The sequence below is a fragment of the Streptomyces mangrovi genome (assembly GCF_900114215.1).
In the GTDB taxonomy this organism is placed as follows: domain Bacteria; phylum Actinomycetota; class Actinomycetes; order Streptomycetales; family Streptomycetaceae; genus Streptomyces; species Streptomyces barkulensis.
In genome coordinates this window covers 1-111,653 of sequence record NZ_FOSG01000014.1, presented here as the reverse complement: position 1 = coordinate 111,653, position 111,653 = coordinate 1, and the positions used below count along the sequence as shown (strand labels likewise).

Annotated in this window: 106 protein-coding genes and 4 pseudogenes; 58 read left to right on the top strand and 52 right to left on the bottom strand. The window is 72.4% G+C overall.

Annotated elements, in window-relative coordinates:
* The first annotated feature begins 150 nt into the window (after positions 1–150).
* The 3 genes from BM237_RS19585 to BM237_RS19575 all read left to right on the top strand — a co-directional run bounded on the left by BM237_RS19585 (position 151) and on the right by BM237_RS19575 (position 2,848).
* Positions 151–774, top strand: a complete 624-nt coding sequence (locus BM237_RS19585) for a DUF5819 family protein (protein WP_093851053.1) — start codon at positions 151–153, stop codon at positions 772–774.
* A gap of 161 nt (positions 775–935) precedes the next feature.
* Positions 936–2,180 carry an HTTM domain-containing protein gene (locus BM237_RS19580; protein ID WP_093851052.1) on the top strand — a complete coding sequence of 415 codons (1,245 nt, stop codon included), beginning with the start codon at positions 936–938 and terminating at the stop codon, positions 2,178–2,180.
* Positions 2,177–2,848: a TrmH family RNA methyltransferase gene (locus BM237_RS19575; RefSeq protein ID WP_093851003.1), complete on the top strand. Its 672-nt coding sequence runs from the start codon at positions 2,177–2,179 to the stop codon at positions 2,846–2,848. Before BM237_RS19580 ends, BM237_RS19575 begins: the two co-directional genes overlap by 4 nt.
* Positions 2,849–2,914: 66 nt before the next feature.
* Here BM237_RS19575 and paaN read toward each other — a convergent pair whose 3' ends face one another.
* A complete protein-coding gene (paaN, locus tag BM237_RS19570; protein WP_093851002.1) occupies positions 2,915–4,627 on the bottom strand; it encodes a phenylacetic acid degradation protein PaaN in 1,713 nt (570 codons plus the stop codon).
* Positions 4,628–4,810: 183 nt separating this feature from the next.
* On the opposite strand from paaN, the gene BM237_RS19565 reads away from it, so the two are divergent.
* Positions 4,811–5,455 carry a TetR/AcrR family transcriptional regulator gene (locus BM237_RS19565; RefSeq protein WP_093851001.1) on the top strand — a complete coding sequence of 215 codons (645 nt, stop codon included), beginning with the start codon at positions 4,811–4,813 and terminating at the stop codon, positions 5,453–5,455.
* A 63-nt stretch (positions 5,456–5,518) separates the two neighbouring features.
* On the opposite strand, the gene BM237_RS19560 is transcribed toward BM237_RS19565, so the two are convergent.
* Positions 5,519–6,019: an Lrp/AsnC family transcriptional regulator gene (locus BM237_RS19560; RefSeq protein WP_093851000.1), complete on the bottom strand. Its 501-nt coding sequence runs from the start codon at positions 6,017–6,019 to the stop codon at positions 5,519–5,521.
* A gap of 178 nt (positions 6,020–6,197) precedes the next feature.
* On the opposite strand from BM237_RS19560, the gene pdhA (BM237_RS19555) reads away from it, so the two are divergent.
* The 9 genes from pdhA (BM237_RS19555) to BM237_RS19515 all read left to right on the top strand — a co-directional run bounded on the left by pdhA (BM237_RS19555) (position 6,198) and on the right by BM237_RS19515 (position 15,967).
* Positions 6,198–7,376: a pyruvate dehydrogenase (acetyl-transferring) E1 component subunit alpha gene (gene pdhA, locus BM237_RS19555; protein ID WP_093850999.1), complete on the top strand. Its 1,179-nt coding sequence runs from the start codon at positions 6,198–6,200 to the stop codon at positions 7,374–7,376.
* A complete protein-coding gene (locus BM237_RS19550) occupies positions 7,373–8,497 on the top strand; it encodes an alpha-ketoacid dehydrogenase subunit beta (RefSeq protein WP_425443716.1) in 1,125 nt (374 codons plus the stop codon). The genes pdhA (BM237_RS19555) and BM237_RS19550 overlap by 4 nt, the downstream gene beginning before the upstream one ends.
* Positions 8,497–9,978 (top strand): dihydrolipoamide acetyltransferase family protein, encoded by a 1,482-nt coding sequence (locus BM237_RS19545; protein ID WP_093850998.1) that lies wholly within the window; start codon positions 8,497–8,499, stop codon positions 9,976–9,978. Before BM237_RS19550 ends, BM237_RS19545 begins: the two co-directional genes overlap by 1 nt.
* Before the next feature lie 71 nt (positions 9,979–10,049).
* Entirely contained in the window at positions 10,050–11,009 is a 960-nt protein-coding gene (locus tag BM237_RS30040; protein WP_093850997.1) for an NTP transferase domain-containing protein, read from the top strand.
* Positions 11,006–12,502: a molybdopterin molybdotransferase MoeA gene (locus tag BM237_RS19535; RefSeq protein ID WP_093850996.1), complete on the top strand. Its 1,497-nt coding sequence runs from the start codon at positions 11,006–11,008 to the stop codon at positions 12,500–12,502. The genes BM237_RS30040 and BM237_RS19535 overlap by 4 nt, the downstream gene beginning before the upstream one ends.
* A 4-nt stretch (positions 12,503–12,506) precedes the next feature.
* Entirely contained in the window at positions 12,507–13,568 is a 1,062-nt protein-coding gene (locus tag BM237_RS19530) for a potassium channel family protein (protein ID WP_093850995.1), read from the top strand.
* A 9-nt stretch (positions 13,569–13,577) separates the two neighbouring features.
* Positions 13,578–14,567 carry an NAD(P)H-quinone oxidoreductase gene (locus BM237_RS19525; RefSeq protein ID WP_093850994.1) on the top strand — a complete coding sequence of 330 codons (990 nt, stop codon included), beginning with the start codon at positions 13,578–13,580 and terminating at the stop codon, positions 14,565–14,567.
* Positions 14,568–14,659: 92 nt separating this feature from the next.
* Positions 14,660–15,331: a hypothetical protein gene (locus tag BM237_RS19520; RefSeq protein WP_093850993.1), complete on the top strand. Its 672-nt coding sequence runs from the start codon at positions 14,660–14,662 to the stop codon at positions 15,329–15,331.
* 66 nt (positions 15,332–15,397) lie between these two features.
* Positions 15,398–15,967 carry a bacterial proteasome activator family protein gene (locus BM237_RS19515; protein WP_175541064.1) on the top strand — a complete coding sequence of 190 codons (570 nt, stop codon included), beginning with the start codon at positions 15,398–15,400 and terminating at the stop codon, positions 15,965–15,967.
* Between the two features lie 131 nt (positions 15,968–16,098).
* Here BM237_RS19515 and BM237_RS19510 read toward each other — a convergent pair whose 3' ends face one another.
* Positions 16,099–17,835 carry a Stk1 family PASTA domain-containing Ser/Thr kinase gene (locus tag BM237_RS19510; protein ID WP_093850991.1) on the bottom strand — a complete coding sequence of 579 codons (1,737 nt, stop codon included), beginning with the start codon at positions 17,833–17,835 and terminating at the stop codon, positions 16,099–16,101.
* 439 nt (positions 17,836–18,274) lie between these two features.
* Between BM237_RS19510 and BM237_RS19505 the strand changes: the two genes are divergently transcribed.
* From BM237_RS19505 to BM237_RS19475, 7 genes are all read left to right on the top strand, one after another.
* A complete protein-coding gene (locus BM237_RS19505; RefSeq protein ID WP_093850990.1) occupies positions 18,275–20,032 on the top strand; it encodes a protein kinase domain-containing protein in 1,758 nt (585 codons plus the stop codon).
* A gap of 457 nt (positions 20,033–20,489) precedes the next feature.
* On the top strand, positions 20,490–21,518 hold the full coding sequence (locus BM237_RS19500; protein WP_245793778.1) for a phosphotransferase: 1,029 nt from the start codon (positions 20,490–20,492) through the stop codon (positions 21,516–21,518).
* Between the two features lie 489 nt (positions 21,519–22,007).
* On the top strand, positions 22,008–23,177 hold the full coding sequence (gene pdhA / locus BM237_RS19495; protein ID WP_093850988.1) for a pyruvate dehydrogenase (acetyl-transferring) E1 component subunit alpha: 1,170 nt from the start codon (positions 22,008–22,010) through the stop codon (positions 23,175–23,177).
* A 1-nt stretch (position 23,178) separates the two neighbouring features.
* On the top strand, positions 23,179–24,159 hold the full coding sequence (locus tag BM237_RS19490) for an alpha-ketoacid dehydrogenase subunit beta (RefSeq protein WP_093850987.1): 981 nt from the start codon (positions 23,179–23,181) through the stop codon (positions 24,157–24,159).
* Positions 24,160–24,186: 27 nt separating this feature from the next.
* On the top strand, positions 24,187–25,695 hold the full coding sequence (locus BM237_RS19485; protein WP_093850986.1) for a dihydrolipoamide acetyltransferase family protein: 1,509 nt from the start codon (positions 24,187–24,189) through the stop codon (positions 25,693–25,695).
* 239 nt (positions 25,696–25,934) lie between these two features.
* A complete protein-coding gene (locus BM237_RS19480; protein ID WP_245793775.1) occupies positions 25,935–26,600 on the top strand; it encodes a GntR family transcriptional regulator in 666 nt (221 codons plus the stop codon).
* Positions 26,597–27,940, top strand: coding sequence for an MFS transporter (locus BM237_RS19475; protein ID WP_425443715.1), 1,344 nt, complete (start codon positions 26,597–26,599; stop codon positions 27,938–27,940). Before BM237_RS19480 ends, BM237_RS19475 begins: the two co-directional genes overlap by 4 nt.
* 60 nt (positions 27,941–28,000) lie before the next feature.
* Here the strand turns inward: BM237_RS19475 and BM237_RS19470 are convergent, their stop codons facing one another.
* Positions 28,001–28,825: a maleylpyruvate isomerase family mycothiol-dependent enzyme gene (locus tag BM237_RS19470; protein ID WP_093850984.1), complete on the bottom strand. Its 825-nt coding sequence runs from the start codon at positions 28,823–28,825 to the stop codon at positions 28,001–28,003.
* Between the two features lie 177 nt (positions 28,826–29,002).
* Here BM237_RS19470 and BM237_RS19465 point away from each other — a divergent pair, with 177 nt between their 5' ends.
* Together BM237_RS19465 and BM237_RS19460 are read left to right on the top strand one after the other, a co-directional pair.
* Entirely contained in the window at positions 29,003–29,812 is an 810-nt protein-coding gene (locus BM237_RS19465) for a carbon-nitrogen family hydrolase (RefSeq protein WP_093850983.1), read from the top strand.
* A 107-nt stretch (positions 29,813–29,919) separates the two neighbouring features.
* Positions 29,920–30,210 (top strand): YiaA/YiaB family inner membrane protein, encoded by a 291-nt coding sequence (locus BM237_RS19460; protein WP_093851049.1) that lies wholly within the window; start codon positions 29,920–29,922, stop codon positions 30,208–30,210.
* 229 nt (positions 30,211–30,439) lie between these two features.
* Here BM237_RS19460 and BM237_RS19455 read toward each other — a convergent pair whose 3' ends face one another.
* From BM237_RS19455 to BM237_RS19445, 3 genes are all read right to left on the bottom strand, one after another.
* Entirely contained in the window at positions 30,440–32,572 is a 2,133-nt protein-coding gene (locus BM237_RS19455; protein WP_093850982.1) for an ABC transporter permease family protein, read from the bottom strand.
* Complete coding sequence (locus tag BM237_RS19450; protein ID WP_240958101.1) at positions 32,569–33,294, bottom strand: ABC transporter ATP-binding protein; 726 nt, start codon at positions 33,292–33,294, stop codon at positions 32,569–32,571. The genes BM237_RS19455 and BM237_RS19450 overlap by 4 nt, the downstream gene beginning before the upstream one ends.
* 120 nt (positions 33,295–33,414) lie before the next feature.
* The gene (locus tag BM237_RS19445; RefSeq protein WP_093850981.1) at positions 33,415–33,681 is read right to left on the bottom strand and encodes a hypothetical protein; all 267 of its coding nucleotides are present in this window, start codon (positions 33,679–33,681) and stop codon (positions 33,415–33,417) included.
* A gap of 604 nt (positions 33,682–34,285) precedes the next feature.
* On the opposite strand from BM237_RS19445, the gene BM237_RS19440 reads away from it, so the two are divergent.
* The 3 genes from BM237_RS19440 to BM237_RS19430 all read left to right on the top strand — a co-directional run bounded on the left by BM237_RS19440 (position 34,286) and on the right by BM237_RS19430 (position 37,946).
* Positions 34,286–35,338: an endonuclease/exonuclease/phosphatase family protein gene (locus BM237_RS19440; protein WP_425443714.1), complete on the top strand. Its 1,053-nt coding sequence runs from the start codon at positions 34,286–34,288 to the stop codon at positions 35,336–35,338.
* Positions 35,339–35,556: 218 nt separating this feature from the next.
* Positions 35,557–36,039: a DoxX family protein gene (locus tag BM237_RS19435; protein ID WP_093850980.1), complete on the top strand. Its 483-nt coding sequence runs from the start codon at positions 35,557–35,559 to the stop codon at positions 36,037–36,039.
* On the top strand, positions 36,036–37,946 hold the full coding sequence (locus tag BM237_RS19430) for an NHL domain-containing thioredoxin family protein (RefSeq protein ID WP_093850979.1): 1,911 nt from the start codon (positions 36,036–36,038) through the stop codon (positions 37,944–37,946). Before BM237_RS19435 ends, BM237_RS19430 begins: the two co-directional genes overlap by 4 nt.
* A 118-nt stretch (positions 37,947–38,064) precedes the next feature.
* On the opposite strand, the gene BM237_RS19425 is transcribed toward BM237_RS19430, so the two are convergent.
* Positions 38,065–39,282, bottom strand: coding sequence for an MFS transporter (locus tag BM237_RS19425; protein WP_093850978.1), 1,218 nt, complete (start codon positions 39,280–39,282; stop codon positions 38,065–38,067).
* Positions 39,283–39,347: 65 nt separating this feature from the next.
* On the opposite strand from BM237_RS19425, the gene BM237_RS19420 reads away from it, so the two are divergent.
* Positions 39,348–39,776 carry a MerR family transcriptional regulator gene (locus tag BM237_RS19420; protein WP_093850977.1) on the top strand — a complete coding sequence of 143 codons (429 nt, stop codon included), beginning with the start codon at positions 39,348–39,350 and terminating at the stop codon, positions 39,774–39,776.
* On the opposite strand, the gene BM237_RS19415 is transcribed toward BM237_RS19420, so the two are convergent.
* From BM237_RS19415 to BM237_RS19370, 10 genes are all read right to left on the bottom strand, one after another.
* Positions 39,752–40,651: a fumarylacetoacetate (FAA) hydrolase gene (locus BM237_RS19415; RefSeq protein ID WP_093850976.1), complete on the bottom strand. Its 900-nt coding sequence runs from the start codon at positions 40,649–40,651 to the stop codon at positions 39,752–39,754. The two genes, BM237_RS19420 and BM237_RS19415, sit on opposite strands and share 25 nt — an antisense overlap.
* A gap of 69 nt (positions 40,652–40,720) precedes the next feature.
* Entirely contained in the window at positions 40,721–41,989 is a 1,269-nt protein-coding gene (locus BM237_RS19410; protein ID WP_175541063.1) for a pyridoxal phosphate-dependent aminotransferase, read from the bottom strand.
* A 152-nt stretch (positions 41,990–42,141) separates the two neighbouring features.
* On the bottom strand, positions 42,142–43,797 hold the full coding sequence (locus BM237_RS19405) for an AMP-binding protein (protein ID WP_093850975.1): 1,656 nt from the start codon (positions 43,795–43,797) through the stop codon (positions 42,142–42,144).
* Entirely contained in the window at positions 43,794–44,912 is a 1,119-nt protein-coding gene (locus tag BM237_RS19400; protein WP_093850974.1) for a Glu/Leu/Phe/Val dehydrogenase dimerization domain-containing protein, read from the bottom strand. The genes BM237_RS19405 and BM237_RS19400 overlap by 4 nt, the downstream gene beginning before the upstream one ends.
* Before the next feature lie 79 nt (positions 44,913–44,991).
* Positions 44,992–45,555 (bottom strand): type 1 glutamine amidotransferase, encoded by a 564-nt coding sequence (locus BM237_RS19395; RefSeq protein ID WP_093850973.1) that lies wholly within the window; start codon positions 45,553–45,555, stop codon positions 44,992–44,994.
* Positions 45,556–45,567: 12 nt separating this feature from the next.
* Entirely contained in the window at positions 45,568–46,371 is an 804-nt protein-coding gene (locus tag BM237_RS19390; RefSeq protein ID WP_093850972.1) for an amino acid kinase family protein, read from the bottom strand.
* Entirely contained in the window at positions 46,368–47,432 is a 1,065-nt protein-coding gene (gene argC / locus BM237_RS19385) for an N-acetyl-gamma-glutamyl-phosphate reductase (RefSeq protein WP_093850971.1), read from the bottom strand. Before argC ends, BM237_RS19390 begins: the two co-directional genes overlap by 4 nt.
* Entirely contained in the window at positions 47,429–48,280 is an 852-nt protein-coding gene (locus BM237_RS19380; protein ID WP_093850970.1) for an ATP-grasp domain-containing protein, read from the bottom strand. The genes argC and BM237_RS19380 overlap by 4 nt, the downstream gene beginning before the upstream one ends.
* 26 nt (positions 48,281–48,306) lie before the next feature.
* Positions 48,307–48,492, bottom strand: coding sequence for a lysine biosynthesis protein LysW (locus BM237_RS19375; protein WP_093850969.1), 186 nt, complete (start codon positions 48,490–48,492; stop codon positions 48,307–48,309).
* 115 nt (positions 48,493–48,607) lie between these two features.
* Positions 48,608–49,762 carry a hydroxymethylglutaryl-CoA lyase-like TIM-barrel protein gene (locus BM237_RS19370; protein WP_093850968.1) on the bottom strand — a complete coding sequence of 385 codons (1,155 nt, stop codon included), beginning with the start codon at positions 49,760–49,762 and terminating at the stop codon, positions 48,608–48,610.
* 293 nt (positions 49,763–50,055) lie between these two features.
* Here BM237_RS19370 and BM237_RS19365 point away from each other — a divergent pair, with 293 nt between their 5' ends.
* Both BM237_RS19365 and BM237_RS19360 read left to right on the top strand, forming a co-directional pair.
* Positions 50,056–51,222 carry an acyl-CoA dehydrogenase family protein gene (locus tag BM237_RS19365; protein WP_093850967.1) on the top strand — a complete coding sequence of 389 codons (1,167 nt, stop codon included), beginning with the start codon at positions 50,056–50,058 and terminating at the stop codon, positions 51,220–51,222.
* Between the two features lie 153 nt (positions 51,223–51,375).
* A complete protein-coding gene (locus tag BM237_RS19360; RefSeq protein ID WP_093850966.1) occupies positions 51,376–52,599 on the top strand; it encodes an acyl-CoA dehydrogenase family protein in 1,224 nt (407 codons plus the stop codon).
* Between the two features lie 161 nt (positions 52,600–52,760).
* Here the strand turns inward: BM237_RS19360 and BM237_RS19355 are convergent, their stop codons facing one another.
* Together BM237_RS19355 and BM237_RS19350 are read right to left on the bottom strand one after the other, a co-directional pair.
* A complete protein-coding gene (locus BM237_RS19355) occupies positions 52,761–53,519 on the bottom strand; it encodes a response regulator transcription factor (RefSeq protein WP_342746248.1) in 759 nt (252 codons plus the stop codon).
* A 369-nt stretch (positions 53,520–53,888) separates the two neighbouring features.
* Positions 53,889–54,539 carry a ScbR family autoregulator-binding transcription factor gene (locus BM237_RS19350; RefSeq protein ID WP_093850964.1) on the bottom strand — a complete coding sequence of 217 codons (651 nt, stop codon included), beginning with the start codon at positions 54,537–54,539 and terminating at the stop codon, positions 53,889–53,891.
* A gap of 143 nt (positions 54,540–54,682) precedes the next feature.
* Between BM237_RS19350 and BM237_RS19345 the strand changes: the two genes are divergently transcribed.
* Entirely contained in the window at positions 54,683–55,585 is a 903-nt protein-coding gene (locus BM237_RS19345; protein WP_093850963.1) for a ScbA/BarX family gamma-butyrolactone biosynthesis protein, read from the top strand.
* A 73-nt stretch (positions 55,586–55,658) separates the two neighbouring features.
* Here BM237_RS19345 and BM237_RS19340 read toward each other — a convergent pair whose 3' ends face one another.
* From BM237_RS19340 to BM237_RS19325, 4 genes are all read right to left on the bottom strand, one after another.
* Positions 55,659–56,423: a glucose 1-dehydrogenase gene (locus BM237_RS19340; protein WP_093850962.1), complete on the bottom strand. Its 765-nt coding sequence runs from the start codon at positions 56,421–56,423 to the stop codon at positions 55,659–55,661.
* Positions 56,424–56,651: 228 nt separating this feature from the next.
* The gene (locus BM237_RS19335) at positions 56,652–56,882 is read right to left on the bottom strand and encodes a DUF6458 family protein (RefSeq protein ID WP_093850961.1); all 231 of its coding nucleotides are present in this window, start codon (positions 56,880–56,882) and stop codon (positions 56,652–56,654) included.
* 166 nt (positions 56,883–57,048) lie between these two features.
* A complete protein-coding gene (locus tag BM237_RS19330; RefSeq protein ID WP_093850960.1) occupies positions 57,049–58,338 on the bottom strand; it encodes a M18 family aminopeptidase in 1,290 nt (429 codons plus the stop codon).
* 209 nt (positions 58,339–58,547) lie between these two features.
* Entirely contained in the window at positions 58,548–60,374 is a 1,827-nt protein-coding gene (locus BM237_RS19325; protein ID WP_093850959.1) for an acyl-CoA dehydrogenase, read from the bottom strand.
* Between the two features lie 198 nt (positions 60,375–60,572).
* Here BM237_RS19325 and BM237_RS19320 point away from each other — a divergent pair, with 198 nt between their 5' ends.
* Positions 60,573–61,124: an SseB family protein gene (locus BM237_RS19320; RefSeq protein ID WP_093850958.1), complete on the top strand. Its 552-nt coding sequence runs from the start codon at positions 60,573–60,575 to the stop codon at positions 61,122–61,124.
* A gap of 136 nt (positions 61,125–61,260) precedes the next feature.
* Entirely contained in the window at positions 61,261–62,214 is a 954-nt protein-coding gene (locus BM237_RS19315) for a pirin family protein (protein WP_093850957.1), read from the top strand.
* A gap of 56 nt (positions 62,215–62,270) precedes the next feature.
* Here the strand turns inward: BM237_RS19315 and BM237_RS19310 are convergent, their stop codons facing one another.
* Complete coding sequence (locus tag BM237_RS19310) at positions 62,271–64,535, bottom strand: SpoIIE family protein phosphatase (protein ID WP_093850956.1); 2,265 nt, start codon at positions 64,533–64,535, stop codon at positions 62,271–62,273.
* 140 nt (positions 64,536–64,675) lie between these two features.
* On the opposite strand from BM237_RS19310, the gene aspS reads away from it, so the two are divergent.
* Positions 64,676–66,451, top strand: coding sequence for an aspartate--tRNA ligase (gene aspS, locus BM237_RS19305; protein WP_093850955.1), 1,776 nt, complete (start codon positions 64,676–64,678; stop codon positions 66,449–66,451).
* Between the two features lie 89 nt (positions 66,452–66,540).
* On the opposite strand, the gene BM237_RS19300 is transcribed toward aspS, so the two are convergent.
* Positions 66,541–67,719 (bottom strand): phospholipase D-like domain-containing protein, encoded by a 1,179-nt coding sequence (locus BM237_RS19300; RefSeq protein ID WP_093850954.1) that lies wholly within the window; start codon positions 67,717–67,719, stop codon positions 66,541–66,543.
* A 187-nt stretch (positions 67,720–67,906) separates the two neighbouring features.
* Here BM237_RS19300 and BM237_RS19295 point away from each other — a divergent pair, with 187 nt between their 5' ends.
* Complete coding sequence (locus tag BM237_RS19295) at positions 67,907–68,149, top strand: DUF6411 family protein (RefSeq protein ID WP_093850953.1); 243 nt, start codon at positions 67,907–67,909, stop codon at positions 68,147–68,149.
* A 99-nt stretch (positions 68,150–68,248) separates the two neighbouring features.
* Positions 68,249–68,407 carry a hypothetical protein gene (locus tag BM237_RS29365; RefSeq protein WP_175541062.1) on the top strand — a complete coding sequence of 53 codons (159 nt, stop codon included), beginning with the start codon at positions 68,249–68,251 and terminating at the stop codon, positions 68,405–68,407.
* 203 nt (positions 68,408–68,610) lie between these two features.
* Here BM237_RS29365 and BM237_RS19290 read toward each other — a convergent pair whose 3' ends face one another.
* From BM237_RS19290 to BM237_RS19260, 7 genes are all read right to left on the bottom strand, one after another.
* Positions 68,611–70,845 carry an MMPL family transporter gene (locus BM237_RS19290; RefSeq protein ID WP_093850952.1) on the bottom strand — a complete coding sequence of 745 codons (2,235 nt, stop codon included), beginning with the start codon at positions 70,843–70,845 and terminating at the stop codon, positions 68,611–68,613.
* 79 nt (positions 70,846–70,924) lie between these two features.
* Positions 70,925–71,524, bottom strand: coding sequence for a TetR/AcrR family transcriptional regulator (locus BM237_RS19285; RefSeq protein WP_093850951.1), 600 nt, complete (start codon positions 71,522–71,524; stop codon positions 70,925–70,927).
* 125 nt (positions 71,525–71,649) lie between these two features.
* Complete coding sequence (locus BM237_RS19280) at positions 71,650–72,534, bottom strand: TIGR02452 family protein (protein ID WP_093850950.1); 885 nt, start codon at positions 72,532–72,534, stop codon at positions 71,650–71,652.
* An 88-nt stretch (positions 72,535–72,622) separates the two neighbouring features.
* Entirely contained in the window at positions 72,623–74,005 is a 1,383-nt protein-coding gene (locus tag BM237_RS19275; protein WP_093850949.1) for an oxygenase MpaB family protein, read from the bottom strand.
* A gap of 240 nt (positions 74,006–74,245) precedes the next feature.
* Positions 74,246–74,947: a hypothetical protein gene (locus BM237_RS19270; RefSeq protein ID WP_245793770.1), complete on the bottom strand. Its 702-nt coding sequence runs from the start codon at positions 74,945–74,947 to the stop codon at positions 74,246–74,248.
* A 42-nt stretch (positions 74,948–74,989) separates the two neighbouring features.
* Positions 74,990–75,187 carry a hypothetical protein gene (locus tag BM237_RS19265; RefSeq protein ID WP_093850948.1) on the bottom strand — a complete coding sequence of 66 codons (198 nt, stop codon included), beginning with the start codon at positions 75,185–75,187 and terminating at the stop codon, positions 74,990–74,992.
* Positions 75,188–75,413: 226 nt separating this feature from the next.
* Positions 75,414–76,295, bottom strand: coding sequence for an NAD(P)-dependent oxidoreductase (locus tag BM237_RS19260; protein ID WP_093850947.1), 882 nt, complete (start codon positions 76,293–76,295; stop codon positions 75,414–75,416).
* Positions 76,296–76,404: 109 nt separating this feature from the next.
* On the opposite strand from BM237_RS19260, the gene BM237_RS19255 reads away from it, so the two are divergent.
* The 4 genes from BM237_RS19255 (at position 76,405) to BM237_RS30345 (ending at position 78,614) form a co-directional block, all read left to right on the top strand.
* Positions 76,405–77,025 (top strand): TetR/AcrR family transcriptional regulator, encoded by a 621-nt coding sequence (locus tag BM237_RS19255; RefSeq protein WP_093850946.1) that lies wholly within the window; start codon positions 76,405–76,407, stop codon positions 77,023–77,025.
* Positions 77,026–77,167: 142 nt separating this feature from the next.
* Positions 77,168–77,665, top strand: coding sequence for a GNAT family N-acetyltransferase (locus BM237_RS19250; protein ID WP_093850945.1), 498 nt, complete (start codon positions 77,168–77,170; stop codon positions 77,663–77,665).
* Between the two features lie 120 nt (positions 77,666–77,785).
* The gene (locus BM237_RS19245) at positions 77,786–78,253 is read left to right on the top strand and encodes an NUDIX hydrolase (protein WP_093850944.1); all 468 of its coding nucleotides are present in this window, start codon (positions 77,786–77,788) and stop codon (positions 78,251–78,253) included.
* A gap of 232 nt (positions 78,254–78,485) precedes the next feature.
* The gene (locus BM237_RS30345) at positions 78,486–78,614 is read left to right on the top strand and encodes a hypothetical protein (RefSeq protein WP_281253941.1); all 129 of its coding nucleotides are present in this window, start codon (positions 78,486–78,488) and stop codon (positions 78,612–78,614) included.
* A gap of 6 nt (positions 78,615–78,620) precedes the next feature.
* Here the strand turns inward: BM237_RS30345 and BM237_RS29000 are convergent, their stop codons facing one another.
* Both BM237_RS29000 and BM237_RS19235 read right to left on the bottom strand, forming a co-directional pair.
* Positions 78,621–79,295, bottom strand: coding sequence for a hypothetical protein (locus BM237_RS29000; protein ID WP_139238132.1), 675 nt, complete (start codon positions 79,293–79,295; stop codon positions 78,621–78,623).
* 265 nt (positions 79,296–79,560) lie between these two features.
* Positions 79,561–79,968 (bottom strand): RidA family protein, encoded by a 408-nt coding sequence (locus BM237_RS19235; protein ID WP_093850943.1) that lies wholly within the window; start codon positions 79,966–79,968, stop codon positions 79,561–79,563.
* A gap of 121 nt (positions 79,969–80,089) precedes the next feature.
* Here BM237_RS19235 and BM237_RS19230 point away from each other — a divergent pair, with 121 nt between their 5' ends.
* Positions 80,090–80,470: a winged helix-turn-helix transcriptional regulator gene (locus BM237_RS19230; RefSeq protein ID WP_093850942.1), complete on the top strand. Its 381-nt coding sequence runs from the start codon at positions 80,090–80,092 to the stop codon at positions 80,468–80,470.
* Between the two features lie 167 nt (positions 80,471–80,637).
* Positions 80,638–81,279 (top strand): hypothetical protein, encoded by a 642-nt coding sequence (locus BM237_RS19225; RefSeq protein ID WP_139238131.1) that lies wholly within the window; start codon positions 80,638–80,640, stop codon positions 81,277–81,279.
* Between the two features lie 36 nt (positions 81,280–81,315).
* Here BM237_RS19225 and BM237_RS19220 read toward each other — a convergent pair whose 3' ends face one another.
* The 4 genes from BM237_RS19220 to BM237_RS19205 form a co-directional block, all read right to left on the bottom strand.
* Positions 81,316–81,720 (bottom strand): hypothetical protein, encoded by a 405-nt coding sequence (locus BM237_RS19220; RefSeq protein WP_093850940.1) that lies wholly within the window; start codon positions 81,718–81,720, stop codon positions 81,316–81,318.
* A 173-nt stretch (positions 81,721–81,893) separates the two neighbouring features.
* Complete coding sequence (locus BM237_RS19215) at positions 81,894–82,094, bottom strand: DUF397 domain-containing protein (protein ID WP_093850939.1); 201 nt, start codon at positions 82,092–82,094, stop codon at positions 81,894–81,896.
* Positions 82,095–82,114: 20 nt separating this feature from the next.
* Positions 82,115–82,315, bottom strand: coding sequence for a DUF397 domain-containing protein (locus tag BM237_RS19210; RefSeq protein ID WP_093850938.1), 201 nt, complete (start codon positions 82,313–82,315; stop codon positions 82,115–82,117).
* Positions 82,316–82,326: 11 nt separating this feature from the next.
* Entirely contained in the window at positions 82,327–83,181 is an 855-nt protein-coding gene (locus tag BM237_RS19205; protein WP_093850937.1) for a helix-turn-helix domain-containing protein, read from the bottom strand.
* 253 nt (positions 83,182–83,434) lie between these two features.
* Between BM237_RS19205 and BM237_RS19200 the strand changes: the two genes are divergently transcribed.
* Together BM237_RS19200 and BM237_RS19195 are read left to right on the top strand one after the other, a co-directional pair.
* On the top strand, positions 83,435–83,866 hold the full coding sequence (locus BM237_RS19200) for an ATP-binding protein (protein WP_093850936.1): 432 nt from the start codon (positions 83,435–83,437) through the stop codon (positions 83,864–83,866).
* Positions 83,863–84,342: a hypothetical protein gene (locus BM237_RS19195; RefSeq protein WP_139238130.1), complete on the top strand. Its 480-nt coding sequence runs from the start codon at positions 83,863–83,865 to the stop codon at positions 84,340–84,342. Before BM237_RS19200 ends, BM237_RS19195 begins: the two co-directional genes overlap by 4 nt.
* A 93-nt stretch (positions 84,343–84,435) precedes the next feature.
* On the opposite strand, the gene BM237_RS19190 is transcribed toward BM237_RS19195, so the two are convergent.
* On the bottom strand, positions 84,436–85,278 hold the full coding sequence (locus tag BM237_RS19190; RefSeq protein ID WP_093850934.1) for an alpha/beta fold hydrolase: 843 nt from the start codon (positions 85,276–85,278) through the stop codon (positions 84,436–84,438).
* A 91-nt stretch (positions 85,279–85,369) separates the two neighbouring features.
* Between BM237_RS19190 and BM237_RS19185 the strand changes: the two genes are divergently transcribed.
* Positions 85,370–85,957, top strand: a complete 588-nt coding sequence (locus BM237_RS19185; RefSeq protein WP_093850933.1) for a TetR/AcrR family transcriptional regulator — start codon at positions 85,370–85,372, stop codon at positions 85,955–85,957.
* 93 nt (positions 85,958–86,050) lie between these two features.
* Here the strand turns inward: BM237_RS19185 and BM237_RS19180 are convergent, their stop codons facing one another.
* On the bottom strand, positions 86,051–86,992 hold the full coding sequence (locus BM237_RS19180) for an MBL fold metallo-hydrolase (protein ID WP_093850932.1): 942 nt from the start codon (positions 86,990–86,992) through the stop codon (positions 86,051–86,053).
* Positions 86,993–87,271: 279 nt separating this feature from the next.
* Here BM237_RS19180 and BM237_RS19175 point away from each other — a divergent pair, with 279 nt between their 5' ends.
* From BM237_RS19175 to BM237_RS19165, 3 genes are all read left to right on the top strand, one after another.
* Positions 87,272–87,613 carry a hypothetical protein gene (locus BM237_RS19175; protein ID WP_245793768.1) on the top strand — a complete coding sequence of 114 codons (342 nt, stop codon included), beginning with the start codon at positions 87,272–87,274 and terminating at the stop codon, positions 87,611–87,613.
* A gap of 66 nt (positions 87,614–87,679) precedes the next feature.
* Positions 87,680–88,690 (top strand): ATP-grasp ribosomal peptide maturase, encoded by a 1,011-nt coding sequence (tgmB, locus tag BM237_RS19170; RefSeq protein ID WP_245793767.1) that lies wholly within the window; start codon positions 87,680–87,682, stop codon positions 88,688–88,690.
* Positions 88,687–89,916 (top strand): methyltransferase domain-containing protein, encoded by a 1,230-nt coding sequence (locus BM237_RS19165; protein WP_245793766.1) that lies wholly within the window; start codon positions 88,687–88,689, stop codon positions 89,914–89,916. Before tgmB ends, BM237_RS19165 begins: the two co-directional genes overlap by 4 nt.
* Positions 89,917–90,019: 103 nt before the next feature.
* Here BM237_RS19165 and metG read toward each other — a convergent pair whose 3' ends face one another.
* Positions 90,020–91,636, bottom strand: coding sequence for a methionine--tRNA ligase (gene metG / locus BM237_RS19160; RefSeq protein WP_093850930.1), 1,617 nt, complete (start codon positions 91,634–91,636; stop codon positions 90,020–90,022).
* Between the two features lie 293 nt (positions 91,637–91,929).
* On the opposite strand from metG, the gene BM237_RS19155 reads away from it, so the two are divergent.
* Positions 91,930–94,017 carry a PhoX family protein gene (locus BM237_RS19155; protein WP_093850929.1) on the top strand — a complete coding sequence of 696 codons (2,088 nt, stop codon included), beginning with the start codon at positions 91,930–91,932 and terminating at the stop codon, positions 94,015–94,017.
* A gap of 150 nt (positions 94,018–94,167) precedes the next feature.
* Positions 94,168–94,431 (top strand): GlsB/YeaQ/YmgE family stress response membrane protein, encoded by a 264-nt coding sequence (locus BM237_RS19150; RefSeq protein WP_093850928.1) that lies wholly within the window; start codon positions 94,168–94,170, stop codon positions 94,429–94,431.
* 263 nt (positions 94,432–94,694) lie between these two features.
* Here the strand turns inward: BM237_RS19150 and BM237_RS19145 are convergent, their stop codons facing one another.
* The 3 genes from BM237_RS19145 to lepB all read right to left on the bottom strand — a co-directional run bounded on the left by BM237_RS19145 (position 94,695) and on the right by lepB (position 96,770).
* Positions 94,695–94,919, bottom strand: a complete 225-nt coding sequence (locus BM237_RS19145) for a hypothetical protein (protein ID WP_093850927.1) — start codon at positions 94,917–94,919, stop codon at positions 94,695–94,697.
* Between the two features lie 282 nt (positions 94,920–95,201).
* Positions 95,202–95,939: a hypothetical protein gene (locus BM237_RS19140; RefSeq protein ID WP_093850926.1), complete on the bottom strand. Its 738-nt coding sequence runs from the start codon at positions 95,937–95,939 to the stop codon at positions 95,202–95,204.
* 159 nt (positions 95,940–96,098) lie between these two features.
* Positions 96,099–96,770, bottom strand: coding sequence for a signal peptidase I (gene lepB / locus BM237_RS19135; protein WP_093850925.1), 672 nt, complete (start codon positions 96,768–96,770; stop codon positions 96,099–96,101).
* Between the two features lie 159 nt (positions 96,771–96,929).
* Between lepB and BM237_RS19130 the strand changes: the two genes are divergently transcribed.
* The 3 genes from BM237_RS19130 (at position 96,930) to BM237_RS19120 (ending at position 98,840) form a co-directional block, all read left to right on the top strand.
* A complete protein-coding gene (locus tag BM237_RS19130; protein ID WP_093850924.1) occupies positions 96,930–97,481 on the top strand; it encodes a SigE family RNA polymerase sigma factor in 552 nt (183 codons plus the stop codon).
* Positions 97,474–98,055 carry a hypothetical protein gene (locus tag BM237_RS19125; protein ID WP_093850923.1) on the top strand — a complete coding sequence of 194 codons (582 nt, stop codon included), beginning with the start codon at positions 97,474–97,476 and terminating at the stop codon, positions 98,053–98,055. Before BM237_RS19130 ends, BM237_RS19125 begins: the two co-directional genes overlap by 8 nt.
* Positions 98,056–98,231: 176 nt before the next feature.
* Positions 98,232–98,840: a hypothetical protein gene (locus tag BM237_RS19120; RefSeq protein WP_093850922.1), complete on the top strand. Its 609-nt coding sequence runs from the start codon at positions 98,232–98,234 to the stop codon at positions 98,838–98,840.
* A gap of 108 nt (positions 98,841–98,948) precedes the next feature.
* Here the strand turns inward: BM237_RS19120 and BM237_RS19115 are convergent, their stop codons facing one another.
* Positions 98,949–100,295, bottom strand: a complete 1,347-nt coding sequence (locus BM237_RS19115; RefSeq protein ID WP_093851042.1) for an MFS transporter — start codon at positions 100,293–100,295, stop codon at positions 98,949–98,951.
* Positions 100,296–100,366: 71 nt separating this feature from the next.
* Between BM237_RS19115 and BM237_RS19110 the strand changes: the two genes are divergently transcribed.
* Positions 100,367–101,371 carry a GlxA family transcriptional regulator gene (locus BM237_RS19110; protein ID WP_093850921.1) on the top strand — a complete coding sequence of 335 codons (1,005 nt, stop codon included), beginning with the start codon at positions 100,367–100,369 and terminating at the stop codon, positions 101,369–101,371.
* Positions 101,372–101,780: 409 nt separating this feature from the next.
* Here BM237_RS19110 and BM237_RS19105 read toward each other — a convergent pair whose 3' ends face one another.
* Positions 101,781–102,275 (bottom strand): IS5 family transposase, encoded by a 495-nt coding sequence (locus BM237_RS19105; protein ID WP_281253940.1) that lies wholly within the window; start codon positions 102,273–102,275, stop codon positions 101,781–101,783.
* A gap of 197 nt (positions 102,276–102,472) precedes the next feature.
* On the opposite strand from BM237_RS19105, the gene BM237_RS19100 reads away from it, so the two are divergent.
* Positions 102,473–103,675: an IS110 family RNA-guided transposase gene (locus tag BM237_RS19100; RefSeq protein ID WP_093850920.1), complete on the top strand. Its 1,203-nt coding sequence runs from the start codon at positions 102,473–102,475 to the stop codon at positions 103,673–103,675.
* 17 nt (positions 103,676–103,692) lie between these two features.
* Here BM237_RS19100 and BM237_RS19095 read toward each other — a convergent pair.
* Positions 103,693–104,040 (bottom strand): annotated as a pseudogene (locus tag BM237_RS19095) (transposase); the annotation flags it as partial.
* Between the two features lie 281 nt (positions 104,041–104,321).
* Here BM237_RS19095 and BM237_RS19090 point away from each other — a divergent pair.
* The 4 genes from BM237_RS19090 to BM237_RS19075 all read left to right on the top strand — a co-directional run bounded on the left by BM237_RS19090 (position 104,322) and on the right by BM237_RS19075 (position 107,550).
* Positions 104,322–104,828 carry a hypothetical protein gene (locus BM237_RS19090; protein WP_139238129.1) on the top strand — a complete coding sequence of 169 codons (507 nt, stop codon included), beginning with the start codon at positions 104,322–104,324 and terminating at the stop codon, positions 104,826–104,828.
* Positions 104,829–104,950: 122 nt separating this feature from the next.
* Positions 104,951–105,694 carry an ATP-binding cassette domain-containing protein gene (locus BM237_RS19085; RefSeq protein ID WP_093850918.1) on the top strand — a complete coding sequence of 248 codons (744 nt, stop codon included), beginning with the start codon at positions 104,951–104,953 and terminating at the stop codon, positions 105,692–105,694.
* Between the two features lie 3 nt (positions 105,695–105,697).
* Entirely contained in the window at positions 105,698–106,960 is a 1,263-nt protein-coding gene (locus tag BM237_RS19080) for a DUF7224 domain-containing protein (RefSeq protein WP_093850917.1), read from the top strand.
* Entirely contained in the window at positions 106,957–107,550 is a 594-nt protein-coding gene (locus BM237_RS19075) for a hypothetical protein (RefSeq protein WP_093850916.1), read from the top strand. The genes BM237_RS19080 and BM237_RS19075 overlap by 4 nt, the downstream gene beginning before the upstream one ends.
* A 340-nt stretch (positions 107,551–107,890) precedes the next feature.
* Here the strand turns inward: BM237_RS19075 and BM237_RS19070 are convergent, their stop codons facing one another.
* The 4 genes and pseudogenes from BM237_RS19070 to BM237_RS19050 all read right to left on the bottom strand — a co-directional run.
* A complete protein-coding gene (locus BM237_RS19070; protein WP_093850915.1) occupies positions 107,891–108,463 on the bottom strand; it encodes a S1 RNA-binding domain-containing protein in 573 nt (190 codons plus the stop codon).
* Positions 108,464–108,509: 46 nt separating this feature from the next.
* Entirely contained in the window at positions 108,510–109,631 is a 1,122-nt protein-coding gene (locus tag BM237_RS19065; RefSeq protein ID WP_342746247.1) for an IS630 family transposase, read from the bottom strand.
* A 261-nt stretch (positions 109,632–109,892) separates the two neighbouring features.
* Positions 109,893–110,018: pseudogene (locus BM237_RS19055) on the bottom strand (helix-turn-helix domain-containing protein); the annotation flags it as partial.
* Between the two features lie 23 nt (positions 110,019–110,041).
* Positions 110,042–111,165 (bottom strand): annotated as a pseudogene (locus BM237_RS19050) (IS3 family transposase); the annotation flags it as partial.
* Here BM237_RS19050 and BM237_RS19045 point away from each other — a divergent pair.
* Positions 111,109–111,653 (top strand): annotated as a pseudogene (locus tag BM237_RS19045) (winged helix-turn-helix domain-containing protein); the annotation flags it as partial. The pseudogenes BM237_RS19050 and BM237_RS19045 overlap by 57 nt on opposite strands.

Genomic DNA, 111,653 nt, shown 5'->3' with positions numbered 1-111,653 from the left:
GGGCCCGAGATCGGGGAGGGCATGGATCCACAAGCACAGACGCGCCAGGAGGCGCCCCCGGACGCGCCGCCCCCGGCGGCGGACGGCGCACCCTCCGGGACGCCTCCGGAGGAGTCTTCGGGGACGCCCCCCGGGGGCGCCCCGGGGGTGATGTCGCTCCCGCCCGCGGCGCGGATCGCCGTCGCGGTGGCGCTGGGCGTCGTCACCGTGCTCACCGGCGTACACCTGGCGATGGTCTTCCTGCACGTCGCGCCGGACAACACCCTCAGCAAGCAGCACGGTTCGACGGTCTCGGACTACGTCAACCCCGAGTTCGAGCAGAACTGGAAGCTGTTCGCCCCCAACCCGCTCCAGCAGAACATCGCCGTCCACGCCCGCGCGGAGGTGGTCCGGCCGGACGGCGGACGCGAGCGGACCGGCTGGGTGGACCTGACGGCGATGGACATCGGCAACATCCGCGGCAACCCCTTCCCCAGCCACACCGACCAGAACGAGCTCCGCCGCGCCTGGGACTTCTTCACCGGCTCGCACGACGCGGAGAACCGCTCCAACGGGCTGCGCGGGGACCTCTCCGAGGAGTATCTGCGGCGGATCGTGATGTCGCGGTTCGGACCCGAGCTGAACGGCGGCGAGATCCGGCGCGTGCAGGTGCGGTCGGCGACCACACCGGTCGCGCCGCCGCCGTGGAGCGGTGAGAGCGCGGACGCCGGGACCACGTACCGGGTGCTGCCCTGGTGGCCGGTCGACCGCACGGACATCCCGGAGGACCAGTGACACAGTCCGAGAACGGCTCCCCCGCCCCCTCCACCTCCGTCCCCGCCTCCACCGCGTCCGTCCCCGGCGCCCGGCGGGCCGGGGAGCAGCCGTCCGGGGCCGGGGAGCGGTCGCCCGGCGAACCGACCGCCGCACCGGCCGGTCCGTGGTCGCGGCGCCTGCTGTCGAGGGCCGACGAAGCGGTCGTGAGCGGCATCGTCAAGGTCAGCGACCGGGCGCTGGGCCCGTACCAGAGCGCGGTCGTCCGGATCGGCTTCTCCTTCACCTGGCTGGTCTTCCTGCTCTTCGAGTGGCCCCACCGGCGCGAGCTGTACGGCCCGGACGGCCCGTGGAGCTGGGAGCTGGGCGAGCGGCTGGTGGCGAGCAACCACGCCTTCACGGTGCTGCTGTGGTCCGACAGCGCCGTCTGGTTCGAGGCCGTCTACGCCCTCGCCGTCCTCTCCTCCGCCGCGCTGCTGGTCGGCTGGCGCACCAGGACCATGTCGGTGCTGTTCATGGTCGGTGTGCTGTCCCTGCAGAACCGCAGCGTCTTCATGGGCGACGGCGGCGACAACGTCATCCATCTGATGGCGATGTACCTGGTGCTCACCCGCTGCGGCCGGGTCTGGTCGCTCGACGCCCGCCGCGCCCGCCGCTTCGGTGCCGGGAGCGGCGCCGGAGCCGGGGGGACCGATCTGGTCGGCATCGCGCTGTGGTCGCTGCTCGGCGCCGTCCTGCTGGTGGCCACCGCGGGCGGCCGGCTGAGCTGGTTCGGCGACGACGGACCGGTGCTCTACGTGGGCTGGGCGACCTTCCTGTGGGGTCTGTGGCTGGTGTACGGACTGTGGTGGTACGTCACCCGCCCCGCGGGCGGACGGGCCGGGCGGGAGAACGTCCGTCGGCTGATGGACGTCCTGGGCAACATCGTCCACAACGCCGTCCTGCTGATCATCATGGCCGAGGTCTGCCTGATCTACGCGACCGCGGGCTGGTACAAGATCCAGGGCTCCCGCTGGCAGGACGGCACCGCCGTCTACTACCCCCTGCACCTGGACTACTTCTCCCCCTGGCCGGCCCTCGCCGAGGTGCTGGGCAGCAGTGGGCTGATGGTCCTGCTGCTCACCTACGGCACGGTGATCGCCCAGGTCGCCTTCCCCTTCACCCTCTTCAACCGCCGGGTGAAGAACGTGCTGCTCGCCGTGATGATGCTGGAGCACGCCTCCATCGCCGTCGTTCTCGGGCTGCCCTTCTTCTCGCTCGCCATGATCGCGGCCGACGCCGTCTTCCTGCCGACGGTCCTCCTGGTCTGGATCGGAGCCAGGGTGTCCCGGGCGGCCGGACGGCTGCGCCGCGGCCGCCCGCGCGAGCCGGAGGAGGAGACGGAGCCGTCGGGGGACGACAGCCCCGCACGTACCCTCGTGGGGTGAGCGAAGGCGAGAGGGAGGGCCGGCCCGTGCGGGACGAGCCCGTGCAGTACGACGAGGGCTACGGCACGGAGGTGGGCGTCGGCCCCCATCCCGAGCCGTGGCCGGCCGGTGAGCGATACGACCCGGAACTGCTGGCCGGCGGCGACCGGCGCAACGTCGCGGACCGCTACCGCTACTGGACCCGGGAGGCGATCGTCGCCGATCTCGACACCCGGCGGCACGACTTCCACGTCGCGGTGGAGAACTGGAACCACGACTTCAACATCGGCAGTGTCGTGCGCACCGCCAACGCCTTCCTGGCCAGGGAGATCCACATCGTCGGAAAGCGCCGGTGGAACCGGCGCGGTGCGATGGTCACCGACCGGTACCAGCACATCACCCACCACCCGGACGTGGCCGCGCTGGCCGACTGGGCACGGGCCGAGGGGCTGCCGGTCATCGGGATCGACAACCTCCCCGGCGCCGTCCCGCTGGAGACGACCGAACTGCCCCGCCGCTGTGTGCTGCTCTTCGGCCAGGAGGGCCCGGGGCTGACACAGGAGGCGTGGAAGCACGCCGAACGCGTCTGCTCGATCGCCCAGTTCGGCTCCACCCGGTCCATCAACGCGGGCGCGGCGGCGGCCATCGCCATGCACGCCTGGATCCGCGCACACGCCGACATCGGCTGAGAGCGCCCCGCCGGGAACCGTCCGGCCCGGGGCCCGCCGAACGGCGGGCCCCGGAAGCGGGAGGCGTCAGGCCTGCCGGCGGACCTCCACCACGCGGAAGCGGCTCGCCACGAACGCCCCGTCGCACAGCGCGGCGTTGGCCGCCGGGTTGCCGCCGGAGCCGTGGAAGTCGGAGAACGCCGCGGTCTGGTTCACGTACACCCCGCCGGTGAGGTTCAGCGAGAGCTGGGCGCACTCCTCCAGGCAGGCCTCCTCCACCAGTCGCTCCACCTCGGGCGAGGTGGTGTAGGCGCCGACCGTCATCGCGCCCTTCTCCCGGACGGTGCGGCGCAGCAGCTCGACCGCCTCGGCCGTGGAGTCCACGGCGACGGCGAAGGAGACCGGGCCGAAGCACTCCGACATGCAGACCTCCTCCGACTCGGGCTTCGCCCCGTCCAACCCGACGATCGCCGGGGTGCGGACCGTGGCGCCGGGGAACTCCGGATGCTCCACCGCGCGCGAGGCGAGAATGGTCTCGCCCAGCTCCGAAGCGCCCTCCAGCCGCTCGCGCACCCCGGGGTTGACGATCGCGCCCAGCAGCGCCGCCGCCCGCTGGTCGTCGCCCAGCAGCTTGTCCACCGCGCCCGCCAGGTCCGCGGTGAACTCCTCGTAGGACTTGTGGCCCGCGTCCGTGTCGATGCCGCCGCGTGGGACCAGCAGGTTCTGCGGGGTGGTGCACATCTGGCCGCTGTAGAGGGACAGGGAGAAGGCCAGATTGCCCAGCATGCCCCGGTAGTCGTCGGTGGAGTCGACGACGATCGTGTTCACACCGGCCTTCTCGGTGAAGACCTGGGCCTGGCGGGCGTTGGCCTCCAGCCAGTCGCCGAAGGCGGTCGACCCCGTGTAGTCGATGATCCGGACCTCGGGGCGCAGAGCCAGCTCCCTGGCGATGCCCTCGCCGTCCCGCTCGGCGGCCAGCGCCACCGTGTTCGGGTCGAATCCCGCCTCGGCGAGGACCTCACGGGCGACCCGCACCGTCATCGCCAGCGGCAGGACCGCGCGCGGGTGCGGCTTGACCAGCACCGGATTGCCCGTGGCCAGGGAGGCGAACAGCCCCGGGTAGCCGTTCCAGGTGGGGAAGGTGTTGCAGCCGATCATCAGCGAGACGCCGCGCGGCACCGGCGTGAACTCCTTGCCCAGCTCCAGCGGATCCCGCTTGCCCTGTGGCTTGGACCACCGCGCCGAGGCCGGGGTGCGGGTCTGCTCGGCGTAGGCGTACGCCACCGCCTCCAGACCGCGGTCCTGGGCGTGCGGGCCGCCGGCCTGCATCGCCATCAGATACGCCTGCCCGCTGGTGTGCATCACCGCGTGGGCGAACTCGTGGGTGCGCGCGTTGATCCGGGCCAGGATCTCCAGGCACACCAGCGCCCTCACCCGAGGCCCGGCGTCCCGCCAGGCGGGCAGCGCGGCACGCATCGCGGGCAGCAGCGCCCCGACATCGGCGTGCGGGTACTCCACGCCCAGCTCGACGCCGTACGGCGAGACCTCGCCGCCCACCCAGCCGTCCGTGCCGGGCTGGTCCAGCTCGAAACGGCCGCCCAGCAGGGTGTCGAAAGCGGACTTCCCCTCGGCGGGGCCGAGGGTGCCGTGCTCCTCGCCGTACGCCTTGGGGTGCTCCGGATACGGGGACCAGTACTCCCGGGTGCGGATCGCCTCCAGTGCCCTCTCGAGCGTCGGGCGGTGCTTGTCCGCGAGTTCCTCCGGGGTCAGCGGCGGGGCCTGGGTGGGTGCGGCGGCCATCGGGGACCAACTCCTCGTCGAGCTTGTCGAGCGGGCGGGCGGCGGCGCCCGTACGGACGGCGCCCGGGCGGGCCGTGGAGGGCGCGCGGGCGGCCGTGCGCGGACGGACGGACAGGTAGATACTGCTACCGAACGATCGGTCGGGGCAAGAGGGGCAGGCCGCCTGTGGATAACATCGAGGCCATGCCAGTCAAGCCGCCAGCCAAGCCGCCAGCCGAGCCGTCGGCCAAGTCACCGGCCAAGTCGCCGGGGCGCGACACCTACACGCCCGAGTCGCTCCTCGCGGTGGCCGTGGAGGTGTTCAACGAGCGCGGTTACGACGGCACTTCGATGGAGCACCTCTCCCGTGCGGCGGGGATCTCCAAGTCCTCCATCTACCACCACGTGCGGAGCAAGGAGGAGCTGCTGCGCCGGGCGATAGCCCGCGCCCTCGACGGCCTCTTCGCCATCCTGGACGAACCGGACGCCGGCCGGGGACGGGCGATCGAGCGGCTGGAACACGTCACCCGCCGCACCACCGAGGTGCTGATGGCCGAGCTGCCCTACGTCACCCTGCTGCTGCGGGTGCGGGGCAACACCCGCACCGAGCGCTGGGCGATGGAGCGCCGCCGGGAGTTCGACCACCGGGTGGCCGGGCTGCTGAAGGCCGCCGCGGCCGAGGGCGACATCCGCTCGGACCTCGACGCCCGGCTGGCCACCCGGCTGCTGTTCGGAATGATCAACTCCATCGTGGAGTGGTACCGCCCGCAGCCCGGGGACGCCGCGGACCGCGAGCGGGTCGCCGACGCGGTGGTGCGGCTGGCCTTCGAGGGGCTGCGCAGGCAGTAGCGGCACGGGGGCGAGGGCGGGGCGCACGGCGAGGGGGTCGGAGCGGGCCGCCCGGCGCGCCGCTCACGGCTCGGGTTCGAGGTCGGTCTCCTCGAAGACCAGCAGGGTGCGGGTGCTCAGCACCTCCGGCATCGCCTGTATCCGGGTGAGCACCAGTTCCCGCAGCGCCCGGTTGTCGGCGGTGTGCACCAGCAGCAGTACATCGAAGTCGCCGCTGACCAGCGCGATGTGCGCGGCACCCGGCAGCGCCTGGAGCTTCTCGCGCACCGCGCGCCAGGAGTTCTGCACGATCTTCAGTGTGATGTACGCCGCCGCGCCCTGGCCGGCGCGCTCGTGGTCCACCCGGGCCGTGAAGCCGCGTATCACCCCGTCCTCCACGAGGCGGTTGATCCGGGCGTACGCGTTCGCCCGGGACACGTGCACCCTTTCGGCGACCGACCGTATCGAGGCGCGCCCGTCCAGCTGCAGCATCCGCAGGATGGACCGGTCGACGGGATCGAGCGGTCTGGCGGGTGGCCGGTCCCCCTCCTCCGGCGCCTCGGGGGCCATCTGTTCTTCCGGCATGGCCTGCCGCCTCCCCTCCATGGACGTCCTGCCGACATCCCACGCCGCGCAGAACCGTTTGTCCACAGGGCGGTGCCACCCGTAGCCAAAATGAGTCGGCGACCGAACAATCGGTAGGGGGATCGCCGGATCCAGTGCGGCCCCCTGCCCGCAGATGCCCCCTACCAGGAGGTGCCGCATGACAGTCCTGGAGCAGCCAGGCGCATACCGCCCCGCGCCGCCGCCCGCCTGGCAGCCGCGCACGGACCCCGTGCCGCTGCTGCCGGACTCCGAGCCGTACCGACTGCTGGGCACCGGTGCCGACCTCGATCCCGGCCTGCTCAGGACGCTCTACGCGCAGCTGGTGAGGGGCCGCCGGTACAACCGGCAGGCCACCGCGCTCACCAAGCAGGGCAGGCTCGCCGTCTACCCCTCCTCCACCGGGCAGGAGGCGTGCGAGGTGGCCGCGGCGCTGGTGCTGGAGGAACGGGACTGGCTCTTCCCCAGCTACCGCGACACCCTCGCCGCCGTCGCCCGCGGCATGGACCCGGCCGAGGCGCTGGGGCTGCTGCGCGGCGACTGGCACACCGGCTACGACCCGCACCGGCACCGCGTCGCCCCGCTGTCCACCCCGCTGGCCACCCATCTGCCGCACGCCGTCGGGCTCGCCCACGCCGCCCGGCTCAAGGGCGACGACGTGGTGGCGCTGGCCATGGTCGGCGACGGCGGCACCAGCGAGGGCGACTTCCACGAGGCGCTGAACTTCGCCGCCGTCTGGCGCACCCCGACGGTCTTCCTCGTGCAGAACAACGGGTTCGCGATCTCCGTCCCCCTGGCCAAGCAGACCGCCGCGCCCTCGCTGGCCCACAAGGCCGTCGGCTACGGCGTCCCCGGCCGGCTGGTGGACGGCAACGACGCGGCGGCCGTCCACCGCGTCCTGGCCGAGGCCGTCGAGCGCGCCCGGCGCGGCGAGGGGCCCACCCTCGTGGAGGCCGTGACCTACCGGATCGACGCCCACACCAACGCCGACGACGCCACCCGCTACCGCGGCGACGACGAGGTCGGCGCATGGCTCGAACACGACCCCGTGGCGCTGCTGGAGCGTGAGCTGACCGAGCGCGGCCTGTTCGACGACGCGACACGCGACGGGGCGCACGAGGAGGCCGAGGAGATGGCCGCGCGGCTGCGCGAGGCGATGAACGAGGATCCGGCGCTCGACCCGGCGGATCTCTTCGACCACGTCTACGCGGAGAAGACCACGCAGCTCAGGGAGCAGGCCGCACAGCTGCGCGCCGAGCTGGACGCGGAGAACGACGGACAGGACGGGACCGCCGGGCACGGCGGGGCCGCCGGGAACGCAGCGGGAGGCGAGCGATGACGACCGCGACCACGGGCAGGAGCGCGGACAGGGCGGGCAGGGCGGACCGGAAGGCCCGAGCCGGTTCCGGAGCCGCCCGCAAGCCCGCCACCATGGCCCAGGCACTCAACCGCGCGATGCGCGACGCCATGGCCGAGGACCCGTCCGTGCACGTGCTCGGCGAGGACGTCGGCACGCTCGGCGGCGTCTTCCGCGTCACCGACGGCCTGACCGCCGAGTTCGGCGAGGACCGCTGCACCGACACCCCACTGGCCGAGGCCGGCATCCTGGGCACGGCCGTCGGCATGGCGATGTACGGGCTGCGGCCGGTGGTGGAGATGCAGTTCGACGCCTTCGCCTACCCGGCCTTCGAGCAGCTCCTCAGCCACGTCGCCAAGATGCGCAACCGCACGCGCGGCGCCATGCCGCTGCCCATCACCATCCGGGTGCCCTACGGCGGCGGGATCGGCGGTGTGGAGCACCACAGCGACTCCTCCGAGGCGTACTACATGGCCACCCCCGGCCTGCACGTGGTGACCCCGGCGACGGTGGCCGACGCCTACGGGATGCTGCGGGCCGCCATCGCCTCCGACGACCCGGTGGTCTTCCTGGAGCCCAAGCGGCTGTACTGGTCGAAGGCCGACTGGTCGCCGGAGGAGCCCGAGACCGTCGAGCCCGTCGGCCGCGCCCGGGTCCGCCGTACGGGGACGTCCGCCACGCTGATCACCTACGGCCCGTCGGTGCCCGTCTGCCTGGAGGCGGCCGAGGCCGCCCGCGAGGAGGGCTGGGAGCTGGAGGTCGTCGACCTGCGCTCCCTGGTGCCCTTCGACGACGAGACGGTCTGCGCGTCGGTGCGGCGCACCGGCCGGGCCGTGGTCGTCCACGAGTCGTCCGGTTTCGGCGGCCCCGGCGGCGAGATCGCCGCCCGGATCACCGAGCGCTGCTTCCACCACCTGGAGGCGCCGGTGCTGCGGGTGGCCGGATTCGACATCCCCTACCCGCCGCCGATGCTGGAGCGCCACCACCTGCCCGGAGTGGACCGCGTCCTGGACGCCGTCGCCCGGCTCCAGTGGGAGTCGGAGTGGACCGAGCGGCCCGAGGCGTTCGGCGGGACGGATACGCCCGAGAGGGGTGGCCGCTGATGGCCGAGGTCCGCGAGTTCGCCCTGCCCGATCTGGGCGAGGGCCTGACGGAGGCCGAGATCGTCCGCTGGCTGGTGTCCGTCGGCGACGCCGTCGCCGTCGACCAGCCGGTGGTGGAGGTCGAGACGGCCAAGGCGATGGTCGAGGTGCCGTGCCCGTACGGCGGTGTGGTCACCGCCCGGTTCGGGGAGGAGGGTGCCGAGATCCCCGTCGGCGCGCCGCTGGTGACGGTGGCCGTCGGAGCGTCCGCCGCCCCGGCGGGCGAGCCGGCCGGGGCCCCCGCCGGGGCACCGGCCGAGGTGTCGGCCGAGACCTCGGAGAAGTCCGGGAACGTACTGGTGGGATACGGCACGGGTGCGCCCGCCGCCCGCCGCAGGCGGGTCCGCCCGGCGAACGGCGTGCCCGTCCCGGCGTCCGCCGTCGTGTCCGCAGCCCCCTCCGCGCCGGCTGCCCCCGCAGCTCCCCCCGCGCCGGCTGCCCCCGCGGCCCCCGCGGCTCCGGCCCCGGAGGCGTCCGCGCCCGCCGCGCCCGCCGCGCCCGCCGCGCCCGTGGAGACCCGTCCCGCCGACGGCCCCGTCCCGGTGATCTCGCCGCTGGTGCGGCGGCTCGCGCGGGAGCACGGGATCGACCTGCGGCAGGTCGCCGGCTCCGGCCCGCGGGGGCTGATCCTGCGCGCCGACGTCGAGCGCGCGGTGGCGGAGGCACATGCCGTGCCCGCCTCGGCCGCCCCGGCCGACGGCGCCGCCGTGTCCGCACCCGCATCCGCGCCCGTACCCGCCGCCGGTGCCGCCGCGCGCGGCGAGCGGATCCCGCTGCGCGGGCTGCGCGGTACGGTCGCCGACAAGCTCTCCACCTCCCGGCGCGAGATCCCCGACGCCACCTGCTGGGTGGACGCCGACGCCACCGAACTGCTCGCCGCCCGGCGGGCGATGAACGCCGCGGGACCGAAGATCTCCCTGCTCGCGCTCCTCGCCCGGATCTGCACGGCCGCCCTCGCCCGGTTCCCCGAGCTGAACGCGACGGTGGACACGGCCGCGCGCGAGATCGTCCGGCTGCCCGAGGTCCACCTGGGCTTCGCCGCGCAGACCGACCGCGGGCTCGTGGTCCCCGTCGTACGCGACGCCCACACCCGCGGCGCGGCCGAGCTGTCCGAGGAGATCGCCCGGCTGACCGAGTCCGCCCGCGCGGGAAGGCTGACGCCCGCCGAGCTGACCGGAGGCACCTTCACCCTCAACAACTACGGCGTGTTCGGGGTGGACGGCTCGACTCCGATCATCAACCACCCCGAGGCGGCGATGCTCGGGGTCGGCCGCATCACCCCCAAGCCGTGGGTGCACGAGGGCGAGCTGGCGGTACGCCAGGTCGTGCAGCTCTCCTTCACCTTCGACCACCGGGTGTGCGACGGAGGTACGGCGGGCGGCTTCCTGCGGTACGTGGCGGACTGCGTCGAGCACCCGGCCGTACTGCTGCGCACTCTTTGACTCCTCCCCCGCCGGCCCCGGCCGGGGACCCTCTCCGCCCGGGCCGGGGCGGAGAGGGTCACACTCGGGTCATGACTCATGTGTACGACGCCGTCGTCATCGCCGGCGGCGCCGCCCGCCGGCTCGGCGGGGCGGACAAGCCCGCCCTCACCGTCGGGGGCCGGACGCTGCTCGACCGGGTGCTGGACGCCTGCGCGGACGCGGCGCGGACGGTGGTCGTCGGCCCGCGCAGGCCGACGGCCCGGCCGGTGGACTGGGTGCGCGAGGATCCGCCCGGCGGCGGGCCGCTGGCGGCCCTCGACGCCGGACTGCGCCGCACCGGGAGCGGGACGGTGCTGGTGCTCTCCGCCGATCTGCCGTTCCTGACGCCCGCCACCGTGCGGGCGCTGCTGGACGCCGTGCACGGCACGGACGGTACGCACGGCATCCACCACGGCACGGCCCCCGGCCCCGACGCCCCCGACGGGGCGATCGTGGTGGACGACGGGTGTGCCCAGCCCCTTCTGGGCGCCTACCGTGCCGAGTCCCTCCGCCGCGAACTGGCCCTGCTCACCGCCGAGCACGGACGGCCGGCGAACCTCCCCCTGCGGTTGCTCACCGATGAGCTCGTGCTGCGCCGCATCGCCCCCGCCGGCCCCGAGGAGGCCCGCGACTGCGACACCTGGGAGGAACTCGCCTCGGCCCGCTCCCGCATCAGGGAGCATGGACGCGTGCTGAACGAATGGATGACCGCGGCCAAGGCCGAACTCGGTATCGACCTCGACGTCGACACCGCCGCCCTTCTCGATCTCGCGCGGGACGCCGCGCACGGCGTGGCCCGGCCCGCCGCCCCGCTGACGACCTTCCTCGTCGGATACGCGGCGGCGCGGGCGGGCGGGAGCCCCGAGGACGTGGCCGAGGCCGCGCGCAAGGCCGCCGAACTGGCCCGGCGCTGGGCCGCGGAGGCCGCCGGTGCCGCGGAGGCGGAGGGGACGGGAAAGGCCGGCGGGAGCGGGGAGTCCCGCGGCGGAGAGGGAACGGACGCCGGATGAGCGGCGATGAGCTGGCCGACGCCCTGGCCCTGGCCAACGGCCGCGGCGACACGTACGGCGACACGCACGGCACCGCCGGCGGTGGCGGCCGGCCCGGGGGCCGGGAACCCGGCCCGGCTCCCGGGAAGAGCGGCCCCCACGGCCCGCGGGACGGCGCACGGCACCGCGACTGGCCCGCGGCCCGTGCCGCCGCCGCCCGCGCCGGTGCCGGCCGGCGGGCCGAGCCCGCCACCGTCCCCCTGGACGAGGCCCTCGGCCACCGTCTCGCCGCCCCACTGACCGCGCTCACCGATCTGCCGGCGTTCGACACCTCGGCCATGGACGGCTGGGCCGTCTCCGGGCCCGGCCCGTGGGAGCCGCTCGACCCCGAGGACGGCACGCGGGACGCCGGGCACGCCGGGCACGCCGGAGACACCGGAGACACCGGAGACACAGCCCCCGGCACGCCACACGGCATCCTGGCCGGCGACGACCGCCCGGCCCCGCTCCCGGACGGCCACGCCGTCCGCATCGCCACGGGCGCCCGCATCCCGCCCGGCACCACCGCCGTACTGCGCTCCGAGTACGGCGAGGTCCGCGACCGGCGGCTGCGTGCGAACGGCGCGCCCCAGCACGGCGCGGACATCCGCCCGCGCGGCCAGGAGTGCCGGGCGGGCGACCATCTGCTGCCCGGCGGTACGCCGGTCACCCCGGCCGTGCTGGGCCTGGCCGCCGCCGCGGGCTGGGACGAGCTGCCGGTCGTACGCCGTCTCCGCGTCGAAATCCTGGTGCTGGGCGACGAGCTGCTGGCCTCCGGCATCCCGTCCGGCGGCCGGGTCCGCGACGCGCTCGGCCCGATGGTCGGCCCCTGGCTGACGGCTCTGGGCGCCGAGGTCACCGCCACCCGCCGGCTCGGCGACGACGCCGGGGCGCTGTACGCCGCGCTGGAGGGGACCGCCGCCGACCTCGTCGTCACCACCGGCGGCACGGCCGCCGGCCCCGTCGACCACGTCCACCCGGCCCTGCGCCGCCTGGGGGCGGAGCTGCTGGTCGACGGGGTGCGGGTACGCCCCGGCCACCCGATGCTGCTGGCACGGCTGCCCTCGGGCGCGCATCTGGTCGGGCTGCCCGGCAACCCGCTGGCGGCCGTGTCCGGGCTGCTCACCCTCGCCGAACCACTGCTGCGGGCCGCCACCGGCGCCGGCCCGTCCGAAGCGCGGCCCACCGGACCGCGCACCGAACAGCGCACCGGACAGCCCACCGGACCGCGCACCGAACAGCGCACCGGAGACGACGCACTGCCCACCGCCGCCCTCCTCGGCGAGATCCAGGGCCACCCCCGTGACACCCGGCTGGTCCCGGTCGTGCAGGATGGCGGTGGCGTACGGCCGCTGCGGTTCAGCGGCCCCGCGATGCTCCGCGGTATCGCGGCGGCCACCGCTTTGGCGGTCGTGCCGCCCGGCGGCGTCCCCACCGGCGCCGGTGTACACCTCCTGAGACTCCCGTGGGCGTGACGGCATGAACCACACCTCGCCCGAAGAGCTGCAGCACTTCGTGCAGCTCCCCGAGCCCGCGGCCGGGCCGCTGCGGCAGGTGCTGCGGCGGCTGGTGGCCGCGCTGATCGTCCTGCTCGTGACGGTGTTCCTGGTCTACCTCGAGCGCGACGGCTACACCGACAACGCCGACGGCGAGGTCTCGCTGCTGGACTGCTTCTACTACACCACCGTCAGCCTCTCCACGACCGGCTACGGCGACATCGCCCCGGTCAGCGACAGCGCCCGGCTGGTCAACGTCCTGGTCATCACCCCGCTGCGCGTCCTGTTCCTGATCATCCTGATCGGCACCACCCTGGAGGTGCTGGCCGAGCGGACCCGCCAGCAGTTCCGCCTGGCCCGCTGGAGGTCCTCCTTGCGCGACCACACCGTCATCATCGGCTTCGGCACGAAGGGGCGCTCCGCGGCCGAGACGCTCATCTCGACCGGGGTCCCCCGGGAGCGGATCGTGATAATCGATCCGAGCCGCAAGGTCGTCGAGGCGGCGAACGCCGACGGCTACACCGGCGTCGTCGGCGACGCGACCCGCAGCGACGTCCTGCTGAAGGCGGAGGTGCAGCGGGCGGCCCAGGTGGTCATCTCCACCCAGCGCGACGACACCGCGGTCCTGGTGACGCTCACCGCCCGTCAGCTCAACCGCAATCTGCGCATCGTCGCGGCGGTGCGCGAGGAGGAGAACGCGCCGCTGCTGCGGCAGTCCGGCGCGGACTCCGTGATCACCAGCGCCAGTGCCGCCGGACGGCTGCTCGGCATGTCCATGCTCAGCCCGAGCGCGGGCGCGGTCATGGAGGACCTGATCCACCAGGGCACGGGGCTGAACCTCACCGAGCGCCCGGTCACCAAGGCCGAGGCCGGCCGCTCCCCGCGCGAGTGCAAGGACCTCGTGGTCTCCGTGGTGCGCGGCCACCGGGTGCTGGGCTACGACGACCCGGACGCGGCCGTCCTGGAGCTCACCGACCGCCTCGTCGTCATCCGTCGTGCCACCCCCTCCACCACCGTCATGCCCTCGGAGAACCCGCGGAGGTAGCGTCACCCCATGCACGCGATCACCATCACCGAACCCGGCGGCCCCGACGTCCTCGCCTGGACGGAGGTGGACGACCCCGTGCCCGGCGACGGCGAGGTCCTGGTCGAGGTGGCGGCCGGCGCCGTCAACCGCGCCGACATCCTCCAGCGGCAGGGCTTCTACGACCCGCCCCCGGGCGCCTCGCCCCATCCCGGGCTGGAGTGCGCGGGCCGGATCGCCGAGCTGGGGCCGGGTGTGGGCGGCTGGAAGGCCGGCGACGGGGTGTGCGCGCTGCTCGCCGGCGGCGGGTACGCGGAGAAGGTCGTCGTGCCGCACGGCCAGCTCCTGCCGCTGCCCGACACTCCCGACGGCCCGCTCGACCCGGTCACCGCCGCCGCCCTCCCCGAGGTCGTGTGCACGGTCTGGTCGAACGTCTTCATGCACGCGAGGCTGCGCCCCGGCGAGACCCTGCTGGTCCACGGCGGGGCCAGCGGCATCGGCACCATGGCGATCCAGCTCGCCAAGGCCGTCGGCGCGCGGGTGGCGGTCACCGCGGGCAGCCGTAGGAAGCTGGAGCGCTGCGCGGAGCTGGGCGCGGACGTCCTGATCGACTACCGCGAGCAGGACTTCGCCGAGGAGGTCCGGGCGGCCACCGGCGGACGCGGCGCGGACGTCGTCCTCGACATCATCGGCGCCAAGTACCTGGAGCGGAACGTCAAGGCGCTCGCCCGCGGCGGCCGGATCGTCGTCATCGGCCTCCAGGGCGGCGTCAAGGGGGAGTTGAACCTGGGGGCGCTGCTCGCCAAGTGCGGTACGGTCTCGGCCACATCGCTGCGCGGCCGCCCGCCGGGGGAGAAGGCGGAGATCGTCGCGGCGGTGCGGGAGCACGTCTGGCCGCTGATCGCCGCCGGGCGGGTCCGCGCGGTCGTGGATCGCACGGTGCCGATGAGTAATGCCTCCCGGGCTCACCGGGTACTCGAGGAGAGCGATCACGTGGGCAAGGTCGTCCTCACCGTCTGAGACGCCGGTCCGCCGGTCCGGGATGCCGGGCCCGCGCGTTCGTGTGACGCTTGTTACACCATTCGATGCCTGGTACGGGAGGGGGCGTAGCGGTGAGGGAAGCCGCGATCACCCTGCTGGCCTGCGCGATGGTGCTCGTTCCGGCACCCGTCGCCCTGGCCTCCCAGCAGTCCGCGGCCGTGGCGGCCGTTCCCGGCGGCGCGCGGGACGGGGTGGAGCCCGGGGCGGAGGGCCCGGCCAAGTCCTCGTCCTCCCCCACCGCCTCTCCGGACGACCCGGACGACCCGCAGGAGAGCGGGGAGCCGGACGAACCGCGGGAGCCGGACGATCCCGAGGAGACGAAGCGCCCCCCGCGCTTCACCCTGCCGCCGTGGCCGGGCAGCTCCTCCCCCGGCCCGGACCCGTCGTCCACGCCCACTCCCACGCCGGAGCCCACCTCCGGTGAGCCCTCCGGCCAACCGTCCGGTACGGCCCCCGGCGGGGACGGCGACGGGGAGCGCGGTCCCACCGGATCCGCCGGTCCGCCGGGCACGCCGCGGCAGACCCCCCAGGGCCGGGCCGAGCAGATCGTCGACCGGCGCAGCGGCGCCGGCGACCACTACGACGACTACGTGTACGACGACGGCCGAAGCGGCGAGGAGCCCGACCGGAACCGTGCGACGCCCGCCACCGGCGGCCAGCTCCTCCCGGTGCTGCCGCTCGGTGCGGGGCTGACCTTCCTCGGTCTGGGCCTGGCCTCGCTCGCCCTGCGGCTGCGGCGCTGAGACGGGCGTCCCCGCTCCCGGGGGATCGCCCTCCGGCCGCGGGGACGGGCATTGCAGAATGGGGGTATGACTCAGCCGATGAACGAACGCTCGCAGGAGGGCCAGCACGTCCTGGTCGTGGGGCCGGACGGAATGGCCCTCGGCAGCACCGCCGCTCCCAGGAGCGGGGACGGCGGCTCCGACGACGAGCCGCGTGAGATCCCCGTGACGGAGATGGTCGAGCAGCCCGCGAAGGTCATGCGGATCGGCAGCATGATCAAGCAGCTCCTGGAGGAGGTCAAGTCGGCTCCCCTGGACGAGGCCAGCCGTGCCCGGCTCAAGGAGATCCACGCCAGCTCGGTCAAGGAGCTGGAGGACGGTCTGGCGCCCGAGCTGATCGAGGAGCTGGAGCGGATCTCGCTGCCGTTCACCGACGACGTGGTGCCCACCGACGCCGAGCTGCGGATCGCCCAGGCCCAGCTCGTGGGCTGGCTGGAGGGGCTGTTCCACGGTATCCAGACGGCGCTGTTCGCCCAGCAGATGGCGGCCCGCGCCCAGCTGGAGCAGATGCGCCGCGCGCTTCCGGCGGGCGCGCTGCCCGAGGAGGAGGGCGACGGGCGCGGCGGCCAGATCCGCTCCGGCGGCCCCTACCTCTGACATCTCCGAGCGGCCGCCTCCGAGCGGCCCGGACCCCGTACGTGCGAGGGGCCGGCACGCGATCCGCGTGCCGGCCCCTCGTTCGCGTCCGCCCCTCGTTCGCGTCCGCCCCTCGTTCGCGTCCGCCGCCGTCAGCCCTCCGGGTGACCGGTGGAGACGGTCAGCGTGATCTTGTCCTTCTTCGGGTCGAAGCCCTCGTAGGCCTCCGGGGACTGCTTGAGGACGGTGTTCTTCCCGTACAGGTTCTCGTCCTCGTACTCGACGTCGTCCAGGATCCAGCCCGCCTCGCGGACGCACTCCTTGACCGAGTCCAGGTGCTTGAAAGTCAGGTCGGGCATGCTCGTCTTGCCCTTGTCGAAGAGGCTGTCCGACGCCTCCGTGCACTTGGCCGGGTCGATGGTCTTCGAGGTGTCCTCGTCCTTGAAGCCGTCATCTCCGCCGTCATCTCCGCCGTCGTCGGTGTCCGTGCCGGCGCTGTCGCCGTCGGTCTCCTGGCCACCTGTGCCGCCGCCGGAGTCGGCGGAGTCGGCCCCGCCGGTGCCCGCGGGCTGCTCAGCCGTCCGGACGGGCCCCGGGGACTCGCCCGCCCGCGGGTCCTCCCCGCCACCGCCACCGCCGTTGAGCGTCACCGCGATGATCACGGCGGCGACGACGATGATCGCCGCGACCGCCGATCCGACGATCACCCCGGTGTTCCTGCCGCCGCCGGAGGGCTGGGGCTGGGGCGAGACGGTGTAGGGCGGCGGGGTCGGCGCGCCGCCCTGAGGGCCGTACGGGCCCGGCGCCGGTGTGGAGTAGCCCTGCTGGACCGGCCCCGCGGCCCCGAAGCCGGCCGCCGGCGCGTAGTGCGGCTGGTACGGCTGCTGCACGTTCGGCGGCGGCGGGGTGGCCTGGGCGTCCACCGGCGGGAAGACCGACTGGGAGACGGCCGCGCCGCTGTTGGGGCCGGGAGCGCCGCCGGCGATCAGCGGGGTGGTGTTCGAGGCGACCACCGAGTTGCGGACGCGCTCGCACTCCTGGCGCATCGACTCGGCCGTCGGGAACCGCTCGTTGGGGTTCTTCCGCAGCGTCCGCGCGACCAGCGCGTCCACGGCCGGGGGCAGCGACCGGTTGATCGACGAGGGTGCGGGCGGCTCCTCCTGGACGTGCGCGTACGCGATGGCCAGCGGCGAGTCCGCGTCGAAGGGGAGGCGCCCGGTGAGCAGTTCGAAGAGCATGATGCCCACCGAGTACAGGTCGGAGCGGGCGTCCACGCCGCGCCCCAGCGCCTGCTCGGGGGAGAGGTACTGCGGGGTGCCGACGACCATGCCCGTCTGCGTCATCGAGGTGACGCCGGACTGCATGGCGCGGGCGATGCCGAAGTCCATCACCTTGACCGTGCCGCGCCTGTTCAGCATGACGTTGCCCGGCTTGATGTCCCGGTGCACCAGGCCCATCTCGTGGCTGGCCTCCAGTGCGGCGAGCACCTCGGAGACGATCGTCAGCGCCTTGTCGCTCGGCATCGCCCCGAGCCGGGCCACGTCCTCGTCGAGGACGGTGCGCAGCGGCTTGCCCTCGACGTACTCCATGACGATGTAGGGCACCGTCGCGCCGTCGATCTCGTCCTCGCCGGAGTCGAAGACCGAGACGATGTTGGTGTGCGTCAGCTTGGCGACCGCCTGCGCCTCGCGGCGGAAGCGCTCCCGGAAGGACTGCTCGCGGCCCAGCTCGGTGTGGAGGGTCTTGACCGCCACCTGCCGGTCGAGCACCGTGTCGTAGGCCAGGTGCACCGACGCCATGCCGCCCTGGCCCAGCAGGTCGCGCAGCTGGTAGCGCCCGCCGCCGACCGTACGCCCCTGGTACGCGGCCTGCGCGCCGTCGTCGCTCATCTGACTGCTTCCCCCTCGGCGCCGCAGGACTGCCGTCTTACGGGCCTGCGCGTGTGCGGTTGCTCTGCTGGTGCCCGTGGTGCCGCCGGCCGACCTTCGAGAACGCCGGGCGGGGCACCGGTCCACCCGTGGACTCCACCCGTGATTCCAGGCCAAGTCTGCCCCAGCGGCCGGACACGTCAAGGCGCTTGCCCGTTCCGTGACCCGATGCGCGCATACGCGTCACACACGCTCGCGGGGGCGTGTGACATCGTAACTTGCCAGTTGGACGCCCGAGCGGGTTGGATGGTCCGTTGCTGCCCCCAGCGCTCTCGGTGCCACATCCCGCGCCGCGTCTCTTCGCCTTCGCCGAGGGGCACGGCCCCCGGACCCTGTTAGCGTGCTCAGGGAGCAGAGCGTACGGATCCGCGCTCGCGGACCTGATCTACGGCGAGGACTGATGGCACAGACACAAGCCGCCGGAGGGCCTTCGGAGCCCGACGAGACTGCTGGTGGGGTGTCCGATTCGCCCGAGTCGTGGGGCAGTGGCGGTGTGGTGGGCGACGGACGCTACCGCCTCACGCGCCGGCTCGGCCGCGGCGGCATGGCGGAGGTGTTCGCCGCCGAGGACGTACGCCTGGGCCGCACCGTCGCCGTCAAGCTGCTGCGCGCGGACCTCGCCGAGGACCCGATCTCCAAGGCCCGCTTCACGCGCGAGGCGCAGTCCGTCGCCGGCCTCAACCACCACGCGGTGGTGGCCGTCTACGACTCCGGCGAGGACGTGGTCGGCGGCAACACCGTGCCGTACATCGTCATGGAGCTGGTCGAGGGCCGCACCATCCGCGACCTCCTGCTCAACGCCGACGCGCCGCCGCCCGAGCAGGCGCTGATCATCATCTCCGGGGTGCTGGAGGCGCTCGCCTACAGCCACCAGCACGGCATCGTGCACCGCGACATCAAGCCCGCCAACGTCATCATCACCGGCAACGGCGCCGTGAAGGTGATGGACTTCGGAATCGCCCGCGCCCTGCACGGCGCGTCCACCACCATGACCCAGACGGGCATGGTCATGGGCACCCCGCAGTACCTCTCCCCCGAGCAGGCGCTCGGCAAGACGGTGGACGCCCGCTCCGACCTGTACGCCACGGGCTGCATGCTCTACGAGCTGCTCTCGCTGCGTCCGCCGTTCACCGGCGAGACCCCGCTGTCGGTGGTCTACCAGCACGTCCAGGACGAGCCGGTGCAGCCCTCGCGGGTGAACGACTCGGTGCCGCCGGAGCTGGACGGCCTGGTGATGCGGGCGCTGGCCAAGGACCCGGACGACCGCTTCCAGACCGCCGAGGAGATGCGCGGCCTGGTGCAGTACGCGCTGCGCATGCTCCAGGAGCAGGGCGGCCACACCGGTGGCCTGTGGAACACCGGCGCGGTGGTCTCCACCGGCGCCACTCCCGCCATGGGCACCCCGGGCGCCTACCAGGGCGGCGACACCCCCTCCGCCACCCCCGCGGGCGGCTACCCCGACGACTCCGCGACCCGGGTCGGCCCCCCGCTGCTGATGGGCGCCCCCGGCGGCGGCTCGTACGACGGCGGTGGATACGACACGGGCGGCGGCTACGGGGACGGGCGCCGGGGCGGCAGCGGCCTGAAGTACGGGCTGATCGCCTTCTTCTCCGTCCTCGCCATCGCCGCGGGCATCTTCCTGGCCGTCAACGGCAACGAGGGCGGCCAGGACCAGAAGGGACCGGAGAAGACCACCTCCACGCCCTCCCCGGAGGAGAGCTCGTCGGAGCCCTCACCCGACGAGGAGGAGACCGAGGAGCCCGGCCGGGGCGGCAACACCGAGCCCGGCGGCACGGGCGGCTGGCAGAACGGCGGCGGGAACACCGGCGGCACGGGCGGCGGGCAGCTCAGCCCGGAGCCCTCGACCAGCGGCGAGCCCAGCGAGCCCGACGGCGGCACCGACGAGGGCACCACCGACGGCGGCACCGACACCGGTGGCACGGACACCGGTGGCACGGGCGACGGCGGCACCACCGAGGGCGGCACGGACACCGGTGGCCCGGGCGACGGCGGCACCACCGAGGGCGGCGCCGGCGGCGACACCGGCGCCACCACCGGCGGCGCGGACACCACCACCACCGGCGGCACCACCGCCGGCGACGGGGCGGCCACGGCCGGGGGAGCGCCGGGCGGGCCCGGCGGCGGCTCCGGCGGCTGACCCGGCCCCAGGTCGGCAGTCCCCGCAGCGCCGCGCCTGGCCCCGCCCCCGGGCCGCGCCCGGCGGCTGACCCGGCCCCAGGTCGGCGACCCCGGTCGGTCCCGCTCCTGGCCGGCAACCTCCGCAGCCCCGCCCCGGGCGGCCCGGCATCTCCGCCCCGCCCCGGCGGCTGAACCGGCCCACGTCCGGCAACCTCCGCAGCCACGGCCCCCGGGCGGTCCCGCCTCCGGGCGGTCCCGCCTCCGGGCGGGCCCGGCGGCGGCTCCGGCACCTGCCCCGACCCCCGGCTCCCGGCCGGCGGGGTCGCCGGGCTCGGGCAGAGCCCGGCACCTCCGGGCCACCGGAGGCCCGGTGGCCAGCCGGCAACCCCGGGCGGCCCCGGCCGCCCATACCACCTTCGCGCCCCCGGCGCACAACGCGTCCGGACGGTAGCTCTCGGTGATCTACGATCCCCGGCGTGCAGTCTCCCCACCTCTCCCGTTTCACCCTCGCCACGCTGGTGCGGCGGTTCGGCGCCGGGGAGCCGATCTCCTGCGAGCCGGTGGCCCAGGGGCTGCTGAACCGCGGCTACCGGCTGTCCACCACGCGGGGCCGGTTCTTCCTCAAGCACCACCTCGACGGCGATCCGCGCGACCCGGCCCGCATCGAGCACCAGCACCGCGTCACCGTCCGCCTCGGCGACCTCGGAGTCCCGGTCGTGCCGGCGGTCGAGGACGACTCCGGACGGACCGTCGCGGTGGTGGAGGACCGCTGCTACGCCCTCCACCCGTGGGTGGACGGCCGCCACCGCGACGGCGGCGAGCTCTCGCGCGGGCAGTCGCGCCGTCTGGGCGCGCTGCTGGGCCTGGTGCACGTACGGCTGGGTCAGGTCGCGCCCGTGCCCGACGCCGAGTGCGCGGCCGAGCCCAGCGCCGACCCGGAGGTGACCTTCGGCCTCATCGACGAGTTGCTGGCCCGGGTGCGCACCCGGGCCCGGCGCGACTGCTTCGACGAGCTGGCCGACCACCGGCTGCGCGAGCGCCGCACCCTGCTGGAGCGCCACGCCCACCGCCGCCCGCCCGCCGGGGCCGAGCCGGTCGCCGGATGGGTGCACGGCGACTTCCACCCCTTCAACCTGCTCTACCGGGACCGGGCCCCCTGGGAACCCGTCGCGATCGTGGACTGGGACCGGCTCGCCGTGCGGCCGCGCGCGGAGGAGGCGGTGCGGGCCGCCGTCATCTTCTTCCTGCGGCCCGGCGGCACCCTGGACCTGGCCAAGATCCGGGCCTACGCACGCGCCTACCGTGCCGCCACCGGGGCCGGGGCGGACGAGATGGCCGCGGCCGTCCACCGGGTGTGGTGGGAGCGGCTCAACGACTTCTGGATGCTGCGCTGGCGCTACCAGCTGCGCGACCGCCGCACCGATCCGCAGTTCCCGGCGGCCTCCGCGCTGGTGGTGTGGTGGACCGGTCGTTACGAGGCGGTACGCGACGCCTTCTGCCTGTAGTTCTGTCTGTGGTTCTGGCCGTAGTTCCGTCTGCGGGTGTGACCGTGTTTGTGCATGCGGGAGGTGTATGGGTGGTATACGGCTTCTGCTGGACTGTATGCCCCTTCACCCTCCGTATCCATCTCATATATCGATCACGCACCATCTCCGCGTCACCCATCCACAGCTCTTCCCGTCACTTCGGTACCGGGATAACGTGCGTTTGTCCCAGGCGCTTGCGAGGCTGTGACCAGTGACGTTCCAGGCTTTTGCGATTTACTTGGAAACCCAAGCAAAATTGCAGGTCAGGGACCCTTCGCGCATGTGCGGAGGTACTGGGTAACGTGCTGACAGCGGGCCGTCGAACGGGACACCTGTCACCGCTCGGTTCCGTCCGCGCCGCACCTACCCCGTGGGCCGTACGGATCCGGGCGAGCCTCTCCCTGCCACCGGCGGGGAATCCCCAGGCTTCCCGGCGACCCCGGGGGCCGGACAGACGGAGGAGCACAAGTGACCGTGGAGAGCACTGCCGCGCGCAGCAAGCCGCGCCGCAGCAGCGGAAAGCGCACCACGACGAGCGGGGCGAGGAAGCGCTCGCAGTCGGCCGCGCGCCCCGAGCTCGTACAACTGCTGACGCCGGAGGGCGAGCGGGTCGAGCACCCGGACTACTCGCTGGACCTGACCCCCGACGAGTTGCGCGGTCTGTACCGCGACATGGTCCTCACCCGCCGGTTCGACGCCGAGGCCACCGCGCTGCAGCGACAGGGCGAGCTGGGCCTGTGGGCGTCGCTGCTGGGACAGGAGGCCGCGCAGATCGGCTCGGGCCGGGCGCTGCGGGACGACGACTACGTCTTCCCGACCTACCGGGAGCACGGCGTGGCCTGGTGCCGCGGGGTGGACCCGACCAACCTGCTGGGCATGTTCCGCGGCGTCAACAACGGCGGCTGGGATCCCAACAGCAACAACTTCCACCTCTACACCATCGTCATCGGCTCGCAGGCGCTGCACGCCACGGGCTACGCGATGGGCGTGGCCAAGGACGGCGCGGACAGCGCGGTGATCGCCTACTTCGGCGACGGCGCGTCCAGCCAGGGCGACGTGGCGGAGGCGTTCACCTTCTCCGCGGTCTACAACGCGCCGGTGGTGTTCTTCTGCCAGAACAACCAGTGGGCGATCTCCGAGCCCACCGAGAAGCAGTCCCGCGTTCCGATCTACCAGCGCGCCGCGGGCTTCGGCTTCCCCGGCGTCCGGGTGGACGGCAACGACGTGCTGGCGGTGCTGGCCGTGACCCGGGCCGCCCTGGAGCGCGCCCGCGCCGGCGAGGGCCCGACCCTGGTCGAGGCGTTCACCTACCGGATGGGCGCCCACACCACCTCCGACGACCCCACCCGCTACCGCAAGGACGCCGAGCGCGAGGAGTGGGAGGCCAAGGACCCGATCCTGCGGCTGCGCACCTACCTGGAGAAGGAGGGCCTGGTCGACGCCGAGTGGCTCGCCGGGCTCGACCAGGAGAGCGACGCGATGGCGCTGCGGGTGCGCGAGGCCATCCGGACCATGCCGGACCCGGACACCATGGCCATCTTCGAGAACGTCTACGCCGACGGGCACGCGCTGGTGGACGAGGAGCGCGCCCAGTTCGCCGAGTACCTGGCGTCCTTCGCCGACGAGGAGGGCCGCTGAGATGGCCAGCACCAAGATGCCCATGGCCAAGGCGCTCAACGAGTCGCTGCGCAAAGCCCTGGAGACCGACCCCAAGGTCCTGATCATGGGTGAGGACGTCGGCAAGCTCGGCGGCGTCTTCCGCATCACCGACGGCCTGCAGAAGGACTTCGGCGAGGACCGGGTCATCGACACCCCGCTGGCCGAGTCCGGCATCGTCGGCACCGCGATCGGCATGGCCCTGCGCGGCTACCGGCCGGTGGTGGAGATCCAGTTCGACGGGTTCGTCTTCCCCGCCTACGACCAGATCGTCACCCAGCTCGCGAAGATGCACGCCCGCGCGCTGGGCAAGGTCAAGCTGCCGGTCGTCATCCGCATCCCCTACGGCGGCGGCATCGGCGCGGTGGAGCACCACAGCGAGTCGCCCGAGGCGCTGTTCGCGCACGTGGCGGGCCTGAAGTGCGTCTCGCCGTCCAACGCCTCGGACGCGTACTGGATGATGCAGCAGGCGATCGCCTCCGACGACCCGGTGATCTTCTTCGAGCCCAAGCGCCGCTACTGGGACAAGGGCGAGGTCGACACCGAGGCCATCCCCGGACCGCTGCACAGGGCGGTCGTAGCCCGCGAGGGCACCGACCTGACGCTGGCGGCCTACGGGCCGATGGTGAAGACCTGCCTGGAGGCCGCCGCGGCGGCCGAGGAGGAGGGCAGGTCGCTGGAGGTGCTGGACCTGCGGTCGATGTCCCCGGTCGACTTCGACGCGATCCAGGCGTCGGTGGAGAGGACCCGCCGCCTGGTGGTGGTCCACGAGGCGCCGGTCTTCCTGGGCACGGGCTCGGAGATCGCCGCCCGGATCACCGAGCGGTGCTTCTACCACCTGGAGGCGCCGGTGCTGCGGGTGGGCGGGTTCCACGCGCCGTATCCGCCGGCCAGGCTGGAGGACGAGTACCTGCCGAACCTGGACCGGGTGCTCGATGCCGTCGACCGCGCGCTGGCGTACTGAGAGTAGGGGCTGAGGAGAGTCGTGACGATGACTGATACGGCTGCCGCCGGGGCCGCTGCCCAGCGCATCCGCGAGTTCAGGATGCCGGACGTGGGCGAGGGCCTGACCGAGGCCGAGATCCTCAAGTGGTACGTGGGGCCCGGTGACACGGTGACCGACGGCCAGGTGGTGTGCGAGGTGGAGACGGCCAAGGCGGCCGTCGAGCTGCCCATCCCGTACAACGGCGTGGTGCACGAGCTGCACTTCGAAGAGGGCGTCACCGTGGACGTGGGCACCCCGATCATCACGGTGGACACCGACCCGTCGGCGGGACCGGCCGCTCCCGCCGGAGCACCGGCCGCCGGGGAGGCGGCGCCCGCCGCGCCCGCCGCGGCCGAGCCGGAGGCGGCCGCGGCGGAGGCGGCCGCGGAGGAGGAGGGCGCCAAGCGCCAGCCGGTGCTGGTGGGCTACGGCGTCGGCACCGCCTCGACCAAGCGGCGTCCGCGCAAGCAGCAGGGCCACGTGCGGGACGCGCAGGCCGCCGTCCAGGCCGAGATGGACGCCACCACCACGCCCCCGGCCGCGGCGCCCGCCGTCCCGGAGGCCGAGCGCTCCCCGCAGCGCCCGCTGGCCAAGCCGCCGGTGCGCAAGCTCGCCAAGGACCTGGGCGTGGACCTGGCCGCGATCGTGCCGACCGGCCCGAACGGGATCATCACCCGCGAGGACGTGCACGCCGCCGCGGCCCCGGCGCCCTCGCACGAGGCCGCCGCCGTGACCGGGACCGTCCCCGAGGCGGCTCCCGAGGCGGCTCCCGCTCCGGCCGAGGTCCCGGCTCCGGCGGTGTGGAGCACCGGCGAGCGCGAGCGCCGGGTGCCGATCAAGGGCGTGCGCAAGGCGACCGCCCAGGCGGTGTCCTCCAGCGCCTTCACCGCGCCGCACGTCACGGAGTTCATCACCGTCGACGTCACCCGCACGATGAAGCTGGTGCAGGAGCTCAAGCAGGACCCGGACATGGCGGGCCTGCGGGTCAACCCGCTGCTGCTGGTGGCCAGGGCCTTCCTGGTCGCCATCCGCCGCAACCCGGAGATCAACGCCGCCTGGGACGGGGCCAGCCAGGAGATCGTCCACAAGGACTACGTGAACCTGGGCATCGCCGCGGCCACCCCGCGCGGTCTGATCGTGCCGAACATCAAGGACGCGCACGCCAAGACCCTGCCGGAGCTGGCGCGGGCGCTGGGCGAGCTGGTCGCCACCGCCAGGGAGGGGAAGACCCCTCCGGCGGACATGCAGGGCGGCACGGCCACGATCACCAACGTCGGCGTCTTCGGCGTCGACACCGGCACCCCGATCCTCAACCCCGGGGAGTCGGCGATCCTGGCCTTCGGCGCGGTCAAGCTCCAGCCGTGGGTCCACAAGGGCAAGGTCAAGCCGCGCCAGGTCACCACCCTGGCGCTCTCCTTCGACCACCGCCTGGTCGACGGCGAGCTGGGCTCCAAGGTGCTGGCCGACATCGCGGCCGTCCTGGAGCACCCCAAGCGCCTGATCACCTGGGCCTGACGGGCCTGACGGGCCTGACGGGCCTGACGGGCCCGCGGGTCTGACGGCCGTCCGGCTCCGTCCGGACCGGCGGACCACGGCGGGACCCGGCGCACGCACCGTGCGCCGGGTCCCGCCGCATGTCCGGCCCACCTCGTCCGGCCCAACCCCCTTCCGGCCCTGCCCTGCCCGGCCCCTGCCGCCGTCCCGCATGACGGACGGGGATGGGAACGCATACCTGTTGTATCTATGGTGTGTCCATGCCCTCCCAGTCCTCCCCGTCCTCGCCCTTGGTGCCGCCCGCGGCCGAACGCGTCTACACCCACGTCAAACAGGCCGTCCTGGAGCGCCGCTACGAGGGCGGCACCCTGCTCACCGAGGGCGAGCTGGCCAAAGCGGTCGGGGTCTCCCGCACTCCCGTGCGGGAGGCGCTGCTGCGCCTGGAGGCCGAGGGCCTGCTCAGGCTCTACCCCAAGAAGGGCGCGCTCGTCCTGCCCGTCTCCGTCCAGGAGATCGGCGACGTCGTCGAGACCAGGCTGCTGGTCGAGGAACACGCCGTGCGCAAGGTCACCCCCGCGCCGCGCGACCTGCTGGACCGGCTCGGCGAACTCCTGGAGCAGCAGCGGCGCCAGGCCGAGACCGGCGACCTGGCGGCGGTGGCCGCAACCGACCGCTGCTTCCACGCCACCGTGGTCGGGGCGGCCGGCAACCGGATCCTGGAGCGCCTGTACGACCAGCTCCGCGACCGCCAGCTGCGCATGGGCGTCGCCGTGATGCACTCCCACCCCGACCGCATCGCCAAGAACATCACCGAGCACACCGAGATCCTGCGCGCACTGCGCACGGGGGACGCGGAGGCCGCCGCCGAGGCGGTGCGCGGCCACGTCGGCTCCGTGCGGCACCTGCTGCGCGGTGAGGTCCGGTGAGCGGCGGGAACCCGCCCGGAGCGCCGGCTTCCGGGACACCGGCCCCCGGAGTGCGGCTCGGCGGCCCGCGGGCCGCCTTCGTGTGGGGCCTGGGCGTCGCCGTCTACTTCACCGCCATCACCTACCGCACCGGCCTGGGCGTCGCGGGCATCGACGCCGCCGACCGCTTCCACATCAACGCCTCGGCCCTGTCGACCTTCTCCATCCTCCAGCTCCTGGTCTACGCCGGGATGCAGATACCCGTCGGCCTGCTGGTGGACCGCTGGGGCACCAGGAAGGTCCTGCTCCTGGGCATCGTGCTGTTCACCACCGGACAGTTCGCCTTCGCCCTCTCCGGCTCGTACGCCATGGCGCTGGCCGCCCGCGCGCTGCTGGGCTGCGGTGACGCCATGACGTTCATCAGCGTGCTGCGGCTGGGCTCCAACTGGTTCCCGCCCCGCCGCGGTCCGCTGATCGCCCAGGTGGCCGCGCTGTTCGGGATGGCGGGCAACCTGCTGACCACGCTGGTCCTGGCGCGTCTGCTGGCCGCCTTCGGCTGGACGCCGACCTTCGCGGGCAGCGCCGGGCTGGGCGTGCTGGTCCTGGTACTCGTCCTGCTCTTCCTCCGGGACCGGCCCGAAGGCACTCCCGCCCCCGCCCCCGCCACCACGTCCGGGCCGGGGCCGGCGCGGGAACCCGGCTACGTACGCCGCCAGCTCGCCGAGGCGTGGCGCGAGCCGGGCACCCGGCTGGGCATGTGGGTGCACTTCACCACCCAGTTCCCCGGCATGGTCTTCCTGCTGCTGTGGGGGATGCCGTTCCTCGTCGAGGCGCAGGGCCGCACCCGCGCCGAGGCCGGCACCCTGCTGACCGTGGTGGTGCTCTCCAACATGGCCATCGGCCTGGTCTACGGCCAGGTCATAGCCCGGCACCACAGCGCGCGGGCGCCGATCGCGCTCGGCACGGTGCTGGCCACGGCCGCCGTCTGGGCGATGGTGCTGTGCTGGCCGGGGCGGGCGCCGCTGTGGGCGCTGGTCCTGCTGTGCGTGGTGCTCGGCGCCTGCGGCCCGGGCTCGATGATCGGCTTCGACTTCGCCCGCCCCGCCAATCCGCCCGAGCGGCAGGGCACGGCGTCGGGCATCGTCAACATCGGCGGCTTCACGGCGTCCATGGCCACGCTGCTGGCGGTGGGCGTGCTGCTGGACGCGACCGGCGACGACTACCGGATCGCCTTCGCCTCCGTCTTCGTCCTCCAGGCGCTGGGCACCGCCCAGATCCTCCGGCTGCGCGGCCGGGCGCACCGCCGCGAGCGCGAGCGGGTGGTGGCCAGCCGCGTCGAGGCGGTGCACGTACCGGTCTGAGACGGGCCGCGGCCGCGGCTGCGGCCCGGACACGGGCCCGCGGCCGCTGACCGGAGCGGGTCAGGGCGTGACGGCGAAGTGCGCGAGGATCGCGTCCGCGAGGGCCTGGTCGCCCTCGATCTTGAGGTTCTCGCGCACCGCCGCGGGCCGCACCCGCCCGCAGGCCAGCCGCAGATACGTCTCCCAGTCCGTCGCCAGCGTGGCCGCCGGCCCCAGCGAGACGCTGGCGTCCACCGTGCCTTGGCCCTCGGCGTCCACGCGCACGGTCCGCATGAACTCCATCGGCCCGCTCACATCGATGACGACGGCCGAGTTCGGCGGCGCCCCGGCGTCCTTGGCGACCACCTTGGGCAGCCCGTCCACCAGCACGTCCCGCGCCACGTGGGCGCCGGGGGAGTCGAGGTTGCCCGGCTTGCCCAGCGCCCGCCGCAGGTCCTGCTCGTGCACCCACACGTCGAACGCCCGCAGCCGCAGCGCCCGCTCCAGCGTCATCTCCCGGCCGAGCGGGGTCATCACCATCGTCGACGGGTCGCGCTTCTCGTTCCGCAGCTGGCGGGAGCGGCGGATGATCGTGTACTCCAGCTCGCTGGTCATCTCCGGGGCGGTGTGGCAGCGCCGCACGTCCACCTGGACCTCGACGCGGCGGCTGACCTCGTCCTTCACATGGAACAGGTCCCGCGGCAGCGTGTGGATAGGGCGGGGGTCGCCCAGCATCTCGCACTCCGACCCGATGACATGGGAGACGATGTCGCGGACCGACCATCCCGGGCACTCGGTCGCGCGGTTCCACTCGCCCTCGACCAGCGGGGAGACCAGCTCGGATATCGCCTCGATGGAGTGGGCCCAGGCGTCGGCGTAGGGCTGAAGGCTAGGGTGGTCGGTCAACGGGACCCCTCGGATACGTGCTGAATACGTGTGGATGGTGTGGGTTCGCGGACTGGGTGCTCTCAAGTTACGCTGCGGGCGAGCAGCCTGACAGGCCTTTCGGGTGACGATCGTAGGCTGCTTTCGACCTGCTTTCGACCGGCGTTTGGCCCCCTCGAACCCATGGACGGTGGTACGGTGCGCGCCTCCCTCATTCAGATCGGTGTGGACGGGGACGAAACGGTCGAAGCGCGCCGCGCGCGGGCCGCCTCGCTCGTCCGCGAGCAGACCGCCTCCGATCTGGTCGTCCTGCCCGAGCTGTGGACGGTCGGGGCCTTCGCCTTCGACTCCTTCGAGGCCGGCGCCGAGCCGCTGGACGGGCCCACCGCGCGGGCCATGTCCGAGGCGGCCCGCGAGGCGCGCGTCTGGCTGCACGCCGGGTCCGTCGTGGAACGCGCCGAGCACGCCGGCGGCCCCGGCGGAACGGGAGGGGGAACGGCCCTGTACAACACCTCCCTGGTCTTCTCCCCCGACGGTGAACGGGCCGCCGCGTACCGCAAGATCCACCGCTTCGGCTTCGACCGCGGCGAGGCCACCTTGATGTCCGCCGGAGCCGAACCGGTCACCGTCGATCTGCCCGGCATCACCCTGGGCCTGGCCACCTGCTACGACCTGCGCTTCCCCGAACTGTTCCGCGCGCTGACCGACGCCGGCGCCCGGGCGCTGGTGATCCCGGCGGGCTGGCCCGCCCGCCGCGCCTCCCACTGGTCCCTGCTGGCCCGCGCCCGCGCCGTGGAGAACCAGGCGTACGTCCTGGCCTGCGGCACCGCGGGCACCCACGCGGGCGTCCCCCAGGCGGGCCGCAGCGCGATCATCGACCCCTGGGGCGAGACCCTGGCCGAGGCACCGGACGCCGGGGAGCGGGTCGTCACCGCCGAACTGGACCCGGCGTACGTCGACAGGGTCCGCGAGGACTTCCCCGTCCTGCGGGACCGGGTGCTGCGCTGAGCGCGCGAGTCCCCGCCGTCCGCCGCCGTCGTCCCCGCCCCTGCCCCCGGAGGCGTTGAGTAGCCGTACTCATGCGGACGCCGCCGGGCCGCGCCACCGTGGTGGCCATGACCACACCAGTCCAGCGGCCCACCACCGCCGCGTTCTTCGTGCAGGCCGCCGCCTCCTTCGCGCTCTCGCTGCTCGCCGTGGGCCTCGGTGTCGCCTACATGCCGATGGGGCCGTGGGAGCGCGGCTTCCTGGCGGTCGGCGTCCTCTTCCTGATCTCCTCCACCTTCACGCTGGCCAAGTGCGTGCGGGACCGGCAGGAGATGCAGGAGGTGACCACCCGCGTGGACAAGGCCCGGCTGGACAAGCTGATCACCGAGCACGACCCGTTCGACCCCAAGAACATCTGAGCCCCGCTCCGGCCCAGCACCGCAGCGGTGGTGGGGCATGGAGGACGGGGCTGGGCCTCCGGGGGCACGGGTGGATCGCCGTGCCGTGCTCGCCCGGGCGGCGGTGCCGCGTTCCCCGCGCCCCGCCCACACCACCGGTGTGGTGGTCCGCGACCGTCGCGCTCCCCTCCGGCCCGTGCTCTTCCGGGAGTTCCTCCCGGCGGCCGCCGACTGGTGGAAGAACGGGGGCTCAGGGGCGGGCGGTCCCGTAACCGCGCACGCCGAGCAGACCGATCGCACCGAGAGCGGTGGCCACCGCGGCGGTCACCAGCGTCACACCGGCCGGGTAGGGAACCGCGGGGTCGAGGGAGTTCCAGACGGCGGCCGCGATGACTCCCACGGTGAGTCCCGATCCCACCACGGCTCCGTATCCCAGCAGGAATTCACGCCCGGCGATCTCCCGCACCCGGTTCCTGGTCAGTCCGATCGCGATCAGCAACCGTGCGTCACGCCGGCCGGCGGCGCTCCGGTCGACGACTCCGATCGCGAGCGTGCAGAACACCAGTGAGACCAGTACGGCCAGTCCGCCGAAGATCCAGGCGACGAGTTTCGATTCCCGAGTCGCCAGATCATCCTCGGAGAGCACAGTCAGTGCGACGGGTTGCCGCAGAGCGGCGGTACGCAGTTCGAGTTCGAAGGCAGGGCTCCGCGCTCCCAACACCAGCAATGAGTCGGTCTTGGTGAGTTCCTCCCGCAGCGGCGGCGGACGCAGCTTCGGGTCGAGGGGCATCGGCAGGCCGGCGATGCGCCGCAGACGCTCCGCAGCGGCGGGGCGCAGCGTCCCGGGACGTGAACACGCTTCGCCACCGAGTACGGAGCCGAGGTCCGAACAGGCTGCGGACAGCCGGGCCGAGGGCTCGGCATTGGCGGTGGCCGATTCGACGATGTGAATCCGGGCGGCCACAGTGCCGGGCACCCGGCCTGTGAACTTCTCTATGTCGAGCCGGTCGAGTGCACCCCGGAGGACGACGGACTCCACCCGCTCATCCCGCGGCGCCGGCGGGTCGGCCTGGCGGGCGCTGGCCATCCAGGCCGCGACCACCGGCACGACCACGAGCAGTGCGGCGATCCCGTACAGCGGTTTGACGGCGGACCGCGGATCGTACTGAAGCCTGCGTCCGGCCATCATCCTCACCGGATCGGCCGATGTGTCGGCCAGCCGGGCCGCCAGCAGCCGGGCGACGACAGGCAGGGCGAGAGGCACTCCGGCGGCCAGCAGAACGGTGCCGGACAGGGCGCTGACCGCCGCGGCGTGTCCTTCCCGCAGCGAAGCCGCCACCAGCAGACCGGCTCCCGCGGCGGCCGGAGCAAGCCGGAGCGCGCGCAGCGCCGGCCGTCCGGCACGCGGCCGCGGCGACTGCCGGTCGCGCCGGGTACGGCGGATCTGGTCTGTAACCAGGGAAAGGCCGGCGAACAGCACGAGAACAGCGGCGGAGACCGACAGGACAAGCCAGTACGGCGGTACCAGCGCGCCGGCGGCTATGGGACGACCGACCAAGGGGAGAGCGTCCGGCAGCGGGCCGACGGCACACCACAGAGCGGCTCCGGCCACCACCCCCGGACCCGTCGTCAGCAGAGACTCGTAACCCAGCAGCCGCCTGCGCCAGCGCCCAGGCAGCCCGATGGCACCCAGCAGGGCCATGCGCTGTGCCCGCAGCGGTGCCGACACGGCCGTCCCGGTCATGGCGAGCAACAGCAGAGGAACGCCGACGAAGCCGCCGACGGCGAGTGCCATGGCCGGGACGTCGATCTCCGTATCGTCGCCGATGGGCATGCCGCGTCCTTCGCGTGCCCCACCGAATCCGGTGGCCTCGAGGATGTCCGCGCCCATCTCCCCGCCGCTGGGCATGAGCCGGTAGGCCAGGAGCTCACCAGGGTGCAGGACTCCCTCGTCGGCGAGCACGGAGGCGCCGGGGAAGCGCTCGGCCAGCCGCGGCTCCCCGGCGGCCAGTGAGGCCAGCCCGGGGGACACGTACCAGCCGCCGGGCCGGGGCCACTCCTTCATACCGGGTGGAAGCGCGCGCGGGTCGCGGTCGTCCAGCGGGTCCAGCCAAACGACGGGGAACTGTTCCCGTTCCCAGGTATCCGTCCGGAGGTTGACTCGCACCAGAGGGCGGGTCCCCTCGTCCGCCAGCCGCACCGCACGTGCGTCGAACCGTTCCCGTTCCTCCATCAGGGAATACACCACCGCGGTGGCGAACAGGGAGACCACCGTGGTGATCACGGCGACCGCGGTGAGCAGCACCAGTCGCAGCCGCTGCTCGCGGTGAGCCCCCCACGCCAGCCGTACCGCCATACGGCGGGTGGCCGAAGCCGCGTTCACGGGCGTCGCCCCCCGTCGGCCGGCAGGGCGTCCGGCAGAAGGTCCAAGGATTCCAGTACACCGCCGCGCAGTCTTGTACTCCGGTCCATCGACGCCGCGACGGACGCGTCATGCGTTGCCACGACGAGTGCCGCGCCGCGCCGGCGGCAGGCATCCAGCAGTACTCCGGTCACCAGCCGGACGTTCTCCTCGTCGAGTGATCCGGTGGGCTCGTCCGCCAGCACCAGGGCCGGCTCGCACACCAGCGCCCGAGCGATGGCCGCACGCTGTGTCTCACCTCCGGACAACTCCTCCGGAGCGCGGTCGCCGTAGCCGTCGAGACCGACGAGGGAGAGCAGTTCCGCCGCTCGCTCCCGCGCATCGGCGTACCCGGCGAAAAGCGCAGGCAGGGCCACGTTGTCGACGACGCTCAACTCGGGCATCAGTTCGCCGAACTGGAAGACCATTCCGATGTGGGAGAGCCGGTGCCCCGCCGTCTCGTCGTCGGACGTTTCACCGATGTTCCGTCCGGCGACGACCACCGTGCCGCTCTGCGGGCGCACCAGTCCGGCCGCGCAGTTGAGCAGTGTCGTCTTGCCGCTGCCGGACGGTCCGACGATCGCCACGGCCTCGCCCGCCCGGACGCTTAAATTCACTCCTCTCAGCAGAACGCGGCGGGGGAGTTCCACCGTGATTTCCCTCATGTTGAGCAGAGGGTCCATGTTCTCGGTCCGCTCTTTCACGTGCTTCTCCTGTATGCCGGTTCACTTCCCTTCCACGGGAAAACGGCACGGTCGGGGACGGAACGGCCGGTCCGCGCCCGTGCGAGCGGTGACAGGAGCACGGACCGGCCGGACATCGGATCAGTAAGACTGCCAGTTGCCGCACGCGTCCGGCCACAGCGAGCGGTACTCGCAGGTCTTGTGCTTGAGCACCTTCCCGGCCCCGTTGCCCTCGCTGGCGCAGACGCCGTTGTTGCCGTCGGAGTCCTTGACGTCACGCTTGGTGCCATCGTTGACGTTGTAGTACTCGCCCTTGACGGGGGTGGAGTCGCTCTCCTGATCGCAAGCGGTCATTCTCTCGCGGCTCTGGCTGTCGTACGAGTAGTCGTTGCCGTTGTAACTCGTCAACGCGGTGGCTGCTGTGGGTGCTCCGAAGAAGAGCGCACCGGCGGAGAAAACCGCTATGCCCAGCTTTCCGAAACGCATATTTCCCCCAAGTGTCTGATTTCGAGAACTTGATCGGACACCGAAGATGCTCATGAGGGGGGGAAGCGTTGACGCAAGGGATTTCTGGCGACGGATGTGCCGGACCGCTGGAAACGCGCCAGGACAGGCGGGTCGTGGGCTCCGTTCGTGGGGCTGGAGGCCGGTTCGCCGGGCGGCAATTGCCGCCCGAACTGGCCGAACGACTTGTCGATCGGCCTGCGGAGTGGCACTGGTGGTTACGTCCTGGAGTCGGAGCACCGGCCGACGAGCTTGATCACTCTGTCCTGTTCGGGGCGGTGGGTTCCGGACGGAACATGGCCGAGGTGTGACGGCGGGGCGAGATGTGGCCGCGGAGTGTTGGGGCGGATATCCCGGACCTCCAGCCACATTCCTTCCGTCCTTCTCCGGCCTCCGGCCGGATTCGTCCGGGCCTGTCCCGGAGTCCCGGACGTGCGGCGCCTCGCCCGGAACTGGTTCGGCAGGTCGGTGGCCCTTCGGCGAGGATCGGAGGGTGACACGGGCGCGGGTGCGGATACGAGTAGGGCTGTGGTGGGCCCGCAGGGCCCTCAGGGCCCTGCGGCGCCGGTGGGGCGGGGAGGCGCGGGGCGGTGCGGGACGCACCGCCTGGACGCGGGGCCGCGTCCCCGCCGCGCTCGCCGTGCTCACGGCCGGGGCCGCGGCGTTCCACTCCCTGGTGCCGGGCGCCGTACTCGGTCTGGGCAGCCTGCTGGAGTCCTTCCTGCCGTGGCTCGGACTCGCCGTACCCCCGCTGCTGGTCGCGGCGCTGGTGCGCCGCTCGGCCCTCGCCCTGGTGGCGCTGGCGCTGCCGTCGGCGGTCTGGCTCGCCCTCTTCCACGACGCTCTGTCCCCCCGGGGTGAGGACGCCGCCGACGCCGCCCGTACCGCCCTCCTCACGGCCGTCCAGCACAACGCGAGCGACGAGAACCGCGACCCGGCCGCCACCGCGCGGGCCCTGGCCGCCGTCGGCCCCGACATCGTCGCGCTGCAGGAGCTGACCCCAGCCGCCCTGCCCGCCTACGGCGAGGCGCTGGCGCGGGAGTACCCCCACCACGCGGTGGCCGGGACCGTCGGCCTGTGGTCCAGGCACCCTCTGACCGGCACCCGTCCGCTGGACATCCGTCCCGCGGACCTCGGCCCGGACTGGAACCGCGGACTGCGCACCGCGGTGCGCACCCCGCACGGCGACATCGCCGTGCACGTGGTGCACCTGCCCTCGGTCCGCGTCCGCGCGACCGGTTTCGACACCGCGTGGCGGGACGAGAGCGCCGCACTGCTGGGCGAGGAGCTGCGGGCGGAGGAGCTGGCCCGCGTGATCGTGCTGGGGGACTTCAACGGCGCCCTGGACGACCGCGGGCTCGAACCCGTCCTGACCGGTGTGGACTCCACCGGCCGGGAGGCGGCGGACGGCTTCTCCTTCAGCTGGCCCACGGCCTTCCCCGTCGCCCGGATCGACCACGTCATGGCCCGCGGCGCCGCCGTCACCCGCCTGTGGACCCTTCCCGCCACCGGCAGCGACCACCTCCCTGTCGCGGCCCGGATCGCGCTCCCGGCCGCGTAGGGCGTCCGCGCGGCGGATGGGAGCGGCAGCGGGAACGGCTGTGGGAACGGCTGTGGGGCGGCGGCGGGAAACATACGCGCGAGTGGTCTAGACAACCGGTCGGCGCATGGCTACGGTGCGCTAGGTCTAGACCAATGCTCGTCGGTCCGGCACCGCCCAGTCGCACCTCGTCGCATGTCCGGAAAGCTCGCGGACCCCCCACCCCCCAGGAGCACACCATGCGAAGGAAGACCACCACCGCCCCGGCCGTCCCCCCGGCCCTCCTGGACGGGAGCCGCGACCACGTCGTCGGACTCTTCCGCGCCGTCGTCGGCCTCCTCTTCGCCTGCCACGGCGCGGCCACCCTCTTCGACGTGCTCGGCGGCCCGCACGGCGGCCGCGTCCCGGACATCGGCCAGTGGCCCTCCTGGTGGGCCGCGGTCATCCAGCTCGCCGGCGGCCTCCTGGTGGCGCTGGGCCTGTTCACCCGGACCGCGGCGGTGGTCTGCTCCGGCTCGATGGCCTACGCGTACTTCGTCGTGCACCAGCCCAAGGGCCTGTTCCCCATCGAGAACGGCGGCGAGCCCTCCGCGCTGTTCTGCTGGGCCTTCCTGCTGACAGCCGCCCTCGGCCCCGGCCGCTGGTCGCTGGACACCCTCCGCGCGGGCCGCGGGGAGCCGCGCGAGGCCGCGCGCGGGGCATTGACACACTGGAAGGCATGAACGATGCCGCCCCGGCGCCCACCCCCGCGCCCGCGCCCCGCCGACGTGCCCGTGTCCGTGCCCCCGAGCTGATCGGCAAGGGCGGCTGGCTCAACACCGGCGGCAAGGAGCTGACCCTCGCCGACCTGCGGGGACGCATCACCGTCCTCGACTTCTGGACCTTCTGCTGCGTGAACTGCCTGCACGTCGTCGACGAGCTGCGCGAGCTGGAGGAGCGCCACGGCGACACCGTGGTGGTCGTCGGCGTCCACTCGCCCAAGTTCGTCCACGAGGCCGAGCACCGGGCCGTCGTCGACGCAGTCGAGCGCTACGGTGTCCACCACCCCGTCCTGGACGACCCCGAGCTGGCGACCTGGAAGCAGTACGCGGTGCGCGCCTGGCCCACGCTCGTCGTCATCGACCCCGAGGGGTACGTCGTCGCCCAGCACGCGGGCGAGGGCCATGTCCACGCCATCGAGAAGCTGGTGACGGAGCTGGAGGCCGAGCACGAGGCCAGGGGGACGCTGCGGCGGGGCGACGGCCCGTACGTTCCGCCGGAGCCGGAGCCGACCGACCTGCGCTTCCCCGGCAAGGCGCTCGTCCTGCCCTCGGGTAACCTGCTGGTCACCGACACCACCCGGCACCAGCTGGTGGAGCTGGAGCCGGACGGCGAGACGGTGGTGCGGCGGATCGGCGAGGGGACGCGCGGGCTGGCGGACGGGCCCGGGGGGAAGGCCCGCTTCAACGAGCCGCAGGGCCTGGCGCCGCTCCCGGACGGCAGGGTGGCCGTCGCCGACACCGTCAACCACGCGCTGCGGGCCTGGGACCCGACGAGCGGCGAGGTCACCACGCTCGCCGGCACGGGCCGCCAGTGGTGGCAGGGCTCGCCGACGGCCGGGCCCGCGCGCGAGGTGGACCTGTCCTCGCCGTGGGACGTGGCCTGGTGGGAGGGGCGGCTGTGGGTCGCGATGGCGGGCGTCCACCAGCTCTGGGCGTACGACCCGGAGTCGGGGACGGTCTCGGTCGCGGCGGGCACCACCAACGAGGGCCTGGTGGACGGCCCGGCCGACCAGGCGTGGTTCGCCCAGCCGTCCGGGCTCGCGGCGGCCGGGGACCGGCTGTGGGTAGCCGACTCCGAGACCTCGGCGCTGCGCTGGGTCGAGCGTGCCGCGGACGGTGACGGCGGTGAGGGCGGTGAGGGCGGTGACGACGGCGGGTTCGTGCTGCGCACGGCGGTCGGCACCGGCCTGTTCGACTTCGGCCACCGCGACGGAGCGGCCGGCCAGGCGCTGCTCCAGCACCCGCTGGGCGTCACCGCGCTGCCCGACGGATCGGTGGCGGTCTGCGACACCTACAACCACGCCCTGCGCCGTTACGACCCGTCGAGCGGCGAGGTCACCACGCTCGCCACGGATCTGCGCGAGCCGTCCGACGCCGTCCTGGTGGAGGACGACATCGTGGTCGTGGAGTCCGCCCGCCACCGGCTGACCCGGCTGCGGCTGCCCGAGGAGGCGGTACGGGTCGAGTCCGTCGCCCACCGCACCCGGCGCGAGGCGACCGAGGTGGCGCCGGGGGCGCTCCGGCTGGACGTGGTCTTCCAGGCCCCGCCCGGCCAGAAGCTCGACACCCGCTACGGCCCCTCCACCCGGCTGCTGGTCAGTTCCACGCCGCCGGAGCTGCTGGCGGACGGCGCGGGCCAGGGCACCGACCTGAGCCGGGAGCTGGTGCTCGCCGACGGCGTCGCCGAGGGTGTGCTGCACGTCTCGGCGATGGCCGCCTCCTGCGACGACGACCCTGCGACGGAGTACCCGGCCTGCCATGTCCACCAGCAGGACTGGGGCGTTCCCGTGCGCGTCACGGCGGACGGCGTCTCCCGGCTGCCGCTGGTGCTGGCGGGGCTGGACGACGGGGCGGCCCGGGAGGGTTAGGCGTTCCGCACCGGCCCGCTCCCACCGGCCCGGGACCGGCCGCCGGAGGAGACGGAACCGGTCCGGCACACGGGGGCGGGGTGCCGGACCGGTGGCGCAGGGCCGCCGTGACGTGGCGTCAGTCCGTCGTCATCATGCTCGGCCGCTTGGCGGGGAAGCCGTGCGCGCGGGCGCCGACCACGACGAGCAGCACGGGGGCCAGCAGCAGCAGGACGCTCCACGGGAAGGAGGTGGGGCCGAGGCCGTCGAGCAGGATGCCGCCGACCGCACCGCCGCCGGCCATGAAGGAGTTCCACGTGGTGACCAGCAGGGCCTGCCCCCGGTCGCCGCCCGCGTCGGTGACGGCGGTCTGCAGAAGTGTGGCCACACCGCCCCAGCCGAGGCCCCACAGCACCATCGCCAGGTAGACCGCGGCCGTGTTGTCGGCCAGCACCGCCAGCATGCCGGCGGCCACCAGGAACAGAACGGTGCTGCCGATGGTCAGGGCCCGCAGCCGGCGGTCGACCAGGGCGCCGGTGATGAAGATGCTCACCATGGAGGCGATCCCGAAGACCAGCAGGACGACGTCGCGGGAGGCGGTCATGTCGTACTCGTCGAGGAACGTGGCGATGTAGGTGTAGAGGATGTTGTGCGCCAGGACGTAGGCGGCGACCACGAACAGCACCGCCGCCACACCGGGCAGTTTGAGCGCCTGCAGGATCGGTGCCCGCTTCCCGGCCTGCTGACCGGGGTAGTCGGGAACCGACACGGAGACCCATCCGAGCAGGAGTACGGACACCACGGTCACCAGACCGAAGGTCAGCCGCCAGCCGAACAGCTCGCCCAGGAAGGTGCCCAGGGGGATGCCCAGGGAGAGCGCGAGCGGGATGCCGGCCATGGTGATGGCGATCGCCCGGCCCTGCAGATGCGGCGGGGCCAGACGGCGGGCGTAACCGACGAGTTCGGCCCACACGACGGCCGCGGCCACACCGGCGGCGAGGCGGAAGACCATCGTCAGGGCGTAGCTGGAGGAGAGGGCGGTGACGACGTTGGCGACGGCGAAGGTCGTGACGGCGAGCAGCAGCAGCCTCTTGCGGCGCCAGGTGGCCGTCGCCACGGACATCGGGATCGCCGAGAGGCCCGTGGCGATCGCGTAGATCGTCAGCGTCTGCCCCGCCGCGGACTCGCTCACGGAGAGATCGCGGGCCATCTCCGGCAGCACGCCGGCGGGCAGGGCCTCGGTGAGGATTCCCATGAACGCCGCCGTGCACAGGGCCAGCAGCGGTGACAGAGGCAGCTTCTGCTGCTTCGGGGCCGGTGGTTCGCCGGTCAGCAGGTCTGTTTCGGACGTTGACATGCCTGTTATCCTCCAACCATCACATCTGTGTGAAGGTCAAGTCGATTTTGTGTGAGGTGGGTCACATGCGGATCGGGGAACTGGCCGAGCGGACGGGGACGCCGCGCCGGATGCTGCGCTACTACGAGGAACAGGGCCTGCTGGTACCGGACCGTTCGCCGAACGGATACCGGGAGTACTGCGAGCGCAGTGTGGACCGGGTACTGCAGATCAGGGGGCTGCTCGACTCCGGGCTGCCGACCCGTGTCATCAAGCAGATCCTGCCGTGCCTGAAGCAGCCCCGGTCCATCCATGTCGCCGGGGCGACCCTGGAGACGATCACCACGCTGGAGCGCGAGCGCGAGCGGATGACCCAGCGGATCGAGTGCCTGATCCGCAGCAGGGACGCCATCTCCGACTACCTTGAGGCCGTGCGCGGGGCCCGGCGGCCCGCCGGAGCCGGCGGGCCCGAGCGGCCGGCGGCAGCGGACTACGACCTGGCCGTCTCCGCCTGACCGTACTGGACCGGGTTCGCCAGCACGACGCCGTGGCTGGTCACGTCGATGACCATCCGGTCGCCGTCCTCGATCCGGAACCCGTCGTGGTAGGTGGCCTTGTCCGCGCCGAGCAGCAGGTAGTTGACCAGGCCCGGCCGGCGCAGCGCCGGATACGAGAACAGATGTCCGGTCATGTCCTCCACGCGGTGGAACAGGGAGTCGGTGCCGCACGAGAAGGGGCCCTCCCACGCGGGCCGGCCGTCCCGTTCGATGACGACCCGGCCGGTCGCGGTCCGCGGCGGCGGCCCCAGGAACAGCCAGGGCGTCAGGGAGGTCTCGCACAGCTTCGCGTACGGGGTCCAGGCCCACGGGTTCTTCAGGTGCAGACCGATGTCGTTGAGGTCGTTGCCGAAGGTGTAGCCCGCGTAGTGCGGGACGCCCCGGTCGTCGTTGACGTACACCAGGGCCACCTCCGGCTCCTCCAGCAGCCAGACCGGATCGGCGGGGGTGGTCAGCGGCTCGTCCGGCATGCGCAGCCACGAGCCGAAGCCCTTGATGTAGTAGTTGGGCGGGGTGAACTCCTCGTCGGGCTCCGGGGCGCGGTCGAACTTGGAGCGGTGCGTGCCCATGAAGCCGTTGATCAGGCCGCTGTCGGGGGCGGTGGGCAGCAGCGGAGGCAGGAAGCGCAGTTCCGGGTCGCCGAGGGTCACCTCGACCGTCTCGGTTCCCCGCGCCACGGCGGCGCTCAGGGCCTCGGGCCCGCCGCCCGCGACGAGGGCGGCGGCCAGCCGGCCGTCGGCCACCCGGTGGAGGGTGTGGGGTTCGCCGGGAACCGGTATGCCCAGACCCGCGTACCGCCGGCCCTGGTACTCGCATTCGAAGATGATGGACATGGCTGGGAGGAACCTCCTGGTGAGTCGGGGCGGGGGCGGTGCGGGAGTGTCTCGGTGCGGGGGTGTCCGTCAGCGCGCCAGGGCGCCCAGGACCTCGTCGAAGCGGTTCAGGGAATCCCGGATCCACGGGAGCCGGAGTGGGTCCGCGGCGGACAGGGCGCCGGTGCGCTCGGCCTCCGTCTCGCCGTAGAGCCGGCCGGTGGCGGCACGGACGCGCAGGTACCGCCCGGGCTCGCCGAAGGCGGCGCCCGGCAGCAGTCCCACGCCGTACCGCTCGGCGAGCAGGGTGGTGAGTCCACCGCTGTCGTGCACCCCGTGTGCCCGGCCGAGGTGTTCGCGCAGCGGCTCGAAGTCGGGGTACAGGTAGCAGGTCGCGCGTACGGGCGGCAGTTCGGCGCCGACGGCGGTGAATCGTTCGGCCACGGCGCGCGCCACCGTCTCGTGCAGCCGCCGGCCGGCGGCGAGGTGCTCGACCACCTCGGGCGGCTCCTCGAAGGCGTAGGCCGCGGCGGCCTGCACGGGGGCGGCGGCACTCGACCAGATCTGGCTGGCGACGGCGACCAGCCGGTCGTGCGTCCCGCGGCCGAGCGGGCCTTCCGGGAGCCGGGCGACCCCTGCCCGCCAGCCGCCGAGCGCCAGGTTCTTGGCCAGGCCGGTGGTGACCACCGTACGCTCGGGCGCGAAGACGGCCGGGGAGGGCGGCCGGTCCGCCGGGTCGAAGACCAGGTCGTGGTAGATCTCGTCGGAGATGACGACCAGGTCCAGCTCACGGGCCGCCTCCGCGAGGCGCCGCACGGTGGCGGGTGCCGCGATGGTGCCGGTCGGGTTGTCGGGCAGGGTGACCACCACACAGCGCGTGTCGCGCCCGGCGGCGCGGGCACGGGCCACCGCCTCGCGCAGCGCCGCCGGATCGGGCACACCGCCCTGGCCCGGCAGGACGGGCACCGGAACCGGCCGGGCCCCGGCCAGTCGCGCCTGCGCCGCGTAGCTGACCCAGCTCGGCACGGGCACCACCACGTCGCCGCCGATCGCCAGCAGCAGCGCGAACAGCAGCGGCTTGCTGCCGGGCCCGCACACCACCAGCCCGGGGTCGGTCTCCAGACCCCGCCGCGCCCAGTACCCGGCGGCGGCGGTGCGCAGCGCCGCACTGCCGGCGACCGGGCCGTAGGCGTTGCGGCCCGCCGCCGCGGCGAGCCGTTCCCGCAGCGCGGGGAGGACCGGCAGGCCGATCTCCCCACTCGCCAGGGACAGGACCCGTTCCCCGGCATCGCGCCGGCGGGCCAGCGCCTCGTCGGCGGCCAGTGTCGCCGACACGGTCACCGATGGGGCTTCGAGCATGGTGTTTCCTCCAGACGGTTCGGCGGTGGGGCCGGCCGGGCTGCGAAGGGCGGGCGGGGAAGACGGGGAGGAGCGGCGAAGGACGGGCGGGAGGCTTCGGGGCGGCCGGGCGGAGCCGGCGGACGGGCGGGGGACGCCGTCCGCCGGCCCGGTCACCGGGCGGCGTAGCGCCGTCTCAGCTCCACCTTGCGGACCTTGCCCGTCAGGGTCTTGGGCAGCGCCTCGACGACCTCCAGCCGCTCGGGGAGGAACCGGGGGTCCTGTCCGTGGTCCCGCAGGTGCTCCCGGACCTCCTGGAGCGTGGGCCGGGCGCCGCCGCAGGGCACGGCGACCGCCAGGATCGGGTCGTCCACCTTGCCGGTGGGACCGACCAGCGCCGCCTCGGTCACCTTCGGGTGCCGCGAGATGATCGCCTCCAGCTCCGCCATCGGGACGACGATCCCGTCACGCAGGATGGTGTCCCTCGCCCGGCCCAGGATGCGGATGCCGCCGCGGCCGTCCTCGCGCGCCACGTCGCCGGTGTCGAACCAGCCGTCCGCGGTCGTCTCGGCGTCGAAGGCGTCCTGTTGCTTGTGGTAGCCGAGGGCCTGTGAGGCCCCGCGCACCCGCAGCCGGCCCACCGGGGCCCGCTTGTCGGGGTCGTGGCACAGGTCGATGCGGATCTCCATGGAGTCGATCGGCCGCCCGTGGCTGTGCGCGGCCCAGTCCTGGTTGTAGTCGAGCCGGCTGATGGTGACCGGACCGAACTCGGACATGCCCCACACCGAGTACGTACGGGCCCCGAAGGTGTCCCGCAGCTCGTCCACCAGCTCCTGGAGCACCGGCGCCGCTCCGGTGACCGTGTGACGCAGGCTGGACACGTCGTGCGGGTCGGTCTGCTGGGCGGCCGCCACACCGGAGAGCGTGGGCGGCGGTCCGTACAGCAGGGTGCCGCGGTACCTCTCGACCAGGTCCAGCAGGCCGGCGTGGTCGTGGCCGTCCTGGAAGACGATCGTCCCGCCGAGCATCACCCCGGCGAGCACCCCCTGGCCGAAGCCGGAGTAGTGCACCAGCGGCGTGGTGACCACGGCCACCATGTCGTCGCGGAGCATGAACGTGTCCACGTAGCCGCGCACGCCCGAGTGCACGGTGTTCTGGCTGTGCACCACGCCCTTGGAGAAACCGGTCGTGCCCGAGGTGAACAGCACCACGAACGGCTCGTCGGGCCGCAGCGCGCGGCCTTCCAGGTCGCCCATGTGCTGCTTCTCCCAGTGTGTGGAGACGAAGTGGTCGTGGAAGTCGACCGCTCCCCGCGGGGCGTGCCCGTCGACGACCACCAGGTGCTCCAGCGGCAGCTCGGGCCGCAGCGCGTTGATGGCCTCGGCGAGCGGGTAGCCCTCCCACTCCGGCAGGGTGACGCACACCCTGGCCTCGGTGAGCGTGAGGCGGTGGCGCAGCTCCTCCTCCCGGCAGACGGGCGCGATGGGGCAGATGACCGCGCCGACCGCCATGCAGGCGAACATCAGCGGCACCATCTCCCACCGGTTGGGCAGTTGGACGGCGACGATGTCGCCGCGCCGGACGCCCAGTTCGAGCAGTGCTCCGGCGAACCGGTCGGTCAGCCGGGACAGTTCGGTGTAGTCGAGCGTGTCGGTGCGGGCCTCGTCGAGCCGGCGTCCGGCGATGGCCAGCTTGCGCGGCCGTGCCAGGGCCTGACGGCGCAGGTCGTCGAGGAACGTGGCGTCCCGCCACCATCCGCGCCGCCGGTACTCGGCCATGCGGTCCGCCGCCGAGGCCGTGGCCAGGACGGCCGTGGTCGTGGGCGTCATCGCAGGTCCCCGCGCCGGGCCGCGAGCAGTTCGGGCAGCGGGTCGCCCGCCCGGGAGGCGGCGATCTCCAGCAGGGCCCGGGTGTTGTGGCGCACCCGGTCGGCGACCCAGCCGAAGACCCACTCCTTGCGCGCGTCGGCCGCCAGGTCGAACGGGACGACCCGGGTGACGGCCAGGGCGGCCGACGCGGCCCCGCCGATGTTGGCGATCACGCCCGGGACCAGGGTGGCACCCGTGGCCCGGACCTTCTCCTTGGCCTCGGCACTCGAGGCGAGGTTGGCGCCCTCCACCACCAGGCGGGCGCGCAGGCGGTGGGCGTTCTCGGCGTTGAGCGCGTGCTTCTGCGCCGCGAGGACCAGCACGTCGGCGTCGAGTCCGAGCCAGGCGTCCGGCTCGGCGGACACGGTGACGTGCTGCGGCAGGCGGGAGCGGTCGATCCGCCCGAACTCGTCGGTGACGGCGACCAGGTCGGCGACCGGCAGCCGGTCCGCGCTGATGGTGCCGTGCACGTCGGCGACGCCCACGACCACGTGCCCGCGCTCCTCCAGGAACCGGGCGACCGAGCGGCCCACGGCGCCGAAGCCCTGGACCACGACACGCGCCGACGTCGTGCGGCCGCCCGCCTCCAGGGCGGTGAGCGCGGCGACCCCGACGCCGTGCCCGGTGGCGTCGATCAGCGGCTCGTAGTACGTGCGCCAGTCGATCGGCATGTCCGGGGCGCCCAGCCGGTAGCGCGGGTCGTAACCGGCCTCGGCGAAGAAGACGGCCCGGTCCGCGGGGGTGACGCCCATGTCGATGCCGAGGTGGATGCCGCCGTGCAGCAGGGGCTTGACGGTACGGCCGAAGGTGCGGAAGGTCTCCTCGCGGTCGCTGCCGTCGGAGACGATGCCGGCCTTGGCGCCGCCGATGCGCAGCCCGGCGAGCGTGAACTTCTCGGTCATGTCCCGTGCGAGGCCGGCGACCTCCTCCTCGGTGACCCCGGCGGTCATACGGGTGCCGCCCATCGCCAGGCCGTCGACGAGCGTGTCGACGACGACCCAGCCCTTCAGAACGCCGCCGCTGCCGTTCAGGCGCACGGTGAACGCCGGCTCCTGCGGGTTTTCCACAACGCTCATTGCCAAGTCCTTCGTTGTGTAGGTGAGGTGCGTGGACGAGTACGGGGGGGCGCCGGATCGCGTCCGCGGCCGGCGGCGGTCACCGGTAGAGCTGGGCGAAGCCGCGCAGGATCTCCAGGCCGTCGCTGCGGAACTCCAGATGCGCCTGGGAGCCGAAGATCCTCCCGTCGTCGGAGCGCAGGAACTCCACGGGCGCGTGCCCGGAGCGGCCGATGGACCGGAAGCCCTCGGGGGCCTCCCGCAGGTACAGGGTGTGGCGGTGGAAGACGGTCACGGTGGGTTTGACGTAGGTGAACAGCGGCTCTTCCTTGTCGACCTGGGCGTCGTAGCCGCCGACCCGCTGCGGGCCCTCCGCCAGCCGGCCGCCCGCCGCCACGGCCATGAGCTGCATACCGCCGCAGATGCCGAGGACCGGGACGCCGGACCCCATGACGAGGTCGACGAGCGGCCGGTAGAACGCGGTGTCACAGGCCCGCACCTTGGTGCCGCTCAGCACGATGGCCTGGTAGCGGCCCCCGAGGGTGGCGGGTACGGACGCCACGTCCACCGCGTCGGTCCGCGACCCCAGCTTCTCGAAGCGTGCGCGGAGCTGTTTCAGGGACAACGTGCCGTTGTTGACGACGAGTACACGGGATTGCGCCATGCGCGGGACTCCTCACGTACGGGTGATGACGGTTCCGGTGCGGCCGGCGAGCAGATCGGTGACCGGTGCGCTGCCGATGACGACCCGGTCCACTCCGCCGTCGAGGGCCTCGCCGGCCGCGCGCAGCTTCTTGCGCATGCCGCCGGTGGCGCCCTTGTCGCGGAACTCGGCCGCGGCCCGGGCGCCGATCCGGGACACCGGCTCGCCGTCGATCAGCAGGTGGGCGACGTCGGTGACGAGGACGAGATCGGTGGCACCGGTGGCGGCGGCCAGGGCGGCCGCCGCCCGGTCGGCGTCGGTGTTCACCTCCCGGCCCCCGGCGTCGCGGGCCAGCGGGGTCACCAGGCAGGCGTGACCGGGCTGGAGGTTCTTCAGCCGTGAGGGGTCCACGGCGGTGATCGGGCCGACCAGGTTCTCCAGTTCGACCAGCTGCTTGTTCCGCCACCACCAGCGCTCGCCCTCGCCGGCGTGGACCAGGCCGTCGCTGCCCAGGAGCCGCTCCGCGGTGATGCCGTGCCGCTCCAGCCGGCCGATGACCTCCTCGCCCAGCCGTGCGCTGACGGCCTTGATGTCCGCGATGACCTCGGGGGTGGTCCATCTGCTCTGGTTGCCGTACCGGTCGCGCAGGATCGCCGAGGGGTCGCGGTAGCGGGGGCTCAGCTCTCTCAGGGGTCTGGACCAGCCGTGCACGAGCACCAGCGGGTGTTCCCGCCCGTGCCGGGCCAGGTCGTCCCACCAGGACTCGGCCAGATCGTCGAGGCAGCTGCCGCCCAGTTTCACGACGGTGGGGGTCCGGTCACGGGAGGTTCCGCTCATGCCGGCATCACCGGCTGCATCGCCAGACCCGTCTCCTCGGGCAGTCCGAAGCGCTTGTTCACGGCCTGTACGGCCTGGCCCGCGGCGCCCTTGACGAGGTTGTCCAGGGCGGCCAGGACGACGATCCGGCCGCCGGCCCTGTCGTCCTCGTCCCGCAGGACCGTCACGTCGCAGAAGTTGGAACCGAGCACGGCCTGCGGGTCGGGCACCGGGATCAGGGTCTCCGTGTGCCGCCGGACCCGCACGAACCGGTGCCCCTTGTAGAAGCGCAGGTACGCGCGTTGGAGCTCGCGCTGGTCGATGTCCTCGTCGGTGAAGGCGTAGGAGCTGGTGAGCAGGCCGCGGACGTGCGAGACACCGTAGGCGGACATCGACAGGTGTCCGACGGCGCCCGGCTTGCCGCGGTCCAGGAAGTCGCCGACCTCCGCGGCGTGCCGGTGACCCACGGGTGCGTACGGTGCGATGGCGCCGTTGCGCAGCGGGTGCAGGTCCGCGGTGCGCAACTTCAGGCCGCCGCCGCTGGAGCCGCTCTTGCCGTCCACCACCACGGTCTTCAGGGTCAGGCCCAGCCCGAGGGTCAGGGGGGCGAGAGCCAGGGTGATCGAGGTGGCGTAGCAGCCCGGCAGCGAGATCAGCGCGGCGTCCGCCATCTGGTCGCCGACCAGTTCCGGCACGCCGTACACGAAGCGGTCCACGAGGTCGTCGCGCCGCTTCACCCCGGGGTACCAGCGGTCGTGCAGTTCCGGTGTGCGGATGCGGAAGGCGCCGCTGAGGTCGATCACGGCGGGGACCCGGTCCGCGAGCAGCGCGGCCAGTTCCGCCGAGACCGGCGCCGGGGTCGCCAGCAGGACGACGTCGACCCGGTCGGCGATGTCCGTGGTGACCGGCTGCACGGTCAGGCCCAGATCGAGGCGGAGGCCCGGGTGCAGCTGGGCCGGGCGCCTGCCGATGTTGGAGGAGCCGCCGAGGAAGGTCAGCTCCAGGTCGGGATGTTGGGTGATCAGCCTGATGAGTTCACCGCCGGCCAGCCCGGAGGCGCCGACGACTCCTACCCGGATCACGTGAGTGCCTCCTGCAGGTGGCGGGCGAGGGCCCGCGGGATGTCCGCCCCGGTCGCCTCGGCTATCGCCTTGAACGCGGGGGCGTGGTTGACCTCGTTGACGACGTGCCCGTCGGGGGTCTCGAACAGGTCGATGCCGTAGACGCCGGCGCCGAGCACGTCCACCACACGGTCGACGATCCCGGTGATGGCGGGATCGTGGTCCAGGGCCCGGCTCTGGTTGCCGAGTGCCGCGTTGCTGCGCCAGTCCCCGCCGGCGCTCGCGAACCGGGCGGTGGCGACCAGCTCACGGCCGACGACGAAGCACCGGACGGAGGTGCCTTTGTCCAGGTACGGCTCCACCAGCGCGGCCTGCTCGAAGCCGTGCCCGAGATCCTCGACGTAGTCGTAGACGGACTGGGCCGTGTCGGCGTCCCGGATCAGGGTGACCCGCTTGCCCATGCCGCCGAAGACGGGCTTGAGCACCACGGGCGGCGGCATGTCCTCCAGTGCCCGCTGGAAGTCCCGGCGGGACAGCACGAGCCGGAAGGGCGCGGCCGGGACGCCGGCCCGGCGCAGGACGGTGCGCAGTTCGAGCTTGTTCTCACAGGCCCGGATGGCCGCGGCGGAGTTGACGGTACGGATGCCGGACGCCTCGGCCAGCGTGGCGACCAGGCCGCCACGGGTGTAGCTGCGGCTCCGGACGAGGACGGCGTCGTACCCGGACAGCGACGCGGGGTCCGCGTCGCCGAGGCACAGTGATTCGTCGTTGACCCACTCGGCGGTCAGGCCGGCCTCGGGCGCGACCTGGATCAGCCGGCGCTCCTCCCAGCCGAGCCGGTCCGCGACGACGGCGATGGTGGTACCCATGGATCGTCTCCTCCGCGGGTCGTCGCTCACTGGCCCCAGTCGCGCAGCTGCACCTCGACCATCTGGAGGGTGAGCACGCCGTCGCGCACGTCCTCGACACGGAGGGTGAGCATGCACTCGGGGCAGGACAGGGTCTCGCCGTGGACCATCGGCGGCACGGTCAGATCGGTCTCGCACTCGGGGCAGGAACCGGCAAGGGCTGCGGTGGACATGGACGACTCCCGGTGGGGTGAGGTGGGTGGGTGAGGCGGGACGGGGTGGGGCGGGGGGGGTACGGGGAGGTGCGGGGAGGTGCGGAGGAGGCCGGGAACCCGGTGGAGGACGGGGTCAGACGGCCTGGAAGTCGATGGCGGCCTTGCGGATGGCGTCCCGGTCGAGCAGCGGACGGCCGTCGCGTTCCTGCCGCTTGATCAGCCATGACGTGAGGGCGTCCGGGTCGGCGAGGATTCCGGACCCGCTCAGCGCCCAGGTGACCAGGCTGGGCGTCAGACGGCTGCGGACCCGCAGCTCGCGCTGGTTGCCGACGAGTTCGGCGGGCAGCGTCTCGTACGCCTCCGGGTGGGTGAGCTGGCCCGGCAACTCGTAGGCGAAGGCGTGCGGCGTGGTCGGCCCGGACTGGAAGGCGTCGCCGAGACCGGCCCCCCTCAGGGCGATCCGCGACAGCTCCGTCAGATGTCCCAGGTCGAAGCGGTTGTCGCCGTGGATGACGTGCAGGGCGGTGAGCAGCTCCGCCAGCGGGGCGTTGCCGCCGCGCTCACCGATGCCGCCGACGGTGACCGAGATCCACTGCGCGCCGGCGCGGACGGCGGCGAGCGAGTTGGCGACGGCCATGCCCAGCATGTTGTGCGAGTGGATCTCGATCTCGGACCCGTCGATCGCGGTGAGATCGGAGACCACCCGCTCCATCTGCCAGGGCGAGAGGTACGCCACGGTCTCCGCGAGGCGGAACCGGTCGGCCCCGGCCTCGAAGCCCGCGGTGACGTACGGGACGAGCCGCTCCCTGGGGGTGCGGGCGCCGTCCTCGCCGCTGAAGGTGACGTGGAAGCCGCGCTCCTTGGCCTGCGTGATCGCCGAACGGGCGAGTGCCTGGAGGAACTTGGGGCTGGACGAGCCCAGCTTGAGTCCGGCGTGCTGCTCGGAGGTGGGGATGGAGTACATGATGTGGCGCACGCCCAGTCGCTCGGCCTCGTCGAGTGCCGTGGCGACCTGCCGGCGGTCCCGTACGACCACGAGCGTCATGCTGCGTTCGGGACCGACGGCCTCATGGGTGGCCAGGACGAGGTCGGCGTCCTTCGAGTCCGGGCCGGAGACCATTCCGACCTCGACCAGCTCGATACCGGTCCTGACCAGCAGGCGGGCGATGGCGGCGGCGTCCTCGGGGCCGAACTCGACACCCGCCATGTGCGCGGAGTCCCGGAGCGTGGCGTCCGACAGACGCGGCGGTCTCTGCCGGGGACCGCCCTCGTGCCGTGCAGTTTCCATTGCTCTCTCCTTTCCGCTCCACGAACGGAGGTGATGCGGTGCGGATAGGTGAACATTTTGAGAGGGGTCCATGTGAGGAAACAACGGAACCTATGTCAGAGGTACGTCAAGTACTGTGTCGGAATGTTATGAAGGGAAATCTCCGCCAATTATTGAGAGGGGTCGCGAAAAAACATCCGCCGGAACACCCCGATAAGCTCCCGGATGGCTAACGTGGCACCACCCGAATATTCGTTCCGTGTGTCAGGCCGACCGTGCACGGAACCCCTGGAAAAGGGCAGAGAAGGGATACCATGGTGTTTCCGCATTCTCCTGGAGAACTCGGCGCGGAGCCGACGCCGGACGAACAGGTACGGGAATTCGCCGACCGTGTCGCCCGCCCCACCACCGCCGACCGCGACCGGGCCCGTCGGTGGGACCCGGCCCTCTTCGCCGAGCTGGCCGGCGCCCGTACCGGGCCCGGCCTCGCCGGCCCTCTCGTACCGCGCCACCTGGGCGGCGGAGGCCTGTCCGCCGTCCGGACGTGTGCCCTGCTCCAGGGCCTCGGCGAGGGGGCCCGCGATCCGGGTCTCGCCCTCGCGACGGCCGTGCACGCGGTCCTCGCCACCGTGCCGCTGCGTGTCTTCGGCACCGCGCGGCAGCAGCAGCGTTACCTGCCCCGGATGGCCTCCGGCCAGTGGCGGGGCGCCCTCTCCCTGCACCAGACGCAGGGCGCCGCCCTCGCTCCCGCGGTCACCGTCCGCTCCGCCGCGGACGGCCGGGTGCTCAACGGCGAACTCGAGCTGGTCGCGGGCGCGCCGGAGGCCCACCACTTCCTGATCGTCGCCGACGAACTCGGCGGTGGCGGCCGTACCGCGTTCGTGGTGGACCGTGCCACGGCCGGAGTGCGGGTGACGCAGACCCGGCCCGAGGCGATGCGCACCTGCTCCTGGGGCAGGCTGACGCTGGACGACTGCCACGTCCCGGACGACGCCGTCCTCGGCACCCCGCGTGGCGCCGCGACCGAGGTGGAACCCCTGCTCGCCGCGCTGAACTGGGTGTTCTGCAGCGCTCCCTGGCTGGGGGTGATGCGTGCGCTGACCCGGGACGCGGTGGACCACGCCCGGGAGCACCGCCTCTTCGGCCGGCCGCTGTCCCATGCCCAGTCCGCGCGTCTGACCCTGGCGGACATGGCCACACGGTGCGAGCTGGCCGCCGTACTGCTCCACCGGGCCGCCGAGCAGTTCGACAGCGGCGGGCGGCCCTCGCAGCGGGACGCGGCGAGCGCCCGCCTCTTCACGGCCAGGGCCGCCCGGACGGTGATCGAGGGGGCGGCCGGGCTGGCTCCGGCCGGGGTCCTCACCGGCGGTGACGGCCTGATCGAACGAGCCCACCGGGACGCGCTGTTCCTGGCCACGGCGGGCGGTGGCGACGAGGTGCTGCGACCGGTGATCGCGGCGTCCGAGCTGGAACTGGGCTGAGCCCCCGGCCGGACCCGGCGCTTCGACCGGCCCGCCCGCCGGGTGGGTCCGGGCTCCCGGCCTCCCCTTCCCCCGGTCCTCCTCGGGCCCGGGCGCTTCGGGCCCCGGCCGGCCCGGAGGAGCGGCCACCGACACGAAGGAGCAGCTACCGACATGAACGTCCAGCGACACGGCACCGACGCCGCACCGAGTTTCCCCGGCATCGCCGGGCGGGCCGCCGACACCGACGCGGCGGCCCGCATACCGGCGCAGAACTGGAAGGAGATCACCGACAGCGGATACCTGAGACTGTTCCACCCCCGGAAGATCGGCGGCACGGGCGCCGACGGCCCCGCTCAGGTGGCGGCCATGGAGGCGCTGGCCCGGGCCTGTCCCAGCACCTACTGGTCGGCCACCGTGTCCGCGCTGCTGTGCGCCAACCTGATCTCCACCTACGGCGACCACGACACACACGCGCGGCTGCTGGACGGCCTGCTCTCCGGACGCCTCCTGGCCGCCTTCGCGGTGGTGGAGACGAGCGCGGGCAGCGATGCGGGCACCTACCGCACGACCGTGCGCCGCGCCGGGCCGTCCGGCGGCGGCGGCTTCGTCGTCAACGGGGAGAAGTCCCGGATCACCAACGCACCCGACGCCGACCTCGCCGTCACCCTGGCCCGGCGGGAGAAGGGACCCGGCGACGACGGTCCCGACTGGTGCCTGGCGTTCGTGGACCTGCGGCAGCCCGGAGTGCACCGGTACGAGATCCCGCGCATGGGGCTGCGCGGCATGCCCTGGGGCGGCCTGGTCCTCACCGACGTCCAGGTCGCGGAGACCGATGTCGTGCCCGTCCCCCTGGACGAGCTCTCCGAGGGCATGACCTGGGGCTGGCTGCTGGTCTCCGTCGCGGCCGTCGCCATCGCCGAATCGGCGCTGGCGGCCTCGGTACGGCACGCCCGGGACCGCGTCTCGTTCGGACGGCCCCTGGCACACATGGAAGGAGTCCAGGCCCAGATCGCCGAGTCACGCGCCCAGATCGACGCCGCTCGCCTGCTGGCCCGGCGGGCGGCCGTGGAGCGTGCGGCGGGCCGTTCGGCCCGGACCCTGATCGCCATGCTGAAGATCTACGCCACGGAGATGGCGGTCGAGGTCACCGCGCGGGCCGTGCAGATCCACGGGGCCGGCGGGGTGACCGAGGGCCATGAGGTGGCGCGCCTCTACCGGGACGCCCAGATGAACGTCATCGGCGCCTTCGCCTCGAACCGGCTGCGCGAGCAGGTCGCCGAGGCGATGGGGCTGGGCCCGGCCGTCTACCGGGCCTTCGACTGGCTGAGGCCGAGCGGTCTCGGGCAGGACCCGGTGGGGCTGGGCGGCCTGTCCCAGCAGGCCGAGGCCGCCTGACGCCGGCCGGTACGGTCCCACACCGGCGAAGGCCGCGTCCGCCCTCCGCCCGCACCGCGGGCGGAGGGCGGACGCGGCCGTGCCGTGGGCCGACTGTGCCGTCCGCCGGCCGTGGGCCGGGCCGCCCCGCGCCGTGGTGTTTCCCGAGCGGAGCCGCTTTCCTAACCGCGGCCCATGCGGTATCCGACGCCGCGGACGGTGATAATCCAGTTATTCGATCCGAGCTTGGCCCGTAAGCTGCGCACATGGGTGTCGATGGTGCGGCTGGAATCAATCCACCTGGTGCCCCACACACGGGACATCAGTTCCTTGCGGGTGACGACTTCCTCCGCGTTCTCGGCCAGTACGTGCAGCAGCTGGAATTCCTTGGCCGTGACGTTCACCGGTTTTCCGAGCAGGCTCACCTCGTGGGTTCTTCCGTCGATGCGCAGCGGGCCGACGGAAATGATCCGGGCAGGCTTCGGCTGCGGATACGTCCGGCGCAGTACCGCCTCGATACGGGCCAGGATCTCCCGCCAGCCGCACGAGGTGATGACACAGTCGTCCGACCCGGCCTGTAGGGCCAGGACGCGGTCCAGTTCGGTGTCGCGGGTGGTGACGGCGATGATCGGCTTGTCGCCGTGCTTCCTGATCGACCGGCAGACCTCCAGGCCGTCGACGTCGGGCAGGTCGAGGTCGAGCAGGACGAAGTCGGCGTGCTGATGGGTGTTCAGGGCCTTGGCGCCCGTGTCCACACTGTTCGCGGTGTACCCCTGCCGGCGCAGCTCCCGCACCCAGGTATCGGCCACCTCGGCCCTGTCCCCGACGACCAGCACGCGGATCATCCTCGTCCCGGCGGCCGGATCGGCGCGCGAGGTGCCGCCGTGTGCGCGATGCCGCTCGGGTCCTGCAGGAGCCAGTGGCGCAGCGTGCACTGTCATCACTCCCCCTTCGCACGCTCTGACTCCATTAAAAGAACACACGTCCTGTTATTTGTACAGCTCGACATTCATCATTTATGCCAACCAAAGCATAGGAGTCGGACATATTTGCGTCGAGTCAGACTGCTCCAATGCCGCAAAAGCGACCTTTTGCCGACGTCGAGGCACTAGAAAACCGAACGCCATGCAAGTATTCTTCTCCTTGGCAGCGGCCGCCGCTCCTTCGGGAGCCTTGCCGGCTACGTCGGAGCGTGCCGTTGACCGACGGATCGAACGCATCGTCGTTTCGAGTCACTGCACCACGGGGGGTGTGCAAGTGCGATTTCCTGTATGGCGTCCAGTGTGGAAACCCGTCATGCCCCGAGCCGTTCACCGTGTGTCGTCGGCCTCGGGGGTCTCCTCGCGCAACAGCCGCTCGGCCCGGTAGGCGGACGAGTCGATCCGGGCGAGCACCGCGGGCGTGACGATGTTGGGCAGCACCAGCTGGTACAGCATCGAGATCTCCCCGGCCAGATCCAGCCCGTCCCCCAGCGCCTCCGTCACCAGCTGCACCCCGGTCCACGAGCCCACGACCGCGCGTGAGACCGCCGCCGGATCGGCGTGCGGGAGCAGCTCACCCCGCTCCTTCGCCTCGACGAGCAGCTCCTGGCCGACTGCCACCCAGTCCGGCCAGCGGGTGCCGAACAGCCGGCGTGCCTTGGGGTCGACGGACAGGCGTATGGCCGCGCGCAGCACCGGCTCCCGGGGCACGCGACAGGCCAGAAGCAGTCCCAGATCCACCCACTCCTGCACCTTGAAGGGCTGCGGCCGCAGCCCCCGCCGGGTCACCGCCTCCTCCAGCACGGCCCGTGCGATGTCCTCTTTCGACGCGAAGTGGAAGTAAAGCGCCCCTCTGGTCAGCCCGGTCCGCTCCACCAGCGCCGCGATGGTCGCGGCGTCGTAGCCGACCTCGTTGAAAAGGCTGGCCATAGCATCCAGGATGCGATTGCGAGTGCGAATAGCGCGCTCCTGTCTCGCCATCCTAACCTCCGACAACCTCTCCACCTGCTTCTGTGGTAACCGCACGGTGAGCCGGCAAAAAACAGAACTAACAGTAGGTTACCAACGTGAGGTTCGGGAGCAGGCACCACCTTCAGTCATCTGTTCTGTCCGGAAGGAGCCTCATGTCCGTGCCCATCGATGCCCTCTCAGTCTCTCCCGGTCTTCCCGAGCTCTGCTCACCGGCGGAATTGGGCGAGTACACGCATCTCAGACACAGTGTGACGATCCTCATCAAGGACTGGCGCGCGGCGGGCCGGGACACCTTCGTGCTCGGCGTGCGCAGACCCGTCGGCAGAGAAACCGGAGGGTACGATTCCCGGCTTCTGGCGCAGGTCATCCGCCAGTGCGGCCTCTTCGTGGCGCATGCCGCGTACGGGGTCCCCACAGGCCACCACACGCTGCTGCACACCCTGAACATCACGGTGGAGCCCGGGCTCCGGGCCGACGAGGGCGGGGAGTTCGAGGCCGTGGTGACGGTCGCCCGGAAGCCCGGAAGCGCCATGCGCCTCACCATGGGGTTCCACATCCGGCGCGACGGTGCCGACATCTGCCTGGCCGACACGGAATTCGGCTGGATCTCTCCGGCGGCCTACCGTCGGGTGCGCGGACAGCACACGTCCGCCGACTGGGGACGCTGGCCCGTGCCGGTCCCCGTCGCGCCCCGGCTGGTCGGCAGGGCGAGCCCGGACGACGTACTCCTGGCGGACGGCGGTGGCGGACGGTGGTGGCGGCTGCGCAACGCCGTGTCCAACCCCCTGCTCTTCGACCACCCGGTCGACCATGTGCCCGGGCTGGTCCTGCTGGAGGCGGCCCAGCAGGCGGCGTACGCCGCCGTCCACCCGGAGTCCTTCGAACTCACCGACGTCGGCATCCGCTACACGCGGTACGTGGAGTTCGGCGAGCCGTGCTGGATCGAGGCCGTGACACGTCCCGCGGTCCCGGCCGGCCGGTCCGCGATCGACGTCACGGGCCATCAGGGCGGACGCGCGGTGTTCCGGGCCCGGCTGACGGGGTTACGCGCGTAACGGTGCGAAGTGGCCGTGTGGACGGCGTTGCCGGAGCGCTGCCCGGGAGCGCCGTCCACGGGCGTCACCGCGGTCAGTGGTTGACGAAGCCGCCGTCCACCGGCACCACCGCCCCGGTCAGGAAGGGGCAGCGGTCGCTGAGCAGCCAGGCCGCGGCGGCCGCGATCTCCTCCGGCTCCGCGGTGCGCCCCTGCGGGGTCACGGCGTGCGCCAGTTCCTCCATGCCGGGGTTGCGGGAGAACCAGTCGGCGGTGATCTCGCTGCGGGTGGTGCCGGGGGCCACCGCGTTCACCCTGACGCCCTGCCGCGCGTACTCGTCCGCCGCCGCCCTGGTGAGGCCGATGACCGCGTGTTTGGAGGCGATGTAGGGGGCGGCGGCGGGAACGGCCACCAGGCCGGCCACACTGCTGTTGTTGACGATCGCCCCGCCGCCGCGCGGCAGCATCGCGGCTATCTCCTGGCGCAGGCAGTTCCACAGGCCGCGCACATTGACGTCCATGATGGTGTCGTAGACGTCGTCCGGCATCAGATGTAACGGGGTGCGGTCGCCACCGATCCCGGCGTTGTTGAAGGCCGCGTCCAGCCGTCCGTACTCGGTCACGGCGAAGTCCACCGCCCGTGCCGCGTCCGCGGCGAGCGTCATGTCGCCCACCACGTAGGAAGCCTCGGCTCCCTTGTCCCGGAGTTCGGCCACGGCGGCCGCCAACCGTCTCTCCCGGCGCGCGACCAGGATCACGGCCGCGCCCTCCCGGCTGAAGACGTTCGCGGCCGCGGCACCGATTCCGCTGCTCGCTCCGGTGATGATGACTGTCTTGTCGATGAGAAGTCCGTTGCCCATGGCCGCATTGTTCCCGCGCGGACGGGGCGGGAGAGAGACGCTAACGGGCCTCGGGCGACGTGCGGTGGCGAGGAACCGCCCCGGACGGGCCCCCGGGCCGGCGGACGGTCCCGGAGGCTCGGATTCCACCCGCCGGAGGCCCGGCACCCGCCACAACACGGTGGCGGGTGCCGGGCCTCCGGCGGGCCCCGGGCTCCCGCCGTACGGCCGGCCGGGCACCGCGGCCGGTCAGGCGCGCCACTGGTGGCGGTGGTTCTCCTCGACGACCGGGGCCGCCGGGCTCGGCGGCTGCACGCGGCGGCGCTTGAAGATGGCCACGTAGGACGCCAGCCCGATGAAGCCGACCGCCATGAGGATCAGGCCGATCACATCGAGGTTGACCCCGGAGATATCCCAGTTCACCCCGAAGGTCAGGATCGCGCCCACCGCGATCAGTACGATGGTCAGTGCCATGCCCATGAAGAACCGCCTCCGTCCGGCTGGTTGAGGGCTCGTTCAACCAACCGGGTACCCCTGGGCGGGACTTGCATTCCGAGCGCCGTTCGTGCCGCCCGAACCCGGCCCGCCCGGACATCCCTGACGGCCTGTCGCCGAACGCCGCGGATCCCCGGGCCGGGCCGCCCCGTCAGGCCTCCAGAAAGGCCGTCAGGGCGTTCGCCAGCAGGAACGGGTCCTCGGCGCCGCACAGTTCGCGGGCGGAGTGCATCGACAGGATCGCCACACCGATGTCCACGGTGGCGATGCCGTGCCGCGCGGCGGTGATGGGGCCGATCGTCGTACCGCAGGGGACGGCGTTGTTGGAGACGAACGACTGCCACGGCACCCCGGCCCGCTCGCAGGCGGCGGCGAAGACGGCGCGGCCGGTGCCGTCGGTGGCGTAGCGCTGGTTGACGTTGACCTTGAGGATCGGGCCGCCGTTCGGCATCGGGTGGTGGCCCGGCTCGTGGCGCTCGGGGTAGTTGGGGTGCACGGCGTGGCCGGTGTCCGAGGACAGGCAGACGGTGCCCGCGTACGCCCGCGCGCGGTCCTCGGGGCCGCCGCCGCGGGCGAGTACGGAGCGCTCCAGCACGTTGCCCAGCAGCGGGCCGTCCGCGCCGGTGTCGGACTGGCTGCCGTTCTCCTCGTGGTCGAAGGCGGCCAGCACCGGGACGTACGGCAGGTCACCGGCCTCGGCGGCCGCGATCAGGGCGGCGGTGCCGGCGTGGACGGAGAGCAGGTTGTCCATGCGCGGCCCGGCGAGCAGTTCGCGGTCGCGGCCGAGGTAGGCGGGCGGCTCGACGCTGTGGACCATCAGGTCCCAGCCGGCGATGTCGGCGGCGTCCAGGCCGGCCTCGGCGGCGAGGAAGTCCACCAGATCGCCCTCACAGGGCTCACCCAGGCCCCAGATCGGCGTCATGTGGCGCTGGCGGTCCAGCTTCAGGCCGCCGTTGACCTCCCGGTCGAGGTGGATGGCGAGCTGGGGGACGCGCAGCAGCGGCCGGTCCGCGTTCACCAGGCGGGTGGAGCCGTCGCGCAGGGCCAGCCGTCCGGCCAGGCCCAGATCGCGGTCGAGCCAGGTGTTGAGCAGGGTGCCGCCGTAGATCTCGACGGCGATCTGCCGCCAGCCGGCCGCGCCGGTGTCCGGCACGGGCTTGACGCGCAGGTTGGGGGAGTCGGTGTGGGCGCCGACGATCCGGAAGGGAGTGGCGGGCGTGGCGCCCTCGGGCACGTACCAGGCGATGATCGCGCCGCCGCGCAGCACGTACCGGCCGCCGCCGTCGCCGTCCCAGGCGTCGGTCTCCTCCAGCCGCCGGAAGCCCGCCCTCTCCAGCCGCTCGGCGGTGGTCGCGACCGCGTGGTACGGAGTGGGCGAGGCGGTGAGGAAGGAGACCAGGTCGTCGGTGTGGCCACGGTCGAAGCGGCTGGAAGTGCTCATGTGTCCAGCATACGAACGGCGGGGGCCCCGCTCCCCCCTGACCTGGGAACGGGGCCCCCGCCCACCCGGCGTCCGCCCGCCCCCGAGGACGGGCGGACGCCGGGTGTCCCGCGGAGCCGGAGCCCGGCCGTCCCGGCCGGGCTCCGCTCAGAGCTCCGTCCGGAGCCGGCCCGGAGGGCGGCCCGGAAGGCGGCCCGGGAGGAGGAGGCTCAGAAGGCGGCCTCGTCCAGCTCCATCACCGACAGGTCGGTGGCCTCGGCGATCTGCCGCTCGACGCCGACGCCCGGCAGGATGTTCGCGGCGAAGAACTTCGCGGCGGCGATCTTGCCCTCGTAGAAGGCCCTGTCCTTGGCGGCGGCGCCCGGCAGCTTGTCGGCGGCCACGGCGGCGCCCTTGAGGAGCAGGTAGCCGATGACGACGTCGCCGGAGGCCATCAGCAGGCGGGTGGTGTTCAGGCCGACCTTGTAGATGGACTTGACGTCCTTCTCGGTGGCGGCCAGGTCGGTCAGCATGGTGCCGACGATGGCCTCCAGGTCGCCCGCGGCCTTGGCGAGCTGCTCGCGGGCGCCGGCCAGACCCTCGCCGCCGGCGGCCTCGGCCAGGAACTTCTTGATCTCCTCGGACAGGGCGGTCATCGCCTGGCCCTGGTCGCGGACGATCTTGCGGAAGAAGTAGTCCTGGCCCTGGATCGCGGTGGTGCCCTCGTAGAGGGTGTCGATCTTGGCGTCCCGGATGTACTGCTCGACCGGGTACTCCTGCAGGTAGCCGGAGCCGCCGAAGGTCTGCAGCGACTGGGCGAGCTGCTCGTAGGACTTCTCCGAGCCGTAGCCCTTGACGATCGGCAGCAGCAGGTCGTTCAGGCGCTTGGCGGCGGAGGCGTCCTCGCCGGCGGCCTCCTTGGCCAGGACCTCGTCCTGGACGGTGGCGGTGTAGAGCACCAGCGAGCGCATGCCCTCGGCGTACGCCTTCTGCGTCATCAGCGAGCGGCGCACGTCGGGGTGGTGGGTGATGGTGACGCGCGGGGCGGTCTTGTCCGTGAACTGGGCCAGGTCGGCGCCCTGGACGCGCTCCTTGGCGTACTCCAGCGCGTTGAGGTAGCCGGTGGACAGGGTGGCGATGGCCTTCGTGCCGACCATCATCCGCGCGAACTCGATGATCTTGAACATCTGGCGGATGCCGTCGTGCTTCTCGCCCATCAGCCAGCCCTTGGCGGGGGCGTTGGCGCCGAAGGTCATCTCGCAGGTGTTGGAGGCCTTCAGGCCCATCTTGTGCTCGACGTTGGTGGCGTAGACGCCGTTGCGCTCGCCGAGCTCACCGGTTTCCCAGTCGAAGTCGTACTTGGGCACGACGAACAGGGACAGGCCCTTGGTGCCCGGGCCGTGGCCCTCGGGGCGGGCGAGGACAAAGTGCACGATGTTCTCGGACATGTCGTGCTCACCGGAGGTGATGAAGCGCTTGACGCCCTCGATGTGCCAGGAGCCGTCGTCCTGCTTGATCGCCTTGGTGCGGCCGGCACCCACGTCGGAGCCCGCGTCGGGCTCGGTGAGGACCATGGTGGAGCCCCACTGCCTGTCCGCCATGAGCTTGGCTATCTTCTGCTGCTCCTCGGTGCCCTCCTCGTGGAGGACGCCGGCGAAGGCGGGGCCGGACGCGTACATCCACACGGCCGGGTTGGAGCCGAGGATGGTCTCGGCGAAGGCCCACAGCAGGGAGCGCGGGACGGTGGTGCCGCCGATCTCCTCCGGGATGCCCAGCCGCCACCACTCGGCGTCCATGTACGCCTGGTAGCTCTTCTTGAAGGACTCCGGGACCGGAGCGGTATTGGTCTCGGGGTCGAACACCGGCGGGTTGCGGTCGGCGTCCTCGTAGGAGGCGGCCAGTTCGTTCTCCGACAGGCGGGCGACCTCGGCCAGCACGCTCTTGGCGGTCTCGACGTCCATCTCCGCGAACGGGCCGGTGCCGTACACCGTGTCGCGGCCGAGTACCTCGAAGAGGTTGAACTCGATGTCGCGGAGATTCGACTTGTAGTGCCCCATGGCGACGGCTCCGTAGTGGATAGGGGGAGGAGACTCCTCCCTACGCGTACCAGAAAGTAGCTCTCATCATGCTACCCGCCGGTAATAAGAAGCAACCCGATCCGCGCGACTGTGACAGAACTCCCCGGAGGGCGCCTTGACGGCGGACCGCTCCCGCGGCGGGGCGGGAGGGGGCCCGAAGTCGATACGCTTACGCCCATGTACGGCTACGACCAGACCGGAAACGCGGGGCACGCGGGGCAGCACGCCGGTCACGGCGGCCACACCGGCCACCCGGGGCACACCGGCCACCCCGGGCACGGCGCGCACGCGGGGCAGCACGCCGGCCAGCACTACGGACAGCAGCCGCCGCCCGGCTACGGGCAGCAGCAGCCGCTCTACCCGGAGCCCTCGCCGCCGTCGCTGGCCGAGGCCGTACGGGCCTTCACCACCGGGGTGATGTCCCCCGAGGACTTCCAGGCGATCTTCGCCACGTCGAAGGTGTACTGCCCGCGCGGCGACACTCCCGGCTTCCTGGCGCTGCACAACACCCAGCAGCCGGTGATCCCGATGTTCACCACGCTCAAGGAGCTGCGCGCGTACGCGGGCAAGGAGTCGAAGTACTTCGTGATCACCGGTGCGGAGGTGCTCGACCTGCTGCCGTCGGGCTACGGCTTCGTGCTGGACATGGAGGGCGAGCACCGGATCGTCTTCGACGCCAAGGCGGTCGAGGAGATGGTCGACTTCGCGATGCGCCGGATGTACGGCTGACCCGCTGCCGGCCCCGCCCGGGGGGCGCACGGGGAGCGGAGGGACACACCGCCCGCGCCGTGTGTACCGGGCGCTCCTGGCTTTCCGTTGAACGTTGAAATACCCTGGTGCCTCCAGGCTTCCCGAGGAGGTCCAGATGCCGGCGATCACCGCCGAGAACCCGCTCGTACTCCCCCGCGTCACCGCCCCGGCCGACGCCCGCCCGCGCCGCGTCCTGCACACGGCCGCGGCTCCCTCCGGCTTCGAGGGCGAGGGCTTCCCGGTGCGCCGCGCGTTCGCCGGGATCGACCACAGGTACCTGGACCCGTTCATCATGATGGACCAGATGGGTGAGGTGGACTACGAGGCCGGTGAGCCCAAGGGGACCCCCTGGCACCCGCACCGGGGCTTCGAGACCGTCACCTACATCATCGACGGCACCTTCGTCCACCGGGACTCCCACGGCGGCGGGGGCACCATCTCCGACGGCGACACCCAGTGGATGACCGCGGGCAGCGGCCTGCTGCACATCGAGACCCCGCCCGAGGAGCTGGTCGTCTCCGGCGGCCTCTTCCACGGCCTGCAGCTGTGGGTCAACCTGCCGGCCAGGGACAAGATGACCGACCCCCGCTACCAGGACATCCGCGGCGGCAGCGTCCGGCTGCTGACCTCGGGCGACGGCGGCGCGCTCCTGCGCGTCATCGCGGGGGAGCTGGACGGCCACGAGGGACCGGGCGTCACGCACACGCCGATCACGATGATCCACGCCTCGGTGAGCCCCGGCGCCGAGGTCACGCTCCCCTGGCGGCCGGACTTCAACGCCCTCGCGTACGGACTGGCGGGCCACGGTTCCGCGGGCGCGGAGAGGCGGCCCTTCGGCATGGGCCGGACGGTCGTCTTCGGCGACGGCGGCGCGCTCACCGTCCGCGCCGCCGAGGAGCAGGACTCCCGCAGCGAGAACTTCGAGGTGGTCCTGCTCGGCGGCCTGCCGATCCGCGAGCCGATGGCCCACTACGGCCCGTTCGTGATGAACAGTCACGCCGAACTGGTCCAGGCGTTCGAGGACTTCAAGGCGGGACGGCTGGGCTCGGTCCCGGCCGACGCCCACTGACGCCCACTGACGCGGCCTGGCGCGGCCGGACGCGGCCTGGCGCGGGGCCCGGCGGTTCAGCCCCAGTCCGGCCCCTCCTCGGCCTCGTGGAGCTCGAACCAGATGCTCTTGCCCGCGCCCCTGGGCTCCACCCCCCACGCGTGCGCCAGCATCTCCAGCAGCAGCAGACCGCGCCCCCGGGAGGCCAGCTCGCCGGGGTGGCGCCGGTGGGGCAGTTCTTCGCTGGAGTCCGCGACCTCCACGCGCAGCCGCCGCGAGCCGGGCTCGCCCTCCAGTTCGGCAGAGAGCGTGGCGTCCCACTCGGTGTGGACCAGGGCGTTGGTCAGCAGCTCCGACAGCAGCAGGACGGCGCCCTCCACCTGGTCCTCCACCGCCCAGTCGAACAGCAGCTCGCGGAGCTGGTGGCGGGCGTCGGAGACCCGGGCCTGCTCGGACTGGGCCACCGACATCACCAGACGGCGCACCAGGGGGCGCGGGCGCACCTCGGGCACGCCGCCCTCGCGGCTCAGCAGCATCAGCGCGATGTCGTCCTCGCGTCCGCCCGCGCGCGGTTCCATGCCGTGCCCGGTGCCGGTCACATGGCGGGTCGGAGCGCCGTGCATCGCGTGGATCAGCGTGTCGGCGAGGTTCTCCGGTGACCCCCCGTGCTCTCCCAGGACCTTGCGCAGCCGCGCCCATCCGGCGTCGTAGTCCAGGCCGCCGGCCTCGACGAGCCCGTCGGTGCACATCAGCAGCGTCTCGCCCCGCCCCAGCGCCACCCGGGTGACGGGGTAGTCGGCGCCCGTGACGATCCCCAGCGGCGGTCCGGGCGCCACCGAGCAGGTCAGCACCGCGCCGTCGGCCAGGCGGACCACCGGTTCCGGGTGGCCGGCGCGGGCGATGTCGAGCGCGCCGTCCGGATCGGCCTCCACGTACAGGCAGGTGGCGAAGCGGTGGTCGTCGGCCGGGTCCGCGTCCGCCCGCCCGGCGGCGCCGCCGGGCTCGGGCAGGTCGCCGGTCTCCATCCCGGCCAGGAAGCGGTTGGCGCGGGCGAGCACCGCGTCGGGCCGGTGCCCCTCCGCGGCGTAGGCGCGCAGCGCGATCCGCAGCTGCGTCATGACCCCCGCGGCGCGTACGTCGTGCCCCTGCACATCGCCGATCACCAGGGCGGTGCGGCCGGACGGCAGCGGGATCACGTCGTACCAGTCGCCCCCGACCTGGAGGCCGCCGCCGACCGGCAGGTACCGGCTGACCACCGTCATGCCGGGGACGGCGGTGCGCTGGGCGGGCCGCATGGTGCGCTGGAGGCTGTCGGCCAGCTCCCGCTTGGACTCCTGGATGTACACCCGCGACAGGGCCTGCGCCAGCATCCGCGCCACCGACACCAGCAGCTGGCGCTCGTCGGGGGTGAAGGCGACGGGGGCGCCGAAGGCGAGCAGCCAGGCGCCGATCGTCCGGCCGCCCACGATCAGCGGCAGATAGGCCCAGGCCCGGCGCCCGTAGCCCTCCACCAGGGGCCAGACGGCGGGGAAGCGGCGCCGGTACTCCTCGGGGGAGGACAGGTAGACGGCCCGGCCGGTGCGGACGGCCGTGCTGCCGGGGTAGTCGCTCTCCAGCGTCGTCTCGCCGAAGGCCGGCCGCCGGTCCACGTCCGGTCCGTAGTAGCCGATCGGGGTCAACCGGTCTCCCCTGACGCCGTAGATGACCAGGGAGGAGGGGGTGAGGCCGGGCAGCGACATCTGGCCCGCCACCCGCAGCACCTCCTGCGTGGTCTGCGCCTCGGCCAGCGCCTTTCCCACGTCCAGCAGGAACGCCTCGCGCGAGTGCCGCCACTCGGCGGCGGCCGGGGCCTGGGCGGCCGGGGACTGCACCGTGGGGACGGACGCGCCCGGGGGCCGCTCGGCGGTGATCTCCACCGGATACGTCTCCTGGGGGATCTCCGAGACCTCCTCACCGGCCCCGGCGGGGCGGTTCGGCCAGGGGGCCTCGGTCAGCAGTCCGTGCAGCACGAAGGACTGGCCCGGCTCCGTACCCATCAGGGTCTGCCCGGCCAGGGCCAGCCGGTTGCGCACGATCCGCAGGACGGTGCCGTCCGGTGCCACCACCCGCTGCAGCGCCTCCGCGATCGTGCCCTCGGCGATGGCGAGGGCGGCGACGTTGGCCAGTTCCGCGTAGTCGAGCGCGTGGAAGCGGGAGCGCAGGGCACTCTCGGTCAGGACGGTCTCCTCGGGCGGCAGGCCCAGCAGCCGGGCCGCGGTGGCGTCCAGCGTGATGACGCCGGCCGTGTTGTCCCAGCGCCACAGGCCGACCCCGGTGGCCGCGAGAATGTCCTCGGTGTGCACTTTTCCACCATATGTGGTCGTTCCCGGGGGCACCCGGCGGAAGACGGCCCGGACGGTAGTCTGTGGGACGTGTGCGCCCCCTCGCCGACGAGCGGCCGGCGGCCCGACACCAACCGACAACCTGACGACTTGGACGAATGATGCATCGGTACCGGTCCCACACCTGCGGCGAGCTCCGTGCCGCGGACATCGACACGGATGTCCGCCTCTCCGGCTGGCTGCACAATCGGCGGAACCTGGGCGGCATCCTCTTCATCGATCTCCGCGACCACCACGGGATCGTCCAGCTCGTCGTCCGCCCCGACACCGCCCCCTACGAGGCGCTGAGCTCGATCTCCAAGGAGTCCGTCGTCCGCGTCGACGGCCGGGTCGTCGCCCGCGGCGAGGAGAACGTCAACCCCGAGCTGCCCACCGGCGAGATCGAGGTCGAGGTCGCCGGGGTCGAGGTGCTGGGCGCCGCCGACCCGCTGCCGTTCACCATCAACACCGAGGACGGCGTCAACGAGGAGCGGCGCCTGGAGTACCGCTTCCTCGACCTGCGCAAGGAGCGCATGCACCGCAACATCATGCTGCGCTCGGCGGTCATCTCCACCATCCGGCAGGAGATGACGGCGCTCGGCTTCAACGAGCTGGCCACCCCGATCCTGTCGGCCACCTCCCCCGAGGGCGCGCGCGACTTCCTGGTGCCCTCCCGGCTGCACGCGGGGAAGTTCTACGCGCTGCCGCAGGCCCCGCAGCAGTTCAAGCAGCTGCTGATGATCGCGGGCTTCGACCGCTACTTCCAGATCGCGCCCTGCTTCCGCGACGAGGACGCCCGCGCCGACCGCTCGCCGGGCGAGTTCTACCAGCTCGACATGGAGATGAGCTTCGTCGAGCAGGAGGACGTCTTCGGCGTCATCGAGAAGGTCATGACCGACCTCTTCGAGAAGTTCGGCGACGGGCGCCACGTCACCTCGCCCTTCCCGCGCATCCCCTTCCGCGAGGCGATGCTCAAGTACGGCAGCGACAAGCCGGACCTGCGCGTCGGGCTGGAACTGGCCGACGTCTCCGACGTCTTCGCCGGCTCGGAGTTCAAGGCGTTCGCGGACAAGCACGTGCGCGCCCTGGCCGTGCCCGGCACCGCCGACCAGCCGCGCAAGTTCTTCGACCAGATGGGCGAGTTCGCCGCTCTGCAGGGCGCCAAGGGCCTGGCCTGGGTGCGCGTGGGCGACGACGGCAAGCTGACCGGCCCGATCGCCAAGTTCCTCACCGAGGAGAACGTCTCCGCCCTGCTGTCCCGCCTGGACGCCGGGCCGGGCACGGCCGTCTTCTTCGGCGCGGGCGAGTTCGACGAGGTCTCCAGGATCATGGGCGCGGTCCGCGTCGAGGCCGGGCGCCGCACCGGCCACTTCGAGGAGAACGTCTTCCGCTTCTGCTGGATCGTCGACTTCCCGATGTTCGAGAGGAACGAGGACACCGGGCAGATCGAGTTCTCCCACAACCCGTTCTCCATGCCGCAGGGCGGCCTGGAGGCGCTGGAGACCAAGGACCCGCTGGACATCCTGGCCTGGCAGTACGACATCGTCTGCAACGGGGTGGAGCTGTCCTCCGGCGCGATCCGGAACCACGAGCCGGAGATCATGTACAAGGCCTTCGAGATCGCCGGCTACAGCCACGAGGAGGTCGAGCGCGAGTTCGGCGGCATGCTGCGCGCCTTCCACTTCGGCGCCCCGCCGCACGGCGGCATCGCCCCGGGCATCGACCGCATCGTGATGCTGCTGGCGGACGAGCCCAACATCCGCGAGACCATCGCCTTCCCGCTCAACGGCAACGCCCAGGACCTGCTGATGGGCGCCCCGAGCGAGGTCGACGAGGCCCGGCTGAAGGAGCTGCACCTGTCGGTGCGCAAGCCGCCGCAGGTCAAGAAGGCCGACTGACACGGGCACACGGGCACACGGGCCACACGCCGACGGGCCGGGACCGCGACGCGGTCCCGGCCCGTCGGCGTGTCACCGGAACCGGGATCTCAAAGGAAACGGCGGATCGGCGCCACGGCGGCCTCCCGCACCCGCTGCACGACCGGCCTTCTGCGCCAGCGTGCGCCCACGATCCGCACGCTCCGGCGCAGGTCCGCCTCGTAGTCCCGGTCCAGCCCCGCGGTGAAGTCCTCGTCCAGGACGACGAGCATGACCTCCTCGTCGTGGTCCATCGAGCGCCGGTTGAGGTTGGTGGAGCCCACCAGCGAGGCGATCCCGTCCACCGTCACGATCTTGGCGTGCATCATCGTCGGCTGGAAGTGCCGGATCCGCACCCCGCACGCCAGCAGCTCCTCGTAGCGGCCCTGCCCGGACAGCTGGGACGCCCGCTGGTCGGTGTGCGGGCCGGGCAGCAGCAGCTCCACCTCCACCCCGCGGCGCGCGGTGGCGCACAGCATCTCGACGAAGTACGGGTCGGGCGCGAAGTACGCCGTGGTCAGCCGTACGCGCTCCTGCGCCGTCTCCAGCACCACCCGCAGCAGCGTCTGCATGTCCTGCCAGCCGAAACTGGCCGAACCGCGCACCACCTGCACCACGGAGCCGCCCCGCGGCTCGTGCTCGACGAAGCGGTCCCGCTCGTCGAACAGCACTTCCGCGCACTCCGCCCAGTTCTGCGCGAACGCGGCGGCGATGCCGTCCACGGCCGGGCCGCGCACCCGCACATGGGTGTCGCGCCACTCGTTCTCGTTCCGGGCGTCGCCGCACCACTCCTCGGCGATCCCCACCCCGCCGGTGAAGGCCGTCCGCTCGTCCACCACCAGCACCTTGCGGTGGCAGCGGTGGTTCTGCTTCAGCGGGGAGAGCCACAGCGGCTTGCGGAACCAGGCCACCTGCACCCCGGCCTCGTCCATCATCTCCAGCAGGTCGCCCTCGATCAGCCGGCTGCCGAAGCCGTCCAGCAGCAGCCGCACCCGCACCCCGGCGCGGGCGCGCTCGGCCATGACACGGGCGAACTCGCGGGCGATCTCGCCGCGCCAGTACACGAACGTCATCATGTCGACGGTGTGCTCGGCGGCCCGGATGCTCTCCAGCATCGCGGGGAAGATCTCGTCCCCGTTGCGCAGCGCGGTCAGCTCGTTCCCCTCGGTGGCGGCGATCCCGATCAGCCGCTCCAGCCGCCGTCGCAGCCGCCGCTTGCGCCTGTCCGCCTCGTCGTTCACGACGCCCATGGCCCCTTCCTTCCGGCCTGCCGGACTTCCGCCCGAATCGAAAATCCTCTCGGTCCGCTTATGCCCACCGATCCGGTTCTCAGGGATGCCGGGCACGAGCCGGGGCAGACGGACCGAACACACGGCTTCGGTGGTCGAGACGACACGGAGCGATACGACCGGATACGAAACGACGTGAGGAGTGACCATGGTGGTCGCCGGTGTGATAGCCGGGTGCGTGGTCCTGGCCGCTCTGGCCTTCGTGGTGCCGCGCCTGTCCCGTCACCCCGAGCGCGGCACACAGCGCTCCCTGGGGCTGGGCGCCCGGGCGGGAGGCAAGGCCCCCGGCCCTCTGGGGCGCTGGATGAGCAAGCCGTTCCACAAGAGTTCCCGCGCGGTGGGACGCAGCGGTTCCGCGGGCCGCCGCGCCCGCGGCCGGCTGCCGTTCTGACTCCTCGTCCCGTCGTGCTCCGGCCTCCCCCGGGCGCGCCCGCGCCCGGGGGAGGCCGGAACAGCCCTCGATGTGGATTCCTCCGGAAGGGAGACCGCAGTGAGTTGGTACACCGACGCCGCGCAGGGCGGCGAGCCCGCGCTCCTCGCCAGGGGGGCGAGCCTCCCCGGCGGACTGACCATCGCCCTGGTGTTCCTCGCCATCGCGGCCGTCTGCCTGACCGCCGCCTACCTGGTCAAGCGCAGCGCGCGGCGGTAGCGGGGAACGGGGAGACGAGGTGTGGGGCCGCCCGCCGGGCGGCCCCACACCAGTACGCGACCGGGGCCCGGCAGCGGTGCCTCCCTGGCGGGAGAACCGCTGCCGGGCCCCGGATGCCGCACCGTTCCCCGTCCCCACGGGCCGGTGCGGCCGGGGCCGCCGCGCCTTCCGCTCGCGGCGGCGGCCCCGGGCTCGGGTACCGCTCAGTCGCGCGCGGCGACCGGCTCGCGCTCGCCGGCCTTCTCGGCGGAGCCGTTCAGCTCGCGCTGGAGCTTCTCGCCCTCGACGTCGACGTTGGGCACGACCTTGTCCAGCCAGCGCGGCAGCCACCAGGCGGACTTGCCCAGCAGCGCCAGGACGGCCGGGACGACGGCCATGCGGATCACGAAGGCGTCGAAGAGGACGGCGACGGCCAGACCGAAGCCGATCATCTTGATCATCGACTCGGAGGAGCCGATGAACCCGGCGAAGACGCTGATCATGATCAGCGCGGCCGCGGTCACCACGCGCGCCCCCAGCTTGAAGCCGGTGACGACCGACTCGTGCGGGGTCTCGCCGTGGACGTGGGCCTCGCGCATCCGGGTCACGAGGAAGACCTCGTAGTCCATCGCCAGGCCGAAGACCAGGCCGACCATGAGGATCGGCATCAGGCTCATGACCGGGCCGGTCTGCTCCACGCCGAAGACGTCGGCCAGCCAGCCCCACTGGAAGACCGCCACGACCGAGCCGAGCGCGGCGACCACCGAGAGCAGGAAGCCGAGCGCCGCCTTGAGCGGGACCAGGATCGAGCGGAACACCACGGTCAGCAGCAGGAACGCCAGGCCGACCACGAGGATCAGATAGGGCGCCAGGGCGTCGTCCAGCTTCTGCGAGACGTCGATGGCCATGGCGGTCTGCCCGGTGACCAGGACGCCGGCGCCGGTGGTCTCGGCGATGTCGTCGGCCTGCTCGCGGATGTCGTGGACCAGGTCCTCGGTCGCGGCGCTGCTGGGCGCGGACTTCGGGATGACGGTGATCATCGCGGTGTCGCCGGCCTCGTTGAACGTGGGGGGCATCACGGCGGCGACCCCGCCCAGGCCCTGGAGCTTCTCGGCGGTGGCGCCGGCGGCGGCCTGGGGGTCGTCGCTGTCCTCGGCGTCCACGGTCACGATCAGCGGGCCGTTGGTGCCGGGGCCGAAGCCCTCGGCTATCAGGTCGTAGGCGCGGCGCTGGGTGGTGCTGGTGGGCTGGGAGCCGTCGTCGGGCAGGTTGAGCTGGAGGTCCTTGGCGGGGACGGCCAGCAGGCCGAGTCCGACGACGCTGACCAGTAGCACCGCGATCGGGCGGCGCAGCACGAAGCGGGCCCAGCGGGTGCCCGCGCCGTCCTTGGTCTCGACGGCCGTGGCCGTCTCGCCGTCCTGGCCGTCCTCGCCGGCCTTCGCGCGCTGCTTGCGCGGCAGGACCTTCTGCCCGGCGAAGCCGAGCAGTGCGGGTATCAGCGTCAGGGCGACCAGCACGGCCAGGACGACCGAACCGCCGGCGGCCAGACCCATCTTGGTCAGGATCGGGATGTTGACCACCGACAGGCCGACCAGGGCGATGACGACGGTCAGACCGGCGAAGACCACCGCCGAGCCGGCCGTCCCCGTGGCGCGGCCGACGGCCTCCAGTGGCTCGCGCCCCTCGGCGAGTTCGGCGCGGTAGCGGGAGACGATGAACAGCGCGTAGTCGATGCCGACGGCCAGGCCGATCATCGTCGCCAGGATCGGGGTGGTGGTGTTGAGGTCGAACGGCACGGTCACGGCGGTGATGACCGCGACGGTGACGCCGACGCCGACCAGGGCGGTGAGCAGCGGCAGCCCGGCGGCGACCAGGGAGCCGAAGGTGATCAGCAGCACGATCGCGGCGATGGCCACGCCGATCACCTCGGCGGCGCCGGTGTGCGGGATCGCCGCCATCGCGTCACCGCCGGTCTCCACCGTCAGCCCGGCCTCCCGGCCGTCCTCGGCGGCGGCCTTGAGCTCCTCGCGCGACTCCTCGGTCAGCTCGAAGCCGGAGACCTCGTAGGTGACCTGGGAGTAGGCGATGGTCTGGTCCGGGCTCACGGCCTGGGCCCGGAAGGGGTCGACGGCCTGCTGGACCTGGTCGCCCTTCGCCAGCTCGGCGACGACCTCGCCGACGGCCGCCTTGTTCTCCGGGTCGGTTATCTTCTCGCCGTCGGGCGCCTTGAAGACGACCCGCGCGGTGGCGCCGTCGGGGTTGCTGCCGGGGAAACGATCCTCCAGCAGCTCGAACGCCTTCTGCGCCTCGGTGCCGGGAATGGTGATGTTGCCGGAGGCCGCCGAGGACGCGGAGGCGGCGAAGCCGCCCGCGACCGCCAGCACCACCACCCACAACAGGGCGACCAGCCCGCGCCGCCGGAAGGCGAGGCGGCCGAGCCGGTACAGGAACGTGGCCATGAGAGTGAGGACTCCTGAGTCGGAGGAAGTGGTCGGAAGGGGTTGGTGGGTCTCGGAAGTGCCCGTGGGACGGGGCCGGTCAGGAGATGCCGAGCGCCGGGAAGACCACCGCCCGCAGATAGCGCTCCATGTAGTCGGTGTCCGAGTCCCGGTTCTCGATCAGTTTGCGGGTGCTCAGCGCCCCGATGACCAGGTGCGGGACGAACTCGATCGCCGGGTTGTCCGGATCCAGCTCCCCGCGCTCGGCGGCCCTGCGCACCACGGTGTCGAGCGCGTCCAGGCCGGGCCGGATGTGCAGCTCGTACAGCGCCTGCCACAGCTCGGGGTCCTTGGAGACGGCGTGCGCCAGGCCGTTCAGCAGGGCCGTGTCCTCGCTGGCGTGGGAGATGAAGTCGCTCACCATCTGCCGGAGGTCGCCGGCCAGGGAGCCGGTGTCGATGTCCTCCGGGTGACTCTTGCCCAGATGGCGCAGGGCGGTGGCGACCAGCTTGGGCTTGCTCTCCCACTGCCGGTAGAGGGTGGCCTTGCTGGACTTGGTGCGCGTCGCGACCGCGTCCATCGTCAGCGCCTCGTAGCCCTGCTCGCGCACCAGCTCGACCACCGCCGTGAACAGCTCCAGCTCCCGCTCGGGGGTCAGCCGGGTGCGTCGGCCGGGTGCTGTGGCCGGCTGGTCGGTCATCCTGGCTCTCCAACACAAACGAAACGGTTTCGTACACCAGGAGTGTATGAGCCGGTCGAGTGAAACGCAAAAGTATCGAAACGCTTCCGTTTCCCCGTGTCGCCCTTTCCGGACGGCACGGGCGGCTACCCGGCGAGTCCGTCGAAGGCCCGGTGGAAGGCCGCCCGGGTCGGGGAGTCGGGACGGCGGTCGAGGACGGCGAGGACGACGTGCGCGAAGCGCCCGGCGAACCGGCCGCCATCCGCCAGATGCGAGCGGAACACGCCCGCGACGACCGCCGGGTCGTTGCGGAACACCCCGCAGCCCCACGCCCCCAGCACGAGCCGCCGGTAGCCCTGCGCCGCGGCCACCTCCAGCACCCGCTCGGCGCGTACGAGCAGCGCGCCGGGGATACGGCCGGCCTCCTCGGGGGCGCGCCGCGCGATGACGCCCGCGTTGGGCGCGGGCGAGGTGAGGAAGCCCACCTCGAACGGCTCCTCCAGCAGCTCCCCGCGCTCGTCGCGGAAGACCGGCACACCGGGCGAGTGGATGACGCGGTCGCTGTAGAAGGGGCTGCGCTCGGCCCGGTGGTGCTCGTAGTACCCGGGGGCGCGCAGCAGGCAGACGTACAGCGCGGAGGCACGGCACAGCGCCTCCTCCTGCGCCTGGGCCCCGTTGAGGTAGCCGCCGCCCGGATTGCGCGCGGAGGCGAAGTCGAGGACGGCGACCGGGCCGCCGGGGTCCGGGCCGTCACCGTCACCGGGACCGCCGCCGACCAGCCGGCGGGCGGCCTCCAGACTGCTCTCCCCCGTCACCTCGAAGACGGTGGACAGCCGCTCCCCGGACGCGGCCCTGGTCCCGGATGCGACATCGGGCACGGGCACCGGCTCGGGGCCGAACAGCGCGGTCCCCTCCATCGCCGCGGCGACCGCCCCGGCGATGGACACCTCCCGGCCCCCGGGCGCCGTGTACCGGCCCCGCTCGACGATCTCCTCGGTCTGCTTCGCGATCCCGCGCAGCCGTGCGCTCATGCCGGTCTCCCCCTGTCGTGCGACAGGCCGATCGTCGGCGACCGGCGGCCCGGCACGCAAAGCAATTCCGCGGCCGAGGCGCCGCCGTTCAGGGGCGGCCCAGCAGCCTGCCGCCCGCGACGGTCGAGGCGCGGGCGGTGAAGAACTCCGTGAAGCCGCGCACGAACTCCTCCTCCGTGAGCCGCCCGTCGCCGTCCGCGTCGAGTTGCCGGAAGCCGTCGTTCAGCTCGGCCGGGTGCACCCGGGAGCCGCCGAAGAGCGCGCGGTACTCGTCGGGGCCGATCTCCCCGCTCCCGTCGGTGTCCCCCGCGCGGAAGAGGGCGCGTACGGCGATGTGGAGGCCGTCCTCCAGGTAGCGCGGGTCGCGGTCGCAGCCCGCGAGGGTGGCGGCCACGAACTCCGCCCGGCCGACCCGGCCGTCCCCGTCGGTGTCCATCGTGGCGCCGATGTGCCGCCACCAGGCGTCGAAGGCGGCGTAGACCTCGTCCTCCCGCTCGGTGGTGAGCTCCAGCTGCCAGCAGGCGTTGTGGGCCATGGCCCGCAGGTCGGCGGCGTCGACGTACCCGTCCCCGGTCTGGTCCATGACCTGCCGGAAGAAGGCGTCCAGCCGGGGCGGGCGCGGGTCGTGCCGCGGGGGCCGCGGCGCCCGGGGACGCGGCACGGCCCCGGTGGGCGGCACGCGGTGGCGCAGCCGGTCCGGCAGCCGGGTCAGCAGGTGCCGCGCGCCGTGGTGCAGGACGCGGGACAGCAGCGCCGCCGCACGCGGGCGCGGCAGCCCGAAGCGCTCCCGGAAGGCGGGCGGCAGATCGGCGACGGTCAGCGCCGCGAGGGTGCGCGCGATCACCGGCCGCAGCAGCGGCCACAGGCCCCGCAGGCGCCGCAGCCGGCTCGGGCAGGGCGCCTCGCGGAGGATGCCGAACAGCAGGTACCTCACCTCGTCGCCGTACTCCAGCCGTTCGCGGACCATGCGGTCGACGTACGCGGGCACGTCGGCGGCGGTCGGCGGCAGGACGTCGCCGGACAGCCCGAACTCGCCGCAGACGGCGAGGAACTCCCGGTACAGCTCGTCGAGCTGCCCGGGGGAGAGCGGGTCGCCGGACAGCTCCCGCATCGCCGTCATCGACTCGTAGAGGGTGACCAGCACCCAGGCGCGCACCTCGGGGTCCTCGGCCGTGTACGTCCCGCCCCGCCCGTCGGCGCCCCGGATACGGCGGTGGGTGCGCTCCAGCCGGGCTACCTCCCGGCGCAGGCTGTCGGCGTCGGAGAAGAACAGGCGCTTGCCGCTGTCCATGGTGTGTTGCACGCGGCGCCAGGGGTGCGCCCGGTAGGTGGAGTGGTCCCTCATCCCGGCGGCGACGACCGGATGCGCGGTCTGGAGCACCAGCAGCCGCCAGGCGACCAGGGCGATGCGCCGTTCGCCGAGGGTGCGGCGCAGGAGGGAACCGGGGCCGGGCAGGTCGGTGCTGGGCATGGGGCCGCTCCGGGGTTCGCGGGGGGTGTCGAGTCCGCCTCAGCGTGGCCGCGGCCGGGGGCCGGCGGGTCCCGGAGAGCCGCCGTGTCACCGGAAGGTGTGAATCAGGGGCTCGCCGTGCATGGAAACGGAACCGGTTTCGCGGAACGGGTCCGGCGCCCCCGCGGGTGGCGGGTGCGGCCGGGGGGACGAGGGATGCGGAGAGGCGGGGCGCACACGGGGCGGCCCGTGCGGGGACGGCTATGCCGTCCCGGTGCAGGTCTCGTCCCCGTTCACGGGAGGAACGTCGTCTCCGCAGGCGATCATCTGCCAGTCGAGCCTCAGCGTGTACGGACGGCCGTGGATGCGGTAGTCGATCCAGGCCCGGTCGATCCATCCGCCCGACTCGCCGACCCGGAGGACGAACAGCAGCTCGGTGAACCCCGCTCCCTCCTCGTCCTCCTCGGCACAGCTCTGGGTGACGCGACTGCCCGCGCCGGCGTCGGCGAGGCGGCCGGGGAGGGGGCCGCTGTGCAGGTCCGGAGGCTTTCCCAGCGCCGCGCCGACCGGGGTGACGGCCGGGGAGGAGGCCCGGTCCTTCGCGGAGACGGTGCGCAGCGCGAACCTCACGTCCTGCGGCCCGACCGGCGCGCTGTACCGGATGTCCTCGATCTCGACGTCCGCACCGCCCGCCGAGCACAGCACGTAGCTGCCGAAGGTCGCGTTCCACGGCGTGTGCCCGGGCGAGTGGACGGAGGTGGCGCCCTGCGCGGTGTGCGAGTGCAGCGGCCCCCGGCCGCTGGTGTGCTCGAACCGGGCGGCTGTTTGGTGCCAGTCTCCGCTGACGGCGGGGTACAGGGCCGTGGCACTCGCCAGCAGGAGTCCGATTCCGGCCCGCTTGCGGGCGGGCGGGCGCCGCCGCTTCGGTGCGGCGGCGGGCACTGCCTCGGAGTTCTTCGGCACAGGCTCCTCTTCGACATGGCCGGGGCGGGGAGCGGGCGTGGTTCAGGACCCGTCGGTGGAGATGATGCTCCATCGGCCGACCTCGCGGTAGCCGGAGTCGTGGACGGCCGAGCCGTCGCCGGGCCGCAGGGCATAGCGGTGGAGGTTCCCTCCCCAGTACCTCAGGATCCGGCCCAGTTCGCGGGCGGATTCCTCTGCGGACGCCGCGTCGTCCATGTCGACCTCAAGGTGGAACTTCATTTCGGGCCTCCTTGTCGTGATGCCTGCATTGAATTGTTTCGTTGAACTTCCCTGTGAGACTTTTCGGGCAGGATGCCCGTCCACCGCTCGATCGAAGTTCGGAAAGCCTCAAGAAGCTGTGGAGCCGCAAAGCGTCGGCGTACCGGGTGCGGAAGAGGCCGAGCGGGTCGGGGAGGGCCGGAGAAGGGCCGTGGTGGTGCCGTGCGGAGGGGGCGGGGAAGAGCGCTTACGCCTCGGCCTTCTTCATCGACTCCACCAGGGCGGAGAAGCTGTCTCCGGCGTGGCCGGCGTCCATGCCGCGCCGGAAGAGTTCGACGACCGCGGCCGGGAGGGTGGTGTCGACACCCGCGTCGGCGTTGGTGTGCAGGACGTGCTCGGCGCTGGCCGTCCCCATGGCCAGGCGGTCCACGTCGCCGAGGTGCCGGCCGGCGTCGATGCGTTCGGCGTAGAAGGCGTAGAAGGCGGGAAGCGAGTTCGCGGTGTCGGTGGCGTGCGGCAGGATGTCGGCCGCTGTCAGGCCGTTCGCGTGGGCGAGGGCGATCGCCTGCCAGTAGCTCAGCATGGAGGTCCAGAACATGACCATGCCGATCTGGTAGAAGAGCGCGGCGAGCCCCGGGTCCTCCCCCCGGTACTCGGTCCGGCCGGTCACGACTTCGAGCACCGGACGGTGCTCGTCGAACACCTCCCGGGGACCGCTGTAGAAGGTCGCCGAGGAGGGCTGCCCGATGCCGGAGGGCGGCACCGTGACCCCTCCGGTGAGCTGCACGGCGCCTCGTCCGGCCGCCCAGCGGGCGGCGGTCCGGGCCCGCTCGGGGGTGTCGGAGCTGAGGTTGACCAGGACCCGGCCGGACAGCGCCGTCGCGGCGGGCTCCAGCACGTCGTACACCGCGGCGTAGTCCGTGAGGCTGAGGATCACCACCTCGTTCGCGGTGAGGGCGTCCTCGACGCTCGGCGCGAGGACCGCACCGCGGGCCGTTAAGGCGTCCGCGCGGGACGCGGTGCGGTTCCACAGGGTGACCGCGTACCCGCGGTCCAGGAAGGCCGCGGCCATGGCCTGCCCCATGGGGCCGAGCCCGATGACGGTGACCGACTGCTCGGTGCTGCTCATGAAGAGGTCTCCATCCCTTGCTAAAACGAACGCTCTATTCAGAGCGTGGCGGCAAGGTACCACGACGGTGGAACGAACGCTCTACTCAGTCGGCCGATACGGTGGCCGCATGCAGACCAGCACACGGGACCGGATCGTCGTCGCGGCAGCGCGCCTCCTGCAGCGCCAGGGCTACGTCGGCACGGGGATCAAGCAGATCGCCCGGGAGGCGCAGGCCACCCTCGGCTCCGTCTACCACTTCTTCCCGGGCGGCAAGGAAGCCGTCGCCGTGGCCGCGATCAGGCACAGCGGCGAGGAGTTCGCGGCGCTCCTGCGGCAGGCGCTGGACGGCGAGGACGACCCGGCGCAGGCGGTGACGTCCTGCGCCCGGCGACTGGCCGGCGATCTGCGCGAGTCGGGCTGGATCGACGGCTGCCCCGTCACGGCCGCCGCCCTGGAGACGCTCGGGACCGACTCGGAGATCCAGCAGGTGTGCGCCGAAGCTCTGCGCGGCTGGGAGCGGTTGGTCTCCGACAAACTGCTGCGCTGCGGCTTCTCCTCCCAGGACGCCCGGGAGCTGGCGACCACCGTCATCGGCGCCCTGGAAGGCGCCGAAGTCACCGCCCAGGTCACCCGCAGCGAGGAGCCGCTGCTGACGGTGGGGCGGCAACTGGCCCGCCTCGTGCGCTCGTACGAGGCCCGGGGCCTGGGTCTGCCCGCTGGATCACTCGGCCCGGAGACGGATCGCTGAGACGCACGGGGTGGTCGGTTGACGCGGACGGTCTCGTCGGAGCCCGGTGCCGCCCGCCGTGGTGCCCGTGCCGCCCGCGCCCGGCGCCGGGCGCGGAAAATGCCGGGGCGTTCCGCGCCGGCCGACTGTAGCTTCGGCTCTCATGAGCTGGCTCCCCGACGACTTCGTCCACCCCGTCCATGTGCCCGTCCCCGGCACCGCGCTGCATCTGCGGCCGATCCGGGAGGCGGACACCGCCATCGACTACCCCGCCGTGATGGGCTCCCGCGAGCGCCTGTGGGAGATCTTCGGCCCCGCCTGGGGCTGGCCCGCCGAGACGATGACCTACGAGGAGGACCGCGTCGACCTGCTCCGGCACGAGAAGGAGATCGCCGCGCACCAGTCGTTCAACTACGCCCTGCTGAACGCGGAGGAGACGGCGCTCTACGGCTGCGTCTACATCGACCCGCCCGAGCGCACCGGCTCCGATGCGGACATCTCCTGGTGGGTGGTGGACGACCTCGTCGGCGGCGAGGAGGAGCGCGCGCTCGACGAGCTGGTGCCGCGGTGGATCGACGCCGACTGGCCCTTCCGCCGGCCCCGTTACCTGGGCCGCGACATCACCTGGCAGGACTGGCTCGCCCTGCCGCCCGTCGCCTGACACGTCCCCGGGACGGCGAGGCGCGGGGCCGTCTGGCGGTGTTCACGCTCGTCTGGTTCCGTTCCGTGTGGTGATGCGCGAACCATGGACGCCGGACGAGTTCCGGCGGGAGGAGTGGGGATGAGTTTCCGGCTGGCGGCGTATGCCGTGTGCGTCGAGGACGGGCGGGTGCTGCTCGCCCGCCACTTACTGACGGACGGTGGGAGCAGGTGGACTCTCCCGGGCGGCGGGGTCGAGCACGGGGAGGACCCGTTCGACGCGGTGATCCGGGAGGTCGCCGAGGAGACCGGCTGCTCGGGGGTGGTAGACCGCCTGCTGGGAGTGGACTCGCGGTTGATCCCCGCGACCGCCACGCGTGAGGGAGTCGTACACCAGAACGTCGGCGTCTTCTACCGGGTCCGCATCACAGGCGGCCGGCTCCGGCCCGAACCGGACGGCGACATCGTCGAGTCGGTCTGGACCCCGGTCCCCGAGGTCACCGGTCTGCCCCGGTTGTCACTGGTTGACGTCGGCCTCGCGCTGGCGCGGGACCTTCCGCCGACCGGCCACGTCGCCCCCGTCCCGGTCGGCGGCCTGATCCAGCACTGAGACGCCGCCGGTGCCCACCCGTCCCGCCTGCCCCGGCGGCTGTGAACGGCGTCTCTCAGCGGGTCGCCGAGGTCACCGAACGGCCCCCGTTCGCGGGGGCTTTCATGCGGTCGTGCCCTCTGCGGTGCTCTGCGGGACGTACAGCCCCACCTCTACGGGGAGGATGACGTGGCCCGTTCATGTGCCCGGCCCACGCGGCAACCGTGGAGCGCCCCGGAAGCCGGACGGGCCCATGAGCCGACCCTCCGAGAACTTCGTCCACCCCGTCCATGTGCCCGTCCCCGGCACCGCGCTGTGTCTGCGGCCGATCCGGGAGGCGGACACCGCCATCGACACGCCATCCAGTGCGGTAGGCCGTTAATTCTCCTCACTCCTTCCCAGAGCAGGACTCGGCTTTGTGTGTCTCTGCGTCTGCGCCCCAGATGTTGTTCCTCATTTCGAGGGCCTTACTGATGACCTTCTGCATTGGTCCCTCTTTGAGGGATGTTTGCGTGCGTCTCCATTGTCTTCCGCGAGTATCGGTGATGTGCATGGCGACGGGGGCCCAGATACCGTCCTCGTTGAAAACCTTCTTGACCTCTTCGCCTGCAGGTTGCACATACCCCAGGTGCAGCTTGGACTGCGGGTATTCGATGTGGGTGCAGGGAGGGATGTTGTTCAGTGATATCACCCATACGTTTCGAGAAATGTGGTCCGATTCGGGATCCTTCTTGGTGATTTCAATGGCGATGTGCGCCGCAGGGATCGGGTCGGGTGACCTGTTCAGTACATGGAGAGCCGATGAGCCATCACCGCTTGAGGGAAGATGGCCGGTTCCGCCCCAGTGGAACGCCGAACCGCCGCCACCCCAGTAGGTCACTTTCGACGCCTGGTCCCGCACCTGGCGAACGTTCTCCTCTTTGGACTGGGACAGCTGGTCCTCCGCCGTCTGCTGGGTCCAGTACGAGGTGACGGCTTGTGCCCAAAGTCCTCCGATGGCTGCGACAGCGGCAAGTGCTGTTCCGGTGACCGTGATGGCGTGTGTCCAGTTGGCCCCTCGCATGCGTTGCCAAGCGCTCCGTCCTCGTGGAGCTCCGGCCTCGGAACGTTCTTCACGCAGTCGTGGTCGGACGCGATCCGGAGCCGGCCGTCGCCGCGCGAGACGTAACCGGTTCCGCCTCTGTGGTTCGTTGCTCATTGCTTCCCTCGTGAACCAGGTTCTTGAGCGGCAAATTTTATAGGTGGCAACTTTTTCATGTCCCGTCGTCCTGAAATCTCCCCGTGAGCGAACCGGGCGCGGGAGAGCAGGCCGGACCGGCATACCCCATTCAGTCCAGGACGGCGGTGGCCTCGACCTCGACCAGGTGCTCGGGTACGTCCAGCGCCGCCACGCCCAGCAGCGTGGCCGGCGGGACCGGGGTGGTCCCCAGCTTCGCGGCGGCCCGGGAGATCCCGTCCAGGAGCAGGGGCATCCTGTCGGGGGTCCAGTCGACGACGTGGACGTTCAGCTTCGCCACGTCGTCGAAGGTCCCGCCGACCCCGGCCAGGGCGGTGGCGACATTGAGGTAGCACTGCTCGACCTGGGCGGCCAGGTCGCCCGCGCCGATCGTGTTCCCCTCGGCGTCCCAGGCGACCTGCCCGGCGACGAAGACCAGCTTCGAGCCCGACGCGACCGACACCTGCCGGTAGACGTCGATGGCGGGCAGTCCGTCGGGGTTCACCAGAGTGATGGCCATGTCGGTCCGTCTCCTCATCCGGGCGCCCGTGGGCACCCGTGGTCACTTGCGGTTACCCGGAAACCGTAGGAGAGTCTGCGCTGACCTGGAAGAACGCACTTATAAGTGACTGGGGAACCTCATGGTGACCAAGCAGTTCGGGGACTCCCCCGAGGAAGCGGACCTGCGGCGCGCGGACACCCTGGCGCGGGAGATCTTCTCGGACATCGCCAACAAGTGGGCCCTGCTGATCATCGAGGCCCTCGGGGAGCGCACCCTGCGGTTCAGCGAGCTGCGGGACGAGGTCGAGGGCGTCAGTCACAAGATGCTCACCCAGAACCTGCGCATGCTGGAGCGCAACGGCATGGTCGAGCGGACGGTGCACCCCACCGTGCCGCCGCGCGTCGAGTACACCCTCACCGAGCCGGGCCGGGCCCTGCGTAAGGCGGTCGACGTGATGTGCGACTGGACCCACCGCTACCTCGCCCACATCGAGACCGCCCGCAGCCGCTTCGACAACTGACCACCCCAGTAAGGGCGTTGGGTTCACCCATCCGCCTGTGTGGCGTTCGCTACGCTCGCGGGGTGACAGGTTGACCGGCGGAATCCGCCCACGGCAGGGCGGTTCACCCGACGGGGGCTCACGGGCGTGCGCCGTGGGCGCGACGGGGACTGGGAGGTCTCATGCCGATGGCACGACGCGTAACCGCTCCACTCGCCGTCGGCGGGCTGCTGGCCGCACTGGCCGCCTGCTCGGGGGACTCCGGAGGGAAGGCCGACGCCTCCCCGGAGCCGAGGACCGAGAGGATCAGAACCGTGGTCCAGCTCTCCGAACTGTGCTCGGAGATCGGGGACGGGCACCCCGGGGCGGCGAGGTACTCGGGCGACGGACCGCACCGCACGGCCGTCTTCCGCTCCGGATACCGGACCGACAAGGACGTGATGACCGGCACGGTGCTGCAGGAGCGCGTGAGTTTCGAGGGGCTGCCGGATCTGTCGAAGACCACCCCGGTCTCCGAGATCGAGCTGCTGGCCTGCGGCAAGGGGGAGCGGGGCGAGGAGCGGGAGCGCGACTGCGAGTACGCGGAGTCCGGCCGGCTGGATCCGCAGGAGGCCTACCCGATGTACTCCCAGACGTTCACCTACACCGTCTACGAACTGCGCACCGGACGCGTCGTGGACACCATCACGAGGACTCCGCAACCGCAGTGCCCGTCGAAGATCGGCTACCGGAAGGGCGGTTCGGGAGCGCCGGACAAGGTGTACGCGCAGATATCGGACCGGGAGGCGTCGCAGGTGCTGAAGCAGGTGGTGGAGGGCCCGGCGCGCTGACGGCCCGGCGAGCCGGGCCCGCCGGGGCGGGCCCGCTCAGCCGTCGGATGCGTCGTCTCCCGCAGGACGGCTCAGGAGCTGGGAGACACGCTGCGGTGAGACCCCGAGCACTTGGGCCATGTCACGCCCCGTGAGCCCCGCTTCCCGCAGCCTTCGCGCCGTCTCGCGCAGCTGCGCAGCCGCCCGCACCTGCGCTTTGTGCGCGTCGACCGTGGCCTGTACGGCTGAACGGACCGCAGGGGACAGCTCCGGTCCGAGGTCGAAGCTCATGGCCACCTGGACCGAGTCCGGAGGCTCGTTCGTCGCCTGGGAGATGGCCTGCCGCGCCACGTCCAGAGCTCCGTGCAGGCCTTTGGTCCACACAGGTTCCATGTCCGTGTCGCGGACGTGTAGTTGCCATCCGCCGGTGACTCGCCGGGCAATGACTCGGTACATGTCCATGGGGTGGCCTCCTTTGCGCCCACAGAGAATCTAGCCCCTCTGGACTCTAACGTCTAGAGGGGATAGATGGTGCGTCGTGTCCCCTGCGCGGAGCCGTTGCCCGGCCCGTCCGGCCTTCGTGTCACGGGCCCACGTACCGCGCCCGGCGGGCCTTGGTGTCCCCGGGCCGGTGCTCAGTCGACGAAGTGGTCGAACTCGCCGGCCTTGATGCCCTTGAGGAAGGCGTCGAGCTTGGCGGGCGTGGTGACGACGATCTCGTCGGGCTTGCTGCTCTCGCGCATGAGGACGCGATCGCCGTCCCGGGCGATCTCGATGCAGTTGTTCCCGCCGCCTTGGCCGCAGGACGCGGCGTACCACTCGATGGGTGCGGACATGTCGGGCTCGCCCTCCGAGGTCAGTGTGTGAGGTGGTCGAGTTCGCCTGCCTTGGCGCTGAGTATCAGCGCCCGCAGCGCGGCGGTCGTGGTGGCGATGGTCTGCCCGGGCCGCTCGCTCTCGCGGAGCCGGATCGCCCCGGCGTCGGAGCGAAGCTCCACGCAGTTGTTCCCGCCTTCTCCGCCACAGAAAGAAGACTTCTGCCACGCCTGCTCAAGCATTCCTTCGCCTCTCAAAGCTGCTGGATGACTTCCCTGATGAAGTCTCGTGACTTCCTGACGCTCAAGGCTCTTTTCTCCATCCTGGAGAACATGCTTCGGTAAGCCTTCAGATGAGTGTCCGCGTCAAGAAAGACCGGACCGAGTGTTGAGTCCAAGTGGACGGTGTCGAGTTGTTCGACCGGGCCGCCCGCGTACAGAACGGCCTGCCCCGATCCAGCGAAGCCATCTGCTTCGAACGGAATCACGCGTACCGAGAACCTGGGGTGCTCGGACATGTCCACCAGGTGGTCAAGCTGTGAACGGGTCACCTCTCTGCCGCCGAAACGCATGCGCAGGGCGGCTTCGTGCACCAAGGCTTTGTATTCGAAGGGTTCTTCCCGGTCCAAGATGTTTGCGCGTTGGATTCGATGCTCAACCCGTGCTTCCTTCTGTTCCCTTGAAAGCCTGTATGGGGATCCGAACTCGAATACTGCCTGCGCGTACTCCTCCGTCTGAGCGATTCCTGGCACGTGCGTGATCTGGTAGGTGTGCAGGTATGCGGAATGGTGCTCCAGTTCCGCAACGTCCAGGAACCCCGGTGACAAGATGCCCCGGTACTTCTCCCACCAGCCTTTGGTGCGGTCCTTGGCCATCGAGACGAGCGACTCAACGTACGCCTGGTCTTCGCAACCGTAGGCGCTGGCCAGGAACCGCACCCGGTCGGCGCTGACGCCGAAGCGGGCGGTCTCGACCTGGCTGATCTTCGTGTGGTCGATGCCGAGGATCGCGGCGGCCTCGCGGGCGTTGTACCCGGCCGCCTCCCTCATCTTGCGCAGCTCGGTGCCAAGTCGCCGTTGCCGGGCGGTCGTCACTGTCCTCGGTGGCATGGCGACAGTCTGCCCTCTTACGAGTGAAGTGGTCCAAGGGGATCCACATGGATCCGCGCGAATCGGTAGTCATGTTTATCCCGAGTGTCCTATGGTCCTCGGTAGCGCAGCGTGAACACCAGTGAACCCGCAGTGCAGTTGACCTCCCCTGCCCGCGTACCGACGTGGGCGGGGGAGGGCGGCCGAGCCACGGTGGTGGGCGCGCGTGCTTCGCAGACGAGACGCAAGCGAACCGCGTTGGGAGAAGACGCAGATGACCGTGACCGCACCCGGCAGACCCGCCACCGCCGTCTACCGGCTGACCGCGCCCGCCCTGCCCACCACCCCGAGAGTCGCCCGCGACGCGGTCGCGGCGTGGCTGTGCGCCGCCGGGCACCACGGGCTGCTGGACACCGCCCGCACGCTGGTCAGCGACGTGGTGACGAACGTCGTCGTGCACACCCGCGTACCCCACCTGTGGGTCGGGGCCGCCGTCACGCGGCTGGGCGCGGTCGTCTCCGTGTGGGACGGCGACCAGAGCGGCGTGCCCCGCCCGCGCCACGCGGCCGAGGACGACACCGGCGGGCGCGGGCTGTTCCTGGTGGAGGCGCTCAGCCACGCCTGGGGTGTGAGCTGGACCGGCGGGGCGGAACCGGCCGGGAAACGGGTCTGGTTCGAGCTGCGCGCCTCGCGCGAGGGGACGTGAGCGCGATGGACTTCACCGCCCTGTGTCTGGGTGCGCTGATCATGACCGTCAGTGCGGCGCTGACCGGCTTCGCCGTGGCCGCAGCCCGCACCTCCGGCGGTGTCGGCGGCGTGTGGTGCGAGGTCACCGTCCTGGACGCGGACACCCACCGGGAGTGGCTGCTCGACTGCCACCGGGCCCGCAACCCCCGCCGTGCCCTGCGCTGGATACGCGCCCAGGCCCCGCGCCTGGCCGACCGCATCGACCCGCCCCCGGACGCGCCCTGGGCCGCGCCCGGCACGGTCCGCCCGTACGGGCCCGGCGAGCCGTACGACCCCGGCGGGCCGGACCCCGCCGCCGTCCTGCGGCGCCGGCCGTCGGACGGGATCGCGGACCGCGAGGCCCTGCGGGTCCTGGAGGACGGCGGCCTCCACGTCCTCACCGCGCCGGACGGGGACGGCCTGCGCTACCGCCTCTCCGCCCGCGCCCTGCGCTGATGTTTTGCTCAGAGGCTCCGACGCCCGGAGGCCGGGCCCGCCTCGCGGCGAGCCCGGCCCCTGAACCCCGCACCCGGACCGCCCGTCGGACGGTCACTTGCCGACGAAGGCCAGCAGGGCCTCGTTGACCTCGGTGGCGTGCGTCCACAGCAGGCCGTGCGGCGCGCCGTCCACCTCGACGTACTCCGCCTCCGGGAAGGCCTTGTGGAAGGGGCGCCCGGTGGAGTCGACGGGCAGGATGTTGTCGCCGGTGCCGTGCAGGATCAGGGAGGGCTTGCCGGCGGCGCGGACGGCGGCCACGTCCTCGCGGAAGTCCTCGATCCAGGCGGGGACCACCGCGTAGGCGGCGGCGGGCGCGGAGGAGGTGGCGGTGTTCCAGCCGGCGGTGACGACCTCCTGGCTGATGCGGGTGCCGAGGTTCTCGTCCAGGTTGTAGAAGTCCTTGAAGAACTGGGTGTACCAGGCGTAGCGGTCGGCGCGGGCGGCCTCCTCGATGCCCTCGAAGACCGAGCGCGGCACCCCGCCGGGGTTGTCGTCGGTCTGCACCAGGAACGGCTCCAGCGAGGCCAGGAAGGCCAGCTTGGCGATCCGCTCGTGGCCGTAGGTCTTCACGTAGCGGGCCAGTTCGCCGGTGCCCATGGAGAAGCCGACCAGGATGACGTCGCGCAGGTCCAGCGTCTCCAGGAGGGTGTTCAGGTCGGCGGCGAAGGTGTCGTAGTCGTATCCCTCGCCGACCTTGCTGGACTGCCCGAAGCCGCGGCGGTCGTAGGTGATGACGCGGTACCCGGCCGCCAGCAGCTCCCTGGTCTGGAGCTCCCAGCTGTGGCCGCTGAGCGGGTAGCCGTGGATGAGGACGACCGGCTGACCCGATCCCTGGTCCTCGTAGTACAGCTCGATGTCGGTGGTGTTCTCGCTGCCGACCTTGACGTAGCCCATGGGAGCATCCTCTCCGCTGCGGAGAACGGTCGTTCTCTCGCTCTGTCGACTACAGTAGAGAACGTTGGTTCTCTTTGCAAGGGGAGTTCTCGTGATCGATGAGCAGACAGCGCGCGAACGGGTGGTGACCGCGGCCGACCGGCTCTTCTACGCCCGGGGGGTGCAGGCCGTCGGGATGGACGCCGTCCGAGGCGAGTCGGGCGTCTCGCTCAAGCGCATCTACGCGCTGTTCCCCTCCAAGGAGGAGCTGATCGTCGCCGTCCTGCGGCACCGCACGGACCGCTGGAACGCCGGCATCACCGATGCGGTCGGCGGGGCCGGGACGCCGCGCGAGAGGCTGCTGGCCGTCTTCGACTTCCTGGCCGACTGGTTCCGCGAGGACGACTTCCGGGGCTGCGCCTTCATCAACGTGTTCGGTGAGCTGGGCGGCGGCAGCGACCGGATCGCCGGGGCGGTGCGCGAGCAGAAGGAGTCCTTCGGGCGCGAGGTGGCCGGACTGGTCCGGGCCGCGGGCGGCCCGGACCATCTCGCACCCCAGCTCGTACTGCTCGCCGAGGGCGCCCAGACCACGGCCGCCATATCGCGCGACCCGGACATGGCGGGCCACGCCCGCGCCGCCGCCGACACCCTCATCCGGTGCGCGCTGGACGATGTCGGGGAGCCGGCCACGACGGCGTGAGCGGCGTGAGCGCGGTGCGCGCCCCGGCGGGCGGACGGACCTGGCTGTCCCGGCCGCCGGGGCCGCCCGGGCCGTACGCCCGCCGGGGGGCCGTCACCAGCGGATCGCCCTGAAGTCCACCGGGCGCTGCGTCAACTCCCCTGCTCGCAGGGCCAGTTGACGCAGTCGCTCGGTCATCTCACCGGCGGGCAGGTGCCGTCGGTCGCCGTGGCCGGGCAGCAGCCACTCGAAGCTGATCCGTCCCGCCACCCGCTCCAGGGAGGCGGCCAGCTCCTCCACGGAGTACCAGGTGACGGTGTCGAAGACCTCGATGTCGCCCGTGGTGCGCGACCAGTGGAAGCTGTCGCCGGTGAAGCAGTACCGGTCGTCCGCCAGATAGAGCACGCTGCCCTCGGTGTGCCCGGGCAGGGGGTGGGCGACCATGCCGTCGGCGATCTCCACCGGCTCCGTGCCGCGCAGTACGCGGTCGGCGTCGGGGGCGGAGTCGAGGTCGCCCTCGTGGATCCACAGCCGCGCGCCGAAGCCGTCGGCGTACTGGCGGCCGTGCGCGGCGTGGTCGCGGTGGGTGAGCAGCACGTCGGTGACGGGGCCCAGCTTCTCGTACCGCCTGGCCAGGGACGGGCTCCAGCGCGGGGTGTCCACCATCATCACGGTGCCGTCGGGGCGGCGCAGTAGATAGGAGTTGGCGCCGGCCGTCTGCCGGGAGTTGTGCCCGCACAGGTACACGGCACTGTCCGGGCCGTCCGTGCCGTCCGTGCCGTCCGTGCCGTCCGTGCCGTCCCCGGCGTCCAGCGGCATCGGGAACGGGTCGGGAACCTCCTCCAGCCGCCCGCCCGGTGGATGGACGGACCGGGTGTGGCAGGCGTGCGCGGCGGCGTGGAGCCGTTTTGCCTCGGCCCGGTCGCGCGGCTCGCGCAGCACGACCGAGCGGCCACCCGCCTCGCCGATCAGACCGGGCGCGAGCTGCCTGGCCACATCGCAGTTCGTGCACCGCTCGTCCACCCGCCAGCCGTCCGCTAACCGCTCCCCGGCCATGTCCGCTCCTCTCCTCGGCGCGTCCGCCCACCGGACGCCCGCCCCAGGGGTATCCCACGCCGTGCGGCCGGGGAAAGGGGGCGAAAGGTCCCGCGCGCGGTCAGCCACAGCCCGGCTCTCCGCGAGACCCGGCGCGGGCCGCGGACCCGCGAAACCGAATGCCTGCCGGTTCGTTGGCCTGTACGGGCCGGGCTATGGCCGGAAAACCGGCTTACGGCCGCCGTCGGGCGGAGAAAACCCAAAGGGGGGTTTCCGTCCCTCCGAAGCGAAGGGGGAGTCATGACCATGACATTTATGCCCGGTGAGCGCACCGGGACGGGCCTGGTCCTGGACAGGCCCGAGGACAGGTTTCCGCTGGACCGGGGGACGGCCCCGGACCTGCCGGACCTGACCGGTCTGCGGGGCCCGGCGCCGCTGGCCTTCCGGTTCCTGACCGCCACCACCGGTTCGGGAGGTGTGCTGCCGCAGGACATCGCCTACGACGAGGAGACGCAGACCGGCGTCTACCAGGGTCTTCCGCCGGGGGTGTTCATGACCAGGAACCCGCCGAAGACCTTCGGGCCCACCGAGCCCACCGGCGAGATGGACGCGCCGGACGACCCGGGCCCGAGCGACGACTGACGGCCGGTGCCCGATGACGGACGGCTCGGGATGACCGCGCCCGGGACGACTACGTCCGGGCCGGCCGTGTCCGGGACGGTCCTGGTGCTGACGGGCCGCTTCGACCCCACCGCGGACCTGGTGGTCGAGGAGCTGAACCGGCGGGCCGTGCCCGTCTTCCGCACCGATGTCGCGGACTTCCCGCTGAGGCTGTCGCTGGCCGCGCGCCTCGGCGGGAGGACCGAGGAGGCCGGTCGGGCCGGAGAGGGCGGGCATGCGGCCGGGAGGGCGTGGAGCGGCACCCTGCGCACCGGGCGCCGGACGCTGGACCTGCGGGACGTGCGCAGCGTCTACTACCGCAGGCCCGCCCGCCCCCGCTTCCCCGACGGGATGTCGCCGGACGCCCGCAGGGTGGCCGAACGGGAGGCCCGGCGGGGCTTCGGCGGGCTGCTGGCGGCGCTGCCGGTCCGGTGGCTGCCGCCCCCGGGCAGAGCGGCCGACGCCGAGTACAAGCCCCTGCAACTGCGCGTCGCGGCCGAGTCCGGACTGTCCGTGCCGCGCACGCTGATCACCAACGACCCCGGCGCGGCCAGGGAGTTCGGTGAGGAGGCCGGCGGCCGGGTGGTGTTCAAACCCTTCACCCCCGTGCGCGGCACCGTCGGCGGGAGGTCGGCGGCCGTCTACACCAGCATCGTCGGCCCCGCGGAACTCGGCCACCCCGACGTCGCCACCACGGCGCACCTGTTCCAGGAATGGGTGCCCAAGGCGTACGAGGTGCGGCTGACGGCCGTGGGCGGGCGGCTGTTCGCCGCCGAGATCCACACGGACTCGCCGGCCGGACACGTGGACTGGCGCAGCGACTACGACAGCCACAGATACCGGTTGTGCGAGCCGCCGCCGGCCGTCGCGGCCGGAGTACGCCGGATGATGGACACCCTCGGCCTGCCCTACGGCGCGTTCGACTTCGTCGTCACCCCCGAGGGGCGATGGTGCTTTCTGGAGATCAATCCGAGCGGGCAGTTCGGTTTCGTGGAGCAGGCGACCGGGCTGCCGATCACGGCCGCCGTCGCCGACTGGCTGGAAGGGAAAGGGACGTGAGACCGCACGGGGGCGACGAGCACGGCGAGCACTGGGAGAACGGGGGGCACGGCGAGCACGGGGAACGCGGGGAACTGGTCGAGGCGCGGGTCGGCATGGTGCGGCGGATGGACGAGGGCGGCGTGGTGCTCTCCTCGCGGCTGGCCGAGGTCTTCCTGAACGTGCCGCGCCACCGGTTCGTCCCGGTCTTCTACCGCCGGGACGGCGACCGCTTCCTGCCCTGCCGCCGCGGGGGCGGGGACGCCGGTGGGTGGGCGGCGCGGGTGTACGCGGACGACTCCCTGATCACCGAGGTGGACGGGCTCCACGCGGAGGACGCGGGGGAGCGGGCCGTCACCGGTGTGCCCACCTCCTCCTCGACCGCGCCGAGCCTGATGGCCGACATGCTCGACGCCCTCGACACCGAGCCGGGTGCGCGGGTGCTGGAGGTCGGCACGGGCACCGGCTACAACGCGGCGCTGCTGTGCCGGCTGGCCGGTACGGAGAACGTGGTGACCGTGGACGTCTCCGAACGCCTCACCGCCGCGGCGCGGGAGCGGCTGGGCGGCCTGGGGATGTCGCCGGTGGTGGAGACGGCCGACGGCGCGGCGGGCGCCCCGGGGCACGCGCCGTTCGACCGGATCATCGCCACCTGCTCGGTGCGGCGCGTGCCCGCCGCCTGGACCGACCAGTGCGCGACGGGCGGGATCATGGTGGTCCCGCTCAAGGGGACGCTGGCCGGAGGGGCGCTGGCCCGGCTGACCAAGCTCGCGGACGGCACGGCCGCCGGGCACCTCCTGCACACCCCGGCGGCCTTCATGCCGCTGCTGTCCGGCCCCCGCCCGGCGCCGCCCCCGTCCGGCCCGGAGGGCGGGCGCGGCCGGGAGACGCCGCTGTCCGGCGGCGTGCTGGACGACTGGACGTTCTCCTTCTTCGCCCAGCTCCACCTGGGGCCCGGCGTCGAACGCGAACACCACCGCGCCGCCGACGGCACCCACACCACCGTCCTGTACGACCCCGCCGACGGCTCCCGCGCGCGGGTGGCCGACCACGGGGACGGGCGCGCCGGCGCGGCGGTCGCCGCCGCCGGACCCCGGGACCTGTGGGCGGTGGTCGAGCGCGCCCACCGGCGCTGGCGGGAGCTGAACCGGCCCCGCCGCGAGTGGTTCACCGTCCGCGTCACACCCCGGGGCCAGACCATGTCCTACACCTCCCCCGCCGGCCGCATCCACACCTGGGAGTTGTGAGCGTCCGGCGCCCCGGCGGAGGGCCGTACGCGCCGCGGCCCCCGGCCGCACCCGCAGGAGCGGGGCGGCCGGGGGTCAGGAAGCGGGGCGGCCGGGCGCCGCCTTACGCGCTCTTGGGCTCCTCCAGGCGCGGGAAGAGCGCCTGGCCCTTGGTGACCCGGGTGCCCGCCGGGAGCAGGCCCCAGGCGCCGGCGTCCTGGACGCGCTGGTCGGCCAGGGCGCCCAGCGCGGGCTCCGCGCCGAGGGAGTCCCACAGCAGGCCGGAGGTGCGCGGCATCACCGGGTTGAGCAGGACCGCGCAGGCGCGCAGCGACTCGGCGGCGGTGTAGAGGATCGTCGCCAGCCGCTCCTGGGCCTCGGGCGAGGTGTCCTTGGCGACCTTCCACGGCTCCTGCTCGGTGAGGTAGCCGTTGACCTGCTTGACGAAGTCGAAGACCGCCGCGATGCCGCCCGCGAAGTCCAGCTCGTCGCCGATGCGGCGGTCGGCCTCGGCCACGGCCTTCGCCATGCCCTCCCGGATCGCCTGCTCGGCCCCGCCGTCCGCCTTGGACTCCGGCAGCAGCCCGTCGAAGTACTTGTTCACCATGGCGGCCACGCGCGAGGCGAGGTTGCCGTAGTCGTTGGCCAGCTCGCTGGTGTAGCGGTGGGTGAAGTCCTCCCAGGAGAAGGAGCCGTCCTGGCCGAAGGCGATGGCGCGCAGGAAGTACCAGCGGTAGGCGTCCACGCCGAAGTGCTCGGTGAGCTGCTGCGGCGAGATGCCCGTCAGGTTGGACTTGCTCATCTTCTCGCCGCCGACCATCAGCCAGCCGTTGGCGGCGACCTTGCCCGGCAGCGGCAGGCCCTGCGCCATCAGCATCGCGGGCCAGATCACCGCGTGGAAGCGGAGGATGTCCTTGCCCACCAGGTGGACGTCGGCGGGGAAGGTCTCCTCGAACTTCGCCTGGTCGAGGCCGTAGCCGACGGCGGTGGCGTAGTTCATCAGGGCGTCGATCCACACGTAGATCACGTGCTTGTCGTCCCAGGGGATCTTCACGCCCCAGTCGAAGGTGGAGCGGGAGATCGACAGGTCCTCGAGGCCCTGGCGGACGATGTTGACGACCTCGTTGCGCGCCGACTCGGGCTGGATGAACTCCGGGTGCCTCTCGTAGTGCTCCAGGAGTTTGGGCCCGTACTCGGAGAGCTTGAAGAAGTAGTTCTCCTCCTGGAGCATCTCCACGGGCTTCTTGTGGATCGGGCAGAGCTTCTCGCCCGCCCACTCACCCTCGCCCTCCAGCAGGTCGCCGGGGGACTTGTACTCCTCGCAGCCCACGCAGTACGGGCCCTCGTACTCGCCCTTGTAGATCTCGCCCTTGTCGTACAGGTCCTGCACGAACTCCTGGACGCGGGCGGTGTGCCGCTGCTGCGTGGTGCGGATGAAGTCGTCGTTCGCGATCTCAAGGTGCTCCCAGAGGGGCTTCCACGCCTCCTCCACGAGCTTGTCGCACCACTCCTGCGGGGTGACCCCGTTGGCCTCGGCGGTGCGCATGATCTTCTGACCGTGCTCGTCCGTGCCGGTGAGGTACCACACCTTCTCGCCGCGCTGGCGGTGCCAGCGGGTGAGCACGTCGCCTGCGACGGTCGTGTAGGCGTGGCCCAGGTGCGGAGCGTCGTTGACGTAGTAGATGGGGGTCGTGACGTAGAACGCCTTCGCCCCCTGCTGCTCTTTTCCAGTGGCCGCCATGGGGAAATCCTAACGGCCCGGGGCCGTGCGGCCGGTCCGGATATCGCCGCGCGCGGGGGTGCCGGGAGGGCCGGGGGAAGGGCGGCGCGGGGGGGTGCCGGCACCGGGTGCGCCGCTGCGGCGACCGTACGGATCCGGCCACGGCGGACGCGCCGGCGACCGTCGGGCAGCCGCCGGACGGCCTGCCGATTCCACGGGTCGGATTCACCCTACGTTTACCGTGCGGTCGCCCCCCGTCGTGCCCGCGCGCCTAGCGTCCGACACGCGTAGACACGGAACATCCGGAGGGGACCATGCGCAAACTGCTGCCGCTGATCGGTTCGCATCCCGGCGGGAGAGCCGCCCTGACCTGCCGCTACCGCTGCGGCGACGCCTGCTTCCACGAGGTGCCCAACACCAGCGGCAACGAGTACGCCGGCGACGTCATCGCCGCCGCCCTCTCCCGCCGCTCGGTGCTGCGCGCCGGCGCCGTCGTCGGCGCCACCGCCGCCGCCGGGGCGGCGGTCGGTATCGGCCAGGCGCCCGAGGCATCCGCGAAGCCCCCCGTCGTACCGGGCAAGGGCTGGGAGAAGGGGCGCGGCAAGATCCGTGGGGCGGCGCGCGGTCTGCGCTTCGCGCCCGTCGCGCCGAACACCGCCGACGCGGTGACCGTCCCCGAGGGCTACGCGCAGAACGTCGTCATCCGCTGGGGTGACCCGATCCTGCGCGGCGCGCCCGCCTTCGACCCGGAGAAGCAGAGCGCGAAGGCGCAGGCCGGCCAGTTCGGCTACAACAACGACTTCCTCACCCTGCTGCCGCTCAAGGGCGAGCGCGGGCGCCAGGTGCTCTTCGCCAACCACGAGTACACCGACGAAGAGCTGATGTTCCCCGGCTACGACGGCGACAACCCCACGCGCGAGCAGGTGGAGATCGCCTGGGCCGCGCACGGTCTGTCCGTCGTCGTGGTGGAGGAGGACCGCCGCACGGGGAAGCTCACGGCCGTCCCCCGCCACCACCTCAACCGCCGCTTCACCACCGGCAGCGAGTTCCGCCTCACCGGCCCGGCCGCCGGGTCCGACCTGCTGAAGACCTCCGCAGACCCCACCGGCACCAAGGTGCTGGGCACCCTCAACAACTGCGCGGGCGGCACCACCCCCTGGGGCACGGCGCTGTCCGGCGAGGAGAACTTCAACCAGTACTTCGCAGGCGCCGCCTCCGTCACCGACCCGGAGGTGAAGGCCAGGCTCAGGCGGTACGGCATGAGCGGCGGCGCGTCGGGGCGCAAGTGGGAGCGGTTCGACGACCGCTTCGACCTCACCAAGGAGCCCAACGAGGCCAACCGCTTCGGCTGGGTCGTCGAGGTGGACCCGTACGACCCCGACTCCGTCCCGCGCAAGCGCACCGCGCTGGGTCGCTTCAAGCACGAGGCCGCCGAGCCCCGCCTGACCGCCGACGGCCGCCCGGTCGTCTACATGGGCGACGACGAGCGCTTCGACTACTTCTACAAGTTCGTCTCCTCCAAGCGCATGATGAAGGGGAACAGCCGCGCCGCCCGCGAGCACAACCTCACGCTGCTGGACGAGGGCACCCTCTACGTGGCGAAGCTGACCGGCGACAGCCCGGCCGCCGAGATCGACGGCAGCGGAAAGCTGCCCTCCGACGGCGAGTTCGACGGTTCCGGCGTGTGGATCCCGCTGGCCACCGGCACCACCTCCCACGTCCCCGGCATGAGCGCCGAGGAGGTCTACGTCCACACCCGGCTGGCCGCCGACAAGGTGGGCGCCACCAAGATGGACCGCCCCGAGGACGTCCAGCCCAGCCCGCGCACCGGCCGCGTCTACGTGGCGCTGACCAACAACTCCCGGCGCGGCGTGGACTCCAACCCGGCCGCCGACGAGGCCAACCCGCGCAACGCCAACAAGCACGGCCAGGTGCTGGAACTGGCCGAGCACTGGGACGACCCGGCGGCCGACGGCTTCGCCTGGCGCCTGTTCCTGGTCTGCGGCGACCCGGAGGACCCCTCCACCTACTACGGCGGCTTCCCCAAGGACCAGGTCAGCCCGATCTCCTGCCCGGACAACATCGCCTTCGACTCCTACGGCAACCTGTGGCTGTCCACGGACGGCAACGCGCTGGGCTCCAACGACGGCCTGTTCGGCGTGGCCACGGCGGGCGGACGGCGCGGTGAGGTGCGGCAGTTCCTCACGGTGCCCGTCGGCGCCGAGACCTGCGGCCCGATCATTCAGGACCGCCGGGTGCTGGTCGCGGTGCAGCACCCGGGCGAGGTGGACGGCGCCAGCTACGAGCAGCCCGCCTCGGCCTGGCCCGACGGGCCGGGGAAGGTCGTCCGGCCGTCGGTCGTCGCCGTCTGGCGCGAGGACGGACGGGGCATCGGCGCCTGAGCGCGGCGCGGCGGCCCGGCGGTCCGGACCGGTTCCCCGACGTGGGGGCCGGTCCGGACCGCCGGCTTTTGACAACTTGACATGTCCTCGTGTGTGCGAGCCGGGATCGGGAAGGAGGAGGTGAGGAAACCGACCCGAAAGGGTGAAGTCATGGAGATAACCGGCATCATCACCGCGATCGTCATCGGCGTCATCGTCGGTGTGCTGGGGCGGCTGGTCCTGCCGGGCCGCCAGCGCATCGGTGTCCTGTGGACGATCGTGGTCGGTATCGTCGCCGCCCTGATCGGTACGTTCATCGCGGCCGGCATCGGCGTCGCGGACACCGGCGGTGTCGACTGGATCGAGTTGTTCATCCAGATCGGCCTGGCCGCGGCGGGTGTCGCCGCCGTGGAACGCGCCAAGGTCCGCGCCTGACCGGACCCCCTGCCCGCCGGGCCCCGGCGCCCGGTGCCCCCGAGAAGCACCGGCCCGGCGGAAGAGCGGCCCCCACAGCCGCCTTCCGCCGGGCTCTCGGCTGCCTTGGACCGGTCCCACCCGGTCCCGCGGACAGCCGGGAGGCCGGGGGCGGTGCGTGCCCCGGCCTCCGCCGCCTCCGGTGCGACGACCCCGCCCGGCTCCGTCCGAACCCGCCGTGCAGGGCCGACTCCCTCACCCCGGAGCCGGTGTCCGATCCGGGCTCAGCCCGTGTGGTGGTCCCGCTGGAAGAGCGCGGCGTGCTCCAGCACGTCCTCCATCGGGTCGTCGATCTGCCCCGTTGAGATCAGCGCGACGGTCGGCCCGTTGTGCGATCCGTGGTGCGTCTCGTCGGCCCACGCCGACCCGGCACCACCCGGCAGCGCGACCGCCATCACGGCCGCCCCCGCCGCCACCACGCACCCGCGCGTCGTCCGGTTCCGCCTCACCGTGCTTCTCCTCTCGTCCCTCATCCGCTCACGGCAGATCGCCGTTCGCCGTGCATATCTGCCGGTGAGCGGAAAAGTTACGAACGGATTGTGGATCTTGTCCTACGGCGTCCCGTGGTGCGCCCCGTCGTGCGCCCCCGGGAGCACCCGCGCCCCCTCGGCCGCCCCGGCCGGTGCCGCCGCGTACGCGTACGCGGGGCGGATGACTGAGGGGGCGGGGTGGTCCGCTACCAGGCCGGGGCTGCGCTCTTGGCCGGCCCGGCCCCGCGCCCGGGCGCGGACCTACTCGGGGAGGAGTTCGCGGACCCGGGCGCGGAAGGTCCGCCAGCGGCGCTCGTTGCCGTGGACGAGCGCCGCCGACTCGGCCAGCAGATCCGCCGCGCGGTCGAGCAGTTCGGAGGCCGAGTAGAGATAGGCGGGCGCCGTACGCCCGCCGGCCAGGTCCAGGCGGAGGGCGGCCGGGGAGAAGTCGACGCGGGCCAGCAGTTCCAGGGCCCGGCGCAGCAGCCGCGCGATCAGGGAGAGCAGACCGGCGGCCTGCCAGTCGTCGGCGATGATCCGGTGCCGCTCCCCGGCCAGGTCGGCGAGCGCCGGATGGGTGGTCAGGCTCCCGGCCGTCTCCCACGACCGCTCCATGGCGCCCGACAGCCAGGCGCCGGTCTGCTCGCTGTCGTCGGCGAGCAGGCCGAGGTCGCGCCTGAGCCGCTTCAGCTCGGTCGGCTCCTCCCCGTCCTCCATGAAGAGGACGCCGGCCTCGGCGACGAGCCCGGGGGCGTTCAGGTCCTCCGCGCCGGTGAACGCCAGGCCCTCCGCCGGCTCGCCGGCGCCGACCGTGCTCCACCGGTCGGCGAGCGCCTTCAGCACCCGCGAGTGCGCCTGGAGCCCGGCCGCCTGCCGCAGGGGCGCCTGTGCGTAGAACTCCTCGTGCTCGCGGTGGAACCGCGCGAGGTTGTCGACCATGCGCAGCAGCGGCTCGGGAGGGGAGGGCGGTGCTCCGTCCCCGTGCTGGTCGTCGGGCATGCGGGCAGTGTGTACCGGCCCCGCGCGCGGGGCCGGCCGGGCACGCCCGCCGGGGCGGGGCCGGGGCCCGTTCGGCGCAGCGGACCCGGACTCCCGGCTCCCGGCTCGCCGTCGGCCCGCACCCGCCTCGTGTACGGGTGCGCGCCCGTACGCGGTGGCCTACCCCGCGGCCCGCCGCCGGATCAGCGCGACGGCGCCGAGGACCCCTCCGACCAGCGTGAGCACCGCCCCGAGCAGCGCGGTGGCGAGCGGGAGCAGCGGCTCGGCGGTGCTCCCGCCGTCCAGGAGCCTGCCGCGCACGGCGTCGGCGGCGACCGTGCCCGACCGCCCGTCGGAGAGGCGGAAGCGGGAGTCGTACGAGTTGGCGCGGTGGTCGCCGAGCAGGAACAGCCGCCCCTCGGGCACCGTCACGTCGAAGCTCGGCCCCTTCCCGCCGACCGGGTCGCCGTCCTTGACGTACGGCTCGGACAGCGGCTCGCCGTCGACGCTCACCCGGCCTCCGGCGCAGCACGTCACCCGGTCGCCGCCGGTGCCGACGACCCGCTTCATCGCCAGTTCCCCGTTCGGGAACCACCGCGGGTCGGCGAAGAGGACCACATCCCCGGCGCGCACCTCGTCTCCGTCGATCCGCTCGGCGGCGATCCGCTCGCCCTGCCGGTACGTCGGCGACATCGAGTCGGCGGACTGAGTGGCGACCACGTAGCCGGCGCGGAACCAGACGGCGCCCGCCACCACCGTGCCCAGCCCCACGACCAGCAGGACCAGGGCGGCGCGCCCGGCCGTCCACCGCCTCGCTCTCTGTCCGGCTCCCCGCCCGTCCGCGTCCCGCACCGCGTCTCCTGCCGTCGTCCTCCGGGGTACCGGTAGAGGCTAGACGAGCAGGTCCAATCCCCCGTGCCCGGCCACCGGCCCGGGACACCGGACTCGCTCGTCTAGGGTGCGTCCTGTCGTGAGGGAGCCGGGCGGCACGGGCCAGCGTGATGGGCGGGTATGCGACCAGCGGACGAACCACAGGGCCGGGACGCGCGGGAGCGCGCGTTCGACGCCTTCTACGCTTCGAGCGTCAGCCGGCTCATCGGCCAGCTGTACGCCATGACGGGCGATCTCGCCGAGGCGCAGGACGTGGTCCAGGAAGCCTTCGTGCGGGCCTGGGAACGCTGGAGTGAGCTGGATCTGGACAGTGCCCCCGAGGCGTGGGTACGCAAGGTGGCCTGGCGGCTGGCGGTCAGCCGGTGGCGGCGGATGCGCACCGCGCTGGCCTTCGCCCGTCGGCAGGGCCCGCCCGCCGCTGTGCCGCCGCCGGATCCGCACCACGTGCTGCTGGTCCAGGCGTTGCGGCGGATACCCGAGGCGCAGCGGCGTGCGGTGGTGCTCCACCATCTGTGCGACCTGACCGTCGACCAGGTGGCCGCCGAGACCGAAAGCCCCGTGGGCACGGTCAAGGCGCGGCTGAGCCGGGGACGGACGGCGCTGGCGCGGTTGCTGGCCGACACCGAGCTGGATCCGCGGAAGACCGGGTTTTCGGAGGTGCGACATGGCTGACCGGTTGGAAGACCACCTCGCCGATCTCGCCGAGTCGGGCCGGCGGTACGTGGCGCCGCTGGCCGCGGAGCGGATCCGGGCACGCGGTGAGCGACGCCTGCGCCGCAGGCGGGCGGCCGCGGTGTCCGGCGGCGCGCTGCTGAGCGCGGCGCTGGTCCTGGGAGGGCTGTCGCTCGCCTCGGCCCCCCGGGAGCCGGCGGAGCCCGCCGGCCCCCCGACGCCGACCGCCTCGCCGTTCGTGCCGCCCACGCCCGCGCCGGGCGAGGAGTACGCCGGCGAACTGGGCTACGTGTACGGCGCGGTGGCGGAAGGGGACGGCACGGTGCGGGTCACCGTCGAGCGGCTCCGGGCCACCCGGGGAACCGTGGCGCCCACCGGTGTGGTCCACACGCTGGTCCTGCCGGGGAGAACACCGGTGGAGGCACGGCGGCTCACCGGCGGTGAGCCCGCGGACGTGGAGCTGGACCGGCTGGTGGAACCGCTGGCCGACGGGCCCCGGTGGGTGTTCGTCATCGACTACGACAGCGCGGGCCGGGTGCAGTCGCTGCGGGAGGCGTTCTGGCTCGACGGGTGAGCGCGGCGGGCCGTCCTGTTCCAGGAGCCCCCGCCCCGAGCGGGGGAGCCCGGTCCCTCGGAGGGCTCCGGAAGGAGCCGCCGGTGGAAAGTGAGGATCCGGATGCAACCCTCCGGGTGGGGTGGCGCGTAGAGGTCGTGTATCCGGATCACACCTGCCCCCAGGGGGAATTGACCATGCGTTTCTCACACCGCCGGACCTCCGTGCACTGCCTCGCCGCCCTCGCGTTCGGCGCCGCGGCCCTGACCGGCTGCGGCGGCGCGGACGACGGGCGGAAGTCCGCCGCCGAGCCGACGGCGCCGGCGACGCCCTCCGCCTCGCCCACCCCCTCCGCCTCGGCCGCCCCCTCCGCTCCGGCCGGCGAGGAGGCCCCGACCACCGTGCCGAGCGCGGGGTCGGCCCCGGACGGCACTCCGGTGCCGACCGAGGCGGCTCCCTGGGCGGGCACCAAGCAGTTCGTGCAGATCGAGGACGCCTGGACCGACGACGGACGGACCCACCTGTCGGTGCGGCCGGCCCGGAAGGAGGCCATGACGCAGCCGCACGAGGCATGGGTGGTCGTTCCGGGCGAGGGCCCCTACACCACGGTGCCCATGGCCGAGGACGCCCGGGTGCTGCTGTCGGTGCCGCTCGGCGACGACTCGAAGGCCTCTTCGTACTCGCAGGCCGAGTTCGTCAGCCGGCTGAAGGCCCAGTCGTCCGAGGTCCTCCCGCTGGTCGGCTATGACCTGAGCTTCGACGGAGAGGGCCGGGTAACCAGGGTGCGGTCGCTGTACACCTCCTGACCGATGCGCCGCCCCCGCCCGGTCACGGCACGGCACCCTGTACCCGGCCGGCGGCCCGTACGACGGCACCGCCGGCGGGCCGGCCCGGGCCACGGCCCGCCCCGGCGCTCACGGCCGCGGGCCCGCGCGCCGGACCGGACGCGGAGCCCGGCCCGGCTTGCCGATCGCCGGGGCCAGCACGGCGGCGACCGCGCACAGCGCGCCGGAGACGATCCAGGCCGCGTCGTAGGAGCCGAGCGCGTCGCGCAGCGCGCCGCCGGCGAAGGCCATCACCCCGGCGCCGAGCTGGTGGAAGGCGAGCGTCCAGCCGAAGACGATCGCCCCGCCGCCCTCCCCGTAGATCTCGCGGACGGCCGTCAGGGCGATCGTCGGAGGGACGGTGGCCACGTCGAGCAGTCCGAAGAAGACCACGAAGACGATCAGCGGCCAGTGGGCCTCGGGCCCCAGGAGGTAGGGCAGGAGCAGCAGCGAGACCCCGCGCATCCCGTAGTACAGCGCCAGCAGCAGGCGCGGGTCGTGGCGGTCGGTGAGCCAGCCGGAGACGACCGTGCCCGCCACGTTGAAGACCCCGATGAGCGCGAGCAGCGAGGCCGCGACGGTGGGCGGCATCCCGTGGTCGTGGGCGGCGGGCACGAAACCGCTCCACATGATCCCGTTGGTGGACGCGCCGCAGATGGCGAAGGTGCCCGCCAGCAGCCAGAACGGGCGGGTGCGGGCGGCCGAGCGCAGCACCCGCAGCGCGTGGCGGGCCGCACCCGGGGTCGGCCGCGGGCGCGGGACGTACTCCCGGGCGCCGTAGGGGCGCATGCCGAGATCGGCGGGGTGGTCGCGCAGCAGCAGGCCGGCCAGCGGGACCAGGGCGAGCGCCACCAGCGCGACCGTCACCGTGGTCGGGCGCCACTGGTACCGCTCGATCGACCAGGACAGCAGCGGCATGAAGACGAACTGGCCGAAGACGCTCGCCGCCGTCAGCAGGCCGGTGACCAGGCCGCGCCGGGCGGTGAACCACCGCTCCACCACCACGGCCGCGAACCCCATCGCCACGGAGCCGCAACCCAGCCCCACCAGCAGGCCCCAGCAGAGGGCCAGTTGCCAGGGCTGGGTCATGACCGTGGTGAGCAGCGCACCGGCGGCGACGGCGGCCAGCGCGGCGGCGGCGACGCGGCGCAGCCCGAAGCGGCCCATGAGCGCGGTCGCGAAGGGCGCGACCAGCCCGGAGGCCGCCATGTTCACCCAGAGCGCCAGGCCGATGGAGCCGCGCGACCAGCCCGGATCGCGGTGGAGCGGCTCGACCAGCAGACCGGGCATGGTGGCGAAGGCGCCCGCGCCCATGACGGCCGGCGCGGCCACGGCGGCGACCCACCAGGCCCGGTGCACACGCCGTCCCCGGGGGGCGGACGGGGCCTGGGCGGTACGGGCGTCCTCGGTGTCGGTGGTGCGGATCGTGTGCGTCATGCCCTCGATGCTGTTCGAGCCGGTCAGGCCCAACGAGTGGCCTGATGGACGACATCTGAAAGAATCTGGCCATGGACGTCTTCACACACCCTGGGCGGCACCGGGTGGCGGTTCTGGTCCGTCACGGGGTGCTGCCGATGGAACTGGGCCTGGTCCACCAGCTGTTCCGCGCCGCCGAGTCGGCCTCCGGCACACCGCTGTACGAGGTGGTGACCTGCGCGCCCGAGCCCGGCACGGTCCGCACCGACGCCGACTTCCCCGTCCTCGTCGAACACGGCCCGCAGGCACTGGCCGAGGCCGCCACCGTGATCGTCCCGGCCAGCCACGAGGAGGACGGGACATACCCCGGCGGGCGGCTGCCCGCCCAGCTCGCCGACGCCCTCGCCCGCATCCGGCCGGGCACCCGGATCGCCTCGGTCTGCACCGGCGCCTTCGTCCTGGCCGCCGCCGGGCTCCTCGACGGCCGCCGGGCCACCACCCACTGGAAGTCCGCCGAGCACTTCCGGCGGCTCCACCCGGCCGTACGGCTGGACCCCAACGTCCTCCACACCGACGAGGGTGACGTGCTCACCTCCGCCGGCGAGGCCGCCGGGATCGACCTGTGCCTGCACATGATCCGCCGCGACCACGGCGCGGCCGTCGCCAACCGGGCGGCCCGCAGCACGGTCGTACCGCCGCACCGCGACGGCGGGCAGGCGCAGTACATCCCCCGGCCCGTCGCCGAGCCGCGCCACTCCTCCACCGGCGCGGCCCGCGCCTGGGCGCTGGAGCACCTGGACCGGCCCATCACGCTGGCCGAACTGGCCGCGCGCGAGTCGATGAGCGTGCGCACCTTCACCCGCCGCTTCAGGGAGGAGGTGGGCGTCACCGCCGTCCAGTGGCTGAACCGGCAGCGCATCGAGCGGGCCCGGCAACTGCTGGAGGAGACCGACCTGTCCGTCGACCGGGTCGCCGCCGACACCGGCTTCGGCACGGCCGCCTCGCTGCGCCAGCACATGCAGCGCACCCTCGGCGTCACCCCCACCGGCTACCGCGCCACCTTCCGCGGCCCCGCCACCCGCCCGGTCGGGGTGTAGCCCGGCCGGGCGTCCGCCTCTCTCGGAAAGAAGCGCAGCCCAAGGGCGGGTTGAACGTTTCGTGCATCGGCATGCCGCGCGGGTACGGGCTCCCCGCCTCCGAGCCGCTCCCGACCACACAGGCAGTTCGCCGGACACTCGTGCCCGCGGTGGGAACGCGCGAGGTTGTCGATCATGCGCAGCGGCGGCTCGGGAGGGGCGGACGGGCACGCCCGCCGGGGCGGGGCCGGAGCCCGTTCGGTGCGGCGGACCAGGGATCCGGGCTCGTCACCTGCCCACGGTCGCCCCGAAAGCGCTGTGACGCAAACCATACATGCGCCGACCCGTTACCTTCTGTGGCCGCGCGAGGCCGGGACGGCGGCCCATTATGTGGATATTTTATTTTTATCCCCTTCGTTTAGAGCGTGTCCTATGTGGTGAGGCGGATCAGTCGCTTGTAGCAGCAGAGGGCGGCGGTCAGGCCGAGAAAGGCCAGGTAGTTGCGGGAATGGCGCTCGTAGCGGGGTGACAGGCGGCGGTAGCCGGTGAGCCAGGCCATGGTGCGCTCGATCACCCAGCGGTGGCGCCCCAACCGCTCACGGGACTCGATGCCCTTGCGGGCGATCCGCACGGCGACGCGTTTGCCGCGGAGCCATCGGCGCAGGTCGGGGTTGTCGTAGGCCTTGTCGGCGTGGAGTTTGCCGAAGGTGCAGTCGCGGCCTCGGCCGGGGTCGTGTCTCGTGTGGAGGCCGGCCAGCATCGGCTTCAGGCCCTGGCTGTCGTGGGTGTTGCCAGTTGAGATGCCGACCACGAGGGGCAGTCCGGACCGGTCGGACAGGATGTGCACCTTGGTACCCGGCTTGCCCCGGTCCACGGGGCTCGGACCTGTGTGTTCGCCCCCGTTACCTTCTTCGTGGCCTCGCAAGGAGGCTCCCGGCCTTCGGCCCCGGTATGACTTGAGCCCCCAGTCGAGATGATCGAAAAGGTGGTGTCGCCGGTGTCGGAGGCATTGGCAGACCGCTGATTAGAGGCACGAGCGCCGATCCCTCAACCTAACGTGGATGCCGGCACGCTGATGCCGCAGGTGAGGCCGGGGAACAGGCGAGGGCGGGAGCGACGGTCGTGACGAATGAATCTGGTGTCGGCGTCTATCTGGGGCTGGATGTCGGCAAGGGCGAACATCACGCCGTCGCCGTCAACCGCGCTGGGAAGAAGGTGTTCGACAAGCCGTTGCCCAACAGCGAGCCGAGGCTGCGGGAACTGTTCGACAAGCTGCGGGCCAAGCACGGGACCGTGCTGATGGTCGTCGACCAGCCGGCTTCCATCGGAGCTCTGCCCCTGGCAGTCGCCCGGGGTGCGGGCTGCCAGGTCGCCTACCTGCCCGGGCTGACCATGCGGCGGATCGCCGATCTTTACCCTGGTGAGGCCAAGACCGATGCCCGTGACGCGTTCGTCATCGCGGACGCTGCCAGAGCGATGCCCCACACCCTGCGGGCGGTCGACCCCGCTGACGAGACGGTCGCCGAGCTCGCGATGATCGCAGGCTTCGACGACGACCTGGCGGGCGAGTCCACCCGGATCGCCAACCGGCTCCGCGGCCTGCTCACCCAGATCCATCCGTCGCTGGAACGGGTCCTGGGCCCACGAATCCAACACCCGGCCGTGCTCAGGCTGCTGGAGCAGTTCGGCTCCCCGGCCCAGATCCGCAAAGCCGGAAGGCGACGACTGGTCACCCTGATACGGCCGAAGGCACCGCGGATGGCCGAGCGGCTGGTGGAGGGCATCTTCACCGCACTCGACGAACAGACCGTCGTCGTTCCGGGCACCGACGCGGCCGCGCTGATCGTCCCCAGCCTCGCCAGTTCCCTCACGTCCGTCCTTGACCAGCGCAAACTCCTCGCCGCAAGGATCGAAGAGCTCCTGGAGGCCCACCCTCTTTCACCGGTCCTGATCTCGATGCCCGGCATCGGGGTCAGGACCGCGGCCCGCATCCTCATCGACATCGGTGACGGCAGTAGCTTCGCCACCGCCGGCCACCTCGCCGCCTACGCCGATCTGGCACCCGTGACCAGGAGCTCCGGCTCCTCCATCCGCGGCGAACATCCTTCACGACGCGGCAACAAGCAGCTCAAACGGGCCTTCTACCTCGCCGCGTTCGCCTCGCTCTCCCAGCCTGAGTCCCGCGCCTACTACGACCGGAAACGCCGCGAGGGCAAACACCACGTCGCAGCCCTCATCGCACTCGCCCGACGCCGCATCGACGTCCTCTTCGCGATGCTCCGCGACGGCACCTTCTACCAGTTACCCACCCCGGCTACAGCTTGACGAAGCCCATAGAGGCACCTTTTAGCCCGCACGTGGGCCGAGTCCACAACGATGCGGGAGAGGTCCAGCAGGCCGTGGTCGGCGAGTTTGTCGAGCACGGCCTGGTGCAGCCGGCCCCACACTCCGGCTCGGGACCAGATCAGGAAGCGGCGGTGGGCGGTGGACTTGGAGATCCCGAAGCACGGCGGCAGCGCTCGCCAGGCGCAGCCGCTGACCAGGACGTAGATGATCGCGGCGAACACCGCCTCATCAGGGGTGTTCTGCGTACCCCCGCCCTGCGGCCGCACCTTCGCCGGCGGCAGCAGCGGCTGCGCGAGCTCCCACAGCCCGTCCGGAACGATCCATCCCCACCGGTCACTCCCCATGCCCGGCCCAACGAGCCGACCACCACATAGGACACGCTCTTAGTGGCGAGAACACCGGGGACGAGAGGCTGGGCAGGTCATTTTTAGACTCGTTGGAGCGGACTGAGTACAGGAGGGTGCCGCTTCGTCGCCGGGGCACGAAAGCCGTGGTGGCGAGGGGGGAGGCTTCCGGTTCGATGACTCTGCGGTCAGCAGCAGGTGCTCACTGCTCCCCCTGAGACTCAGCCAAAGATCCGGTATGATTCGTTACTGATCGAACACTTGTTGTTATCGTTCAATGCGTGATCGCCACTGCGGCAGGTGCCGCGGGGGGGATGGCGAACACGCTCCTTCCCCCTGTCCGCATGCCGCTTGGCGCTGTGTTGAGCCTCCAGGAGGGAAGGATCGTGCAGGAGAAGAGCAAGAAGATCGCCAGTGTCATCGCAGGAGCTATGCTGGTCGGCTTCTTAGGGGCGGTGCCGGCGCATGCCGAGGGGTCGAAGAGCACTTACATCAGCAACTGGCTGCCGGGGAACGAGTCCTCGCGCTGGCACGACTACAACAGGGACTCGACCAGTACCTCGGTGACGTTCAGTGGCTGCTCCACTGACGGCGCCAGCGGGTTCCGGGATGCGACGCTGATCCTGTGGAAGGACGTCCTCGGCCCGGATAACAACAAGGGGTCGCGCACCAACGAGTGCAACACCTACGCGTGGGGCGATGTCGCTGCGGGTGACTACTACTTCGAGTTGTACGGCTTCACCTCCGGCGGCCGTCTGAACGTGAAGAGCGTGACGATCAAGTGGTGAGTCGGCCATGCTGAGGTGGCCCGGCACGGCTGTCCGCCGTGCCGGGCCACCTCTGTGGGTGTCCGCCTGTCTGCTCCCGACCAGCCGTGCCGTACGGCACGGCGGAGATGTGTTCCTCCACCATGGCTTTGACATTGCGTGACCTGACCTTCGGCTACTGGCGCGGGAGGTTGGTCCTCGACGGCCTCGACCTGACCGTCGATGCTCCCGCCACGGTGCTGCTGGGCCCCAACGGCGCGGGAAAGTCCACGCTGCTGGCGCTGGCGGCCTCCCACCTCACCCCCACCAGGGGGAGGGTGTCCTGGCACGGCCGCACCCCGTCCGGCCGCCGCCAGCGGGCGGCCTACCGTACAGCGGTGGCCTGGCTGCCGCAGCAGATCACCCCGGTGCCGGGGCTGACGGTGCGCGAGCAGGTCGCCTACGCCGGGTGGCTCAAAGGCATGTCGCGTGCCGCGGCCTGGCGGGCCTCGGCCGGCTGCCTGGCCCGGGTGGGCCTGTCGGAACTGGCCGGGCGGCGCAGCCACCAGCTCTCCGGCGGGCAGCTGCGCCGCATGGGGATCGCCGGGGCGCTCACCCACCGCAGTGAGCTGATCCTGCTGGACGAGCCGACCGCCGGGCTGGACCCCACCCAGCGCAAGGTCTTCCGCGCTCTGCTGGGCGAGCTGGCCGGTGAGGTGCAGGTGCTGGTCTCCACCCACCAGACCGAGGACATCGCCGACCTGTACGACCAGGTGGTCGTCCTGGACCGCGGAACGGTGCGCTTCCAGGGCACCACCGCGGACTTCCACGCGCTGGCCGGGGCTGCGGCCGGCCCGCGGGAGCAGGCCGAGGCCGCCTACGCCCGTCTCGTGGGCGGGGAGGTGTGAAGGATGCTGCTGCGCACCCTCCTGCGGTCGTCGTCGGCCACCGTCGCCGCGCCGCTGCTGATCGGCTTCGTCCTCCTCGCGCTGGGGGACGACCTGACCGCGTGGGTCACCACCGGCTCCTGGCTCTCGGCCACCGGCAGCGCCGGCTTCGCGCTGCCCTTTGCCGCCACCGCCTGCGCGGGCATCGGTGCCTGGGAGGGCACCCGCCTGCAGCGCGGCGGTGTCTTCGATCAGGCGCCGGTCCGCTCCGCGCTGGCCGTCACCGTCCCCGTCCTGCTGCCGGCCGTCGCCGCGGGCCTGCTCGGCATGACCACCGCCGTGCTGGTGTCGGCCAACGCCGCCAATGCCGGAGCAGGCCTGCCGCATCCGGGGTTCGTGGCCGTCTGGATGCTGGTGCTGACGGCCAACACCCTCGTCGGATACCTGCTGGGACGGCGCTTCGGCCCGCTGATCGCCGTTCCCCTGGCCCTGATCGGCGCCTTCATCGCCAACGCCTACCCGTCCTCCTGGCACGTCCTGTGGCTGCGCCACCTCGTCGGCGGCGGCCTGAGCGGCTGCTGCGCCGTCGATCAGACCGTGGATGCCCGCGCCCTGTGGGCCGGGGCGGTGTTCGCCGCCGCTCTGTGCCTGGCCGCCGTCCTGCTCATCCACTACCGCGCCGGTGCGGTCGCCGTCGCCGCAGCCGTCCTGGTCACCGCAGCAGGCGGTGGGGGAGCGGCCCTGGTCGCACACGACCTGGACGCCGACCCGGTGCGGGCCCGCCCCGAGGCGGAACTGGTCTGCCGCGGCGACCGCCCCCGCATCTGCCTGTGGCCCGAAGTCACCGACCCACAGGCGGTCCGCGACCGCACCCGCCAGGCCGCCACCCGGCTGCGAGACGCCGGAGTGGTGGTGCCCGCCACCCTCACCATGGCCGCCCACCCCGGCGAGCGCGCCGCCAAACTCGCCATCCTGCCCGATGACGATCCCGCCGAGATCCCCGCCGGCATCGCTTCCGGCCTCCTGCCACCCATCCCCGAATGCGCGGAGAAAGGCCGGCCCTACCCCTTCGAAGCCAGCGGGCCCGTGGGCGCCTGGCTGTCGCTGACCGCCGGCACCCGACCCCACCACCTCACCGGCCGGGTCGACCCCCGCGACCTCGCCCTCGCCCAGCAGGTGCGCACCCAGCCCCGCCCAGTCCAACTGCGCTGGTACGAAACCAACCTCCGCGCCCTGGAAACCTGCGGGACACCGCCCCAGCTACGTCTGCCCGGAGGCGGCTCGTGATCTGGTGGTGCAAGGCCCGCGCCATCCCCGCCCTGGCCGCCACCGTGGTCGGCACCCAACTCCTCGGCCTGCTCATCGGCGACGCCGAACTGCCCGTACCGGCCCTGGCCGGGCAGTCCGGGCAGTTCCTCGTCGGGCACCTGATCACCCTGCTGCCCGCCCTCCTACTGCTGTACGGCACGGGCCGCGGCGACCTGACCGGCGAAAGCGTCGCCTGCCGCCCCCTGCGCGGCCTGGACACCGCCCTTGGCGTCACGACCGCCGGGGCAGGGGCCGCCCTGGCCCTGCTGTGCCACACCTTCTCCACCACCGACCTGCCCCTGGTCCTGGGACGCAACACCGCCGGGTACATCGGCCTGGCCCTGCTGCTGTGCCCCCTGGCAGGCCACCGCATCGCCGGAGTGCTCCTCACCGCCATCCCTCTGACCTGCGCGGCCACCGGTTGGGCCCAAGGCGGCCGTCCCGAACCGTGGGCCTGGATCCTGCACCCCGCCGACTCCGGCATCGCCTTCGCCCTGGCCACCACCACTCTCCTGGCCGGCGTCACCGTGATGCTCGCCCGGCCTGCCACGCACCGAAAAACTGGATAGCCTCCACCCCCTTCGGCCTCAGAGAACCTGTGAAGGCCGAAGTCGGCGCGTCCGTCGCAGCAGAGGCAGTGGCCGCCCGGCGCAGTTGAAGGCACGGCATGAGGAGCGGAAGAACGGCGGGGGCGAGGAGCCGCGTCGTCGGCGTTCTAGGTGTATTGATCACGAGCGTTGTTGACAGCCGTGGGTCTTGTTCATGGCGAAGACCTCCGCTGTGGTGGAGCTGTCTAGTGCTCTGACCGCATAGGTTCGCCGGGTTGGAGCGGTGCTTCCCTTGCGCCGAGTGGGCGCTCAAACGCTCAGGAACGCTCGCGCGAGGAACCGTCGCGGGAGCGTGGAGGAGTCACCGGTGGTCGGATGAGCTTTGCCATCGAGAGAGAACCAGCCTGCGCCGCTCCCGGTCGATCTCGGTGACGACGACCGTGACCTCGTCGCTGGCCTGGACGACACCTGACGGATTTTCCACTGGCGCCGATGTGAGCTCTCGCAGGTGGACCAGTCCCTCGATCCCGTCGGTGACCTGGACGAAGACGCCGAACGGGACCAGTTTGGTGACCCGTCCGTGCAGTTTCTGCCCCACCGCAGTGCGGTCGGCGAATGTTTGGAAGGGATCCGGCTGTGTCACCCGCAAGGACAGTCTGGCCTCCAGGTTCCATGTGTCGAACTGAAGGAACTCGGCTGAGACGCGTTGTCCGACCTGCACAGCGTCGAAGGCTGTTTCGATGCGCCGCCAGGACAGTTCGGGGATCGTGATGAACCCGACGCCGGGGAAGACCGGGTGGTCCGGGCCGTCGTCCAGCGCCACGAACACGCCGAACCGTTCGATCGCTGTGACGGTGCCGGAAAGGATCTCGCCGCAGTGCAGTGATTCCAGGAACGCCCAGAGTTCTGGGTTCTCGGACGGTCCGCCCATCATGCTCCCAGCCTTTCACAAGGAACTGCGCACTCGGCGGGAACGGCGGTCACGCTGCAGTCTTGAGGGGACGTCCGCCCCAGCGGATGCCTTTCTCGCTGCGGATGCGGGCGCGTTCTTTGCGTTGGGCGGCCAGGACGTCGCGGTGGCGGGCGTTGGCGTTGCGCCAGCGTAGGTAGGCGTGCAGTGCCCGGGTCTGCACGGTGTGGTTGGGATAATTGGAGTTGGCGATGGTGAACTGCCGCAGCGGTCCGAAGTGCGCCTCGATCGGGTTCGCCCAGGAGGCGTAGATCGGCGTGAAGCACAGTTCGGCCTTGTTCTTCGTCGCCCGGCGGCGGATGTCGCTGCCCTTGTGGGCGGACAGGTTGTCGAGGATCACGTAGATGGGGGCTCCGTCGGGCCGTGCGGCGCGGATCGACTTCAGCGCGGCCAGCGTGTTCGCGGCGCCCTTCCTGCGGCGGTTGACGCCCCACAGGCGGTCGTCCCCGATCGAGTAGCAGCCGTGGAAGTAGCGCACCCTGTGGGTGCGGTGGAAGGTGGCGGGCACCCGGTCAGGGTGCTTCTGGCGAGCCCAGCCGGAGCCGGCGGTGGGGCGGATCCCGAGCGGGCCGAACTCGTCGAAGGCGAAGACCCGGTCGGGGAAGCGGTCCAGCACTTCCTCGATCCGGTCCAGCTTCGCCTCTCGCTCGGGATCCGGAGACTCCTTCCAGGTCTTGGTGCGCTGGAAGGTGATCCCGCGGCGGGCGAGCAGGCAGCGTAATGCTTCGCGGCCGATGCGGATGACCCGGCCATGGACTTTCCGCAGGTAGGCGACGAGCTTACGCAGTGACCAGCGGGTGAAGGGCTGGCCGAGCTTGGTGGGGCGGGTGGTGGCCGTCTGGATGACGAAGTCCTCGTCGACAGGCTTGAGCAGGCGGGGACGGCCTCCCGCCCACTGAGGGTCCAGGCAGGCCAGGTCGATCTCGTTGAACCGGTGAATCACGTCCCGGACGGTGTCCTCGTCGGCCTGCACCAACTGGGCGATCGCCGGCACCCGGTTCCCGCCGGCCGAGGCCAGCAGCATCATCGCGCGCCGATAACGCACCGAACTCGTGCTGCCCCGACGCACGATCTGCTGCAGCCGCTGCCCCTCCTGGTCGGTCAGTCTGCGCACACGGACAGGCTCGGCCACCGCACCTCCAGCGGTCGGATCGGACGTCACCCCACATCCAACCGCCACGACCACCAACCCGGCGAACCTATGCGGTCAGAGCACTAGCGAGCTCGTGCATGGTTGGTAGTGAGGCGTCGAGGGCTTCGGTGGGGCTCAGTGGTCACGTCTGCGGTGCCGGGGTCAGATCCGCGGTCTGCTGGTGGGACAGCAGGGCGGCGGTGGCCTGGACGGTGTCGCTGATGTGCTCGCGGCGGCCGAGGTGACGGGCCGGGGCCCGCCAAGCGCGAGGGCCGGGCCGAGGTGGTCGATGATCCGGTCGGCCGCCGACTTGGAGATGCCGAAGAGCGGGGCGAGCTGGCGCAGGGTGAGGTTGGTGCGCCAGTACGCGGCCACCAGCAGGGGCCTTGACCCCGAATCCTGGACACGGGTTATGCGGCTGGCGTCAGCGTAGTTGATGTTGTTCGGAAGGTGGTCTCGTAGGCGATCGGGCTGCGGTGCCCGAGGCGGGAGTGGCGGCGTCGGGTGTTGTAGCGGTGCAGCCAGCGGAACGCGTCGAGGCGGGCCTCACGCTCGCCGGACCAGCTCTTTCGGCCCTGGAGGGTCTCGCGTTTGAACGTCGCGTTGAAGGACTCGGCGAGCGCGTTGTCCGCCGAACTGCCGACCGCGCTCATGGACTGCCGGACGCCCGCTGTGCGGCAGGCGTCGGCGAAGGCGGCGCTGGTGTACTGGGCTCCGTGATCGGGGTGCAGGACCGCTCCGGCGAGGCCGCCGCGGGTGAGTTCGGCGGCGGCCAGGGCGTCGACGACGAGATCGGTGCGCAGGTGATCGGCGATCGCCCAGCCGGCCAGGCGACGGGAGGCGAGGTCGATGACGGTGGCCAGATACAGGAACTTCCCGCCGTCCAGCGGTAGATAGGTGATGTCGCCGACGTACCTCCTGTTCGGCTCACGCGCGATGAAGTCGCGGCCGATCAGGTCCGGGGCCTTCGCCGCGGCCGGGTCCGCGATGGTGGTGCGGTGTCTGCGCCGCAGCCGCACACCGGCCAGATTGATGCTCCGCATCACGCGCGCGATGCGCTTGTGGTTGACCCGCTCGCCCGCCTCGCGGAGCTCGGCGGTGATCCTGGGGACGCCGTAGGTGCCGTCCGACTCTCGGTGCACGGCCCGTATCCGGGCGGCGAGAGCGGCGTCATCGGCCTGCCTCGCTGCCCGGTCCGCGGCTGTCGCGCGCCAGTAGTAGAAGCTGGAGCGGGAGACGTCGAGGATGGTGCACAGCCGCTTCACGCCGTAGCGGCGGTGGTGGTCGGCGACGAACTGGAAGCGGTTCACCAGCGCGTCTCCCCGGCGAAATACTTCGCCGCTTTCCGCAGGATTTCGCGTTCTTCCTCCAGCTCACGGACCTTCTTGCGCAGCGCGGCGTTCTCCGCCTCTACTGAGGTTGAACTGGTGGTGTCGTGAGGGCTGACGGTTCTTGATCCCTGCGGTATGCCGGTGGGATGAGGTATCCGCAAGGCGGCGGTCTGACCGCCGAACGGCAGCAGTTCCGCGAGGATTTACGGTTCCAGGCGGCCGAGGAGTTCGCCCGGGGCGAGACGAACGCGGCGATCGCCCGTGAGCTGCGGGTCAGTGCGCGGTCGGTGCAGCGGTGGCGCCGGGCCTGGGCCGAGGGTGGCCCGCGGGCGCTGCGCTCGCAGGGGCCGGCCTCGCTGCCGCGACTGAGCCAGGAGCAGTTCGCCATCTTGGAGAGGGAGCTGGCCAAGGGGCCGGCCGCGCACGGCTGGGAGGACCAGCGCTGGACCCTGGCCCGGGTCAAGACGGTGATCGGGCGGCGCTTCCACCTCACCTACACGATCCAGGGCGTGCGCAAGTTGCTGGTGCGCAATGGCTGGTCCTGCCAGGTGCCGGCCCGGCGCGCGATGGAGCGCGACGACGACGCCGTCACCGGATGGGTGAAGGAGACGTGGCCCTGCGCGGAAGAGCAGCGGCGGCCCATGGAGCCTGGCTCGTCTTCGAGGACGAAGCCGGTTTCTCCATGACGCCG

Excerpts from the sequence above, each read along its gene's own strand:
- BM237_RS19585 (WP_093851053.1), top strand. The coding sequence starts at position 151 with ATGTCGCTCCCGCCCGCGGCGCGGATCGCCGTCGCGGTGGCGCTGGGC.
- paaN (WP_093851002.1), bottom strand. The coding sequence starts at position 4,627 with ATGGCCGCCGCACCCACCCAGGCCCCGCCGCTGACCCCGGAGGAACTC.
- BM237_RS19565 (WP_093851001.1), top strand. The coding sequence starts at position 4,811 with ATGCCAGTCAAGCCGCCAGCCAAGCCGCCAGCCGAGCCGTCGGCCAAG.
- BM237_RS19560 (WP_093851000.1), bottom strand. The coding sequence starts at position 6,019 with ATGCCGGAAGAACAGATGGCCCCCGAGGCGCCGGAGGAGGGGGACCGG.
- pdhA (WP_093850999.1), top strand. The coding sequence starts at position 6,198 with ATGACAGTCCTGGAGCAGCCAGGCGCATACCGCCCCGCGCCGCCGCCC.
- BM237_RS19550 (WP_425443716.1), top strand. The coding sequence starts at position 7,373 with ATGACGACCGCGACCACGGGCAGGAGCGCGGACAGGGCGGGCAGGGCG.
- BM237_RS19545 (WP_093850998.1), top strand. The coding sequence starts at position 8,497 with ATGGCCGAGGTCCGCGAGTTCGCCCTGCCCGATCTGGGCGAGGGCCTG.
- BM237_RS30040 (WP_093850997.1), top strand. The coding sequence starts at position 10,050 with ATGACTCATGTGTACGACGCCGTCGTCATCGCCGGCGGCGCCGCCCGC.
- BM237_RS19535 (WP_093850996.1), top strand. The coding sequence starts at position 11,006 with ATGAGCGGCGATGAGCTGGCCGACGCCCTGGCCCTGGCCAACGGCCGC.
- BM237_RS19530 (WP_093850995.1), top strand. The coding sequence starts at position 12,507 with ATGAACCACACCTCGCCCGAAGAGCTGCAGCACTTCGTGCAGCTCCCC.
- BM237_RS19525 (WP_093850994.1), top strand. The coding sequence starts at position 13,578 with ATGCACGCGATCACCATCACCGAACCCGGCGGCCCCGACGTCCTCGCC.
- BM237_RS19515 (WP_175541064.1), top strand. The coding sequence starts at position 15,398 with ATGACTCAGCCGATGAACGAACGCTCGCAGGAGGGCCAGCACGTCCTG.
- BM237_RS19510 (WP_093850991.1), bottom strand. The coding sequence starts at position 17,835 with ATGAGCGACGACGGCGCGCAGGCCGCGTACCAGGGGCGTACGGTCGGC.
- BM237_RS19505 (WP_093850990.1), top strand. The coding sequence starts at position 18,275 with ATGGCACAGACACAAGCCGCCGGAGGGCCTTCGGAGCCCGACGAGACT.
- BM237_RS19490 (WP_093850987.1), top strand. The coding sequence starts at position 23,179 with ATGGCCAGCACCAAGATGCCCATGGCCAAGGCGCTCAACGAGTCGCTG.
- BM237_RS19485 (WP_093850986.1), top strand. The coding sequence starts at position 24,187 with ATGACTGATACGGCTGCCGCCGGGGCCGCTGCCCAGCGCATCCGCGAG.
- BM237_RS19480 (WP_245793775.1), top strand. The coding sequence starts at position 25,935 with ATGCCCTCCCAGTCCTCCCCGTCCTCGCCCTTGGTGCCGCCCGCGGCC.
- BM237_RS19460 (WP_093851049.1), top strand. The coding sequence starts at position 29,920 with ATGACCACACCAGTCCAGCGGCCCACCACCGCCGCGTTCTTCGTGCAG.
- BM237_RS19435 (WP_093850980.1), top strand. The coding sequence starts at position 35,557 with ATGCGAAGGAAGACCACCACCGCCCCGGCCGTCCCCCCGGCCCTCCTG.
- BM237_RS19430 (WP_093850979.1), top strand. The coding sequence starts at position 36,036 with ATGAACGATGCCGCCCCGGCGCCCACCCCCGCGCCCGCGCCCCGCCGA.
- BM237_RS19425 (WP_093850978.1), bottom strand. The coding sequence starts at position 39,282 with ATGTCAACGTCCGAAACAGACCTGCTGACCGGCGAACCACCGGCCCCG.
- BM237_RS19420 (WP_093850977.1), top strand. The coding sequence starts at position 39,348 with ATGCGGATCGGGGAACTGGCCGAGCGGACGGGGACGCCGCGCCGGATG.
- BM237_RS19415 (WP_093850976.1), bottom strand. The coding sequence starts at position 40,651 with ATGTCCATCATCTTCGAATGCGAGTACCAGGGCCGGCGGTACGCGGGT.
- BM237_RS19410 (WP_175541063.1), bottom strand. The coding sequence starts at position 41,989 with ATGCTCGAAGCCCCATCGGTGACCGTGTCGGCGACACTGGCCGCCGAC.
- BM237_RS19405 (WP_093850975.1), bottom strand. The coding sequence starts at position 43,797 with ATGACGCCCACGACCACGGCCGTCCTGGCCACGGCCTCGGCGGCGGAC.
- BM237_RS19400 (WP_093850974.1), bottom strand. The coding sequence starts at position 44,912 with ATGAGCGTTGTGGAAAACCCGCAGGAGCCGGCGTTCACCGTGCGCCTG.
- BM237_RS19395 (WP_093850973.1), bottom strand. The coding sequence starts at position 45,555 with ATGGCGCAATCCCGTGTACTCGTCGTCAACAACGGCACGTTGTCCCTG.
- BM237_RS19390 (WP_093850972.1), bottom strand. The coding sequence starts at position 46,371 with ATGAGCGGAACCTCCCGTGACCGGACCCCCACCGTCGTGAAACTGGGC.
- BM237_RS19380 (WP_093850970.1), bottom strand. The coding sequence starts at position 48,280 with ATGGGTACCACCATCGCCGTCGTCGCGGACCGGCTCGGCTGGGAGGAG.
- BM237_RS19375 (WP_093850969.1), bottom strand. The coding sequence starts at position 48,492 with ATGTCCACCGCAGCCCTTGCCGGTTCCTGCCCCGAGTGCGAGACCGAT.
- BM237_RS19370 (WP_093850968.1), bottom strand. The coding sequence starts at position 49,762 with ATGGAAACTGCACGGCACGAGGGCGGTCCCCGGCAGAGACCGCCGCGT.
- BM237_RS19365 (WP_093850967.1), top strand. The coding sequence starts at position 50,056 with ATGGTGTTTCCGCATTCTCCTGGAGAACTCGGCGCGGAGCCGACGCCG.
- BM237_RS19360 (WP_093850966.1), top strand. The coding sequence starts at position 51,376 with ATGAACGTCCAGCGACACGGCACCGACGCCGCACCGAGTTTCCCCGGC.
- BM237_RS19355 (WP_342746248.1), bottom strand. The coding sequence starts at position 53,519 with ATGACAGTGCACGCTGCGCCACTGGCTCCTGCAGGACCCGAGCGGCAT.
- BM237_RS19350 (WP_093850964.1), bottom strand. The coding sequence starts at position 54,539 with ATGGCGAGACAGGAGCGCGCTATTCGCACTCGCAATCGCATCCTGGAT.
- BM237_RS19345 (WP_093850963.1), top strand. The coding sequence starts at position 54,683 with ATGTCCGTGCCCATCGATGCCCTCTCAGTCTCTCCCGGTCTTCCCGAG.
- BM237_RS19340 (WP_093850962.1), bottom strand. The coding sequence starts at position 56,423 with ATGGGCAACGGACTTCTCATCGACAAGACAGTCATCATCACCGGAGCG.
- BM237_RS19335 (WP_093850961.1), bottom strand. The coding sequence starts at position 56,882 with ATGGGCATGGCACTGACCATCGTACTGATCGCGGTGGGCGCGATCCTG.
- BM237_RS19330 (WP_093850960.1), bottom strand. The coding sequence starts at position 58,338 with ATGAGCACTTCCAGCCGCTTCGACCGTGGCCACACCGACGACCTGGTC.
- BM237_RS19325 (WP_093850959.1), bottom strand. The coding sequence starts at position 60,374 with ATGGGGCACTACAAGTCGAATCTCCGCGACATCGAGTTCAACCTCTTC.
- BM237_RS19320 (WP_093850958.1), top strand. The coding sequence starts at position 60,573 with ATGTACGGCTACGACCAGACCGGAAACGCGGGGCACGCGGGGCAGCAC.
- BM237_RS19315 (WP_093850957.1), top strand. The coding sequence starts at position 61,261 with ATGCCGGCGATCACCGCCGAGAACCCGCTCGTACTCCCCCGCGTCACC.
- aspS (WP_093850955.1), top strand. The coding sequence starts at position 64,676 with ATGCATCGGTACCGGTCCCACACCTGCGGCGAGCTCCGTGCCGCGGAC.
- BM237_RS19300 (WP_093850954.1), bottom strand. The coding sequence starts at position 67,719 with ATGGGCGTCGTGAACGACGAGGCGGACAGGCGCAAGCGGCGGCTGCGA.
- BM237_RS19295 (WP_093850953.1), top strand. The coding sequence starts at position 67,907 with ATGGTGGTCGCCGGTGTGATAGCCGGGTGCGTGGTCCTGGCCGCTCTG.
- BM237_RS19290 (WP_093850952.1), bottom strand. The coding sequence starts at position 70,845 with ATGGCCACGTTCCTGTACCGGCTCGGCCGCCTCGCCTTCCGGCGGCGC.
- BM237_RS19285 (WP_093850951.1), bottom strand. The coding sequence starts at position 71,524 with ATGACCGACCAGCCGGCCACAGCACCCGGCCGACGCACCCGGCTGACC.
- BM237_RS19280 (WP_093850950.1), bottom strand. The coding sequence starts at position 72,534 with ATGAGCGCACGGCTGCGCGGGATCGCGAAGCAGACCGAGGAGATCGTC.
- BM237_RS19275 (WP_093850949.1), bottom strand. The coding sequence starts at position 74,005 with ATGCCCAGCACCGACCTGCCCGGCCCCGGTTCCCTCCTGCGCCGCACC.
- BM237_RS19265 (WP_093850948.1), bottom strand. The coding sequence starts at position 75,187 with ATGAAGTTCCACCTTGAGGTCGACATGGACGACGCGGCGTCCGCAGAG.
- BM237_RS19260 (WP_093850947.1), bottom strand. The coding sequence starts at position 76,295 with ATGAGCAGCACCGAGCAGTCGGTCACCGTCATCGGGCTCGGCCCCATG.
- BM237_RS19255 (WP_093850946.1), top strand. The coding sequence starts at position 76,405 with ATGCAGACCAGCACACGGGACCGGATCGTCGTCGCGGCAGCGCGCCTC.
- BM237_RS19250 (WP_093850945.1), top strand. The coding sequence starts at position 77,168 with ATGAGCTGGCTCCCCGACGACTTCGTCCACCCCGTCCATGTGCCCGTC.
- BM237_RS19245 (WP_093850944.1), top strand. The coding sequence starts at position 77,786 with ATGAGTTTCCGGCTGGCGGCGTATGCCGTGTGCGTCGAGGACGGGCGG.
- BM237_RS30345 (WP_281253941.1), top strand. The coding sequence starts at position 78,486 with ATGAGCCGACCCTCCGAGAACTTCGTCCACCCCGTCCATGTGCCCGTC.
- BM237_RS29000 (WP_139238132.1), bottom strand. The coding sequence starts at position 79,295 with ATGCGAGGGGCCAACTGGACACACGCCATCACGGTCACCGGAACAGCA.
- BM237_RS19235 (WP_093850943.1), bottom strand. The coding sequence starts at position 79,968 with ATGGCCATCACTCTGGTGAACCCCGACGGACTGCCCGCCATCGACGTC.
- BM237_RS19230 (WP_093850942.1), top strand. The coding sequence starts at position 80,090 with ATGGTGACCAAGCAGTTCGGGGACTCCCCCGAGGAAGCGGACCTGCGG.
- BM237_RS19225 (WP_139238131.1), top strand. The coding sequence starts at position 80,638 with ATGGCACGACGCGTAACCGCTCCACTCGCCGTCGGCGGGCTGCTGGCC.
- BM237_RS19220 (WP_093850940.1), bottom strand. The coding sequence starts at position 81,720 with ATGGACATGTACCGAGTCATTGCCCGGCGAGTCACCGGCGGATGGCAA.
- BM237_RS19215 (WP_093850939.1), bottom strand. The coding sequence starts at position 82,094 with ATGTCCGCACCCATCGAGTGGTACGCCGCGTCCTGCGGCCAAGGCGGC.
- BM237_RS19210 (WP_093850938.1), bottom strand. The coding sequence starts at position 82,315 with ATGCTTGAGCAGGCGTGGCAGAAGTCTTCTTTCTGTGGCGGAGAAGGC.
- BM237_RS19205 (WP_093850937.1), bottom strand. The coding sequence starts at position 83,181 with ATGCCACCGAGGACAGTGACGACCGCCCGGCAACGGCGACTTGGCACC.
- BM237_RS19200 (WP_093850936.1), top strand. The coding sequence starts at position 83,435 with ATGACCGTGACCGCACCCGGCAGACCCGCCACCGCCGTCTACCGGCTG.
- BM237_RS19190 (WP_093850934.1), bottom strand. The coding sequence starts at position 85,278 with ATGGGCTACGTCAAGGTCGGCAGCGAGAACACCACCGACATCGAGCTG.
- BM237_RS19180 (WP_093850932.1), bottom strand. The coding sequence starts at position 86,992 with ATGGCCGGGGAGCGGTTAGCGGACGGCTGGCGGGTGGACGAGCGGTGC.
- BM237_RS19175 (WP_245793768.1), top strand. The coding sequence starts at position 87,272 with ATGACCATGACATTTATGCCCGGTGAGCGCACCGGGACGGGCCTGGTC.
- metG (WP_093850930.1), bottom strand. The coding sequence starts at position 91,636 with ATGGCGGCCACTGGAAAAGAGCAGCAGGGGGCGAAGGCGTTCTACGTC.
- BM237_RS19155 (WP_093850929.1), top strand. The coding sequence starts at position 91,930 with ATGCGCAAACTGCTGCCGCTGATCGGTTCGCATCCCGGCGGGAGAGCC.
- BM237_RS19150 (WP_093850928.1), top strand. The coding sequence starts at position 94,168 with ATGGAGATAACCGGCATCATCACCGCGATCGTCATCGGCGTCATCGTC.
- BM237_RS19140 (WP_093850926.1), bottom strand. The coding sequence starts at position 95,939 with ATGCCCGACGACCAGCACGGGGACGGAGCACCGCCCTCCCCTCCCGAG.
- BM237_RS19130 (WP_093850924.1), top strand. The coding sequence starts at position 96,930 with ATGCGACCAGCGGACGAACCACAGGGCCGGGACGCGCGGGAGCGCGCG.
- BM237_RS19125 (WP_093850923.1), top strand. The coding sequence starts at position 97,474 with ATGGCTGACCGGTTGGAAGACCACCTCGCCGATCTCGCCGAGTCGGGC.
- BM237_RS19120 (WP_093850922.1), top strand. The coding sequence starts at position 98,232 with ATGCGTTTCTCACACCGCCGGACCTCCGTGCACTGCCTCGCCGCCCTC.
- BM237_RS19115 (WP_093851042.1), bottom strand. The coding sequence starts at position 100,295 with ATGACGCACACGATCCGCACCACCGACACCGAGGACGCCCGTACCGCC.
- BM237_RS19110 (WP_093850921.1), top strand. The coding sequence starts at position 100,367 with ATGGACGTCTTCACACACCCTGGGCGGCACCGGGTGGCGGTTCTGGTC.
- BM237_RS19085 (WP_093850918.1), top strand. The coding sequence starts at position 104,951 with ATGGCTTTGACATTGCGTGACCTGACCTTCGGCTACTGGCGCGGGAGG.
- BM237_RS19080 (WP_093850917.1), top strand. The coding sequence starts at position 105,698 with ATGCTGCTGCGCACCCTCCTGCGGTCGTCGTCGGCCACCGTCGCCGCG.
- BM237_RS19070 (WP_093850915.1), bottom strand. The coding sequence starts at position 108,463 with ATGATGGGCGGACCGTCCGAGAACCCAGAACTCTGGGCGTTCCTGGAA.